This is a genomic window from Rhizobium sp. R711, assembly GCF_002211365.1.
In the GTDB taxonomy this organism is placed as follows: Bacteria; Pseudomonadota; Alphaproteobacteria; order Rhizobiales; family Rhizobiaceae; genus Rhizobium.
The window spans coordinates 1-112,680 of record NZ_LOKZ01000038.1; the positions used below are offsets into that span (position 1 = coordinate 1).

The 112,680-nt window shown below is 60.1% G+C and carries 109 protein-coding genes, 1 tRNA gene and 3 pseudogenes (1 of these 113 only partly in view); 59 read left to right on the plus strand and 54 right to left on the minus strand.

Annotated elements, in window-relative coordinates; translation table 11 throughout:
• Positions 1-170: 170 nt before the first annotated feature.
• The 4 genes from ATY80_RS26130 to xylF form a co-directional block, all read right to left on the minus strand.
• Positions 171-247 (minus strand) — tRNA-Arg (locus ATY80_RS26130).
• A 130-nt stretch (positions 248-377) separates the two neighbouring features.
• Positions 378-1,172: an ATP-binding cassette domain-containing protein gene (locus ATY80_RS26135; protein ID WP_088695206.1), complete on the minus strand. Its 795-nt coding sequence runs from the start codon at positions 1,170-1,172 to the stop codon at positions 378-380.
• A gap of 14 nt (positions 1,173-1,186) precedes the next feature.
• On the minus strand, positions 1,187-2,500 hold the full coding sequence (locus tag ATY80_RS26140) for a sugar ABC transporter permease (RefSeq protein ID WP_088695207.1): 1,314 nt from the start codon (positions 2,498-2,500) through the stop codon (positions 1,187-1,189).
• A 263-nt stretch (positions 2,501-2,763) separates the two neighbouring features.
• Positions 2,764-3,804, minus strand: a complete 1,041-nt coding sequence (xylF, locus tag ATY80_RS26145; RefSeq protein WP_088695208.1) for a D-xylose ABC transporter substrate-binding protein — start codon at positions 3,802-3,804, stop codon at positions 2,764-2,766.
• A gap of 229 nt (positions 3,805-4,033) precedes the next feature.
• Here xylF and ATY80_RS26150 point away from each other — a divergent pair, with 229 nt between their 5' ends.
• Together ATY80_RS26150 and ATY80_RS29860 are read left to right on the plus strand one after the other, a co-directional pair.
• Positions 4,034-5,257 (plus strand): ROK family transcriptional regulator, encoded by a 1,224-nt coding sequence (locus ATY80_RS26150; protein ID WP_088695209.1) that lies wholly within the window; start codon positions 4,034-4,036, stop codon positions 5,255-5,257.
• A 50-nt stretch (positions 5,258-5,307) separates the two neighbouring features.
• Positions 5,308-5,421 (plus strand): annotated as a pseudogene (locus ATY80_RS29860) (short-chain dehydrogenase/reductase); the annotation flags it as partial.
• A gap of 144 nt (positions 5,422-5,565) precedes the next feature.
• Here ATY80_RS29860 and iolG read toward each other — a convergent pair.
• Positions 5,566-6,558 (minus strand): inositol 2-dehydrogenase, encoded by a 993-nt coding sequence (iolG, locus tag ATY80_RS26155; protein ID WP_088695403.1) that lies wholly within the window; start codon positions 6,556-6,558, stop codon positions 5,566-5,568.
• 150 nt (positions 6,559-6,708) lie between these two features.
• Here iolG and ATY80_RS26160 point away from each other — a divergent pair, with 150 nt between their 5' ends.
• Entirely contained in the window at positions 6,709-6,963 is a 255-nt protein-coding gene (locus ATY80_RS26160; protein WP_088695210.1) for a hypothetical protein, read from the plus strand.
• Here ATY80_RS26160 and ATY80_RS26165 read toward each other — a convergent pair whose 3' ends face one another.
• On the minus strand, positions 6,964-7,434 hold the full coding sequence (locus tag ATY80_RS26165; RefSeq protein WP_088695211.1) for a hypothetical protein: 471 nt from the start codon (positions 7,432-7,434) through the stop codon (positions 6,964-6,966). It lies immediately after the preceding gene.
• A 56-nt stretch (positions 7,435-7,490) separates the two neighbouring features.
• Complete coding sequence (locus ATY80_RS26170; RefSeq protein WP_088695212.1) at positions 7,491-8,498, minus strand: LysR family transcriptional regulator; 1,008 nt, start codon at positions 8,496-8,498, stop codon at positions 7,491-7,493.
• A gap of 273 nt (positions 8,499-8,771) precedes the next feature.
• Here ATY80_RS26170 and chvE point away from each other — a divergent pair, with 273 nt between their 5' ends.
• The 5 genes from chvE to ATY80_RS26195 all read left to right on the plus strand — a co-directional run bounded on the left by chvE (position 8,772) and on the right by ATY80_RS26195 (position 15,290).
• Entirely contained in the window at positions 8,772-9,836 is a 1,065-nt protein-coding gene (gene chvE / locus ATY80_RS26175; protein WP_088695213.1) for a multiple monosaccharide ABC transporter substrate-binding protein, read from the plus strand.
• A gap of 99 nt (positions 9,837-9,935) precedes the next feature.
• Positions 9,936-11,474, plus strand: coding sequence for a multiple monosaccharide ABC transporter ATP-binding protein (gene mmsA, locus ATY80_RS26180; RefSeq protein ID WP_088695404.1), 1,539 nt, complete (start codon positions 9,936-9,938; stop codon positions 11,472-11,474).
• Positions 11,471-12,679 carry a multiple monosaccharide ABC transporter permease gene (gene mmsB, locus ATY80_RS26185; RefSeq protein ID WP_088695214.1) on the plus strand — a complete coding sequence of 403 codons (1,209 nt, stop codon included), beginning with the start codon at positions 11,471-11,473 and terminating at the stop codon, positions 12,677-12,679. Before mmsA ends, mmsB begins: the two co-directional genes overlap by 4 nt.
• A 111-nt stretch (positions 12,680-12,790) precedes the next feature.
• On the plus strand, positions 12,791-13,786 hold the full coding sequence (gene araD1 / locus ATY80_RS26190; protein WP_189637279.1) for an AraD1 family protein: 996 nt from the start codon (positions 12,791-12,793) through the stop codon (positions 13,784-13,786).
• A 70-nt stretch (positions 13,787-13,856) separates the two neighbouring features.
• Positions 13,857-15,290, plus strand: coding sequence for an aldehyde dehydrogenase family protein (locus ATY80_RS26195; protein ID WP_088695216.1), 1,434 nt, complete (start codon positions 13,857-13,859; stop codon positions 15,288-15,290).
• Positions 15,291-15,344: 54 nt separating this feature from the next.
• On the opposite strand, the gene ATY80_RS26200 is transcribed toward ATY80_RS26195, so the two are convergent.
• The 3 genes from ATY80_RS26200 to ATY80_RS26210 are packed head-to-tail and all read right to left on the minus strand — an operon-like array spanning position 15,345 to position 18,531.
• Positions 15,345-16,169 (minus strand): transglutaminase family protein, encoded by an 825-nt coding sequence (locus ATY80_RS26200; RefSeq protein ID WP_088695217.1) that lies wholly within the window; start codon positions 16,167-16,169, stop codon positions 15,345-15,347.
• An 11-nt stretch (positions 16,170-16,180) separates the two neighbouring features.
• Positions 16,181-17,122, minus strand: a complete 942-nt coding sequence (locus tag ATY80_RS26205) for an alpha-E domain-containing protein (RefSeq protein WP_088695218.1) — start codon at positions 17,120-17,122, stop codon at positions 16,181-16,183.
• Complete coding sequence (locus ATY80_RS26210; protein WP_088695405.1) at positions 17,122-18,531, minus strand: circularly permuted type 2 ATP-grasp protein; 1,410 nt, start codon at positions 18,529-18,531, stop codon at positions 17,122-17,124. Before ATY80_RS26210 ends, ATY80_RS26205 begins: the two co-directional genes overlap by 1 nt.
• A gap of 356 nt (positions 18,532-18,887) precedes the next feature.
• On the opposite strand from ATY80_RS26210, the gene ATY80_RS26215 reads away from it, so the two are divergent.
• Positions 18,888-19,799, plus strand: coding sequence for a DMT family transporter (locus tag ATY80_RS26215; RefSeq protein ID WP_088695219.1), 912 nt, complete (start codon positions 18,888-18,890; stop codon positions 19,797-19,799).
• Here ATY80_RS26215 and ATY80_RS26220 read toward each other — a convergent pair.
• The 3 genes from ATY80_RS26220 to ATY80_RS26230 all read right to left on the minus strand — a co-directional run bounded on the left by ATY80_RS26220 (position 19,796) and on the right by ATY80_RS26230 (position 23,053).
• The gene (locus ATY80_RS26220; RefSeq protein ID WP_088695220.1) at positions 19,796-20,437 is read right to left on the minus strand and encodes a VOC family protein; all 642 of its coding nucleotides are present in this window, start codon (positions 20,435-20,437) and stop codon (positions 19,796-19,798) included. The two genes, ATY80_RS26215 and ATY80_RS26220, sit on opposite strands and share 4 nt — an antisense overlap.
• A 205-nt stretch (positions 20,438-20,642) precedes the next feature.
• Positions 20,643-22,310 carry a DEAD/DEAH box helicase gene (locus ATY80_RS26225; protein WP_088695221.1) on the minus strand — a complete coding sequence of 556 codons (1,668 nt, stop codon included), beginning with the start codon at positions 22,308-22,310 and terminating at the stop codon, positions 20,643-20,645.
• A gap of 332 nt (positions 22,311-22,642) precedes the next feature.
• Entirely contained in the window at positions 22,643-23,053 is a 411-nt protein-coding gene (locus ATY80_RS26230; protein WP_088695222.1) for a hypothetical protein, read from the minus strand.
• A gap of 257 nt (positions 23,054-23,310) precedes the next feature.
• Here ATY80_RS26230 and ATY80_RS26235 point away from each other — a divergent pair, with 257 nt between their 5' ends.
• Both ATY80_RS26235 and ATY80_RS26240 read left to right on the plus strand, forming a co-directional pair.
• A complete protein-coding gene (locus ATY80_RS26235) occupies positions 23,311-26,154 on the plus strand; it encodes a response regulator (RefSeq protein WP_088695223.1) in 2,844 nt (947 codons plus the stop codon).
• Between the two features lie 471 nt (positions 26,155-26,625).
• Entirely contained in the window at positions 26,626-27,561 is a 936-nt protein-coding gene (locus ATY80_RS26240) for a HEPN domain-containing protein (protein WP_088695224.1), read from the plus strand.
• Positions 27,562-27,730: 169 nt separating this feature from the next.
• Here the strand turns inward: ATY80_RS26240 and mnmD are convergent, their stop codons facing one another.
• The gene (gene mnmD, locus ATY80_RS26245) at positions 27,731-28,447 is read right to left on the minus strand and encodes a tRNA (5-methylaminomethyl-2-thiouridine)(34)-methyltransferase MnmD (protein ID WP_088695225.1); all 717 of its coding nucleotides are present in this window, start codon (positions 28,445-28,447) and stop codon (positions 27,731-27,733) included.
• Here mnmD and ATY80_RS26250 point away from each other — a divergent pair.
• The 9 genes from ATY80_RS26250 to ATY80_RS26290 all read left to right on the plus strand — a co-directional run bounded on the left by ATY80_RS26250 (position 28,446) and on the right by ATY80_RS26290 (position 34,286).
• Entirely contained in the window at positions 28,446-29,624 is a 1,179-nt protein-coding gene (locus tag ATY80_RS26250; RefSeq protein WP_088695226.1) for an FAD-dependent oxidoreductase, read from the plus strand. The genes mnmD and ATY80_RS26250 overlap by 2 nt on opposite strands.
• A 113-nt stretch (positions 29,625-29,737) precedes the next feature.
• Positions 29,738-30,460 (plus strand): DUF1045 domain-containing protein, encoded by a 723-nt coding sequence (locus ATY80_RS26255; RefSeq protein WP_088695227.1) that lies wholly within the window; start codon positions 29,738-29,740, stop codon positions 30,458-30,460.
• Between the two features lie 99 nt (positions 30,461-30,559).
• Positions 30,560-31,483 carry an allantoinase PuuE gene (puuE, locus tag ATY80_RS26260; protein WP_088695228.1) on the plus strand — a complete coding sequence of 308 codons (924 nt, stop codon included), beginning with the start codon at positions 30,560-30,562 and terminating at the stop codon, positions 31,481-31,483.
• The gene (gene uraD / locus ATY80_RS26265) at positions 31,483-31,980 is read left to right on the plus strand and encodes a 2-oxo-4-hydroxy-4-carboxy-5-ureidoimidazoline decarboxylase (RefSeq protein WP_088695229.1); all 498 of its coding nucleotides are present in this window, start codon (positions 31,483-31,485) and stop codon (positions 31,978-31,980) included. The genes puuE and uraD overlap by 1 nt, the downstream gene beginning before the upstream one ends.
• A gap of 54 nt (positions 31,981-32,034) precedes the next feature.
• Positions 32,035-32,325, plus strand: a complete 291-nt coding sequence (locus tag ATY80_RS26270; RefSeq protein ID WP_088695230.1) for a nucleotidyltransferase family protein — start codon at positions 32,035-32,037, stop codon at positions 32,323-32,325.
• The gene (locus ATY80_RS26275) at positions 32,322-32,684 is read left to right on the plus strand and encodes a HepT-like ribonuclease domain-containing protein (RefSeq protein ID WP_088695231.1); all 363 of its coding nucleotides are present in this window, start codon (positions 32,322-32,324) and stop codon (positions 32,682-32,684) included. Before ATY80_RS26270 ends, ATY80_RS26275 begins: the two co-directional genes overlap by 4 nt.
• A gap of 4 nt (positions 32,685-32,688) precedes the next feature.
• A complete protein-coding gene (locus ATY80_RS26280; protein ID WP_088695232.1) occupies positions 32,689-33,189 on the plus strand; it encodes an ureidoglycolate lyase in 501 nt (166 codons plus the stop codon).
• Positions 33,186-33,542 (plus strand): hydroxyisourate hydrolase, encoded by a 357-nt coding sequence (gene uraH, locus ATY80_RS26285; protein ID WP_088695233.1) that lies wholly within the window; start codon positions 33,186-33,188, stop codon positions 33,540-33,542. Before ATY80_RS26280 ends, uraH begins: the two co-directional genes overlap by 4 nt.
• A 3-nt stretch (positions 33,543-33,545) precedes the next feature.
• Positions 33,546-34,286: a metallophosphoesterase family protein gene (locus ATY80_RS26290; RefSeq protein ID WP_088695234.1), complete on the plus strand. Its 741-nt coding sequence runs from the start codon at positions 33,546-33,548 to the stop codon at positions 34,284-34,286.
• 7 nt (positions 34,287-34,293) lie between these two features.
• On the opposite strand, the gene ATY80_RS26295 is transcribed toward ATY80_RS26290, so the two are convergent.
• Together ATY80_RS26295 and ATY80_RS26300 are read right to left on the minus strand one after the other, a co-directional pair.
• A complete protein-coding gene (locus tag ATY80_RS26295) occupies positions 34,294-35,436 on the minus strand; it encodes an alpha-hydroxy acid oxidase (protein WP_088695235.1) in 1,143 nt (380 codons plus the stop codon).
• 76 nt (positions 35,437-35,512) lie between these two features.
• Positions 35,513-36,481: a quinone oxidoreductase gene (locus ATY80_RS26300; protein WP_088695236.1), complete on the minus strand. Its 969-nt coding sequence runs from the start codon at positions 36,479-36,481 to the stop codon at positions 35,513-35,515.
• Positions 36,482-36,575: 94 nt separating this feature from the next.
• Here ATY80_RS26300 and ATY80_RS26305 point away from each other — a divergent pair, with 94 nt between their 5' ends.
• Complete coding sequence (locus ATY80_RS26305) at positions 36,576-37,427, plus strand: LysR family transcriptional regulator (RefSeq protein ID WP_088695237.1); 852 nt, start codon at positions 36,576-36,578, stop codon at positions 37,425-37,427.
• Between the two features lie 12 nt (positions 37,428-37,439).
• Here ATY80_RS26305 and ATY80_RS26310 read toward each other — a convergent pair whose 3' ends face one another.
• The 4 genes from ATY80_RS26310 to ATY80_RS26325 all read right to left on the minus strand — a co-directional run bounded on the left by ATY80_RS26310 (position 37,440) and on the right by ATY80_RS26325 (position 40,334).
• Positions 37,440-38,099, minus strand: a complete 660-nt coding sequence (locus tag ATY80_RS26310; protein WP_088695406.1) for a RibD family protein — start codon at positions 38,097-38,099, stop codon at positions 37,440-37,442.
• 66 nt (positions 38,100-38,165) lie between these two features.
• A complete protein-coding gene (locus tag ATY80_RS26315) occupies positions 38,166-38,903 on the minus strand; it encodes an SDR family oxidoreductase (protein ID WP_088695238.1) in 738 nt (245 codons plus the stop codon).
• A 31-nt stretch (positions 38,904-38,934) separates the two neighbouring features.
• A complete protein-coding gene (locus tag ATY80_RS26320) occupies positions 38,935-39,924 on the minus strand; it encodes an aldo/keto reductase (protein WP_088695239.1) in 990 nt (329 codons plus the stop codon).
• A gap of 14 nt (positions 39,925-39,938) precedes the next feature.
• On the minus strand, positions 39,939-40,334 hold the full coding sequence (locus ATY80_RS26325) for a cupin domain-containing protein (RefSeq protein WP_088695240.1): 396 nt from the start codon (positions 40,332-40,334) through the stop codon (positions 39,939-39,941).
• 123 nt (positions 40,335-40,457) lie between these two features.
• On the opposite strand from ATY80_RS26325, the gene ATY80_RS26330 reads away from it, so the two are divergent.
• Positions 40,458-41,351, plus strand: coding sequence for a LysR family transcriptional regulator (locus tag ATY80_RS26330; RefSeq protein WP_088695241.1), 894 nt, complete (start codon positions 40,458-40,460; stop codon positions 41,349-41,351).
• A 59-nt stretch (positions 41,352-41,410) separates the two neighbouring features.
• Here ATY80_RS26330 and guaD read toward each other — a convergent pair whose 3' ends face one another.
• Genes guaD through ATY80_RS26345 form a run of 3 tightly spaced genes read right to left on the minus strand, consistent with a single transcriptional unit; the run spans position 41,411 to position 44,429 of the window.
• A complete protein-coding gene (guaD, locus tag ATY80_RS26335) occupies positions 41,411-42,718 on the minus strand; it encodes a guanine deaminase (RefSeq protein ID WP_088695242.1) in 1,308 nt (435 codons plus the stop codon).
• Positions 42,719-42,762: 44 nt separating this feature from the next.
• On the minus strand, positions 42,763-43,194 hold the full coding sequence (locus ATY80_RS26340) for a hypothetical protein (protein WP_088695243.1): 432 nt from the start codon (positions 43,192-43,194) through the stop codon (positions 42,763-42,765).
• Positions 43,191-44,429 carry a urate hydroxylase PuuD gene (locus ATY80_RS26345; RefSeq protein ID WP_088695244.1) on the minus strand — a complete coding sequence of 413 codons (1,239 nt, stop codon included), beginning with the start codon at positions 44,427-44,429 and terminating at the stop codon, positions 43,191-43,193. The genes ATY80_RS26340 and ATY80_RS26345 overlap by 4 nt, the downstream gene beginning before the upstream one ends.
• A gap of 759 nt (positions 44,430-45,188) precedes the next feature.
• Between ATY80_RS26345 and ATY80_RS26350 the strand changes: the two genes are divergently transcribed.
• Positions 45,189-45,521, plus strand: a complete 333-nt coding sequence (locus ATY80_RS26350; RefSeq protein WP_088695245.1) for a hypothetical protein — start codon at positions 45,189-45,191, stop codon at positions 45,519-45,521.
• Here ATY80_RS26350 and ATY80_RS26355 read toward each other — a convergent pair.
• The gene (locus ATY80_RS26355; RefSeq protein ID WP_088695246.1) at positions 45,518-46,423 is read right to left on the minus strand and encodes a LysR substrate-binding domain-containing protein; all 906 of its coding nucleotides are present in this window, start codon (positions 46,421-46,423) and stop codon (positions 45,518-45,520) included. The genes ATY80_RS26350 and ATY80_RS26355 overlap by 4 nt on opposite strands.
• Positions 46,424-46,524: 101 nt before the next feature.
• On the opposite strand from ATY80_RS26355, the gene ATY80_RS26360 reads away from it, so the two are divergent.
• Positions 46,525-46,728 (plus strand): hypothetical protein, encoded by a 204-nt coding sequence (locus tag ATY80_RS26360; protein WP_088695247.1) that lies wholly within the window; start codon positions 46,525-46,527, stop codon positions 46,726-46,728.
• A gap of 45 nt (positions 46,729-46,773) precedes the next feature.
• On the opposite strand, the gene xdhB is transcribed toward ATY80_RS26360, so the two are convergent.
• The 3 genes from xdhB to ATY80_RS26375 are packed head-to-tail and all read right to left on the minus strand — an operon-like array spanning position 46,774 to position 51,389.
• A complete protein-coding gene (xdhB, locus tag ATY80_RS26365; RefSeq protein WP_088695248.1) occupies positions 46,774-49,113 on the minus strand; it encodes a xanthine dehydrogenase molybdopterin binding subunit in 2,340 nt (779 codons plus the stop codon).
• Entirely contained in the window at positions 49,113-50,579 is a 1,467-nt protein-coding gene (gene xdhA, locus ATY80_RS26370; protein WP_088695249.1) for a xanthine dehydrogenase small subunit, read from the minus strand. The genes xdhB and xdhA overlap by 1 nt, the downstream gene beginning before the upstream one ends.
• Before the next feature lie 33 nt (positions 50,580-50,612).
• A complete protein-coding gene (locus ATY80_RS26375) occupies positions 50,613-51,389 on the minus strand; it encodes a 3-hydroxybutyrate dehydrogenase (protein ID WP_088695250.1) in 777 nt (258 codons plus the stop codon).
• Between the two features lie 176 nt (positions 51,390-51,565).
• Between ATY80_RS26375 and glpK the strand changes: the two genes are divergently transcribed.
• A complete protein-coding gene (glpK, locus tag ATY80_RS26380) occupies positions 51,566-53,059 on the plus strand; it encodes a glycerol kinase GlpK (protein ID WP_088695251.1) in 1,494 nt (497 codons plus the stop codon).
• Positions 53,060-53,181: 122 nt separating this feature from the next.
• Here the strand turns inward: glpK and ATY80_RS26385 are convergent, their stop codons facing one another.
• On the minus strand, positions 53,182-53,715 hold the full coding sequence (locus ATY80_RS26385; RefSeq protein ID WP_088695252.1) for a LuxR C-terminal-related transcriptional regulator: 534 nt from the start codon (positions 53,713-53,715) through the stop codon (positions 53,182-53,184).
• A gap of 279 nt (positions 53,716-53,994) precedes the next feature.
• Here ATY80_RS26385 and ATY80_RS26390 point away from each other — a divergent pair, with 279 nt between their 5' ends.
• From ATY80_RS26390 to map, 7 genes are all read left to right on the plus strand, one after another.
• Positions 53,995-54,936, plus strand: a complete 942-nt coding sequence (locus ATY80_RS26390; protein ID WP_088695407.1) for an MYG1 family protein — start codon at positions 53,995-53,997, stop codon at positions 54,934-54,936.
• Between the two features lie 200 nt (positions 54,937-55,136).
• A complete protein-coding gene (locus tag ATY80_RS26395; protein ID WP_088695253.1) occupies positions 55,137-55,511 on the plus strand; it encodes a YciI family protein in 375 nt (124 codons plus the stop codon).
• Positions 55,508-56,767, plus strand: coding sequence for an RNA polymerase sigma factor (locus ATY80_RS26400; RefSeq protein WP_088695254.1), 1,260 nt, complete (start codon positions 55,508-55,510; stop codon positions 56,765-56,767). Before ATY80_RS26395 ends, ATY80_RS26400 begins: the two co-directional genes overlap by 4 nt.
• A gap of 101 nt (positions 56,768-56,868) precedes the next feature.
• Positions 56,869-57,336 carry an SRPBCC family protein gene (locus tag ATY80_RS26405; protein WP_088695255.1) on the plus strand — a complete coding sequence of 156 codons (468 nt, stop codon included), beginning with the start codon at positions 56,869-56,871 and terminating at the stop codon, positions 57,334-57,336.
• A 29-nt stretch (positions 57,337-57,365) separates the two neighbouring features.
• A complete protein-coding gene (locus tag ATY80_RS26410) occupies positions 57,366-57,782 on the plus strand; it encodes a DoxX family protein (protein WP_088695256.1) in 417 nt (138 codons plus the stop codon).
• A gap of 151 nt (positions 57,783-57,933) precedes the next feature.
• Entirely contained in the window at positions 57,934-58,995 is a 1,062-nt protein-coding gene (locus ATY80_RS26415) for an LLM class flavin-dependent oxidoreductase (protein ID WP_088695257.1), read from the plus strand.
• Positions 58,996-59,100: 105 nt separating this feature from the next.
• The gene (gene map, locus ATY80_RS26420) at positions 59,101-59,859 is read left to right on the plus strand and encodes a type I methionyl aminopeptidase (RefSeq protein ID WP_088695258.1); all 759 of its coding nucleotides are present in this window, start codon (positions 59,101-59,103) and stop codon (positions 59,857-59,859) included.
• A gap of 4 nt (positions 59,860-59,863) precedes the next feature.
• Here the strand turns inward: map and ATY80_RS26425 are convergent, their stop codons facing one another.
• Complete coding sequence (locus tag ATY80_RS26425) at positions 59,864-60,433, minus strand: PadR family transcriptional regulator (RefSeq protein ID WP_088695259.1); 570 nt, start codon at positions 60,431-60,433, stop codon at positions 59,864-59,866.
• A 128-nt stretch (positions 60,434-60,561) separates the two neighbouring features.
• Here ATY80_RS26425 and ATY80_RS26430 point away from each other — a divergent pair, with 128 nt between their 5' ends.
• From ATY80_RS26430 to ATY80_RS26440, 3 genes are all read left to right on the plus strand, one after another.
• The gene (locus tag ATY80_RS26430; RefSeq protein WP_088695408.1) at positions 60,562-61,767 is read left to right on the plus strand and encodes a YbfB/YjiJ family MFS transporter; all 1,206 of its coding nucleotides are present in this window, start codon (positions 60,562-60,564) and stop codon (positions 61,765-61,767) included.
• 127 nt (positions 61,768-61,894) lie between these two features.
• Positions 61,895-63,160, plus strand: coding sequence for a peptide antibiotic transporter SbmA (gene sbmA / locus ATY80_RS26435; protein ID WP_088695260.1), 1,266 nt, complete (start codon positions 61,895-61,897; stop codon positions 63,158-63,160).
• Between the two features lie 156 nt (positions 63,161-63,316).
• Positions 63,317-64,210 (plus strand): amino acid ABC transporter substrate-binding protein, encoded by an 894-nt coding sequence (locus ATY80_RS26440; protein ID WP_088695261.1) that lies wholly within the window; start codon positions 63,317-63,319, stop codon positions 64,208-64,210.
• A 72-nt stretch (positions 64,211-64,282) separates the two neighbouring features.
• On the opposite strand, the gene ATY80_RS26445 is transcribed toward ATY80_RS26440, so the two are convergent.
• A complete protein-coding gene (locus ATY80_RS26445) occupies positions 64,283-65,281 on the minus strand; it encodes a polysaccharide deacetylase (RefSeq protein WP_088695262.1) in 999 nt (332 codons plus the stop codon).
• Between the two features lie 117 nt (positions 65,282-65,398).
• Between ATY80_RS26445 and ATY80_RS26450 the strand changes: the two genes are divergently transcribed.
• The 3 genes from ATY80_RS26450 (at position 65,399) to der (ending at position 68,211) form a co-directional block, all read left to right on the plus strand.
• A complete protein-coding gene (locus tag ATY80_RS26450) occupies positions 65,399-65,983 on the plus strand; it encodes an NnrU family protein (RefSeq protein ID WP_088695263.1) in 585 nt (194 codons plus the stop codon).
• Between the two features lie 104 nt (positions 65,984-66,087).
• On the plus strand, positions 66,088-66,771 hold the full coding sequence (locus ATY80_RS26455; protein WP_088695264.1) for a tetratricopeptide repeat protein: 684 nt from the start codon (positions 66,088-66,090) through the stop codon (positions 66,769-66,771).
• Between the two features lie 15 nt (positions 66,772-66,786).
• The gene (der, locus tag ATY80_RS26460) at positions 66,787-68,211 is read left to right on the plus strand and encodes a ribosome biogenesis GTPase Der (protein WP_088695265.1); all 1,425 of its coding nucleotides are present in this window, start codon (positions 66,787-66,789) and stop codon (positions 68,209-68,211) included.
• Between the two features lie 11 nt (positions 68,212-68,222).
• Here the strand turns inward: der and ATY80_RS26465 are convergent, their stop codons facing one another.
• Positions 68,223-68,660, minus strand: coding sequence for a MarR family transcriptional regulator (locus ATY80_RS26465; protein WP_088695266.1), 438 nt, complete (start codon positions 68,658-68,660; stop codon positions 68,223-68,225).
• Positions 68,661-68,819: 159 nt separating this feature from the next.
• Here ATY80_RS26465 and ATY80_RS26470 point away from each other — a divergent pair, with 159 nt between their 5' ends.
• On the plus strand, positions 68,820-69,833 hold the full coding sequence (locus ATY80_RS26470; RefSeq protein ID WP_088695409.1) for an alpha/beta hydrolase: 1,014 nt from the start codon (positions 68,820-68,822) through the stop codon (positions 69,831-69,833).
• Between the two features lie 4 nt (positions 69,834-69,837).
• Here the strand turns inward: ATY80_RS26470 and ATY80_RS26475 are convergent, their stop codons facing one another.
• On the minus strand, positions 69,838-71,004 hold the full coding sequence (locus ATY80_RS26475) for a glycosyltransferase family 1 protein (protein ID WP_088695267.1): 1,167 nt from the start codon (positions 71,002-71,004) through the stop codon (positions 69,838-69,840).
• A 156-nt stretch (positions 71,005-71,160) separates the two neighbouring features.
• Complete coding sequence (locus tag ATY80_RS26480; protein WP_088695268.1) at positions 71,161-72,081, minus strand: sugar kinase; 921 nt, start codon at positions 72,079-72,081, stop codon at positions 71,161-71,163.
• A gap of 150 nt (positions 72,082-72,231) precedes the next feature.
• Between ATY80_RS26480 and ATY80_RS26485 the strand changes: the two genes are divergently transcribed.
• Together ATY80_RS26485 and ATY80_RS26490 are read left to right on the plus strand one after the other, a co-directional pair.
• The gene (locus tag ATY80_RS26485) at positions 72,232-72,468 is read left to right on the plus strand and encodes a hypothetical protein (RefSeq protein WP_088695269.1); all 237 of its coding nucleotides are present in this window, start codon (positions 72,232-72,234) and stop codon (positions 72,466-72,468) included.
• Between the two features lie 66 nt (positions 72,469-72,534).
• Positions 72,535-74,184, plus strand: coding sequence for an alpha-glucosidase (locus ATY80_RS26490; RefSeq protein ID WP_088695270.1), 1,650 nt, complete (start codon positions 72,535-72,537; stop codon positions 74,182-74,184).
• A gap of 4 nt (positions 74,185-74,188) precedes the next feature.
• Here the strand turns inward: ATY80_RS26490 and ade are convergent, their stop codons facing one another.
• From ade to ATY80_RS26530, 8 genes are all read right to left on the minus strand, one after another.
• On the minus strand, positions 74,189-75,886 hold the full coding sequence (gene ade / locus ATY80_RS26495) for an adenine deaminase (protein ID WP_088695271.1): 1,698 nt from the start codon (positions 75,884-75,886) through the stop codon (positions 74,189-74,191).
• A 136-nt stretch (positions 75,887-76,022) separates the two neighbouring features.
• Positions 76,023-77,126 carry a branched-chain amino acid ABC transporter substrate-binding protein gene (locus tag ATY80_RS26500; protein ID WP_088695272.1) on the minus strand — a complete coding sequence of 368 codons (1,104 nt, stop codon included), beginning with the start codon at positions 77,124-77,126 and terminating at the stop codon, positions 76,023-76,025.
• A 254-nt stretch (positions 77,127-77,380) separates the two neighbouring features.
• Positions 77,381-78,709, minus strand: coding sequence for an aspartate aminotransferase family protein (locus ATY80_RS26505; protein WP_088695273.1), 1,329 nt, complete (start codon positions 78,707-78,709; stop codon positions 77,381-77,383).
• A 262-nt stretch (positions 78,710-78,971) separates the two neighbouring features.
• On the minus strand, positions 78,972-79,289 hold the full coding sequence (locus ATY80_RS26510; RefSeq protein ID WP_088695274.1) for a metalloregulator ArsR/SmtB family transcription factor: 318 nt from the start codon (positions 79,287-79,289) through the stop codon (positions 78,972-78,974).
• 96 nt (positions 79,290-79,385) lie between these two features.
• On the minus strand, positions 79,386-80,138 hold the full coding sequence (locus tag ATY80_RS26515; RefSeq protein ID WP_088695275.1) for a pyridoxamine 5'-phosphate oxidase family protein: 753 nt from the start codon (positions 80,136-80,138) through the stop codon (positions 79,386-79,388).
• 32 nt (positions 80,139-80,170) lie between these two features.
• Positions 80,171-81,223 (minus strand): choline ABC transporter ATP-binding protein, encoded by a 1,053-nt coding sequence (gene choV / locus ATY80_RS26520; RefSeq protein WP_088695276.1) that lies wholly within the window; start codon positions 81,221-81,223, stop codon positions 80,171-80,173.
• Positions 81,220-82,065 (minus strand): choline ABC transporter permease subunit, encoded by an 846-nt coding sequence (gene choW, locus ATY80_RS26525; RefSeq protein WP_088695277.1) that lies wholly within the window; start codon positions 82,063-82,065, stop codon positions 81,220-81,222. The genes choV and choW overlap by 4 nt, the downstream gene beginning before the upstream one ends.
• Before the next feature lie 81 nt (positions 82,066-82,146).
• Positions 82,147-83,103, minus strand: coding sequence for a choline ABC transporter substrate-binding protein (locus ATY80_RS26530; RefSeq protein WP_088695278.1), 957 nt, complete (start codon positions 83,101-83,103; stop codon positions 82,147-82,149).
• Between the two features lie 235 nt (positions 83,104-83,338).
• On the opposite strand from ATY80_RS26530, the gene ATY80_RS26535 reads away from it, so the two are divergent.
• The 3 genes from ATY80_RS26535 to ATY80_RS26545 all read left to right on the plus strand — a co-directional run bounded on the left by ATY80_RS26535 (position 83,339) and on the right by ATY80_RS26545 (position 86,316).
• Positions 83,339-83,941 (plus strand): thymidine kinase, encoded by a 603-nt coding sequence (locus tag ATY80_RS26535; protein WP_007789867.1) that lies wholly within the window; start codon positions 83,339-83,341, stop codon positions 83,939-83,941.
• A 74-nt stretch (positions 83,942-84,015) separates the two neighbouring features.
• The gene (locus ATY80_RS26540; protein WP_088695279.1) at positions 84,016-85,089 is read left to right on the plus strand and encodes a hypothetical protein; all 1,074 of its coding nucleotides are present in this window, start codon (positions 84,016-84,018) and stop codon (positions 85,087-85,089) included.
• Between the two features lie 102 nt (positions 85,090-85,191).
• On the plus strand, positions 85,192-86,316 hold the full coding sequence (locus tag ATY80_RS26545) for a DUF2333 family protein (RefSeq protein ID WP_088695280.1): 1,125 nt from the start codon (positions 85,192-85,194) through the stop codon (positions 86,314-86,316).
• Positions 86,317-86,325: 9 nt separating this feature from the next.
• Here ATY80_RS26545 and ATY80_RS26550 read toward each other — a convergent pair whose 3' ends face one another.
• Together ATY80_RS26550 and ATY80_RS26555 are read right to left on the minus strand one after the other, a co-directional pair.
• A complete protein-coding gene (locus ATY80_RS26550) occupies positions 86,326-87,051 on the minus strand; it encodes a LuxR C-terminal-related transcriptional regulator (protein WP_088695281.1) in 726 nt (241 codons plus the stop codon).
• A gap of 250 nt (positions 87,052-87,301) precedes the next feature.
• Positions 87,302-87,813 (minus strand): annotated as a pseudogene (locus ATY80_RS26555) (TIGR00645 family protein).
• Between the two features lie 159 nt (positions 87,814-87,972).
• Between ATY80_RS26555 and ATY80_RS26560 the strand changes: the two are divergent.
• Both ATY80_RS26560 and ATY80_RS26565 read left to right on the plus strand, forming a co-directional pair.
• Positions 87,973-89,652, plus strand: coding sequence for a formate--tetrahydrofolate ligase (locus ATY80_RS26560; protein WP_088695282.1), 1,680 nt, complete (start codon positions 87,973-87,975; stop codon positions 89,650-89,652).
• 48 nt (positions 89,653-89,700) lie between these two features.
• Positions 89,701-89,961 (plus strand): hypothetical protein, encoded by a 261-nt coding sequence (locus ATY80_RS26565; RefSeq protein WP_088695283.1) that lies wholly within the window; start codon positions 89,701-89,703, stop codon positions 89,959-89,961.
• Between the two features lie 41 nt (positions 89,962-90,002).
• Here ATY80_RS26565 and ATY80_RS26570 read toward each other — a convergent pair whose 3' ends face one another.
• On the minus strand, positions 90,003-90,854 hold the full coding sequence (locus tag ATY80_RS26570) for an extensin family protein (RefSeq protein ID WP_088695284.1): 852 nt from the start codon (positions 90,852-90,854) through the stop codon (positions 90,003-90,005).
• A gap of 263 nt (positions 90,855-91,117) precedes the next feature.
• Here ATY80_RS26570 and ATY80_RS26575 point away from each other — a divergent pair, with 263 nt between their 5' ends.
• Together ATY80_RS26575 and ATY80_RS26580 are read left to right on the plus strand one after the other, a co-directional pair.
• Positions 91,118-93,235, plus strand: a complete 2,118-nt coding sequence (locus ATY80_RS26575; protein ID WP_088695285.1) for a TonB-dependent receptor — start codon at positions 91,118-91,120, stop codon at positions 93,233-93,235.
• A gap of 259 nt (positions 93,236-93,494) precedes the next feature.
• Positions 93,495-95,684 (plus strand): anthranilate synthase, encoded by a 2,190-nt coding sequence (locus tag ATY80_RS26580; RefSeq protein WP_088695286.1) that lies wholly within the window; start codon positions 93,495-93,497, stop codon positions 95,682-95,684.
• Positions 95,685-95,748: 64 nt separating this feature from the next.
• Here the strand turns inward: ATY80_RS26580 and ATY80_RS26585 are convergent, their stop codons facing one another.
• Positions 95,749-96,303 carry a hypothetical protein gene (locus ATY80_RS26585; RefSeq protein ID WP_088695287.1) on the minus strand — a complete coding sequence of 185 codons (555 nt, stop codon included), beginning with the start codon at positions 96,301-96,303 and terminating at the stop codon, positions 95,749-95,751.
• Positions 96,304-96,410: 107 nt separating this feature from the next.
• Between ATY80_RS26585 and ATY80_RS26590 the strand changes: the two genes are divergently transcribed.
• From ATY80_RS26590 to queF, 4 genes are all read left to right on the plus strand, one after another.
• The gene (locus ATY80_RS26590) at positions 96,411-96,704 is read left to right on the plus strand and encodes a hypothetical protein (protein ID WP_189637280.1); all 294 of its coding nucleotides are present in this window, start codon (positions 96,411-96,413) and stop codon (positions 96,702-96,704) included.
• Between the two features lie 10 nt (positions 96,705-96,714).
• The gene (locus ATY80_RS26595) at positions 96,715-97,434 is read left to right on the plus strand and encodes a DUF2161 family putative PD-(D/E)XK-type phosphodiesterase (protein ID WP_088695288.1); all 720 of its coding nucleotides are present in this window, start codon (positions 96,715-96,717) and stop codon (positions 97,432-97,434) included.
• Positions 97,435-97,701: 267 nt separating this feature from the next.
• Positions 97,702-98,616, plus strand: coding sequence for a CDF family cation efflux transporter EmfA (emfA, locus tag ATY80_RS26600; RefSeq protein WP_088695411.1), 915 nt, complete (start codon positions 97,702-97,704; stop codon positions 98,614-98,616).
• The gene (gene queF, locus ATY80_RS26605; protein WP_088695289.1) at positions 98,617-99,081 is read left to right on the plus strand and encodes a preQ(1) synthase; all 465 of its coding nucleotides are present in this window, start codon (positions 98,617-98,619) and stop codon (positions 99,079-99,081) included.
• Between the two features lie 80 nt (positions 99,082-99,161).
• On the opposite strand, the gene ATY80_RS26610 is transcribed toward queF, so the two are convergent.
• Positions 99,162-99,956, minus strand: a complete 795-nt coding sequence (locus tag ATY80_RS26610) for a glycosyltransferase family 25 protein (RefSeq protein WP_088695290.1) — start codon at positions 99,954-99,956, stop codon at positions 99,162-99,164.
• Positions 99,957-100,103: 147 nt separating this feature from the next.
• Positions 100,104-100,904, minus strand: a complete 801-nt coding sequence (locus ATY80_RS26615; protein WP_088695291.1) for a DUF2076 domain-containing protein — start codon at positions 100,902-100,904, stop codon at positions 100,104-100,106.
• Positions 100,905-101,118: 214 nt separating this feature from the next.
• Here ATY80_RS26615 and ATY80_RS26620 point away from each other — a divergent pair, with 214 nt between their 5' ends.
• The 4 genes from ATY80_RS26620 to leuA all read left to right on the plus strand — a co-directional run bounded on the left by ATY80_RS26620 (position 101,119) and on the right by leuA (position 105,857).
• On the plus strand, positions 101,119-101,706 hold the full coding sequence (locus ATY80_RS26620) for an ATP-dependent Clp protease proteolytic subunit (protein WP_088695292.1): 588 nt from the start codon (positions 101,119-101,121) through the stop codon (positions 101,704-101,706).
• A gap of 87 nt (positions 101,707-101,793) precedes the next feature.
• On the plus strand, positions 101,794-102,522 hold the full coding sequence (locus ATY80_RS26625; protein WP_088695412.1) for a class I SAM-dependent methyltransferase: 729 nt from the start codon (positions 101,794-101,796) through the stop codon (positions 102,520-102,522).
• Positions 102,523-102,625: 103 nt separating this feature from the next.
• Positions 102,626-103,810 carry a benzoate/H(+) symporter BenE family transporter gene (locus ATY80_RS26630; RefSeq protein WP_088695293.1) on the plus strand — a complete coding sequence of 395 codons (1,185 nt, stop codon included), beginning with the start codon at positions 102,626-102,628 and terminating at the stop codon, positions 103,808-103,810.
• A 331-nt stretch (positions 103,811-104,141) separates the two neighbouring features.
• Complete coding sequence (gene leuA / locus ATY80_RS26635; protein WP_088695294.1) at positions 104,142-105,857, plus strand: 2-isopropylmalate synthase; 1,716 nt, start codon at positions 104,142-104,144, stop codon at positions 105,855-105,857.
• Positions 105,858-105,964: 107 nt separating this feature from the next.
• On the opposite strand, the gene ATY80_RS26640 is transcribed toward leuA, so the two are convergent.
• The 4 genes from ATY80_RS26640 to ATY80_RS26655 all read right to left on the minus strand — a co-directional run bounded on the left by ATY80_RS26640 (position 105,965) and on the right by ATY80_RS26655 (position 109,134).
• A complete protein-coding gene (locus ATY80_RS26640; protein ID WP_088695295.1) occupies positions 105,965-106,807 on the minus strand; it encodes an anti-sigma factor in 843 nt (280 codons plus the stop codon).
• A gap of 1 nt (position 106,808) precedes the next feature.
• On the minus strand, positions 106,809-107,315 hold the full coding sequence (locus ATY80_RS26645) for an RNA polymerase sigma factor (RefSeq protein WP_088695296.1): 507 nt from the start codon (positions 107,313-107,315) through the stop codon (positions 106,809-106,811).
• A 170-nt stretch (positions 107,316-107,485) separates the two neighbouring features.
• On the minus strand, positions 107,486-108,046 hold the full coding sequence (locus ATY80_RS26650; RefSeq protein WP_088695297.1) for a hypothetical protein: 561 nt from the start codon (positions 108,044-108,046) through the stop codon (positions 107,486-107,488).
• Between the two features lie 149 nt (positions 108,047-108,195).
• Positions 108,196-109,134: a metallophosphoesterase gene (locus tag ATY80_RS26655; protein WP_088695413.1), complete on the minus strand. Its 939-nt coding sequence runs from the start codon at positions 109,132-109,134 to the stop codon at positions 108,196-108,198.
• 83 nt (positions 109,135-109,217) lie between these two features.
• Between ATY80_RS26655 and ATY80_RS26660 the strand changes: the two genes are divergently transcribed.
• Positions 109,218-109,655 carry an NUDIX domain-containing protein gene (locus ATY80_RS26660; RefSeq protein ID WP_088695414.1) on the plus strand — a complete coding sequence of 146 codons (438 nt, stop codon included), beginning with the start codon at positions 109,218-109,220 and terminating at the stop codon, positions 109,653-109,655.
• Between the two features lie 10 nt (positions 109,656-109,665).
• Here ATY80_RS26660 and ATY80_RS26665 read toward each other — a convergent pair whose 3' ends face one another.
• Positions 109,666-110,652, minus strand: a complete 987-nt coding sequence (locus ATY80_RS26665; protein ID WP_088695298.1) for a glutathione S-transferase family protein — start codon at positions 110,650-110,652, stop codon at positions 109,666-109,668.
• A gap of 269 nt (positions 110,653-110,921) precedes the next feature.
• On the opposite strand from ATY80_RS26665, the gene ATY80_RS26670 reads away from it, so the two are divergent.
• Complete coding sequence (locus ATY80_RS26670) at positions 110,922-111,422, plus strand: N-acetyltransferase (RefSeq protein ID WP_088695415.1); 501 nt, start codon at positions 110,922-110,924, stop codon at positions 111,420-111,422.
• A 110-nt stretch (positions 111,423-111,532) separates the two neighbouring features.
• Positions 111,533-111,804 (plus strand): annotated as a pseudogene (locus tag ATY80_RS26675) (MFS transporter); the annotation flags it as partial.
• Here the strand turns inward: ATY80_RS26675 and ATY80_RS26680 are convergent.
• Positions 111,797-112,225 (minus strand): GNAT family N-acetyltransferase, encoded by a 429-nt coding sequence (locus tag ATY80_RS26680; RefSeq protein ID WP_088695299.1) that lies wholly within the window; start codon positions 112,223-112,225, stop codon positions 111,797-111,799. The pseudogene ATY80_RS26675 and the gene ATY80_RS26680 overlap by 8 nt on opposite strands.
• A gap of 4 nt (positions 112,226-112,229) precedes the next feature.
• Positions 112,230-112,680, minus strand: partial view of a hypothetical protein gene (locus ATY80_RS26685; protein WP_088695300.1) — the 3' end only. Its footprint extends 1,619 nt past the window's final position; 451 of the gene's 2,070 nt are visible here — the last part of the coding sequence; its start codon lies off the right edge, out of view — the gene reads right to left on this strand; its stop codon occupies positions 112,230-112,232.

The following is a 112,680-nucleotide window of genomic DNA, read 5'->3' on the forward strand; positions in this document are numbered from 1 at the left end:
GGAAGTCGACGACGGTATTTGGCTCGTCAGCTTCATGCACTATGATCTCGGATATATCGACCTGGAGCAGAGGACCTTGCAAACCATCGACAACCCGTTCGGCACGAGCTTGTCACCCATGTCTTAGGTACGATCTGTTACCTATGTCTCAGGGCTGGACAGAAAAATTATGGCGCACCCGACAGGATTCGAACCTGTGACCTTTGGAATCGGAATCCAACACTCTATCCAGCTGAGCTACGGGTGCATGCCTAGGCGGGTTGAATCGCCTTGTCCGATGCGTGGTTCTTAGCCTAGCTTCTCGCTGGCTTCAATCTACAAAATGAAAAGTCCGCCGTTCTTGCGAGAGGCGGACTTTTATGTCTCACATCTGCGGCTTAGACTTGCATGGCGCCGGGGCCGGGGATGGCTTTGGGCGGCACCTTGCCGAGGATGATCATACCGAGCACTTCGTCCTTGGTAACGTCCTCGGTGCGGGCGTGGCCGACAACCTGGCCGTTTTTCATCACCGAAACGCGATCGGCGAGGTCGAAGACGTCATGGATGTCGTGGCTGATGAGGAAGATGCCGATGCCTTCCTTCTTCAGCTGCTTGATCAGCTCGCCGACCTGCGCCGTTTCTTGCGGGCCAAGGGCGGCCGTCGGCTCGTCCATGATGAGGATGCGGGCGTTGAAGAGGATCGCGCGGGCGATTGCCACCGACTGCCGCTGGCCGCCGGATAGCGCTTTTACCGGCTCCTTGAAACGGCGGAAGTTGGGGTTGAGGCGCCCCATCACTTCACGCGCCGAGGCCTCCATGGCGACGTCGTCCAGCGTACCCCAGGGGGTGCGCAGCTCGCGGCCGAGATAGAGGTTGGCGGCGGCGTCGACGTTATCGGCGACGGCGAGCGTCTGGTAGATCGTCTCGATGCCGTACTTCTTCGCATCGCGCGGATTGCGGATGTCGGCCGGCTCGCCGTTGATCAGGATCTCGCCGCTGTCGCGCTTGTAGGCGCCGGAGAGGATCTTGATGAGCGTCGACTTGCCGGCGCCGTTGTGGCCGAGAAGAGCGACGACTTCGCCGGGGTAGAGATCGACCGAAGCATTGTCCACGGCGTGGATACCGCCGAAGGAGATCGAGATGTTCTTCAGTTCGACGAGAGGAGCGTTCTGGGGAGTGGGTTGATCAGTCATATCTGGGACTCCTCTTACTTGGCACGCGAACGATAGACAGTGTCGAGCCAGACGGCGACGACGAGCACCGCACCAACGACAACGCTCTGCAGCGGCGTGTCGACATGGGCAAGCACCATGCCCGACTGGAGCGATTGCATGACAAGCGCGCCGAGCATGGCGCCGGCGATCGTGCCGGTACCGCCGGCGAGCGACGTGCCGCCGATGACGGCTGCCGCGATGGTGTAAAGCTCGTCGAGGGTGCCTTGAGCGTTGGTGGCTGCGTTGAGGCGTGCCGTCGAGATGGCGGCAGCGACAGCGGCGAGCATGCCCATCAGCGCAAAGATGCGGACGGTGACCCAGCGGGTCTTGATACCGGCAAGTTCTGCCGCCTCAGGGTTTCCGCCGATCGCGAAGACGTAGCGGCCGAAGCGCAGGCGAGTGGCGATGAAAGTCATGATGATGCCGACCACAATGGCGATCAGGACCGGCACGGCGATGCCATAGGGGATATCCAGGCCGGTTTCGGGCCAAGGAATATTGTTTGTCTCTGCGTATTTCTTGGCGATGTTGATCGGCCAGTAGTAGCTGTTGGCGATCCAAACAGCGCCGAGGATCAAGACGCAGGACAGTGCCGACAGGAAGTACTCGGCCCAGACGGGACGCCGTGGGAAGCCGAAGCGTTTGCGCTGGCGGCGCGAGTTCAGGATGCTGCCGATGACGAAAAGGCAGGCGAGCACACCGACGATCCAGCTCCAAGTGGCTCCGATCGAGCCTTCGGCACCGCCGCCCATGATGCGGAAGGTCTGGTCCATCGGGGCAACGGTCTGGCCGCTGGTGACGAGCCAGGTGGCGCCACGCCAGACGAGCAGACCACCGAGCGTCACAATGAAGGAGGGAACGTTCAGGAAGGCAATGATGAGGCCCTGGAAGGTGCCGATCAGGGCGCCGGCGATGAGGCCGACGATCAACGTGATGATCCAGGTGAACGGGCTGTCGAAGCCGATAAATTCGGGCAGGATTTTCGCCTGCGTCACGCCCATGATCATGGCGCAGAGGCCAAGCACGGAGCCGACGGAGAGGTCGATATTGCGGGTCACGATAATGAGAACCATGCCGGTCGTCATGATCGCAATATCGGTCGTCTGGACCGAAAGGTTCCAAAGATTTCTCGGCGTCAGAAACAGGCCGCCGGTGATGATGTGAAAACCGATCCAGATGATGAGCAGCGCGCCGATCATACCGAGAAGGCGCGTGTCGATTTCGGTCGCGCGGAAGAAGCGGCTGACGAGGTTGCTCTCAGCCATGCTCGGTCCGCCTGAAGTTGTGGATTTTACCATTTCGGCCATGGGTTTGCCGTTCCCCCACTGTTTGGACGTTTGATCCGCTTCGCATCACATCGATGCCGCTGCGTCGCCCCGTTCTTGTACTGACCATCGCCGTGCTTCCGAATTTCGGTCGCTCTGTCCCGCGACATGAAACCGGCAGGGAATCAAGGCCGCGATGGTTGGGTGAGGCGGATAGACCATCGAGCGACGGCTTAAATCCGCATCCGGCGCCGCAACGGTTTCAGCCGTTGCGGCGCCGGCAATCTATGCCTTGCGGACGTCGATTAGTCGCAAGCCTTGACGCTGCCGGCCTTGACGCCCTGGCAAGCTTCAGCCTTGGAGATCCAGCCGGCGTCGATGACGACGTTCAGGTTGTCCTTGGTGATCGGAAGCGGCTTCAGGAAGACCGATTGCATGGCGACCTTCTTGGCGCCACCGTCGAAGGTCTGGACGCCTTCGATTTCGGTCATTTTCTTGCCAGCGGCTAGGTCGAGAGCAACTTCGGCGGCGCGCTTGCCGAGTTCGCGCGAGTCCTTCCAGACGGAAACCGTCTGCGTGCCGAGGGCTACGCGGTTCAGAGCTGCCTTGTCTGCGTCCTGACCGGAAACCGGAACGGAGCCAGCGAGGCCCTGGGCGTCGAGGGCTGCGATGGCGCCACCGGCAGTGCCGTCGTTCGAAGCAACAACGGCGTCAACCTTGTTGTTGTTCGCGGTCAGGAACTGCTCCATGTTGCGCTGTGCATTCTCCGGCAGCCAGCCGTCGGTATAGGCTTCGCCGACGCTCTTGATCTTGCCGGCATCAACCGCAGCCTTCAGTACTTCCATCTGGCCCGAGAACAGGAAGTCCGCGTTCGGGTCGGACGAGGAGCCCTTGATGAAGACGTAGTTGCCTTCCGGCTTGACCTTGAACACGCCTTCAGCCTGGAGACGACCGACTTCCTTGTTGTCGAAGGTGATGTAGAAAGCGGCCGGATTTTCGATCAGGCGGTCGTAGCCGACGACCGGGATGCCTTCAGCGGCAGCCTTTTCGATGGCCGGGCCGATCGCATCGGAGTCCTGGGCGAGGATGATGAGTGCATTCGCGCCCTGCGAAATCAGCGATTCAACGTCAGTCAGCTGCTTTGCGGCAGACGACTGGGCGTCAGCGGAAATGTACTTGGCGCCCTTGGCTTCCAGTGCCTTCTTGATGGCCGCTTCGTCCGTCTTCCAACGCTCTTCCTGGAAGTTCGACCAGGAAACGCCAACGACGAGATCGGCAGCCATGGCTGCAGTGTGCACCGACACGAGGATGGCCGCCCCGGCCATCAGCTTCAAAATAGACTTCATAAATATCCTCCCGAATGAGTTGCGGCCAGCCCCAGCCAGTGGTTCCTCCGGCCGCCGCGGTTCGCTGGCGAGAAGTACGAATTATTTTCTCGACAGTCGAGAAATTTAGTGTCAGAGATTTTTTCAACTGTCAACACTGCACTACCGACGGAATTTTCGTTAGGGAGAAGCCTGCCGGAGATACAGTGTGAACGAGGGGTGGAATGCGAGGGGGAGAGGGCCGGCATATATGCTGACCAAGTCGAGCACGGAATTGGTCCGGCAGCGAAATAGCGTCCTCGTGCTCGCCGCGCTTCGAAGACACGGCGCGCTCGCGCATACGGAAATTGCCGACTTTACGAAGCTCTCCTCAGCGACGATTTCAGCGATCACCGCCGACCTCGAAAAAGCGCAGATCATCGAGAAATCCGAGCACCAGGCAGCGAGCGGAAGAGGGCGTCCGCGTGTGCTGTTTCGGCAACGGCGCGACTGCGGCTACCTTGTCGTCGTGATCATTTCGTCGGACGGCGTGCAATATTCGCTGGTCGATTACGCCGGCAAACTGATTGACCGGTTCAGCGAGGAAAGATCCCACGATCCCGCTGGCGCCGAGCGGTTTATTGCCTCCGTGAAGGAGGGGCTTGCACGCATTCTTTCGCGCTCGAAGCTTCCCCAGGAAAAGGTGCTGCTGATATCCATCAGCAGCAAAGGTCTCGTGCATGCCACTGAGCCAGTGCTGGTGTGGTCGCCGATCTTCGGCAGCAACCAGATCGACTTCGAATCAGCCTTACGACCGGACTGGCAAGCCAGGATCCTTCTAGGCAATGAGACGCAGCTTGTCGCGGCAGCACTCGGCGCACATGAGGAAAATATGAGGCCGGCCGATTTCCGGTCGCTTGCCGCGTTGTCGCTCGGACATAGCATCGGGCTTGGCATTGTCCGGCGGACAGGACAGGGCGAGCGCGAGATCTCCGCCCCGAATTTCGGACATATGCTGCATATGGCGAATGGTGGGCTTTGTCGCTGCGGCAGCAAGGGGTGCATCGAGGCCTATGCGGGCTTCTACGCCATTCTGCGCATGGCCTTCGAGGTGCCGCTCGATACGATCCCAGCTAAGTTCGTTCCGGTCGCCGAGCTCGACAAGATCGCTACGCAAGCGCGCCAAGGACATCGCATGTCTGCCTTTGCGTTCAGGCAGGCCGGTATCGCACTCGGGAACGGACTCTCGCGTCTCCTCAGCCTGACGGAGCGCATGCCGATCGCAATTACGGGTCCCGGGACGCGCTACTATGATCTGTTGCGCCAGGGGATCGAGGAAGGGCTTGGCCAGGCGCATGTCGTGCGGATGGAGGGGATGCCGGAGATCCGCGTTGTGCCTGACGAGCCGATCCTCGTCTTCGGGGGGCATCTGGACAGGGCATTGTCATTGATCGATCAGGAACTGGTCCTATCCGGCATTCAGGGATCGGACTAGACCGTCGACCCAGGAACTCTGACACGGCGCCGTTTCATTTATCCTGGGGCAAGAGACGCTGTACTGACGGAAAAGCAGTAGGTCAGGTCCGCTTCCTCCGCCGATTCCTGCCTGAGTCCCTCGTCGACAAGAGCCTGCGGAAATTCAACAGACTTCCCGATTGAGCCTCAATCGCCGCACTCCACGCGCTTTCAGTCGGTGAACCCGGAGCCTGGCCGTGCGTTCCGCCGCGGCATGCCGATGAAACGAGAAATGGCCGGGCAGGGGCCCGGCCATTTCACAGGTGGCTTTCGGTCGGGAGAGGGCCGTCAGCCAATCTTGATGAGCTTGCCTTCCTTGACGGATTGTACGGCGGCATCGGCCAGTGCCAGAGCCGCCAGGCCATCGGCGCCGGAAGGCGCAATCTTCGTGCCCTTCTCGATTGCGGCGATGAAGCTCGCGATCTCGTTGGCGTAGGCTTCGGTGTAGCGGGTCATGAAGAAGTCGTGCAACGGCGGGCGGGTGTAACCATCGCCATTGGCGACCTCGATCGAGACCGGACGCTGATTCTCCGCCGCGACCATGCCCTTTGAACCATGCACTTCGATGCGCTGGTCGTAGCCGTAGGTGGCGCGACGGGAGTTGGAGATGATTGCCTGCTTGCCGGACTTCGTCTGCAGGATTACCGAAACGCTGTCGTAGTCGCCGGCTTCGCCGATTGCCTTGTCGACGAGGACAGCGGCAGTCGCGCTGACGGCGACCGGTTCTTCGCCAAGCAGGAAGCGGGCCATGTCGAAGTCATGGATCGTCATATCGCGGAAGATGCCGCCAGAACGCTTGATGTAGTCGACCGGCGGAGCACCCGGATCGCGCGAGGTGATCGTCACCATTTCGACGTCGCCGATTCGGCCGTCGTCGATCGTCTTGCGAACGGCCATGAAATGCGGGTCGAAACGGCGGTTGAAACCAACCATCAGCTTGGCCTTGGTCTCGTCGACGACCTTGATGCAGGCTTTGACGCGGGCAACGTCGAGATCGATCGGCTTTTCGCAGAAGATCGCCTTGCCGGCGCGCGCGAAGCGCTCGATCAGATCAGCGTGGGTGTCGGTCGGCGTGCAGATGACGACGGCGTCGATGTCCTTGGCGGCTTCGATCGCTTCGATCGTGCGGACCTCGCAGCCGTAGGCCGACGCGATCGCTTCGGCGGCCTGCGGAAAGGCGTCGGCAACGGCGACAAGCTTGGCATTTGCATCGCCGCTGACCGCCTTCGCATGAACCTTGCCGATGCGGCCGGCGCCGAGAAGACCAAATCTGACTGTCATGAGAACCTCCCTTGGATTCGGAACAAATGAACCGAATTGCATCTAATATGGAATTTTCATTCCATTTTATGTCCGCCGCGTCAAGCCGGGCTCTTTCACATTTTCAAAATCCACCTTAAAGACGTGTGACAATCTAGCTATGGGAACGAGATGCAACTGATTGATCCACAACATCCGGCCTATCGCCCGCTCTGGGCCCGCATTCTGATTGTGGCCGTTTGTTTCGGCTGGGCGCTGGTCGAAATCATCACCGGCGATCCGTTCTGGGCAGTGTTGTCGGGCGGCGCCGGTGTCTACGCGGCCTATATGCTGTTCTGGACCTACAAGCTGCAATCGGCGGAGACCGCCACGCCGCCATCGTCCGATGACGAGGACGAAAAGGAAGACACGAAGGACGCGGACTAGTTAGCGGGCGAGGCGACGCAGCGCCTGGTCGATCAACAGGTTGGCTGTGGTCATCCGCGTCGTGGCATGCTCACGGAACGGCGGATCAACGCGGTCAGGGTGGTTCTTCTTGGCAAAGGCGCGGCGCTTCAGGCTGAGACTTTGCACCGTATCGAGCGCTGAAATATCTAGCTCGGCGGCGATGTCCTCTGTCGTGATACGTGCGAGATAATCCGGCATCACCGGCTCGGGCTCCGGTTCGGGAGGCGGCAAGGGCTCGGCTGCAGTCTCCGGCGGGGCGAACTCCATTGTCTCGAAGTATGCCTGGTCGGGCCGTGCTGACGATGCGGAGACTCCTTCCATGACGTTGAAAGCAAGTCCGGTGTTGAGACCACTGGCACGGGCCGAAGCGGGTACATCCTGTTCGACAGTCTCGTCCTCCGCTTTCAAGCGGTTGAGCACCGACTGGAATACCGATTGGCCGAACAGCATGATTGCCACCTCCTTTGGCGGCGGCATTAGATGCGAGCAAAATGGTGCAAGGCTTGTCAGCTAGCGGCGGCCTTCTTGCTTTCGTCCAGAACCAGGTCGTAGAGCAGCCGCGCGCTCGGGGGGAGTGCTCGCTCCTTCACAGTGATCAGGCTATAAGGTCTGACATTAATCTCGAAATCGATTGGCAACACCCGCACATCGGACGCTTTCGACTTGTGCGTTGCCAGGAACTGCGCAACGTCAAGCGCGATCGGAGCGATTGCATCCGTCTGGCAAACCGTCGCGCATGTGAGCAGTAGCGACGAGGTGTTGACTATATTTTCCGGCAGCGGCACGCCTCGAGAGAGAAACAGGTCCTCGATCGTCCGGCGCAGCAGCGTCCCCGCTGGCTGGAAGACCCAATCATATTGCGGGAGGTCATCGAGAGAGACGATCTCCTTCTTCAGCAGCGGATGGCCGCCCCGCACGATCAGGCAAGCCTTTTCCACGCCGATCTCCTGGACCTGGAACAAACGCGGATTGAGATCGTCGGGAATGCGGCTGATGATGAAGTCGTGCCGAGCGGCAAGTAATTCGCGTGCGAGCACGTTGCTCGTCTCTACCTGTATGGTCACCTCTATGCCGGGCAGGGCGGTTCTAACCCGCTTGATCGCCGGCACCACAAGGCTCATGGCCGGCGCGGTAACCGCGCCGATGAAGACGGCGCCGCCCTTTCCCGTCTTCAGTTCGGCAATCTCGCGGCCGGCCTCGCGCAGTTCCAGCATGATCTTGCGCGCCCGCCTAGCAAGCGCCTGTCCGAAGGTCGTCAGTACAACGCCGCGGGCCACGCGTTCATAGAGCGGCATCTTAACGATCGACTCCATTTCCGACAGGATTCGCGAAGCCGCCGGCTGCGAAATGTTCAGCGCCTCGGCAGCTGCTGATATTTGCCCGCTATCTTCGATTGCGACGATCATTCGCAGGTGATTCAGTTTAAGCCCCGATCTCAAAAGGGCGTCGTCACCGAAGATATCCGTTTGAATATCCACATGGGCATCGGTCTGCGGGTCTGAAATGAACGCCATGGTTGCGGCCTCCCAACCGCGCTCCATCAAAAGTAATACTTTTTAACGATATACCAAAATTGTTATGCACTTTGCCAGTTATTCTATTTGACAGTTATAGGAATCCATACCAGTTTGCCGCCGTGTGCTGGTTGGCACTCAACACGTGTGAGAGCGTGGAGGAGACCTACTTCGTTTCTCACCATCTGAAGTATTATCCAAGACGGAACCTGCCACAGTTTCGGAGCGGGCGATTTTTCGTCCGTGCGTTTATTAACTAAGGGAGAGAGAGATATGAAATCCATTATCTCGTTGATGGCAGCGGCGGCCTTTGGCGTCGCTTCGTTCGTAATGCCGGCTATGGCAGCCGACAAGGGGACTGTCGGCATTGCAATGCCCACGAAGTCGTCCGCTCGCTGGATCGATGACGGTAACAACATCGTCAAGCAGCTCCAGGAAGCTGGCTACGCTACCGACCTGCAGTACGCTGACGACGACATTCCGAACCAGCTGTCTCAGATCGAGAACATGGTCACGAAGGGCGTCAAGGTTCTCGTCATCGCCGCAATTGACGGCACGACGCTTTCCGACGTTCTCCAGAAGGCTCACGACGCAGGCATCAAGGTCATCGCTTATGACCGTCTGATCCGTGACTCGGGCAACGTCGACTACTACGCGACGTTCGACAACTTCAAGGTCGGCGTTCTGCAGGCAACTTCCATCGTTGACGCCCTCGGCCTCAAGGATGGCAAGGGCCCGTTCAACATCGAGCTTTTCGGTGGCTCGCCTGACGACAACAACGCCTTCTTCTTCTATGACGGCGCAATGTCTGTCCTGCAGCCTTACATCGACAGCGGCAAGCTCGTCGTGAAGTCCGGCCAGACCGGCATGGACAAGGTCGGTACGCTGCGTTGGGACCCGGCAACGGCCCAGGCTCGTATGGACAACCTGCTCTCGGCTAACTATACCGACGCGAAGGTCAATGCAGTTCTGTCGCCTTACGACGGTCTGTCCATCGGCATCATCTCGTCGCTGAAGGGCGTCGGCTACGGCACCCCGGACCAGCCGCTCCCGGTCGTTTCCGGCCAGGACGCTGAAGTTCCGTCGGTCAAGTCGATCATCGCTGGCGAGCAGCACTCCACGATCTTCAAGGACACCCGCGACCTCGCAAAGGTTACCGTCGGCATGGTCAACGCTCTGATGGAAGGCAAGGAGCCGGAAGTCAACGACACCAAGACCTACGACAACGGCGTCAAGGTCGTTCCGTCCTACCTGCTGACCCCGGTCGCAGTTGACAAGACCAACTACGAGAAGGTCCTCGTCGAAGGCGGTTACTACAAGGCTGACCAGCTGAAGTAATAATTGTACCACGTTGGCCGGAACCCGCTGCTTGCGGGTTCCGGTCTTCAATTTTATGATCGCCGCGTCCCTTGTGGCTGCTGGCGCTGGATTATGACCATGGACAATACAATCCTCGAAATGCGGAACATCACCAAGACGTTCCCAGGCGTAAAGGCGCTTGAGAATGTGAACCTCAAGGTTCGCCAGGGTGAGATCCACGCATTGGTGGGTGAAAACGGGGCCGGAAAGTCGACCCTGATGAAAGTTCTCTCCGGCGTGTACCCGGCCGGAACCTACGACGGTGACATTGTCTACGAAGGCGACGTCCGTCATTTCAAGGCGCTCAAGGATTCCGAGGAAATCGGCATCGTCATCATCCATCAGGAACTGGCCCTGGTGCCGCTCCTGTCGATCGCCGAAAACATCTTCCTCGGCAACGAAGTTGCGCAGAACGGCATCATCAAGTGGCAGGAAGCCTTCAAGCGCACGAAAGAGCTGCTGAGCAAGGTTGGCCTCAAGGAGTCGCCGGAAACGCTTGTCACCGATATCGGCGTCGGCAAGCAGCAGCTTGTCGAAATCGCCAAGGCGCTATCGAAGAGCGTGAAGCTGCTGATCCTCGACGAACCCACGGCTTCCCTCAATGAAAAGGATTCCGACGCGCTGCTGGAGCTCCTGATAGAGTTCCGCAACCAGGGCCTGACCTCGATCATCATCACGCACAAGCTCAACGAAGTGCGCAAGGTCGCCGACCAGATCACGGTTCTGCGCGACGGCATGACGGTCAAATCGATGGACTGTCGGACTGAAGAGATCAGCGAAGACATCATCATCAAGAACATGGTGGGCCGCGAACTCGCCGATCGTTATCCGCCGCGCTCCGTGCCGATCGGCGAGACGATCCTCGAGGTGAAGAACTGGAACGCCTATCACCAGCATCACCGCGACCGCCAGGTCCTGCATGACATCAACGTCACCGTCCGCAAGGGCGAAGTGGTCGGCATCGCCGGCCTGATGGGCGCCGGTCGCACCGAATTTGCGATGAGCCTGTTCGGCAAGTCCTACGGACACAAGATTCATGGCGACGTGTCCATGCACGGCAAGCCGGTCGACGTCAGTACTGTTCGCAAGGCAATCGATGCCGGTCTCGCCTATGTGACCGAGGACCGCAAGCATCTCGGCCTCGTACTTGGCGAGAACATCGTGCATAACACGACGCTCGCCAACTTGGCAGGCGTGTCGAGCGCCACGGTCATCGACACGATCAAGGAATCGAAGGTCGCGTCGGACTATCGCTCGAAGCTGCGCATCCGCAGCTCCAGCATCTTCCAGGAAGCGGTCAATCTTTCGGGCGGCAACCAGCAAAAGGTCGTGCTGTCGAAGTGGCTGTTCTCCGATCCCGACGTTTTGATCCTCGACGAACCCACTCGCGGTATCGATGTCGGTGCAAAATACGAAATCTATACTATCATCAACCAGCTCGCCGCCGACGGCAAAGGTGTTCTGATGATCTCATCGGAAATGCCGGAACTGCTTGGCACGTGCGACCGCATCTACGTCATGAATGAAGGACGTATCGTTGCGGAACTGCCAAAGGGAGAGGCGAGCCAAGAAACCATCATGCGCGCTATCATGCGCTCAGGGGAGAAGAAACAATGACTCCGGTCAACCCTTCAGCCACCGAGGAAAGCAACGTCGTTTCCGTTGCGGACTACATCCGCAGCAACATTCGTGAATACGGCATGCTCATTGCGCTCGTCGCGATCATGGTGTTCTTCCAGTTCTATACGGGCGGTATCCTGTTCAAGCCCGTCAACCTGACGAACCTCGTTCTGCAGAACTCGTTCATCGTCATCATGGCGCTCGGCATGCTGCTCGTCATCGTGGCGGGGCATATCGACCTGTCGGTGGGCTCGATCGTCGCCTTCGTCGGCGCGGTCGCGGCTATTTTGACCGTCAATATGCAGATGAATTTCGTAGTGGCGGGTATTCTCTGCCTAGTCCTCGGCGGTGCAATCGGTGCTGCGCAGGGCTATTGGATCGCCTATCATCGCATTCCGGCCTTCATCGTCACGCTCGCTGGCATGCTCGTCTTCCGCGGTTTGACGCTCTTTGTGCTCGGCGGCAAGAACATCGGGCCGTTCCCGAAGGACTTCCAGATCATTTCGACGGGTTTCCTGCCGGGTGATATGATCGATATTGCCGGCATCCCGCTGCATTCTACCTCGTTGGTCCTGACCATCATCATCCCGGCCGTGCTGTTCTTCCTTGCCTGGCGTCGCCGCAAGGTGAACGAGAGCCACGGCATTGACGTCGAGCCGTTTGGTTTCTTCGTTGCGCAGAACGTTATCATCGCGCTGGCGGTCCTGTTCCTTGGCTTTCAGCTGTCGACGTACAGGGGCCTGCCGAACGTTCTCGTTGTGATGCTTGTGCTGATCGCGGCCTACACCTTCGTGACGCGTCGCACGACGATTGGCCGCCGCATCTACGCCATGGGCGGCAACGAAAAAGCCACCAAGCTTTCCGGTATCAACACCGAGCGGCTGAGCTTCTACACCTTCGTCAACATGGGTGTCCTGGCTGGTCTTGCCGGCATGATCGTCGCGGCTCGCCTGAACTCGGCGACCCCGAAGGCGGGCGTCGGCTTCGAGCTTGACGTTATCGCAGCCTGCTTCATCGGTGGTGCTTCGGCGTCCGGCGGCGTTGGCAAAATCACCGGCGCTGTCATTGGCGCGTTCATCATGGGCGTCATGAACAACGGTATGTCGATCGTCGGCCTCGGCATCGACTTCCAGCAGATGGTCAAGGGACTGGTGCTTCTCGCTGCCGTCTTCTTCGACGTCTACAACAAGAACAAGGGCTAAGCGCTCCAGCGCTGGCCACGCATTCGCAGTCATGTGAACTTACCAATCCGGCTCTTCGGAGAGCCGGATTGGCGGAGCATTTTCCGCGCTATCGAAAAAAGGATGAAGACCGTGCTCATTTCGCAGATCAAGGGTTCGAACGGAGAGATCATTGTCGCCGTGCGCGAGCCGGGCGGTACCGCGAAAGCCGTCAAGAATGCCGGCAGCGTCTACGCGCTGGCCATGGAAGCCGCAAATAGCGGCAAGTCGCTGCTACAGGTGATTGAAGCGCATGGCCTCGGCGATGCGGTCGACCTCGAAAAGGCTTATGCCGAAGGCAAGTTTCTGCCGCCGATGACGCATCCTGACGCCGCACACCTGCACCTGACGGGCACCGGTCTTACGCATCTGGGTTCGGCTGCAACGCGCGACTCCATGCACAAGAAGACCTCCGAGGCGGCTGAAGACACGCTCACCGACTCGATGAAGATGTTCAAGATGGGCCTGGAGAACGGCAAACCGAAAGCGGGCGAGAAGGGCGTTCAGCCCGAGTGGTTCTACAAGGGCAACGGCTACGGTTCGGCGGCTCCCGGCGCACCGCTCGTTTCTCCGTCCTTCGCGCTGGATGGCGGCGAAGAGCCCGAAATGGCTGGCATTTATGTCATTGCGCAAGACGGCACGCCGTTTCGCATCGGCTTTGCGCTGTCCAACGAGTTCTCCGATCACGTCACTGAGCGGATTAACTACCTCTACCTCGCGCATTCGAAGCTGCGCCCGGCAAGCTTCGGTCCCGAAATCCGTATCGGTGCTGCGCCCGAGGATATCCGCGGCACATCGCGCATCAAGCGTGGCGATAAGGTGATCTTCGAAAAGCCCTTCCTCTCAGGCGAAGCGAACATGTCGCACACCTTCGCCAATCTCGAATATCACCACTTCAAGTACGGCCTGTTCCGTGTGCCCGGCGACGTTCACGTTCATATGTTCGGCACCGCGACACTCTCCTTCGCAGAAGGCATCAAGACGGAAGAGGGCGATGTCTTCGAAATCGAAGTCGCCGAGTTCGGCCTGCCGTTGCGCAACCCTCTGAAGATTGCCGCCGAAGAAGAGATCGCCGTCAAGCAGCTCTGATTTCGCAAGGCCCGGCTGCTTCGGCGGCCGGACCGTCTCTACAGAACGGTGAAGGAGGCCTAGTCAGCCCATGACCATTTATAAGAACCTCATTGCTGGCGAATGGGTCGGCTCGGACGCCACGAAGAACATCAATCCGTCGGATACCAATGAGGTCGTTGGCCTCTATGCGGACGGTACGACCGAAGACACGAAGAATGCGATTGCCGCCGCCAAGGCAGCCTTCCCTGCCTGGTCGCGCTCTGGCATCTGGGAACGTCATGTCATCCTCAAGAAGGCCGGCGATGAGATTATGGCGCGCAAGGACGAGCTCGGCGCGCTGCTCGCCCGCGAAGAGGGCAAAACGCTTCCCGAGGCGATCGGCGAGACCATTCGTGCGTCGCAGATCTTCGAATTCTTCGCCGGCGAGGCGCTGCGCCTTGCAGGCGAGGTCATCCCATCTGTTCGCCCCAACATCGGTGTCGAGATCACCCGTGACCCGCTCGGTGTTATTGGTATCATCACGCCCTGGAACTTCCCGATCGCGATTCCCGCGTGGAAGATCGCGCCGGCGCTCTGCTACGGCAACACCGTCGTCTTCAAGCCGGCCGAACTCGTTCCGGGCTGCTCCTGGGCAATCGTCGACATCCTGCACCGCGCCGGCCTGCCGAAGGGCGTGCTGAACCTCGTCATGGGCAAGGGTTCGGTTGTCGGCCAGGCGATGCTCGACAGTCCGGATGTTACAGGCATCACGTTTACCGGCTCCACGGGCACCGGCCGCCGCGTCGCGGCCGCCTCGATCGAGCATAACCGCAAGTTCCAGCTCGAAATGGGCGGCAAGAACCCGATGGTCGTCCTCGACGATGCTGACCTCACGGTCGCTGTTGAAGCAGCAGCCAATTCCGGCTTCTTCTCCACCGGCCAGCGCTGCACGGCGTCTTCGCGTTTGATCGTCACTGAAGGCATCCACGACAAGTTCGTGGCGGCGCTGACGGAAAAGCTTCAGACGCTGGTCGTCGACAACGCGATGAAGCCGGGCACGCACATCGGCCCCGTGGTCGATGAAAGGCAGTTGAAGACGGATACCGATTACATCGAGATCGGCCGGAAAGAGGGCGCCAAGCTCGCCTTCGGCGGCGAACTCATCACCCGTGAGACGCCCGGCTTCTATCTGCAGCCGACGCTGTTTACGGAAGCCACGAACCAGATGCGTATCAGCAGGGAGGAAATCTTCGGTCCTGTTGTCTCGGTCATCCGCGTCAAGGACTACGAGGAAGCACTGGCGACCGCCAACGACACGCCGTTCGGCCTGTCAGCCGGGATTGCTACGACAAGCCTCAAGCACGCGACGCATTTCAAGCGCAACTCCGAGGCGGGCATGGTCATGGTCAACCTGCCGACCGCAGGTGTAGACTTCCACGTGCCGTTCGGCGGTCGCAAAGGCTCGTCCTACGGCCCGCGCGAGCAGGGCAAGTACGCGGCCGAGTTCTATACGAGCGTCAAAACGGCCTATACGCTGGCCTAACGATGGCCCAAAACGATCCGAGCCGCTGTGCGGCGGCTCGGACAGGCGAGTCCGTCAGCTCTGGCTTTGGCTCTGCATCTGCTCCTGATCTTCGACCTTAACGACGACCGAGAGCTTTTCTCCCGGCGTGCCGATGCGCATGCCTGAAACGGGGGCCGCATCGCGGTAGCAGAGCCCGGAGGCGACGCGCACGTAGCGTGCATCAGGGCAGATGTTGTTTGCCGGATCGAAGCCGACCCAGCCGAGCCCCGGCACATGCGCTTCGCCCCAAGCGTGCGTTGCCGCCTGCTCCACCTTCTCTTCCATCATCAGGTAACCGGAGACGTAGCGGGCTGGTACGGCGAGGCTGCGTGCCGCGGCGACGAAGACATGGGCATGATCCTGGCAGACGCCGCTCTTTTTCTCCAGCGCTTGCTCCGCTGTCGTTTCGGTGTCGCTGGTTCCAGGCCGGTAGGCCACTGCCTCGTGAATCCCCGACATCAGCGCATGCATGCGAGCCAGTTCGTTGTCACCGCTGACACCTTTGATCAGTTCCTTGACGAGCTTGCCGGACTTCGTCCTCGGCGTCTCGCGCAGGAACAGCCAGAGCGGGCAGAACCCGCTGTGAGCGCCGAGGACGCCATTTCGATCTTCGGTCTCGACTTCGCCTTCTGCGACGATGCGGGTCGTCCGCTGCTCGCCTTCCAGCGAAACGAGGTTGATGTGATTGCCGAACTGGTCGTCATATTCGACCTCGGGTTTCGCGCCCTCGACATGCAGCGACCAATTGAGGATCCTCTGCCCGGTTACGGTCGGCGGCGTCAGCCGCAATCGCTGTAGCGAGAAGACGGACGGCTCCTCGTAGTGATATTCGGTGACGTGGCTGATCTTAAGCTTCATGTCGTGCCCGCCTATGCATAGAACCGGTAACCGTCGGAAATTTCCGCGCCGAGCTGGTTGTTGCGCGTGACGAAATCTTCCAGAAACTCATGCAGGCCCTGGTCCATGATCTCCTTGATGGCGCGCGTCTGGAGGCTCTTGCGAATGGCATCTGCTGTGTCGTGTGCCGGCAGTCGTTCGCCGTAGTCCTTGGCGAGATAGCCGAGTTCGCTAACGATCTTTTCGTAGCAGTAGGCGAGCGAGCGTGGCATCTGGCCGTTGAGGATTAGGAAGTCGGCGATGTTCATCGCCCGATATTCGCCGTCGTAGGCCCAGCTGTAGGAGCGGTGGGCGGAGACGGACCGCAGGATCGACTCCCATTGGATGTTGTCGATCGACGTGCCGACGGCGGAGACCGAGGGCAGGAGCACATAGTACTTCACGTCAAGAATACGGCTCGTATTGTCCGCGCGCTCGATAAAGGTGCCGATGCGGGCGAAATTGTAGAGTTCGTTTCTGAGCATGGAGCCGTGGAAGGCGCCACGGATCAGCCCGGCGCGATGTTTGATGGCATCGATCGCTTCCGGCAATTCCGCTGCCTTCAGCCGCTTGGACAGCAGCGCCTTCAGCTCGATCCAAAATTCGTTCGTTGCTTCCCACGTCTCGCGAGTCAGCGCGGTGCGCACCATGCGGGCGTTATTTCGCCCATAGTCGACGCAGGACATGACGCTCGAAGGGTTGCTCCGATCGCGCAGCAGGTAGTCGATCGCGTCCGCGCTCGTCAGCTTGCTGTGGCCCTCGTCGTAGGTCTCGCGGACGCCCGCGCTTTGCAGGACGCCGTCCCAATCGTCGTCACCGGTTCCGCTTCTCGTCAGAGACATGCGCAGACCGGCATCGATGAGGCGCGCGATGTTCTCGGCGCGTTCGAAGTAACGGAACATCCAGTAGAGTCCGTTTGCAGTTCTTCCGAGCATCAGTCCTCCAATACCCAGGTATCTTTTGTGCCGCCGCCTTGGCTGGAATTGACCACAAGCGAGCCCTGTTTGAGAGCCACGCGGGTCAATCCGCCAGGGATGATCTGCACCTTGTCGGAGACGAGAACATAGGGACGCAGGTCCACATGGCGTGGCGCAATTCCCTTGTTGACGAGGATTGGCACGGTCGAGAGCGAAAGCGTCGGCTGTGCGATGTAGTTGGCGGGCTTTACCTTCAGCTTTTCGGCAAAATCGGCGCGCTCCTTCTTGGTGGCCGTCGGTCCGACCAGCATGCCATAGCCGCCGGAGCCGTGTACTTCCTTGATGACAAGCTCTTCGAGATGCTCGAGGACGTATTTGAGGCTCTGTGGTTCGGAACAGCGCCAGGTCGGCACGTTTTCCAGGATCGGCTTGCGCCCAGTATAGAACTCGACGATCTCGGGCATGTAGGAATAGATCGCCTTATCGTCTGATATGCCGGTGCCTGGTGCATTGGCGATGGTGACGTTGCCGGAACGGTAGACGTCCATGATGCCAGGAATGCCGAGCGCCGAATCCGGCCGGAAGGTGAGGGGATCGAGGAAGTCGTCGTCGACGCGGCGATAGAGCACGTCGATCGCCTCATAGCCGCGGGTCGTGCGCATTTTCACCTTGCCGTCGATGACGCGCAGATCCGAGCCTTCGACCAACTCGACGCCCATGGTGTCTGCGAGGAAGGAATGCTCGTAATAGGCGGAATTGTAGATGCCAGGCGTGAGCACGGCGACGCGCGGCTTGCCCTTGCAGCCCGGAGGCGCCAGCGACGCCAGGCTCTGGCGCAGCAGGTAGGGATAGTCCTCGACCGGTCGGACCTTGTTGGCGTGGAACAGTTCCGGAAACATCTGCATCATCGTCTCGCGGTTTTCCAGCATGTAGCTGACACCGGATGGTGTGCGGGCGTTGTCCTCAAGCACGTAGAACTCGTCCTCGCCGGTGCGCACGATGTCGGTGCCGACGATGTGCGTGTAGACGCCGCCCGGCGGACGGAAGCCGATCATCTCCGGTAGGAAGGCATCGTTCCTCTCGATCAGTTCGCGTGGGATGCGACCGGCGCGGATGATTTCCTGCTTGTGGTAAATGTCATCAAGAAAAGCGTTGAGCGCGATCACCCGTTGCTCGATGCCCTGGGCGAGCTTGCGCCATTCGCGACCTGAGATGATGCGGGGGATGATATCGAAGGGGATGAGCTTTTCGGAGGAGTCTGCGTGTCCGTAGACCGCGAAGGTGATGCCCGTCTTGCGGAAGATGTTTTCCGCGTCCCGGGATTTGGCAATCAGATGCGTTCGATCTTGGTTATTGTACCACTCAAAATATTTCTCATATGGCTGACGAGGATTTTCGTCCCCGGTGATCATTTCATCAAATGCCAAAGGTGTGGCTCCCCTTTTTTGTTCATTTGAATACAACGCAATAAGCAATGCAAGAACCATGCACAGTTCGGGGGTGAGATTTGTAAAATCCTCCCAAGTGGCCAAAAGAGCCAAAAAACTGGGCATTTATCAAAATCTGACATGGCTGCGGTGGCCGTCAATCCCTGGTGGTCGCTCAAAATATAGGCGCCTGATTATTTTCAGATCGGCATTCGATTCATTTTCGGGCCGAGCCGTATCTCTGTCGATCGCGTCACCCATCAACGAAACTGCAGGTAAGCATCAATGCTTCGCCTTTGACGGCGGGGCCACCGGTCGGCTATCAGCGCGGCAATCCGTTGCCCTAGGACCAATTCATGTCGCTTGACCGTATTGCACCCGTCATCTTCGTTTTCCTCTGGTCGACCGGCTGGGTCGTGGCGAAATACGCCGCGATACATTCAGAGCCCTTCACGTTCCTCGCGGTGCGTTATGCGCTTTCGGCGCTGGCGTTTCTCAGCCTTTGTCTTGCCATGCGCGCGGCGTGGCCGGGCCGTGCTGTTGCTTTCAAGGCAGTCTATTCCGGTATGTTCCTGCACGGCTTCTATCTTGGCGGCTTGTGGTGGGCGATCGCGAATGGCGTGCCGGCGGGAATCTCGGGCATCATCGCTGCCCTGCAGCCGCTTTTGACGGCGATGGCTGCGCCGCTCCTCGTCGGCGAGCGTTTGCAGGGCGTCCAGAGGCTGGGCCTGTTGCTTGGCTTCCTCGGCATCGCCATCGCGATATCGCCGAAGCTCTTCGATCCGGCGACGGCCGATCTGGCGCATGCGGCCGTACCGCTGGCGATCAACCTTATCGCCATGTGTTCCGTCACTTACGGAACGCTCTATCAGAAGAAGCATCTGCAGACCGGCAACCTTCTTCCCATTGCCACGTTGCAATATGTCGGCGCCTTAATCGTTACCGTGCCGCTGATGCTTTCCTTCGAGCGTATGCACTTCGACGGATCGGCACAGGCCGTTGCGGCGCTGATCTGGTCCGTATTCGGACTGTCGATGGGCGGTGTCGGATTGCTGCTCTATCTCATCCGCCGAGGCCAGGTTTCGCGGGCGGCTTCGCTCATTTATCTGATGCCGCCGACAGTAGCGCTCGAGGCTTTTATCGCCTTCGGCGAGCCGCTGACACTGCCGCTGATCCTCGGCACCATCGTCGTGGTGACCGGGGTCTATCTGACCAACAGACCGGTGAAAGTTCCTCCACAGGACGCAAAGGAGCTTCAACGGGCCTAGGGAGCCGTCCCTGAAAAGGCGATCAGGTTTCCGTCGGGGTCCTGCATGATAAAAGTGCGCGCGCCCCATGGCTCGGTGCGTAAGGGCTGATGGAACGAGGCGTCGGCAGCCTGATACTCCAGAAACAACTGTTTCGGATCATCGACCGTTAGCGTTGCGGAGAGGGCGTCGACCTCTCCGGCTCTGAAGCCAGCGTCGAAAACCGGCACCCCGACTTTTCGCAGGTTCAAGCGTGCGCTGCCGCGAAAGACCTGGGCATAAAAGGGCGGTTCGCCGTAGAGGAACGCAATTTCAAAGCCGAGTTTCCGAACATAGAATTGGCATGAGGCATTGATGTCGGAGACGAAGAGCTGCGGCTCTGCGGAGAGGATCAGCGGGCGCCTGCTGTCCAACACTGTCGATTTCGTCATGGTTTCGATCCCTTCGACTAGCGCCGGCCGATTCGCGAAGCCGTGCTTTCTGGCAACAAGCTCCTGCGCGTCGCTGAGCCTGAAGTCTGCATCTAGGATCTCTCGGTCGCTTTGATCTCGATATCTGGGCAGAATCCATCTGATCTGTGCGGCAACGGGATAATACCGTTCGCGATGCCATCGCAGGTATGTCTTGGCTTGCTTTCTGAGATTTTCGATATTTGGCATGGGCGCGGACTACGTTTGACTTTGTCGTACGTACGTGGGCGGGCAATGCCCCTCCGGCTTGAAGCCGACGCGCCCTACAGCAGCGCCATCATGCTAACGCGACTGGCGGGTCGGTACAAGGCAGGATTGAAATGATGAGCAATCAATCTGGTGCCGCAAGATGCGCATTGTAAAGGGCGGGATCTCTCCCGCCCTTGCTTTTTGATCAGGCGCGTTCGCGACGCTGGCCATTCCCACCACGCGAGGGACCGCCGCGACGGTTACCGCCATTGCCTTCCCGACGTTCGCCGCCGCCGTGGGCCTGTGCGCCGCGATCTTCGCCGTGCTTGCGGGCGGGACGGCCGTGCGCGTTGCGGGCGCCGCCGCCGGGATGATGGCGGTTCTCGCCGTTGGCATGGTTGCCATGCTGCGGGCGCTGCGGCTTGCGGGCCGGACGGAAGTCAGACGTCGCGGCCAGATCATTGTCGGGGCCGGATACCATCGGCGTCGGCTCGCCGCGACGTTGGCCGCGGAAGTCCTCGTTGCGCTGGGTCTGGCGCTCCGGACGCGGACGACGCTCGCGGCGCTCCTCGTTGTTGGCGCGGACTTCGTCACCGGCCTCAGGGCGCGGACGACGCTCCGGGCGACCGCCTGCACGATGACCTTCGCCACGACGCTCACCGCCACGGTTCTCGCCACCACGACCCTGGCCGCGGTTGCCGCCATTGCCGTTGCCGCGCTTTGGCGCCGCGTTCATGTTGGCTGGGGCCTCGCCGCTGGCAACGGCGATCGAGATGTTCATCAGGCGCTCGATGTCCCGCAGCAGACGGGTCTCATCGGGAGCGCAGAAGGCGATCGCGATGCCGTCGCGACCGGCGCGAGCGGTGCGGCCGATGCGGTGGACGTAGGCATCCGGCACTTCCGGCAGGTCGTAGTTGTAAACGTGGCTGACGGCCGGGATGTCGATGCCGCGGGCTGCGACATCGGTCGCGATCAGCGTCTTGATGTCGCCGTCACGGAAGGCCTTGAGGGCGCGCTCGCGCTGGCCCTGACTCTTGTTGCCGTGGATCGAGGCGACGGAATAGCCGAGGTGGTCGAGATGCTTCATCAGCTTCTCCGCACCGTGCTTGGTGCGCAGGAAGACGATGGCGCGGCCATCCGGGTTCTCGGTGAGCGACTTCTTCAGGAGGTCGGTCTTGTCATTCTTGCCGTTGACGAAATGGACATACTGCTCGACCTTGTCGGCAGCCTTGCCCGGAGGCGTCACTTCGACGGTGACTGGATTCGTCAGATATTCGCCAGCGAGATCGGCGATCGCCTTCGGCATGGTGGCCGAAAACAGCATCGTCTGGCGCTTCTTCGGCACCATTTTGGCGATCTTGCGCAGGTCGTGCACAAAGCCGAGGTCGAGCATCTGGTCGGCTTCGTCGAGAACGAGGTAGCGCACGGCCGTTAGGCCGATGGCGCGGCGTGCGACGAGGTCTAGGAGGCGACCGGGCGTGGCGACGAGGATGTCGGTGCCCTTTTCAAGCTGCAGCTGCTGCTTGTTGATCGACACACCGCCGACGACGACGTTGATGCGCAGGTGTGACTTGCGCAGGAAGTTCTTCAGGTTCTGGGCGATCTGGTTCACCAGTTCGCGGGTCGGGGCCAGGATCAGCGTCCGGGTGGTACGGTTGTCCGGGCGGCGTTCCTCAGGGATGAGCTTTTCGATGAGCGGCAGGCCGAAGGCGGCCGTCTTGCCGGTTCCGGTCTGGGCGAGGCCGATGAGGTCTCGGCCTTCGAGAAGAAGCGGGATCGCCTTCTCCTGAATGGGGGTCGGCTTTTCGATGCCGAGCTGGAAAAGTGTGGCGACGATCGGCTTGGAGACACCAAGCGATTCAAAATTGGTCAAGTCATAACCTTTTTAGGGCGCGCCAAAACAAATCCGCCGGATCGCAGAGTGCAGCCCGGTGTCATTCTGGCGTCAAGAACCCCGCGTGAAGTGGGAACTTGTCTTGTTGGAAAAAGCTTTCCAGCGCTTCTGCCGCGTCTTGGGTGCGGCCCGTATGAAATGCGCTTTTGCCCTTCTTCCTGCATCTTATTTGCTGGCAGGGGCACGCTCACGCGGCGGCCGGAAGGTGAAAGCTGGCCTGCATTTGGTCTAGTTCGGGCCAAAAGTCAAGGGCAGCCGGCTCAAGGAGCGGCTGCGCGAAAGCCCTGTGAGGCCTCAGACCAGCTCGGTCCTTAGTAGCATACCCTTGTGCGGTAAGCCTCGCCCCATCCATTGCGCTGCCATTGAACATAACAACGGGGTGCGTAGTAGTCGCGGCGGTAGTACGGTCTGTAGTAGCTTCGATAGGCCGGATATGGGCGATAGTAAGACCCGTAATAGGGCCGGTAATAGGGCCGGTAGTAGGAGCCATAGTAGGGCCGATACACCGATCCGTAGTAAGGCCGATAGTATGGCCGCGGATAGTAGCCGTAGTAGGGGTAGGGACGTACAGCCTGCGACAGCAGGATGCCACCGACGGCGCCAGCCGCGACGCCGCCCCAGAAGTCACTGTTGGCATTCGCGGGCGTTGCCGGGAGGAAAGTGGTCCCAGTCAAGGTCAATGCCATTAAGCCCGCCGCCATGCTTTTACGAAGTACGGACATGGTCGTCTCCTTTCGTTGACGAAGCTTGTTCTTGAAGCCGTCAGGAGAAGCCGTTCGGGTCTACGGGGCCAGCTGAACGAGTTCATTTTAGAAACGACTGAAACTATACCACAGTTCCCGGATGTCTACGGCCTGTGATCATACCGCGCCGGCCAATGCGCAAATTGCCCATTGCCATCAAAATCATGGTTAAAGCCTTGTTAAAGCGGCGCGGCTATACTGTTCGACGAGCAGACTTTTCTGACTGAGGACTGATTTTGACATCGAACGGGGACCTTCTCGAACTGGCCTGCCGCCGGATCGCAGATCTGGATCGCCCTGCCTATGTCAAGAACAGCGAGCTCCGTTACGTCGCAGTCAACGAGGCCTATGCGTCCTTCTTTGGAAAGGAAATCTCTGACTTTATCGGCCGTCGGAGCCGCGAACTGATCGACACGCCGGAAGAGGAGACCCGCGAAGACAAGGAGCGGCGTGCACTCGTTTTCGCAAGCGAGGAAAGTGCCGTTTGCTTCGACAGCAGCGGCGCTGAGCACGAGCGGGTGCGCATCGAAAGCTTCTCGCCCTCCGAAGACCGTGTCTACGTGCTCGGTATTTTCGAGAGGCGAGCACCGCGCCGGGATGGCGGTAGGCAGCCGGCGTCGAATTTGGCCCGCAGCCAGGCCCTGAGCGAGGATCTTCATAACATCCTTCGCGCTCTTCCCGTCGGCGTCATGATCCTCGACGACATGCGCAACGTTCTCTACGCCAATGACGAGTTTTACGATGTCTGGGATCTGCCGTGCGACAACCGCTTCGACGGCTGGGCTTTCATCGATGTAATCCGCCACAATCATAAGCTCGGACGCTATGGCGCCAAGGTGACGCCGGAGCAGGTTCTTGCTCGGCGGGAGGCACATTTCCAGGCGGCGGAGAGGGAACAGCGGCCGGTGGAACTCGGTTGGGTCGGTGGCAAGCGGGTACTGTTCGATGGCAGAAGTCTCTCCAATGGCCGGGTTCTGCTTTCCTATGCGGATGTGACCGCAGTTCGCGAGCGCGAAAAGGAAGTTCACGAAACGCGGGCGGCGCTCGAGCATATGGGCGATCTGATGCATGATGCGACGCGCGCCATGTCCCAGGGTCTTCTGATCGTGCAGGACGGGATCATCCTGCTCGCGAGCGATCCGCTCAGCGATATCCTGGCAATTCCGCCAGAGTACCTGGCTGTCGGTCGGGGATGGATCGACCTCTTCCGGTTCTGCGCCGAGCGGGGGGATTTTCACGGCCAGGAGGACGAAATCCTCACGAGTTGGCGAGACAACATTGCGGCCAAGAAGCCGATCTCGACTCCATTTCATGTCGCCGGCGAACGTTGGGTCAACCTGGACGCTACCATCAGCGAGCGGCAGCATTGGATTGCGTTGTTTACCGATGTCACCGAAGCGAAGGAGCGAGAGGCCGAGCTAGAGCGGCTCCTGTCGCGGGCGGAGGCGGCCGATCGCGTTAAATCCGAGTTCCTGGCGAACATGAGCCATGAGATCCGGACACCAATGAATGGTGTCCTCGGCATGGCTGAGTTGTTGGCGAAGACCGATCTCGATACGCGCCAGAAGACGTTCATCGATATCATCGTCAAGTCAGGCAATGCGCTGGTGACGATCATCAATGATATTCTCGATTTCTCGAAGATCGATGCCGGTCAGATGACGCTCCGGCGCACGACGTTCGATTTAGTCGACGCGATCGAGGATGTTGCGACCCTCCTGTCTTCGCCTGCGGCCGAAAAGAACATCGAACTGCTCGTGCGCACGGCGCCCGATTTGCCGTCGGCTGTGATCGGCGACGCGGGGCGCTTCCGGCAGATCATCACCAATCTCGTCGGCAATGCCGTAAAGTTCACTGAACGCGGTCACGTCCTAGTGGACATCGGTTTCGCGCCGGGCGCGCAAGACGAGATCATGGCGAGCATCCGGGTCGAGGATACCGGCATCGGCATTCCGGATGACAAGCTGGAGTCCATTTTCGACAAGTTCTCGCAGATAGACGCGTCCTCTACACGTCGTCACGAAGGAACAGGCCTCGGCCTTGCCATCACGGCAGGGCTGGTCGACCTGTTTGGTGGCTACCTCGAGGTGGACAGTCAGCCGGGTGAGGGCTCGGTCTTTACCGTGAACCTGCCTTTCGTCGTGGCTGCGGCGCGGCTGGCGCCTAAGCCGTTGCCGGTCAACGTGAGGGGTGCCCATGTTCTCGTCGTCGACGACAATGCGGTCAACCGACAGATTCTGACCGAGCAATTGGCTCTTTGGGGCTTCGATGGCGCCGCCGCCGAAGACGGGCCCGCGGCCTTTGCAATAATCGAGGCTGCGCACGAGTTTGGTCTAGGGATCGATGCAATCGTGCTGGACTATCAGATACCGGGCATGAATGGCGCCGAGATTGCGCGGAAATTGCGTACCGACAGCCGCTTCGAGCGTCTGCCGATTATCTTTTTGACATCAATGGACATTGCCGGGACCGAAAAAGAGTTCGCGGCGCTCAACGGCCAAGCCTATCTGATGAAGCCGGCGCGGGCCAACGTGCTGAGGAACACCATCGCAGACGTCGTGCGTGCAAGCCGGACAAAGCAGGTCGCCGCTGCTGCTATCATGCAGTCTAGCGCGGAAGCGATGCCATCGCCGCTGTCCAAAGCCCAGCCTTCCGAGACGGCGCCGACGGAGTTCATCGACGTGCTGGTCGCGGAAGACAACGAAGTCAACCAGATCGTCTTCACCCAGATCTTGCGGGAAAGCGGTCGTAGCTTTCTCGTTGTCGGCAACGGCCAAGAGGCGGTGGAAGCGTGGCACCGCCACACCCCGCGCATCATCATGATGGATGTCTCGATGCCCGTGATGAACGGCCATGACGCGACGCGCGCGATACGCGATCAGGAGCGCGGGCAAGGCCATCGTGTGCCAATCGTTGGGGTGACCGCGCATGCGCTGGAGGCCGATCGCGACCTTTGCCTGGAGGCAGGCATGGATGATTACATGTCAAAGCCGATCAGCCCGGAGTTGCTCGAAGAGAAGCTGGAGCTGTGGTTGGGCAGGAACGGGCGACAGACGGGTCAGTCGGCGAGCCATCGCTAGAACGGGAAGCTGCAGCCAGACGAGCCCCGCGTGGTGTGTCTGAGGCTCGCCCAAACCATCTTTGAGCTTGCCCGGGCAACTCGGTGCCGCCGAAAACGCGTATATTCGCGAGATCGCTGAATGTGGCGATGCGTTGCGGGTTGCGACGAAGCCGCTGCGCGATCGGGCGAGCGGATAACTACAGTGCCGCCGAAGTTGAGATCCAAGGTTGAGATCCAGGAAGGCGAACAAAAATCACAGAGGTCCGCAATATTTCGGAGACACGTGAACCGATCCCGCCGAACAGAGCGGGTTTCACGATTGGAAGAGCTTCAGCGCGAGGCCGAGCACAACCCCGACAAAGACGAGTTCGAAGGATAGCAGCCGTTCGCCGCGCTTGCGTCATGATGCCGGACTGCTCGGCATTTGATTGTATTTTCAAGAATATTCCCGTATAACGTTTGGATGCGCAATCATGACGGAGCCGCTAGGATGGATGCGATTCTGACCGAAGGCTTTGACGCGGCTTTGACCCTGACCGACCATATCGAACATCTGCCGGACCGGAAGCGGCGCGAACTGGCGCACATCCTTCAGATCCTGTTTGCCGAGGTCGAACGCTTCCAGTCAAGCAAGCTGTCGGCCAAGCGCCATGCCGGCAAGATTCTGATGGTCCTGCTCTATGGATCTTACGGCCGAGGCGACTGGGTCGAAGATCACTTGAGCGGCTATCGCTCCGACTACGATCTGTTGATCGTCGTCAACAGCAAGTCGTTCGCCGAGGAGCAGGAGCTCTGGGAAGGCATCGAGGAGCGGCTGTTGAAGGAGCAGATCGCCCACCGCATCGACACGCCGGTCGTGCCGATCATCCATACGCTGGCCGATGTCAACGACCAGCTTTCGCGGGGCCGGCCCTTCTTCGTCGACATCGCCAGGGACGGCATTCCCCTCTACGAGACGCCTGGCCATCCGCTGGCCCAGCCGAAGCCCTTGACGGCGAAGGAGAGGCGCGCCGAAGCGCAAAGCTACTTCGAACAATGGCGGCAGTTGTCTGAAGAAGCGTTGAAATTTGCCCAATACGGTCTATCGAATGGCATGTGGCGCGACGGCGCGTTCATGCTGCACCAGGCCACCGAGCGCGCCTATCATTGTGCCCTGCTCACCCTAACCCTCTACAGCCCCAAATCTCATCGTCTCAGGATCCTTCGCTCTCAGGCCGAGGAGATCGACCATCGGCTGATTGCTGCATGGCCGCGTGACAACCGGTTTTCACGGCGCTGCTTCGAGTTGCTGTCGCGGGCCTATGTGGAAGCGCGATATTCGTCGAAATACGCAATCAGCAACGAGGAACTCGCGTGGCTGGTCGAGCGCGTAAAGGCTCTTCAGACTCTCGTGGAAACGGTATGTAAGGAGCGACTTTCCGTGTGAAAGTTAGTCATGACCGGCGTGGCGACGGTTGGTCTGAGCGGCTCGTCATGCGCAGCAGCCAAATGGAAACGCATTGCTCTCAGTATGGCAAGGGTCGTCTTCCAGCATCCGTTTGCCGCCAAACTCCCGCAGAGATCGGGAAAGACCGCCGTTTACGGACGAGCACGAGCTAGGATTTGATACCGCAGAGCATTTCGCGCTTGCCGGCAAAGCCGCTCCGACGCTCGACGACAAAGCCAGCCGCGATCAAATTGCGCCGGACGAAGCCCGCCGCGGCGTAAGTCGCAAAGGTTCCGTTCGTTCTTGTCTTTTCGCAGACGAGGTGCATCAATTCCTCGGACCACATATCAGCGTTGCGCGACGGTGCGAAGCCGTCGAGATACCAGGCATCAAAACCCGCTTCGGCGGCTGCGACTCCGTCTAGCGCGCGACCACAGACGACGCTGAGCGTCGTCTGGCTATCAAGGCTAAGGGATACGGTTCCGTTGGGTGTTTGTGGCCATGCTGCAGCCAGGGTTTGCCGTTCCGCATCGATCTCGGTCCAATGAGACAGCGCTCGGTCGATTTCCTCGCGTCGCATCGGATAAAGCTCGAACGACATGAAGTGCAATTTCTGCCCCGTGCGCCGATTGAGTTTCCACTGTCGCCAGCTTTCGACAAAATTCAGGCCGGTACCGAAGCCGAGTTCGCCGATCAGGAAGTCGCCTTGATCCTGCCAGCGCTGCGGCAGACCGTTGCCGGCAAGGAAGACATGCCCGCACTCAAGCCTACCGTCCGTCTGGCAATAAAAATGGTCGCCAAAGGCCGGTGAATAGGGCATATCGCCGTCGCGCCATTCAAGCGGCTGGTGCGCGCCAGGAGTTTTTTCAGGATCCGTATCTGTCATGACCAAAGCCGATAATCCGGCCTTGTCGTCCGGTCAATCATCGACTTCCCTGCTGATCGTCGGCGGCGGCATCATGGGACTGTGGGCGGCGGTTCACGCGGAGCGTCTTGGCATTGATACATTACTCGTCGACGCCGATCGGCTCGGCCACGGCGCGAGCGGTGGGTTGCTTGGCGCGCTCATGCCGCACATGCCGGACAAGTGGAACGCCAAGAAGCAATTCCAGTTCGATGCGCTGGTTTCGCTGGAGGCGGAAATTGCAGCTTTGGAACAGCAGACGGGCCTTTCCGCAGGCTATCGCCGTTCCGGGCGCCTCATTCCACTGCCGAAGCCGCACTTGCGCGAGATTGCGCTTGGCCATAACCGCGATGCCGACGATCGCTGGATCGCGGGCGAGCGGCGGTTCCATTGGCATGTCCTTAATAGGCTGCCTCAGGAGAATTGGCTCGATGCCACGACTGGCGAAAGTGGCTTCGTGCACGATACGCTTGCCGCTAGGGTTGCCCCCCGGTCGCTGACTGCTGTACTGGCCGCATCGCTGCGCGACGCCCGGCATGTACGGGTTGCCGAACATGTCTCGGTCGAGGATCTCGACTTTGAGCGCAAGGTTGCAAAAGCGACCGCAGGTGACATTGCGTTCGGCCAATGCGTTGTCGCAGCCGGGCACCAATCCTTTCCATTGCTGGGGCGCCACACTGCTGGCCTTGCCAGGCCGCTCGGCCAGTCCGTCAAAGGGCAGGCAGCGTTGTTGAAAGTCGATATAGACCCGTCCATGCCGACGATCTTCCGCGACGGACTGTATATTGTTGCGCATGAGGGTGGCCACGTCGCTGTCGGCAGTACCAGCGAGAATCGCTTCGACGAGCCGCTTTCGACCGATGGACAACTCGATGCGCTGCTTGAGGCAGCCGGACAATTGGTGCCGGCATTGCGGGGCGCGCCCGTGCTTGAACGATGGGCCGGTCTGCGGCCGAAGGCAATCGACCGTGACCCCATGATTGGCATCCACCCCGACCATGACGGATTGATCGCTTTGACCGGTGGCTTCAAGGTCAGTTTTGGTGTCGCCCACCGTCTTGCCGCCGCAGCGGTCGACTTGGCGGCCGATCGCCGGCCGCGTTTTGCTCTGCCGGACAGCTTTCTCCTTGCTAATCACATTCGTGTGGCTTCACGCTAAACGTGAATTAGCATTTCCTGCCTTTCGTTAATCTGTCATGCAAATCACCTATCTGCTAGCGCGACCGCGGCGCCGACGGATGGCCGCGCCGTATGTTCGACGGAGGAAATCGCATGCGCTATGCCATCTGCTTTACGCCCGCTGCGAGCGACCCGCTCTCGCACGTGGCCGCAAATTGGTTGGGCCGGAATGTGTTTTCCGGGGAGATGGTCGAGCCGACCGCCATCCGTGGACTGAGCATCCACGAAATTGCCTTCCATACAGCCATGCCGCGCCGCTACGGCTTTCACGGTGTTCTGAAGGCGCCCTTCCGCCTTGCCGCCGACATGTCGGAAGCGCAACTTTTGCGTGATCTCATGCGCTTCTGCGGCACGCTTTCGCCGTTCCAGATCAGGAAGCTGGAGGTCGCGCGGTTCGGCGGCTTCTATAGCCTCGTTCCGTCGATGCCCTGCGAGCATCTTCACTATCTCGCCTGCGCCGTTGTTCAAGAGTTCGATCGTTTTCGTGCGCCGTTGAGCGAGGCGGAAATCGAGCGTACGGATCCCGGCGGTCTGTCGGCGGCGCAGTTCACGAACCTGCATCGCTGGGGAAGCCCCTATGTTATGGACGAATTTCGATTCCATATGCCGCTGACCGGCCCTGTCAGTCAGTGTGACATGCCTAGGGTGGAGCAGGCGCTTCGCAATGTCTTCGAGCCGATGCTTGCCAATCCTATCAAGGTGGCGAATGTCGCTCTGATGATCGAAGAGGGGAATGGCGGGCCGTTTCGCGTGCATTCGCTGCATCCGATGGGCAAGGTCAGTGCCCGGCGGGATCGTGTGCCTGCATTTGCCTAAGGCTTTGTGCCGTAAAGGCGAAACTCTGTTGCGTACTTTCCGTCTCGACATTCCCTCGCTGGATGCTACCGTTTCGCCGACTTTCAGGAAGGTGATTTCATGGTATCCGAGACTTATCCGCGCAATCTGACCGGTTATGGACGCAATACGCCCGATCCGAAGTGGCCGGGCGACGCGCGCGTCGCCGTCCAGTTCGTTATCAATTACGAGGAGGGTGGCGAGAGCTGTGTCCTTGATGGCGATCCGGCTTCCGAGAATCTGCTGTCGGAAATCGTCGGTGCCGCGCCTTGGCCGGGCCAGCGCAACCTCAACATGGAATCGATCTATGAGTATGGCTCGCGCGCCGGTTTCTGGCGCCTGTGGCGGATGTTCACGGAGCTCAAGGTTCAGGCGACTGTCTATGGCGTGACACTTGCCATGGCCCGCAACCCGGAGGCGCTTGCGGCTATGAAGGAGGCCGGCTGGGAGATCGCCAGCCATGGCTACCGCTGGCTGGAATACAAGGATTTCCAGGAGGACGTCGAGCGCAAGCACATCCAGGAAGCGGTGCGCCTGCACACGGAACTGACCGGCGAGCGGCCCTACGGCATGTACCAGGGCAAGCCCTCCGACAACACGCTGCGCCTCGTCATGGAGGAGGGCGGGTTTCTTTATTCCTCGGACTCTTATGCCGACGACCTGCCGTTCTGGGTCAAGGGCATCGACGACAAGCCGTTCCTGATCATCCCATATACGCTTGAGACCAACGACATGCGTTTCGCCACGCCGCAGGGCTTCAACTCGGGCGATCAGTTCTTCACCTACCTTAAGGATGCTTTTGACACGCTCTATGACGAAGGTAAGGCGGGCAGCCCGAAGATGATGTCTGTCGGCCTGCATTGCCGCTTGGTCGGTCGACCCGGCCGCGCGGCGGCGCTGAAGCGCTTCATGGAATATGTGCTGAAGCATGACAAGGTTTGGATCCCAAGGCGTCTCGAGATCGCCCAGCATTGGCATACGCACCACAAGCCGGAGACGATCTGATGCTTTCGCGTGACGAGTTCGTATCGCGCTACGGCGGTGTTTTCGAACATTCGCCGTTCATTGCCGAGCGTGCCTATGACGATGGTTTCGTCGGAGATGAATTGACGGTGGATCGTGTGCATACGGCGCTCGTCGCCATCTTCCGGGCGGCGAGCCCGGAGGAGCGGCTGGGCGTACTGCGCGCCCATCCCGATCTTGCAGGACGCCTTGCGGTAGCCGGCGAACTCACCGAAGACAGCAAGAAGGAGCAGGCAGGCGCCGGGCTCGACCGGCTGAGTGCGGAGGAACATGCCCGTTTCACCGAGCTCAATACGGCCTACGTCGAGAAGTTCGGCTTTCCCTTCATCATTGCGATCAAGGGCTTGAACAAGGACGATATCCTGGCAGCCTTTGAAAAACGCATCGACAACACGCGCGACGAAGAGTTCGAAACGGCCACCGCTCAGGTCGAACGTATCGCGTTCCTGCGACTGGAAACGATGTTGCCGGGGCGCTGAGACAGCGTTTCCGTGGTACTTTTCTCTTTTGCGCCCGTGACTTATAGTTGCGTTATGAAGCCCTCAGAAGCGTTGGAGAAGAACAGGCAGGCGATCCGCGAAGCGACGAAGCGCTTCAACGCGGCGAACCCGCGTGTCTTCGGTTCGGTGGCGCGGGGTGAAGATCGGCCGGACAGCGATCTGGATATTCTGGTGGATACGTTGCCGGGCACGAGTCTATTCGATCTCGGCGGGTTGCTGGAGGAATTGAGGGAGACGCTCGGTGTAAAGGTCGATCTTGTAACACCCGGAGGGTTGCCGGACAGGATACGCGAACGCGTTCTTTCGGCGGCGATCGCGGTATGAGCGTCGAACGGCTGGTGGAGTACATCGATCGCATGCAGCAGGCTGCCGAGCAGGCACGTGCGCTAACCGACGGTATGACCGAAAGCGCCTTTCTGGCGGACCTCAGAACCCAACTGGCTGTGACGATGTCGCTGGTCCTTTTAGGCGAGGCGGCGGCTCGTATTGGCATGAACCAACCAGATTTCATTCGCGATCATCCCGAACTTCCTTGGTCAAAGATAAAGGGAATGCGGAATCTAATTGTGCGCGACTATTACCGTGCGGATCTTTCGGCCATTTGGGGCACCGTCAGATGCGACCTGGCGGACCTTATCTCGCAGCTTCAGTCGATACGCCATTGGCGCATGCAAGGCGAATAGCGACATGTCTCAACTCCTCGATATTCTTCCTCTGACCAAATCCGCCTTCGCGCCCTTCGGCGACGTCATCGAAGCCGATCCGGCAACGATGCGCTATATCAACAACGGCACGACCGAGCGGTTCCATGCGCTCGCTGTCGCCGAAGCGGTGGGCGAGGGCGCACGCGTCATCATCAACCTCTTTCGCGGCCAGCCTCGGGTCTTTCCCTATGAGATAGGCTTGATGGAGCGGCATCCGTTTGGCAGCCAGAGCTTCTCGCCGATCTCCGGTTGCCCTTACCTCGTTGTCGCCGCGGAGGACGAGGACGGCCGGCCCGGTCGTCCTCTGGTGTTCCTGGCGCGAGGCAATCAAGGCGTGAATTATCGCCGCAACGTCTGGCACCATCCGCTGATGTCGCTCAATGCCGTCAGTGATTTCCTTGTTGTCGATCGCGAGGGACCCGGCGACAACCTGGAAGAATACTTCTTCGAAACGCCCTACATCATCAGCGAGCCCAGCCTATGACCGGACTGACCACCCACGTACTCGATACCGCGTCCGGCAAGCCGGCCGAGGGGCTGAGGATCGATCTCTTTCATGTTGAAGGAGACGTCCGCCGTCACCTGAAGACGGTCAGGACCAACTCCGACGGCCGCGTCGACGGCGGGCCGATCCTGATCGGCGACAGTTTCAAGGCGGGAACTTACGAACTGCTCTTTCATGCTGGCGACTATCTGCGCGCGGCGGGCATCGCGTTGCCGCACCCGGCCTTTCTGGACCTCGTGCCCATCCGCTTCGGCATTGCCGACGCGACCGCGCATTACCACGTGCCGCTGTTGATCTCGCCCTACGGCTACTCGACCTATCGCGGTAGCTAAGCCATGCGATTTGCGGCGATCGCGGATGTTCACGGCAACCATCTGGCGCTGGAGGCGGTGCTGGCCGATATCGCGGCGCAGGGCATTACCGATATCGTCAATCTCGGCGACTGCTTTAGTGGCCCGCTGACAGCAGGGCGAACCGCCGAGCTGCTGCGGGCGTGGGACATGCTGACCGTCCGCGGCAATCACGACCGCTATTTGATCGAACAACAGCGCGAGGCCATGTACGCTTCCGATGCCGCGGCGTTTGATCAACTAACGGCGGACGACCTGCAATGGTTGCGCGGGCTGCTGCCGAGCGCGGTCTACCGTGATGAGGTCTACCTCTGCCACGCGACGCCGGCGAACGACAGTACCTATTGGCTGGAGTCCGTGTCTACGGAAGGCCATGTCTTTTTGAAGCCGCTGGTGGAGATCGAGGCGCTGGCCGAGGGCGCGGATTTCCCGTTGATCCTCTGCGGCCACAGCCATATCCCGCGAATAGTTCGCCTCAGCGATAGCAGGCTGATCGTCAATCCCGGCAGCGTCGGCTGCCCGGCCTATGACGATGACCTGCCGCACCGCCACAAGGTCGACACCGGCCATCCACTGGCGTCCTATTGCATACTGGAGAAGCGTGAGACCGGCTGGCTCCCGATCTTCCGCACTGTCGCCTACGACCACATGGCCATGTCGCGACTCGCAAAAGAAAACGCCCGCCCGGAGTGGGCAGGCGCGCTCGCGACGGGCTGGATACCGTAGCTCTTTCTTACTGACGGCCGAGCAGGATCGATGCGTTGACGTCGTTGATGTCGCGCTTACCGCAGAGCGCCATGGTGACATCCATTTCCTTCCGCAGGATGCTGAGGGCGAGTGTGACACCTTCCTTGCCCATGGCGCCGAGGCCGTAGAGGAAGGGGCGCCCGATATAGGTGCCCTTAGCGCCGAAGGCGATGGCCTTCAGCACGTCCTGGCCGGAGCGGATGCCGCCGTCCAGGTGCACTTCGATCTTGTGGCCGACGGCATCGACGATCGGTTCCAGCATGCTGATCGACGAGGGGGCGCCGTCGAGCTGGCGGCCGCCGTGGTTGGAGACGATGATGGCGTCGGCGCCGGTTTCGGCGGCCGATTTGGCGTCCTCGACGTCGCAGATGCCCTTGATGATCAGCGGGCCGCCCCACTGCTCCTTGATCCAGGCGACATCGGCCCAGGACAGCTGCGGATCGAACTGCTCCGCCGTCCAGGAGGAGAGCGAGGAAAGGTCAGAGACATTCTTTGCATGGCCGACGATATTGCCGAAGGTGCGGCGCTTTGTCTGCAGCATGTCCAGGCACCAGAAGGGGCGCGTCGCCATCTGCCAGATATGCTTCGGCGTGAACTTAGGCGGCGCGGAGAGGCCGTTTCGCAGGTCCTTGTGGCGTTGGCCGAGGATCTGCAGGTCGGCAGTCAGCACCAGGGCCGAACACTTTGCCGCCTTGGCACGGTTGATCAGGTTGAGCACGAAATCCTTGTCGCGCATCACGTAGAGCTGGAACCAGAAGGGTCTGGTGGTGACCGAGGCGACATCTTCGATCGAGCAGATGCTCATCGTCGACAGGGTGAACGGAACACCGAATTCTTCGGCGGCGCGGGCCGCCAGCATTTCGCCGTCGGCATGCTGCATGCCGGTCATCCCGGTCGGCGCCAAAGCAACCGGCATCGAGACCTTCTGGCCGACCATGGTCGTCTCGAGCGTGCGGTTCGTCATGTCGACAAGCACGCGCTGGCGCAGCTTGATTTTGGCAAAATCGCTCTCGTTCGCCTGGTAGGTCGACTCCGTCCAGGCGCCGGAATCCGCATAGTCGAAAAACATCTTCGGGACGCGGCGCTGGGCAAGGGTTTTCAGGTCGGCGATTGTGAGAGGCGTGGCCATGGATAAGACTTTCACATCTGAATAACGCCATGGCCCTTAACATGATTTCCGAGGCTTTGTGTATCTCTTTCGTCGCCTACGGAACAAGAATCAGACTGCCTGCGGCACGCCCGTCTTCGAGGTATTGCTGGGCTTGCGCAGCCTCCTCGAGAGGGTATTCGCGGGCAATTGTCGCGGTGATGCCTGATGCCAGCATTTTGACCACGGCTTCGGCCGCTGTCAGGTAGGCCGAAGTGTCCGTGATGTAAGCCATGATGCTTGGATGCGTCAGCGATTTTCCGGGGCGAAGCGCGTCGACGGCGACAGGAGGGATCGGCCCGCCGGCCTGTCCAATCGTGGCCACGACGCCGAACGGACGTACGGACTGAATCGACTTTGCGAGCATACCGGCACCGATGCCGTCATAAGCAACATCGACGCCGCCGTCGTTAGTCAGCGCCTTAACCGCGACGACGACATCAGCGTTGCGGCCGACGATCAGATGGTCCGCGCCGTGGCTGCGGGCGAGATCGGCCTTCTCCTCCGAGCTTACGGTTCCGATGACTGTGGCGCCCAGATGCTTTGCCCATCGCACGAGAATACTTCCAAGGCCGCCGGCGGCGGCGTGGATGAGAACGGTGGTTCCGAGCTCGACGCGATGGGTCTTCGTCAGCAGCATGTAGGCTGTCAGCCCCTTCAGCATGGACGCGGCCGCGACCTTTGACGACACACCATCGGGCAGGCGAACGGCGCGGGCCGCCGGTAAGAGGCGCGTCGCAGCATAGGCGCCAACGGGTGCGCCGGCATAGGCGACGCGGTCGCCGGGCTTCAGGTCGGTGACTGCGCTCCCCACGGCTTCGACAGTGCCGGCGCCTTCGACGCCGAGCACGGCGGGGTAGGCCGGCAAGGCGTAGAGCCCGCGCCGGTGGTAGATATCGAGGAAATTCATGCCGATCGCATCATGGCGGATGCGGATCTCGTATGCACCAGGCGCTTGCGGCGCCTGCTCCGAAACCTGCAATTGTTCGATACCGCCAGGGGCGAGAAGCGTAACGACCTTATCCATGTGTACTCTCCGATTGCTGTTTTAAGCATCATCGCGGATGGCGATATGATCGAAAATTCCCTATTGTTTCTCATTGAATGGGAAAAAATGAACAATGATCGATTGGGAAAGCCTTCGCTATTTCGCGGCGCTCGCTCGCGCCGGAACATTGCTCGGGGCGGCTCGTGCCCTTGGTGTGGAGCACGCGACCGTCGCCCGCCGGGTTGCCGGGCTCGAGGAGCAGATGGGCGTGAAGCTGGTCGACCGGCGCGGGCGCCGCATCGTGCTGACGCCGGAGGGCGAGCGGGCCGCCGGAATGGCGGAACGGATGGGGCAGGAGGCGCAGGCCGTCGAACGGCTGGGGCTTGCCGCCGGTGCGACGCTTGCCGGAGAGGTCCGGATCAGCGCGCCGCCGACACTTGCGGCGGCGATGCTGCCGGAAGCGCTCGTCGCCTTGCGGGTACGGCATCCTGACATCGGCATCACCATCGTCGGCGAGACGCGCTACGCCTCGCTCGACAGGCGGGAGGCGGATGTTGCGGTTCGCATGACGAAGCCGGAGCAGGGCAATTTCGTCATCAGCAAGCTCGGAGATATCGCCTTCGGCTTCTACGCCACGGCTGATTATCTGGCCGCGACGCCGGAGGCGCAGAGAACCTTCATTGCCTATGACGAAACGATGGCAAGCGCACCCCAGTCGATCCGGCTTGCCGAGGCAACCGAGGAGAGGAAGGTGGCGCTAAGAGCCACGACGCTGGAATTTCAGCTGGCGGCGGCGCGCGCCGGCGGGGGCATTGCCATGCTGCCGAATTTCATGCTCGCGGGTGTTGATGATCTCGTCGAGGCGATCCCGCAGGCTCAGCCTCTGATGCGGGAGCTGTGGCTGGTCGTGCATGCCGACATCCGCAACGTACCGATCATCCGGGTTGCCATGGACGCGCTGAAATCGATCTCGTGGTCAGGCTAGCCGCTGCCGGCGTTACCGCGCGCGGTAGCGCAGGTGAACGATATCGCCTTCGAGCTGCTCCACCGAAACGAGCGACAGGGGCTTTGCCGGCGCTGGCGCGCGGTCGAAGGTCATCGGCATGTTCCTACCACCGTCGGCGACGGGCAGGATCAGCAGGCTGATTTCGTCGATGAGCCCGGCCGACAGAAAACTGCCGTTGATGCTGCCGCCGCCTTCGAGCAATAACCGCTCGATGCCGAAGTCTGCGCGGAGGTGTTCGAGCGCCAGAGCAAGGTCGATCTCTTGTCGTCCGGCGAAGATATAGGAGATGCCATCGCGGCGGAGTTCTGCCAGATGGTTGTCAGGCGCCGTTTTCGGCAGGATCATCAAGATCGGATCGCCGTTGATCGCGTCGATGTTCATTTGCAGTTTGGCGCCTTGATCGACGGCAACGGCGTATGGACCTTCTGAAGCCCCTGGCGCCTTGCAACTGGTGCGAGGCAAAGCCTCGACGGCTTCGGCAGGGCGGGGGTCGCCTTTCGCGAATTCGGCGATGGTCACGCGTCCGACAAGCCAGGCGTCGCCGTTCATCTGCTGGTGCAGGCGCTCATAGATCGCGGTGAGGGCGGCGGTCATCTCCTGCGGCCATTGAGACGGTACGATCCGGCCGTCGATGCTCGACCCCATGTGCATGATCACGTAAGGGTCCTCCAGGTCCCGTCGGTGGTGAGAGGCGGCAAGATGCGGCCGCCTTCCGTGTCAATATTCCTGCCTGGTTGGCCTGAACAGGATTTCATTCACGTCGACATCCTCCGGCTGGCTCATGGCGAAGGCAACCATGCTCGCGAAGGAATCGGCCGGGATCGCCATCTCGTAGACCTTGCGGATGCGCTCGGCGACGTCAGGTTCGGTGACGCTGTCCGGCAGCTCGGTCGCAACGGCGCCCGGCGAGATGATCGTCGTGCGGATGTTGTAGGGTTTCACCTCCTGCCGCAGAGCTTCGGAAATGACGCGCACGCCATACTTGGTCGCGGCATAGACGGCGCCACCCGGATTGACCTTGTGGCCGGCCACCGAAGAAACGTTGATGACATGGCCGCTTTTCTGCTCCTTCATGTAGGGCAGCGCTGCGGCAATGCCGTAGAGCACGCCCTTGAGGTTGACGTCGATCATCCGGTCCCAATCCTCGACCTGGCCGCGCTCTAGTGGAGAGTGCGGCATCAGGCCGGCATTGTTGATGACGACGTCGATGCGGCCGTGCAGCCGGACGGCGTGGTCGACCAGCCGTCTGACCTGATCGACCTTAGTTACGTCGGTCTCGACAACGGCATCGCTGCCGAGGCCGAGTTCGCCGGCGATCGCATTCAGCCGGTCGAGACGCCGGGCGCCGAGAGCGAGCTTGGCGCCGTCTCGAGCCAGGCGTCGGGCCGCAGCTTCACCAAGGCCGCTGCTCGCGCCGGTAATCACGACGACCTTGTTTTTGATACCGTCAGTCATGACAGGCCCCTTCCGTTCGCTTGGTCGCCGCTCAACGGTCGATCCGTGCCTGCAGGTGTGCCGGATAGCGGTCGCCCTCGACCTTTATGCCGGCGAGCGCGGTTTCGATAGCAGCAAGGTCGTCAGCCGTCAGCTGCACGGCGGCGGCGCCGATGTTCTCTTCCAGGCGGTGCATCTTCGTCGTGCCGGGGATCGGAACGATCCAGGGCTTGCGAGCCAGCAGCCAAGCAAGCGCGATCTGCGCTGGCGTCGCGCCCTTTTCGCGGGCGATCTCGCCCAGCCGATCGACGAGCGCCTGATTGGCCTTGCGTGCTTCGGCGGAAAAGCGCGGCACGACGTTGCGGAAGTCCTTGCTGTCGAAGGTCGTAGCCTCGTTGATCGCGCCGGTCAGGAAGCCCTTGCCGAGCGGGCTGAACGGAACGAAGCCGATGCCGAGTTCCTCGAGCGTCGGCAGGATGTCCTGTTCCGGCTCGCGCCACCACAGCGAATATTCGCTCTGGAGGGCGGCAACGGGCTGCACCGCATGCGCGCGGCGGATCGTCCTGGCGCCGGCTTCGGAAAGGCCGAAATGCTTGACCTTGCCCTCGCGGATCAGGTCCTTGACCGTGCCGGCGACATCCTCGATCGGCACGTCAGGATCGACACGGTGCTGGTAGAAGAGGTCGATCACGCCGGTGTTGAGGCGCTTCAGCGCCGCATCGGCCACCTCTCTGATATGGGCGGGACGGCTGTTCATGCCGCTCTGGCCGCCATCTGGGCCGAAGTTGAAGCCGAACTTGGTGGCGATGACGACCTTGTCGCGGAACGGCGCCAGCGCCTCGCCGAGCAAGGTTTCGTTCTTGCAGGGACCGTAGGCTTCCGCGGTGTCGAAGAAGGCGACGCCGCGTTCGAAGGCGGCGCGGATCAATTTGATCGCGTCCGCGGTGTCCGTTGCCGGGCCGTAGCCGTAGCTCAGGCCCATGCATCCGAGGCCGAGCGCGGAGACTTCGAGGCCGCTTTTTCCGAGTGTGCGCTTCTGCATGGAATTTTCCTTTTCTAGCCCTGGTATTGTTCGTCGGTGACCTTTTCCATCCAGTCGACCACCTTGCCGTCGAGGGCTTCGGCAATCGCGATGTGTGCCATGGCTGTTGTTGCGGATGCGCCGTGCCAGTGCTTCTCGCCCGGTTCGAACCAGATGATGTCGCCGGCGCGGATTTCCTCGACGGGTCCACCTTCGCGCTGCGCGCGACCGCTGCCTGAGAGGACGATCAGCGTCTGACCGAGCGGATGCGTGTGCCAGGCGGTGCGAGCGCCGGGCTCGAAGGTCACCGTTGCACTGCCGACGCGCGCCGGCGCTGTCGCGCTGAACGGCGCATCGATGCGGACCGTCCCGGTGAAATAATCCGCCGGTCCCTTGGCGGATGGATCGGAGCCGTTTCGCTTGATTTTCATCTTTCGTCCTTTCGTGAGCTCAGGAGCGTAGTGCTCGGCTGACGTTCGGAGGAAGATCTAGTGCGGAGGCTTTCCTGCGATTAGATGGTATAAACGGCATAAGCTTATGAGTGAGATTCATGAATGACGCGGCAATCGATCAATGACCTCATCGCCTTTCTGGCCGTGGCCCGGGAGAGAAGCTTCACGAAGGCCGCGGCCAAGCTCGGCGTGTCGCAATCGGCGCTCAGCCATACGATCCGCGCCCTTGAGACACGCCTCGGCCTGAGGCTATTGACGCGCACGACACGTAGCGTGTCGCCGACAGAGGCAGGCGAGCGGCTGCTGAGTTCGATCGGGCCGCGTTTCGACGAGATCGAGAGCGAGTTGGCTGCGCTCAGCGAATTTCGCGAGAAGCCTGCTGGTACGATCCGCATCACGGCGGGAGAGCACGCCGCCGACGCTTTGCTCTGGCCGGCGCTGGAAAAGCTGCTGCCTGATTATCCTGACATCAATGTCGAGATCATCGTCGATTATGGGCTGACCGATATTGTCGCCGAGCGTTACGACGCCGGCGTTCGGCTCGGCGAGCAGGTCGCGAAGGACATGATCGCCGTGCGCATCGGGCCGGACATGCGGATGGCTGTCGTGGGAGCGCCTGCCTATTTCGGGCGGCGGACGAAGCCACAGACGCCCGCCGATCTCACCGACCACAACTGCATCAACCTGCGCCTGCCGACCTATGGCGGGGTCTATGCCTGGGAATTCGAGAAGGACGGGCGCGAAGTGAAGGTGCGCGTGGAGGGGCAGCTGGTATTCAACAATGCGCAGCTACGGCTGAACGCAGCCCTTTCAGGGCTCGGTCTGGCGTTCGTGCCGGAGGCGCTGGTGCGACAGCCCCTGTCCGATGGACGGCTCGTTCGCGTGCTTGAGGATTGGTGCGCGCCTTTCCCAGGATACCACCTCTACTATCCGAGCCGCCGGCAGACGTCGCCGGCTTTCGCCTTGCTGGTCAATGCGCTTCGCTACCGGCGGTGAGGTGCGCGAAATCCGCCCGCTGTTTGCGGGCAGGCGCCGACCTCAAAGGGCGGCGGATCTCAGATCGCGCTCTTGGCTGCGACGCCCGCCACGTAGGTCTCCACGATCGCGCGGTCATCGCCCATGGTCTGCAGCAGGAAGAGTTCTTCCGGCAGCGTCTTCACGACCTCCATTTTCAGCGCCATGGCGGGCGTCGCGGCGGCGTTGAGGACGACGATATCTGCGTCGGAGCCGACATCGAGCGTACCGATCCTGTCGGCAAGTGACAGCGACCGGGCGTTGCCCAATGTCATGTGGTAATAGCTCTCCAGCGGGTTCAGGCGTTCGCCCAGCAGCTGCTGGATCTTGTAGGCCTCGTCCATGGTGCGCAGCATCGAATAGCTGGAGCCGCCGCCGATATCGGTGGCGACGCCTATTCGAACCGGCTTTTCGCGGCGTGCCAGCGCCTTCAGCGGGAAGAGACCGGAACCGAGAAAGAGGTTCGAGGTCGGGCAGTGGACCGCAACCGAACCCGCCTCGCTCATCGCATCGGCTTCGCGATCCGAAAGATGGATGCAGTGGCCGAAGAGCGTCTTGTCGCCGAGCAGGCCGTAGCGGGCATAGATGTCGGTGTAGTCGATCGCCTCGGGATAGAGCTCGCAGGTGAACTTGATCTCGTCGTGGTTCTCGGAGAGATGCGTCTGGATGTGCAGGTCGGGAAACTCGCGGGCAAGCGCTTGCGTCGCCTCCATCTGCGCCGGCGTCGAGGTGATCGCGAAGCGGGGGGTGATTGCGACGTGGTTCCGGCCCTTGCCGTGCCACTCGGCGATGATCTGGCGGGTTTCGTCGTAGCCCATCTGTGGGGTGTCGAGCAGGCCCTGAGGGGCATTGCGATCCATCATCACCTTGCCGCCGACCATACGCATGTTGCGTCTCAGCGCTTCGGCGAAGAAGGCATCGGCTGAGGTCTTGTGGACGGAGCAATAGGCGACAGCCGTCGTCGTGCCGTGGCGCAGCAGCTCATCATAGAAATGCGTTGCGATCCGCTGGGCGTGACCGCTTTCGACGAAGCGGCACTCTTCGGGGAAGGTGTAGGTGTTCAGCCATTCAAGCAGGTTTGCGGCGTAGGAGGCGATCACCTGCATCTGCGGGAAATGCAGGTGCATGTCGATGAAGCCAGGCATGATCAGATGCGGACGATGATCGACGGTCACGGTATCGGCGGGAGCTTGCGCGCTGACCTGGTCATAGGCGCCGCAGGCTATGATCAGGCCGTCCTTGATCAAGAGGCCGCCGTCGCTTTCATAAAGATAGCTTCCGCTATCGCCAAGATCTTGGGGTGTGCGCAGAAAGGAGAGCAGGCGGCCGCGGAGGAGGGTATGTGTCATGGCTTTCTGCCTCTGTCGATTGTCTTCTTGTTACGCCGTTCGCGTCAGGGCGCCGGCTGGGCGGCAATGGCCGCCGGAGTGTCGGCGCAGCCGTACATGGTCTTGTCTGCGAATACCAGAACCGCGTTCAGTGTGTAGTGGCGATCGGACATGCCATCGGAGCACTCGCCTTTGGTCAGCGTCAGCTTGAAGGGCGCCGGTCCGTCGGCGATCGTCCAGGTGGCGCGATCGTTCTCAATGACCGGACCGGGGTTGGCGCTCTTCACGTCCTCGGCGCCCGGGCGGCTGAAGGTGAGGCCGTCGGTGCGGATCTTGATCGCCCAGAAGGGCTCCGTGCCGAGCGCGTTGAGATCGGCCGCAAAATAGCCTGCAGGTGCGGTCGGGCTGCCCTTCGCTGTCGTTGCGTCCGCACCGCTCTTGCCGCAAGCGGTCAGAATTGACGCAAGGAGCATGAGGCGAAGGGCGGCTGACATCATTCCTGTTTGCCTTCGACTGCGCTTTCGAACCAAGCGACGAGTAGCTTGCGCTCATCCGGGGTGATATCGGTCACGTTGCCGGGCGGCATGGCGTGGCTGCGGCCCGCCTGTATATAGATCTCGCGGGCATGAGCGGCAATTTCCGCATCGGTTTCAAGAACGACGTCTTTCGGCGGACGCGCCAGCCCCTCATAGGCAGGTTCGGCGGCATGGCACATCGAACAGCGCGTGCCGACAAGCTGCTTGACCGCGGGGAAATGCGCGTCGCCGGCGAATTCCTGGAAGGCAGGAGCGACGGCCTGCGCATCCTTCTCGCCGGTCAGCACCTTGGGCACCGTGGACAGCCACATGATCAGGATGAAGAGGATGACGGTGACGATCCAGGTCCAAGTCGGGCGACCCTTGCGGGCGTGCGTCGTGTTGAACCAGTGGCGGATGGTGACGCCCATCAGGAAGACGAGGGCCGCGATTACCCAGTTGTAGGCAGTGCCGAAAGCCAGCGGATAGTGGTTCGACAGCATGAAGAAGATGACGGGCAGCGTCAGGTAGTTGTTATGAAGCGAACGCTGTTTGGCGATCGCACCGTATTTCGCATCAGGCGTACGCCCCGCGATCAGGTCGGCGACGACGATCTTCTGATTCGGGATGATGATCATGAAGACGTTGGTCGACATGATCGTTGCCGTAAAGGCGCCGAGATGCAGGAAGGCGGCGCGGCCGGTGAAGAGCTGCGTATAGCCCCAGCCCATGAAGACGATCACGGCGTAGAGCACCGCCATCAGGCCCCAGGTGTTCTTGCCGAGCGGCGATTTGCACAAGAGGTCGTAGACGATCCAGCCGACGGCGAGCGAGGCAAGCGAGATCAGGATCGCCACCGGCGCGCTGATGTCGAGCACATGACGGTCGATGAGGAAGAGATCGGCGCCGCCATAGTAGACGATGCAGAGCATCAGGAAGCCGGAGAGCCAGGTGAAATAACTTTCGTACTTGAACCAGGTGAGGTGCTCCGGCATCTGCGCCGGGGCCACGAGGTATTTCTGGATGTGATAGAAGCCGCCGCCGTGAACCTGCCACTCCTCGCCATAGGCGCCGGGCGGAAGATGCGGCCGCTTCACCAGGCCGAGGTCGAGTGCAATGAAATAAAACGACGAGCCGATCCAGGCAATCGCGGTAATGACGTGGAACCAGCGGGCCGCAAAGGCCAACCATTCCCACGCGATGGCATATTCATACATTGAGTTCCCCTGTTCTTCCCTCGACTCGTCACATTGCAGAAAGTCGTGCCCGGAGGAAAGGGGATTGGCTGCTCGCTCGGAGCTATTGGCGCGAGAATAACCTCCAGTCGATCGCGGTAACGAACTTTTGAAAAGGTGCCACGGAAGCATGCACGCAGTCCTAGGCTCAAAACCTATGGGAAAAGCCAGACGCGTTGTTTTGATTTCATGCTCGGTTAGAGATCAAGGCGGTCTTGTCTTATCGGAAGCATGCTGACCCGGGAGATGGTGATCGACAGGACGGTCCAGCTCCTATGACCGATTGCGTCGAAGCTCGCGTTTGTTCTGTCTTGTCCTTCGAACGCGAACGAACTCGATCCCGATACGGCCGTAATACACAAACCATATCAATGTCCGAGGTAGCTGATCTTGTGGATCTCGCCGCGCAAATCAGATTCTCTGCCCGAACAGATGTTCCCCGGCATGCAGAAAGACCGGGGCTAAAACGCCGCGGACTAAGCCAACATATCGACGTTTTTTCATTGGATGCTCTTCCGTGCTGGAGATGTCAGCCATCGTGGAGACGGCTTGCCAACGGTCGATTGGTGAACGCCATGAATGGTAAAGCACCTTTGAAAATGCGGTTCGTCGACGCCGCCTCGCAGCACGTGAAGTGGCTTGAAATGTAACGCTTCGATTACAGTTTCATTTTTGAGGCCGCCGGGATGAGGTGGAAACCGCTTCATTCCGGCGGCGCATTCATCAACGGAGAAGATGCCAATGCGCAGCATTCTTGTGTGTGTGATGATTGCATTCGCGTCCGGCGCTTACGGCCATGACGCACCGTCCGGCTGGAGCTACGAGCCCTTCTGTTGCAACGGCGATAGCGAAACCGGGGATTGCCAGATGATCCCGCCGAAAAGCGTGGCGATCACGCCGCGCGGTTATCGGGTGACGCTGCTGCCGGGCGATCACCGACTTGTCACGCACGCGCATGTCTTCCTGCTTCCTATGGGAAAGGCCATGCGTTCAGGTGACGGCGACTACCATCTCTGCCTGTTCCCGAATGAGGATACGCCGCGCTGCTTCTACGCGCCGCAGATGGGTTATTAGCTGTCGTCGGTCCCGGTGAAGTTCATTTCCTCGAGAATCCAGTTTCGAAATGCCTTGATCTTCGGAACGTTGCGACGGGTCTCCGGATAGGCCAGCCAGTAGTCTCGCCCGTCATTGGCCGTTAAGGCAAACGGCTGATAGAGCCGTCCCGCGGCAATGTCCTCCAGGAAGTGGCCGGGGCTGAGAATAGCGACGCCTTGGCCGGCCATCGCGATATTGGCGTCCAGTACCTGAGTGCCGAATTCATTCTTCGGAAACTTCTCCAGACCCGGGTTATCGACATCGGCGGCATTGAACCACTGCAGCCACCACGGGTCCCGCGCACTTATCAGTGTCAGACGCAGCAGATCGGCGGGCGTGTTGATGCCGCCTGCCTTCTCGGCCAGCGCCGGACTCAACATCGGCGTGAAATCGAGACTCATGATCTTATGTGCGGTCAACCCCTGCCAGTCGCCCTTGCCCCAACGAATGGCGATATCGGCGGCCTCGCGATTGAAATCCACCAGCGATCCCGAGGTGATTAGCCGTACGGCGATATTTGGATGCTTCAACTGAAACGAGCCGATATGGCGTGACAACCATTGTTGCGCAAAAGTGGCCGTCGAGTGGATGATCAGCGTGTCCTCGATCTGCTCGCGAACCGACGCCATCGCTTCATGCAACATCGCGAAGGCTTCTGTCACCTTGGGCGCCAACCGCTCGCCAGCGTCGGTCAGCGCGATCTGACGCGGACGCCGCAGAAAGAGCGGCTCTCCGATATTCTCCTCCAGCAGTTTTACCTGGTAGCTGACGGCCGTTTGCGTCATGCCGAGCTCGTCGCCCGCCTTGGTGAAACTGCCGAGTCGCGCGACGGCCTCGAAGACCCGCAAGGCGTTCAACGGAAACTGCTTCGACAGCTTCATGGATAAGCTCTCTTTATGCGTGCAGATGATCGTTCGATTGGAATTGCAGCATTTATAGGCGCAATCTGCAATCGAATAGATCAGATTATTAAGGTGATGTCATGGATTGCGCCGCAATCGAGCAGGACAAGCAAGCAAGGGCTGCCCGGGCTTCTAGTTGGCTGTCCGACCTTGGCCGGAGACTGCTGCGTCGGCTTTCGGGATGGGACAGGCTGGAACTCGAGGGTATGCCGGATCGCATCAAGCGCGACCTCGGTTTTATGGACGGGCGCGAGCCGCGCTGCGACATCGAGTTCCGGCGATAGGCCGTGAGGCAGGGAGTGGCAGCACCCGAGGTGCTGCCCTTTTTGTTAGGCTTTCTTCATTCGCTCGACGGCCATCAGTACGCGCTCGGGCGTTGCCGGTGCGTCGAGCCGAGGGCAGACCTTGTAGTTCGCAACACTGGCGATCGCCATCGAAAGCGCTTCCAGCACCGAAATCGCCAGCATGAACGGCGGTTCGCCGACGGCTTTGGATCGGCCGATCGTATGTTCGGCATTCTCCGACCATTCCGCCAGCCGGACGTTGAAGCTCTTCGGGCGATCTGAGGCGAGGGGGATCTTGTAGGTCGAGGGTGCGTGCGTGCGCAGCCGACCCTTCTCGTCCCACCACAGCTCTTCCGTTGTCAGCCATCCCATGCCCTGAACGAATGCCCCCTCGACCTGACCGATATCGATCGCCGGGTTCAGTGAGCGACCGACATCGTGGAGAATATCGGTCCGTTCGATCATGTATTCGCCGGTCAGCGTATCGATCGACACTTCCGAGCAGGCCGCGCCGTAGGAATAATAGTAGAACGGCGTGCCGCGGCCGGCCGCGCGATCCCAATGGATCTTGGGCGTCTTGTAGAAGCCCGCGGCGGAAAGCTGGATGCGGGCGAAATAGGCCTGCTTGATGAAATCGGGGAAGGCAAACTCCTTGTCGCCAACCCGGACGCGGTTCGGCAAGAAGACAACGTCCGTCGGCGGCACGCCCCATTTTTCGGCGGCAAAAGCGACCAGCCGCTCCTTGATCTGGCGGGCGGCATCGTAAGCCGCCATGCCGTTAAGATCCGATCCTGACGATGCTGCCGTGGCCGAGGTGTTCGGGACCTTGCCTGTCGTCGTGGCCGTGATCTTTACTCGCTCGATGTCAACCTGGAAGCTGTCGGCCAGCACCTGCGCTACCTTCGTGTAGAGACCTTGGCCCATCTCCGTGCCGCCGTGGTTCAGGTGGATCGAGCCGTCCTGATAAACGTGAACGAGGGCGCCTGCCTGGTTGAAGGCGGTCATGGTGAAGGAGATGCCGAACTTCACCGGTGTCAGTGCAATGCCTTTGCGGATATAGCGGTTGTTGCGGTTGAACTCGACGATTGCGTTGCGGCGCGCCTGATAGTCGGCGCTTTCCTCAAGCTCATCGACGATGCGGCCGATTATGTTGCCCTCGACTTCCTGGTGGTAGGGGGTGAGCGTGCGACCCGAGCCGGGCTGTCCGTAGAAGTTCAGTTTGCGGACATCGAGCGGGTCCTTGCCGACGGCGTAGGCAATTTCCTCGATGAAGCGTTCCGCACCGAGCATGCCCTGCGGACCGCCGAAACCGCGGAAGGCGGTGTTCGAGACGGTGTGAGTCTTCAGCGGCTTCGATACCAGGTGAACATGCGGGTAGAAGTAGCTGGAATCCGCATGGAACAGTGCGCGGTCGGTGACAGGCCCCGAGAGATCCGAAGAGAAGCCGCATCGGGCGGCGTAGGTCGCTTCGACTGCGTGGATCCGCCCGTCGTCGTCGAAGCCAAGTTCGTAATCGACAAGAAAATCGTGGCGCTTGCCGGTTGCGGCCATATCCTCGTCGCGGTCGGGCCGGAACTTAATCGCACGCTTCAGCTTCTTGGCGGCGACTGCGGCAAGGGCTGCGAACTGGTTGCCCTGTGTCTCCTTGCCGCCGAAGCCGCCACCCATGCGGCGGACATTCACCGTTACCGCGTTCGACGGGATATCGAGGACGTGGCCGACGATATGCTGGATCTCGCTTGGATGCTGGGTTGACGACCAGACAGTAACCTCGTCATCTTCGCCGGGGATCGCCATGGCGATATGGCTTTCGAGATAGAAATGCTCCTGGCCGCCGATGCGCATCTGGCTCTTGAGACGCCGCGGCGCGTTTTCCATTTCCGTCTTCGCATCGCCGCGTTGCAGGGTCATGGGTGTGATGACGAGCGGGCTGCCGTTGGCAAGCGCGCCATCGATATCGCTCCAGTGCGGCAGATCGCGATATTCGATTTTCGCCTTACGGGCCGCTCGCCGCGCAATTTCGCGCGTTTCGGCAATGACGGCGAAGATCGGCTGGTTGTGGAATTCGACCTTTTTCTCGGCGAGCAACGGTTCGTCATGGCTGCCGTTGGAACTGACGTCGTTGACGCCTGGGACGTCCTTGCCGGTGAACACCCAGATGATGCCCGGTGTTGCTTCGACCTCCGAGAGGTCCATGCTGACGATCTCGGCGTGCGCCCGGTCGGACAGGCCCAAAGCGCCGTGCAGCAGGTCGACAGGCTCAGGAAGATCGTCGATGTAGTCGGCAGAGCCAGTCACATGCTTGTGCGCGGAATCGTGGCGCTGCGCGTCGTGCATCGCGCCGTTGATGATGAATTTGGGATCGGCGAAGCTCGACTTGTCCATTATGCCACCTCTTCGAAGCGGTGGAGTTCAGCCGGCGTTCCTGATGTTTCCAGGAAAAAGCGCGTCAACAGATTTTTCGCCGTCAGTTGGCGGTATTCGGCCGTTGCGCGCCAGTCGGTCAGCGGCTGGAAGTCGGCGTCGAATTCTGCCCGGGCCGCCTCGATGGTCTGTTCGGTCCAGGGTTTGCCCATCAGCGCGTTCTCGACATGGCGCGCGCGCTTCGGCGTTGCTGCCATGCCGCCAAAGGCGATCCGGATGTCGTTGACGTCGCCTTCGTCGTCCAGCGTGAGATAGAATGCTCCGAGAACCGCGGTGATGTCCTCATCACGGCGCTTGGTGACTTTGTAGACCGCAAATTGCGTGTCCTCGGCAGGATAGGGCACGAAGATGCTCTCTACGAATTCACCGGGGCGCCGATCCTGCTTGCCGTAAGCGATGAAGAAGTCCTCAAGCCGCAGCATGCGCGCTCCGTCCAGAGACCGCAGCGTCACGGTGGCGCCAAGGGCAATCAAGGGCGGTGGCGTGTCGCCGATCGGCGAGCCATTCGCGATATTGCCGCCGATCGTGCCCATGTTGCGCACCTGATCCCCGCCGATGCGGTTGATGAGACGGCCAAGTGTAGGCACCTTCCTGGCGATGGTCTCGAAGGCGCGGCTGTAGGTGACGCCTGCGCCGATCGTGAAGCCGCCATCGCCTGCGGTGATCGATTGCAGATCGGTCAGATGGTTGATGAAGACAACCGGATCCAAGGCACGCATCTGCTTGGTTACCCAAAGCCCGACATCGGTCGATCCCGCGACGATGGTGGCCGCAGGCTCTTCGGCCAGCACACGCGCCAGCGCGTCCGGCGATCCCGGGAGGACGAGCCGGCCCTCTGCCGTCGCGATCGAGATGGTCTCGCTGTTCCGCATCGCCCACAGGCGCGAGATGATTTCGGAGCGGGTCTTCTCGAGCGGGTCGAAGAGCGCGCTCGGACGGGTGTGACTCACCTGCTCGGCGGCCTTCACGATCGGCTCATAACCGGTACAACGACAGAGATTGCCTTGCAGCGCCTTTTCGATGTCGGCGCGGCTCGGCTTGTCGTTGGAAAGCCAAAGGCCATACATCGACATGATGAAGCCCGGCGTGCAGAACCCACACTGCGAACCGTGGCAATCGACCATTGCTTGCTGCACCGGATGCAGCGTGCCGTCCTTGGCAGCCAGATGCTCGACGGTAACGACATGGGTGGCGTTCAGCGATCCCATGAAGCGGATGCAGGCATTGACGGACTCATAGTGCAGTTTGCCGTCGATCAGCCGTCCGACGAGGACGGTGCACGCGCCACAATCGCCTTCCGCGCATCCTTCCTTCGTGCCGGTCAGCCGGCGCTTCAACCGGAGATAGTCGAGAAGCGTCTCAGTCGGCCGGACATCGCCAAGCGTGACGTCCTCGCCATTCAGGATGAAGCGGATGCTGTCGGTCATATCGTTCCCAGGTTTTATCTTTGTTTTGAATGGTTATGCCGCGGTCCAGCCACCGTCAATCGAGATATGGGTCCCGGTCACTTGCCGGGCTTCGTCGCTTGCGAGGTAGAGGGCCAGCGCGCCAATCTCTTCCGCCTTGACGAACTCATGCGTCGGCTGGGCCTTGAGGATCACCTCGGTTTTGACCTGTTCCTCGGTCATGCCGCGTGCCTTGGCCGTATCTGGTATCTGTTTCTCGACGAGGGGCGTCAGCACATAGCCCGGGCAGATCGCGTTCACGGTCACGCCAAATTCGGCAAGTTCGAGCGCCGCGGTCTTCGTCAGGCCTAATATACCATGCTTTGCCGCGACATAGGCGGATTTGAACGGCGACGCGACCAGGCCGTGCGCGGAGGCTATGTTGATGATGCGGCCCTGCTTCTTCGCCTTCATCAGCGGAATCGCCGCCCGCATCGTATGAAACGAACTGGAGAGGTTGATGGCTATGATCTGGTCCCACTTTTCGATCGGGAAATCTTCGATCTTCTCGACATGCTGAATGCCGGCATTGTTGACCAGCACATCCACACTGCCGAAGGTCTTTGCCGCTGTCTCTATCAGATCCGCGATTTCAGCCGGCTTCGTCATGTCCGCCGGATGATGGATCACCTTCGCCTTCGAGACTGATTCAAGGTTCTCGATTATCGCCTTGATTTCCTCGGACTTTCCGAAGCCGTTGATGACGATGTTGTCGCCCTTGCCGACAAAGGCTGTCGCAATCGCAAGCCCGATGCCGCTGGTGGATCCGGTTACGACGACTGTTCTGGCCATTCTCTTCTCCTCAAGCCTTTTTGCGACGCAATAGAGGTGAGGTTATGCGCAAAGCATCGCTGCTGGCAATTGCGCTGCTGCCAAATCTCTTGTGTCGAAGAGGGGCTGGGTGCTTTCCTCGCTTGCCCTCCTGTCCTATTGATTTTTCCCGACAATCACGATCAGCGGGGGCAGGCATGAGCGGATATGTTCTGGCAATCGATCAGGGGACGACATCGACACGGGCGATCGTCTTCGACGGTAAGATGCAGATCGCCGGTGCGGGCCAGAAGGAATTCCGCCAGATTTACCCGCAATCCGGCTGGGTCGAGCATGATCCCGAGGAAATCTGGGATTCCGTTGTCTCGACCATCAAGATGGCGATCCGCGAGGCGAGGATCGAGGCAAAGGACATTGCGGCGCTCGGCATTACCAACCAGCGCGAGACCGTTGTCGTCTGGGAGCGCGAGAGCGGCAAGCCGATCCATAACGCGATCGTCTGGCAAGACAGGCGCACGGCTAGCTACTGCGACAAGCTGAAGAGGCAGGATCTCGAAAAGACCTTCACCAAGAAAACCGGCCTTCTCCTCGATCCGTATTTTTCCGGCACCAAGCTTTCGTGGCTGCTCGCGAACGTCAAGGGCGCGCGGGCGCGCGCCGCGAAGGGTGAGTTGTGCTTCGGCACGGTCGATACCTTCCTGATCTGGCGGCTGACCGGCGGCAAGATGTTCGCGACCGATGCGACGAACGCCTCCCGCACACTGATGTACAACATTGCCGACAACACCTGGGACAAGGATCTGCTCGATATCTTGCGGGTTCCGGCGGCGATGCTACCCGAGGTGAAGGATTGTGCCGACGATTTCGGTACGACGGAGAAGGCTATCCTCGGAGCGGAGATCCCGATCCTCGGCGTTGCTGGCGACCAGCATGCCGCGACCATCGGGCAGGCTTGCTTCGAGCCCGGTATGATGAAGTCGACCTACGGCACCGGTTGCTTTGCGCTGCTCAACACCGGCAGTGATATGGTTCGCTCGAAGAACCGACTGCTGACGACGATCGCCTATCGGCTGAACGGCGAGACGACCTATGCGCTCGAGGGGTCGATCTTTATCGCGGGCGCGGCCGTGCAGTGGCTTCGTGACGGGCTTGGCATCATCGATACGGCCTCGCGTACCGGCGAGCTCGCCGACGCCGCCGATCCGACGCAAGAGGTCTATCTCGTTCCGGCCTTCACCGGCCTTGGCGCGCCGCATTGGGATGCGAATGCCCGGGGCGCGATTTTCGGGCTGACGCGCAATAGTGGCCCGAAGGAATTTGCTCGCGCCGCGCTCGAGGCTGTCTGCTACCAGTCGCGTGATCTGCTCGACGCCATGCACAAGGATTGGAAGGGCGGCGTGGAGAGCACTGTTCTTCGCGTCGATGGCGGTATGGTCGCTTCCGACTGGACGATGCAGCGGCTTGCCGACATTCTCGACGCGCCCGTCGACCGGCCGGTCATCCTCGAAACCACGGCGCTTGGCGCCGCATGGCTTGCCGGCAGCCGGGCCGGCGTCTGGCCGGATCGCGTCGGCTTTGCCAAGAGCTGGAAGTGCAACCGCCGTTTTGAACCCGAGATGGATGAGAAGACGCGTGTGGCAAAGCTCAAGGGGTGGCGTAGTGCCGTCAAGCGTACGCTCGCCGACCTGTGACGCGCGCGGGTCCCGCTTGGTTGGGATCAGGCATCTTTTCTGTATGGTCGCCAATTCGCTGCGCCGTGGCGTGGCGGTTTCGATCGAGCGTGCCGTCTAGCTCCACGTCCGAGCAGGCCGGTTTACTTGCCAAGTCCCACGACGAGGCGGGCGAGATCGATCTGACCACTCGTTCCCGTCTTCTCGAAAACCGTGTGGAGTTGAGCGCGGACCGTGCCGACGGAGACGTTTCGGGCCTTGGCGACAACTTCCACACTCTGACCAAGCCCGATCTCGCGCGCGACGCTGGCCTCGGCAGGCGTCAGGTCGAACAGACCTGCAAGGAGGCCGTCATCGACCTTAGCATCCCTGATCGCCGACGTTATCACAAGAAGCAGGTCCGCAGCGGCGAAAATGTCATGGGCCTCGCCGGCGATCGGCAATGCATGGACGACCATTCCCACGTGTTGTTCGTCGGCAGCGATCGGAAAGGATCCGCCCAACTTCACGACGCCGGCCTCGATCAGCGCCTCCCAACGGGCTTCCGTGGTTCGCTGTGCAAAAACCAGCCTGTGCCGCGAGTCGCGGATGACCTCCGGTATCAGCCTACTGAAGCCGCTGTTGGCATGAGCGACAGCGGGTAACGCTATCAACAGCACCAGAGAAATCGACCGCATTTCCTCCTCCTGTCGCTTGATATCCGGTATCGGGCCCACAACCCATCAATCAAAACAGAATAACGAGGCATTAGCCACGGCGCATATATCAAGTGATATAGACCACCGCAGAGCACGAAGTCCGGCGGATGCCGGCGAGGGCGCCGTCGTGTAGGTTGCCGCTTTTCGATCGCGAACCAAAAAGGGAATTGGGCCAATGACGGGTTGAGATGGCAGCCAGCAAGGGTTATGTGCTGCCGACCGCAAGCGGCCGTCGCAAACAACAAGGCGCATCCTGGCATGACACCAGATTTCCTCGTCACCCATTCCGGTGGTTTCCATGCCGACGAAGTGCTGTCGAGCGTCATCCTGACTCGGCTTTTCCCGCAGGCCCGTCTGATCCGCAGCCGGGCACCAGAGTGGATCACGCCAGGCGCCGATCGCATCATCTATGACGTCGGCGGCGGATATGACCCCGCTGTGCGTCTCTTCGACCACCATCAGCGCGGTGCGCCGCTGCGTGGGGATGGGCAGCCCTACAGCTCGTTCGGTCTGATATGGAAGCACTACGGTCGCGACTACCTGGTTGCCACAGGTGTTCCCGAAACCCACGTCGAGGCATTGCATGCCTCGTTTGATCTCGCCTTTGTGCTGCCGATCGATCTGACGGATAACGGCGCGCTCAGCCCGTCGGGACCGCTGGCCGGATTGACGTTGCCGGCCTTGCTTGAAACCTTGAAGCCGGTGTTCGACGAGACTGATCCGGATGCCGACGATCGCAGATTTCAGGACGCAGTGGTCATCGCCCGCAGTTTGGTCGAGGCGAAGATCGCCCAAAGCGCTGCGAAATTGCGGGCCGAGGCGCTTGTCCTGCAGGCAATCGTGCGTACGGGACCGGGGCGCGTCCTCGAACTTCCGACTGGAATGCCTTTCCGTCCTGCGATCGTAAAGGCCGGCGCCGATCATCTTCTCTTTGTCGTTCACCCGCGCGAAAGGGATTGGTGTGTGACCGGCATTCGCCGTGGGGACGAGGGGTTTGAGCTTCGAGCGGATCTGCCGGCTGCCTGGGCCGGCCTGACCAATCACGATCTGGAGGCTGTTTGCGGCGTGGAAGGCGCAACGTTCTGCCACAACGGCCGCTTCGTTGCGGCAGCCAAGACCCGCGAGGCCGCATTGGCTATGGCTGAGTTGGCGGTGCAGGAAGCCGTTGCCGTCGGCTCGGTCCAAACGGATGGGAACTGAGGTAGCGTAACGCTTCTCAGGCTGGTGGTCTTCATCTGAGAGGGTAGCGGCGTACGCGCCGTCTGCTTGGTCTCATATCGCGTTCGCCATTCTTGCTGCTCCTGGGGACACTCAGCATCTCCTTCCGCATGCTACAATTTTTTGCTGCGTCCTGTCGGATGTCGCGCTACTCCTTCGTCATTCGGGAAGAGGAGTAAGACATGCTTTATGCAATCCTTTGTTACGCCAATGAAGAGACCGTATTCTCCTGGACCAAGGAGGAGGAGGACGCCGTGATGGCGAAGCTCTACGCTGTCCAGGCACCCTTGGCAGAACGCGGCAAGCTTGGCCCTGTCGGCCGGCTGATGCCAACGACGGCGGCGACGACCGTGCGTAAAGGCAAGGAAGAACCGCTCGTTCTTGACGGTCCCTTCGCGGAAACGAAGGAAGCGCTTCTCGGTTTCTACGTCGTTGATTTCGATACTCTGGAGGAGGCCGTCGCCTTCTCCAAGGAGCTTTCCACCGTCAATCCTGGTTCCACCTCTTATGAAATTCGGCCGTTCTACGTGTTCCGGCCGGGAGCTTCTGCGACATGACAGACATTGCCTGGATCGACGTGACACTTGCTTCGGCCCGACCGAAGGCGCTTGGCGCGCTGCTCAGATACTTCCGCGATCTCGACATCGCGGAGGAGGCCTTTCAAGAGGCCTGCCTGCGCGCTATCCGCACTTGGCCGGACAAGGGGCCGCCGCGCGATCCGACGGCATGGCTGATCTTCGTCGGCCGCAACAGCGGCATCGACGCCGTGCGCAAGCGTTCAAAGACGCAGGCGCTTCCGGAGGAGGAACTGATCTCCGATACCGGCGATGCCGAAAGCGATATCGCCGAACGGCTGGACGATTCCAACTATCGCGACGATATCCTGCGGTTGCTCTTCATCTGCTGCCATCCGGATCTGCCCGCGACGCAGCAGATCGCGTTGGCGCTGCGCATTGTCTCGGGTCTTACGGTGCAGCAGATCGCTCGTGCCTTCCTCGTCGGCGAAAGCGCCATGGAACAGCGGATTACACGGGCCAAGGCACGGGTTGCCAAGGCAGGTGTGCCCTTCGAAACGCCGGATGCGCAGGAACGTGCCGAGCGGCTCTCGATCGTCAGTACGATGATCTATCTCATCTTCAACGAGGGCTACAGCCAGGCCGATCCGAAGCACGAGGCCTGTGCGTTCAGCGACGAGGCGATCCGGCTTGCGCGGCTTCTACTGCGCATTTTTCCCGGCGAGCCCGAGCTAATGGGGCTGCTCGCGCTGATGCTCCTGCAGATTTCGCGGCGCCAGGCCCGTTTCAACGGCGAAAACGATATCGTGCTGCTCGAGGATCAGGATCGCTCGCTTTGGAACCGCGAGCTGATAAATGAGGCGCTGGCGTTGCTCGACAAGGCGATCCGCCATCGCCAGCCGGGGCCTTACCAGCTGCAGGCCGCCATCGCGGCACTGCATTCCCGCGCCAAGCGCGCCGCAGATACCGATTGGGAAGAGATCGAGCTGCTTTATCGGACGCTGGAGCGTGTTCAGCCGTCACCCGTCATTACGCTCAACCGCGCCGTCGCCGTCTCCAAGCTCAAAGGACCGGAAGTGGCGCTGGCGCTCGTCGAAACGCTCGGCGAGAAGCTCGACGGCTATTTCTATTATCACGGTCTGCGTGGCGGCCTGCTGAAGCAACTCGGCCGCGCCCATGAGGCGCATGAGGCCTTCGATCGCGCCATCGCGCTTGCTCACTCGGCAGCGGAAGCCGCGCATATCCGCCAGCAGATCGACAGCCTCGCCCATGGGGATGCGCAGCCGGTCGCGAAATAATCTTCAAAAAGATCCTATCCGGTTGTCGGAGCCGGAAAAGCTCCCACGTCCTTGTAACAACCTGATCGAAAACAGGTTTCGTTCAACAGGAGAATGCTGAAATGACCGAGGAAGCTCAACACGAACTGGTTCTCGTCCGCGAATTCGACGCCCCGCGCGAGAAGATTTTTAAGGCCTGGACGGATCCCGTGCTGATGAAGGAGTGGTTCGTTCCGCGTCCCTGGAGCATCGCGGACGCCAAGCTCGACGTACGTCCGGGCGGCTCGAACCTTATTGTCATGCGCAGCCCCGAGGGCCAGGAATTTCCGAACCGCGGCGTTTATCTGGAGATCGTCGAAAACGAGAAAATCGTCTTTACCGACGCCTTCACCAGTTCCTGGGTGCCGTCTGAAAAGCCGTTCTTCGTCGGCATCATCCTGCTCGAAGACCTCGGCAACGGCCGAACGAAATACACCGCCAAGGCCCGCCACTGGACGGCCGCCGACAAGGAGCAGCACGAGCAGATGGGCTTCCACGAGGGGTGGGGCAAATGCGCCGATCAGCTCGCCGAACTACTTCCCAGGATCTGAAATCGGAATTGAAATAGGGGGATAGAGGTATGTCCGCAATTGTTGATTCAAGTGCCCGGCTTCCGCGCTGGCAAACCGTCACCGGCACTGTCATGAGCGGGTTGATCGTGGCCTTCCTCGTTTTCGACGGGGCCATCAAGCTGGTGCCGATCGCGCCGGTCACGGATACGATGACCGCGCTCGGCTACTCGGGCGATCCGATGCTTGCTCGCGGTCTCGGCATTGTGACGCTGTTGTGCGCGCTGCTCTATGCAATCCCGCGGACGTCGGTGCTCGGGGCAATTCTGCTCACAGGTCTGCTCGGTGGCGCGATCGCAACGCATCTGCGCGTTGGGAGCCCGATCTTCTCGCATTTGCTGTTCGGAGTCTATCTCGGGCTGATTGCCTGGGGCGGCCTTTATCTGAGATACGAAGCCGTTCGGAAAATGATTCCATTCAAGCTTTGAAGTCGTTGATTTCAGAATCAGAATTCCGCCGCGATCCCAAGTCGCGGCGGACTACCTATCAATATTCTCGAACGATCGGTTCCAGAATTTGTATTTGCGCTGAGGTCGCTCCGTCCTTATCTCCATCTGTAGATTCAACGGGATGCGAGCCATGGAACTAGGCCTCTACACCTTTGCCGACGTGAACCCGAATCCAAACCGAAGCAAGGGTGAGGAGGGGGCAGAGCGACTGAAGCATCTGCTCGAGGAAATCGAACTCGCCGATCAAGTCGGGCTGGATGTCTTCGGGTTGGGTGAGCATCACAGGCCGGACTATGCGGCTTCCGCTCCCGCCGTTGCGCTGGCTGCCGCTGCCGTGAAAACCAAGAACATCCGGCTAACCAGCGCCGTGACGGTCTTGAGTTCCGACGATCCGGTTCGGGTCTTCCAGCAGTTCGCGACACTGGACCTGCTTTCCAACGGACGTGCAGAAATCATGGCGGGACGGGGCTCGTTCATCGAATCCTTTCCTCTCTTTGGCTACAATCTGGAGGATTACGATCAGCTTTTCGAGGAAAAGCTCGATTTGCTGATGGCGCTCCGCGATCAGGAAACTGTCACCTGGTCGGGCGAACTGCGTGCGCCGATCAATGGGCGTGGCGTTTATCCCCGTCCGTTGCAGGACCCATTGCCCTTGTGGATCGCCGTCGGCGGCACGCCGCAATCGGTTGCCCGCGCCGGTGCCATGGGCTTGCCGGTAGCACTGGCGATCATCGGCGGCGAGCCGCGACGCTTCGCACCGCTGTTCGATCTCTACCGCGAAGCAGCGCGCCGGGCCGGACAGGAGGGATCGAAGCTGAAGACCAGCATCAACGTGCACGGCTACATCGCAGATACCACGGATGCCGCGGCCGATCAGTTCTATGGCCCGCAGGCCGAGGTGATGAACCGGATTGGCCGCGAGCGTGGCTGGGGGCCAACCAACCGGGCACATTTCGATATGTCGCGCGGACCGAACGGTGCGCTCTTCGTAGGTGAGCCGGAACTGGTGGCCGAGAAGATCATCGCGCATCATCGGCTGTTCAAGAACGAGCGCTTTTTGCTGCAGATGGCGATCGGCCTGATGCCCCACGACCAGATCATGCGCGGCATCGAGTTGTATGGCACGAAAGTCGCGCCAATCGTCAGAAAGGCATTGACTGAAAGCAGCGAAGAGGCGAAAGCCACCGCCTGAAGCTAGAGCATGATGCCGAAAGGATGAATTGGATTCCGAACGCCGTCGTGCTCTCATCCTGATCGAGAGCCGGCCGACCGGCCGAAGAAGGCCGGGTAGACATTCATGATCATTGAAAGCGAAGACGAACTCCTCAAGCTGAAGGAAATCGGCCGAATTTGCGCCAATGCCTTGCAGGTGATGAGCGCATCGCTTGAGCCCGGCATCACGACACTGGAGCTCGATCAGATCGGTCGCAAGGTGCTGGAAGATGCCGGCGCGCGTTCCGCGCCCGAACTTTGCTACCAGTTTCCCGGTGCGACCTGCATCAGCGTCAACGAGGAAATCGCCCACGGCATTCCGGGGCCGCGCATCATTCGTCCGGGGGATCTGGTCAATATCGACGTATCCGCGGAGAAGGACGGCTTCTTTTCCGACACGGGCGCATCGTTCAGTGTTCCACCTCACAAGTCAAAGATCGAAAAGCTCTGCCGCGATGGCAAAAGGGCGCTTTGGGTTGGTCTCAACCAGGTGAAATCGGGCGAGCCGCTCGCCAAGATCGGGCAGGCGGTCGGCGCCTTCGCCTTGAAGAACCGCTATACCCTCGTCGCCAATCTGGCGAGCCACGGGATCGGCCGCTCGCTGCACGAGGAACCGGCCGAACTCTCGACCTGGCCGGATCCATCCGAGAAGCGGATGATAACGGAGGGCCTTGTCTTCACTGTCGAGCCGTTCCTTTCGCTTGGTGCAACATGGGCGGAGGGGGGCGACGACGCCTGGACGCTCTACTCGGACCCGCAGGCTCCGACCGTGCAATACGAGCACACGATCGTCGCAACACGAAATGGTCCGCTGATCATGACGCTGCCGGAAGGCAGCGCCTGAGCCGTCACTCGCCCGAACGTCCGCCGGCAAGAATTTCACCGGCCGCGCGCTCGAGAATACCGGCGATCCGCTTGGCCTCGTCTTTCGACCAGGGATAGCGCAACCGAAGTGCGGATTTCAGCAGCATGCGTGCAGTTGCGACCTCGCTCTTGTCTTCCGGGAAGCCGTCCTCGTCCCGGTCGCCATTGCGGCTTTCGGGGTCGAAGATCCTGCGGACATGCGCCATCTTCGCGCCGATCTTTTCCAGTTTTCCGAGCGTCATGTCGATCATCGACTGGTTGTCTTCGACAAGCCTGCGACCGCTCTCCGTGATGCGGTAGAGCTTCTTGGTACCTTCGCTCTCGACGTCGGCAAGGCCGGTCTCTTCCAGGTAGGTTAACGCCGGATAGATTACGCCGGGGCTTGGAACATAGAAGCCGCCCGAGCGCTCTTCCAAGAGCTTGATGAGCTCGTAGCCATGGCGGGGTTGCTCCACCAGTAGGGCCAGGATCACCAGTTGCAGGTCGCCCGACGCAAATTTCCGCCCCATGCGAAAACCGCCGCCGCCCATCATTCCACCTCTAAAACCTCTCATAGGTCACTCCTTTGATGTATCTTTCACTATGTCGTAAAACATATATCGTAAGATAATCGCTTTCAAGGGGCGTCGGCATGATTTCGTGCGATTGATCAATCGATCAGAAATTCTTGATTGTCGCCGCCATGCTGCAGGGCGATAAGCACTGCATGTTGGCACGCAATGAAACTCTCCCCGAGAACCTGTTCAGGACCGGACTTGCAGGCGCGATCGCCATGGCAGCTGCCATGGGTTTTGGCCGCTTTTCTTATACCCCAATCCTGCCGAGCATGATTAGCGGCGTGCCGCTATCGGCCGCCGATGCAGGCTTCATCGCCTCTGCGAATTTCGTCGGCTATCTCGTCGGCGCGGTTCTCGCCGCCTATGGCTGGGCAACCGGATGGGAGCGCAAGGTGGCGCTTCTTGCACTGGCGGCGACGGCGTTGCTTCTTGCGGCCATGGCCATGACAACATCCGTTCCGGTCTTTGCCATCATCCGTTTCCTGGCGGGTGTTGCGAGCGCCTTTGCTCTCGTTTTCAGTTCGCAGATTGTGCTCAGCCACGGGGCCTTGGCCGGTAATGACCATGTGCAAGCGGCGCATTTCGGTGGCCCGGACGCTGGCATCGCGCTCTCGTCCGTCATGGTTTTGCTGGTCGGGCTGCTCTTTGATGGAAGCGCAGACGCTTGGCGGGCATCCTGGATCGGCGGCGCCCTATATTCGGCCGCCAGCCTGATAGCGGTCTGGTGGTTGCTTCCGGCAGGGCCGGCTGCCGCGGCGCAGACTGGCAAGGAACCGCGGATCGCCTGGAGCGTCCCAATGCTGCTCGTCGTGGCGTCCTATGGCCTGTTCGGATTCGGCTATGTGATTACCGGCACGTTTCTGGTCACGATCGCGCGCATGGACGCTGCCGGGCCGACGGTCGAATTTCTCTGCTGGTTCATCGCCGGTCTGACGGCGTCGGTGGCGCTCTTCGCCTGGAAGCCCTTCGTCCGTCCGCTGGGATTGGGGATGGTGTATGTGGCCGCATTGCTGATCGAGGCCGTCGGGGTACTCGCGACCGTTCTCCTGTCTCGCTCGGTGGCTCCGCTCATCGGTGGCGCCCTGTTTGGCGCGACCTTCCTCGCGATCACCGCCTATGGCCTACAGATCGGCCGCAAGCTCTCGCCGGCCAGCCCGCGGCGTATCCTTGCGACGATGACGGCGGCGTTCGGGGTCGGGCAGATCGTCGGTCCCATCGTCGCGGGTTGGATGGCCGAGCGAACCGGCAACTTCACGACGCCGACTTACGCCGCGGCCGCGGCGCTGCTGGTGTGCGCGATGCTGGTGATACCGGTCGCCAGGAAGCTGTGATAGTGCCTTACAAGTGCGTAACAATAGGGTGAGCCCATTGCCGCCCTTTGCGAACTGCCGTAGTTTTCGCCGCAATTGGTCTGTTTAGAGACTCCGAAGACTCCAGTTCAGGAAAGCAAGCTCTCCCGTGTTCGTATCCTATTTCCCCAAGCCTAGGCTTTTCTTCATCTCAGCTGTCGCTTGGGCACTTCTGGCCGTTCTCTTTTGGTATTTCGTGGGCTCCGGCCTCGGTTCGGTGATTGGCCTCGCGCCACTGCCTCCCGGGGAGGAAGCTCCGATCGGTGTCTCGGTCTTCTGGTCGGCTCCATTCCTCTGGTTCTATATCTATTACACTGTGGCAGTCGCGCTCTTCGCCGCGTTCTGGTTCACCTACAGCCCACATCGCTGGCAGCTATGGTCGGTGCTGGGTTCCGCCCTGATCATCTTCAATACCTATTTCTCGGTTCAGGTGAGCGTTGCCATCAACGCCTGGTATGGGCCTTTCTATGACTTGATCCAGCAAGCGCTCGCGAAGACGGCACCAGTCACCGCGGCGCAGCTCTATCTCGGCATGTTGGGCTTTGCCGGCATCGCCTTCGTGGCAATCACCGTCGGCGTGCTCAACCTTTTCTTCGTCAGCCACTGGATCTTCCGCTGGCGCACGGCGATGAACGAATACTACATGTCGTACTGGCCGAAGCTTCGCCATATCGAAGGTGCTTCGCAGCGTGTTCAGGAAGACACGATGCGCTTCTCTTCGACGGTGGAAAGCCTTGGAGTCAGCCTTGTCAGCTCGGTCATGACGCTGATCGCCTTCCTGCCGGTGCTGTTCAAGATCGGCGCCAACATCACGGAATTGCCGCTGATCGGCGAGGTGCCGCATGCGCTCGTCTGGGCGGCACTGTTCTGGTCGATTTTCGGAACGGTTTTCCTCGGTTTGGTCGGTATCAAGCTGCCGGGCCTCGAGTTCCGTAACCAGCGTGTCGAGGCCTCGTACCGCAAGGAACTCGTCTACGGCGAAGACCACGCGGACCGCGCGACGCCGCCAACGGTGGCCGAGCTTTTTGCCAACGTGCGCCGCAACTATTTCCGGCTCTATTTCCACTACATGTATTTCAACGTCGCCCGCATCTTCTATCTGCAGGCCGACAACCTGTTCAGCCTCATCGTGCTCGTGCCGTCGATTGTCGCCGGCAAGCTGACGCTTGGCCTGATGACGCAGATCAACAACGTGTTCGATCAGGTGCGCGGCTCCTTCCAGTATCTGGTCAACTCGTGGACGACGATCGTCGAGCTGTTGTCGATCTACAAGCGCCTGCGCACCTTCGAATCCGCGATCGGGGGCGAGCCGTTGCCAGATATCGACCAGCGCTATCTGGAGCGCGAGGCGGGCATCATCCACGCCGACGGCTAATCCCGTCGGCTGCAGGAAACCGGAATGGGTCGCAAATGCCGTCATGCCGTTCGTGCCGCTTTTGCGCCGACGGCTGCCTCGGTTGACAAATGGCGGGCGGCCCATAATCTGCGAGTACGCCTTTGAGGTTGTACTCGTTTTTCGGAGATGAGGATCATGCCTATCGCAGAGTGCATGAGACGGTTTCTGCTGGCGAGCCTTGCCCTTTGCCTTTCTGCTTTCGCGGCAGGCGCTGCGACGCTCGACTTGATAACCCAGCGCAGTATCCTGCGCATCGGCTATATCGCTGACGAGGCGCCCTTCTCCTCGAACAAGCCGGGCGCCGCTCCGACGGGATATGCCATCGACCTGTGCGGCAAGATTGCCGATGAAATAGAGCATCAGTTTCCGCAATTGAAGCGCGAATACATTGAAATGACGCTCGCGAACGGCTTCGATGGAGTGAAAAATGGACAGGTCGATCTGCTTTGCGGTGCGATCACCGTCAATTTGAAGAGGCGGGAGATCGTCGACTTTTCACAACCAATCTTCCTTACGGGGGCGACCGCGCTGCTCCGCAAGGATTCACCGAATTATCTGCAGACTCTTTTTGTCGAAAAGCCCGCTGTTCATGCCGTTAGCGAGCATGTCGCATCCACACGCGTAATCGGCGTGCACGCAAGCACGACAACAGGCACAACGCTGCGCGAGGCATTGGCAACCCAGGTGTCGAAGACGAAACTTGCCGATTTCGAAACGCACCAGGACGGTCTTAAGGCGCTGGAGGATCACAAGATCGATGCCTATATCGCTGATCAGGCGCTGCTGATCAGCCTCGCCAAGCGGGCGCACGATCCGTCCTCACTCGAGATCGGCGACCGGCTCTTTACGCATGAACCCTATGCGATCGCGCTACCACGCGACGACGCCGATTTCCGCCTGCTGGCCGATCGGGCGTTGACGGAGTTCTATCTGTCGGAGGATTTTCTGCCGCTGCTCGAAACCTATTTCGGAGCCGAGGCGGCGCCGATGCTGCACACGCAAATCATCATGGAGCATGTGCCCGATTGAGAGCCCGCGCGTTCAATCTCACGTGCGGCTGTTCTCATACCCGGCAAAAGCATACGTGACGGTAGTGCTTCCCTATAGCCCTGAGGTTTGCGTTTGCTCCTGCAGCTTGCCGCGCGCCTCGATCATCGGGATCGCTTCGGAATAGCTGACGCAGGCGACGTCCGCGCGGTGACAGACATCGCTCACCAGCCGGTCGAGCGCGCGCCAGTAGGCGCCACCGTTCATCTCGACGAAGTGGAAGCCGAGCTGCAGCGGAATACGGCTGCCCGTGTACTGCTTGTCGAACGCCTCCTTGAAGGCCGCATACGAACGCTCTTCAAATGCCTTCGAATCGGCCTTGTCCTCCTCGCCGTTAGAATGGCGAACGAAAAGGTTGTAGTCCATGCCGATGATAGGCTTCTCGCGCGGGCCTTCGGGGATCAGCGGCAGGCCGAAGCGGACGACGCCGGCCTCCTCAAGCGGTATGGCGGGTCCCTTGGTCACGAGGCTTGCGTCATAGGTGAAGCCGGCCTTTTTCTCCGCCGCTATCATGTCTGCGCCCGGCGTCGCCGAGAGGTAGGGGGCGCGGAAGCCGTGGATGCCGTGATCGACCAGGTCCTGCCAGCCCTTCGGCTCTTCGAGATCGACGCTCTTCCAGGCGCGTTTCAGTGTGGCGCGGAATGTCGCGAATTCCTTCGACCAGTCGGCTTCGCTCCATTGGCGACCATCGAAATGGCCGCAAGCATGGCTCGATATGTCGTGGCCCTCGAGGTGGGCGTGCCAGATATTGCCGAGCCTCTCGCGGATCTCGTCGTCGCTCTGGGCAAAGCCGACGTTGGATTTGCCCTGTTTTTCATGCGGTGCCTGATAGGCCTTCTTGGCCGCCTGGTTCATCAGGAAGGTGCAGGAGAGGAAATAAGTGAAATGCGCGCCGTTCTTCGCCGCCATTTCACGGCTCTTCTGCCAGAGCGCGTTGGCGTGCGCGCCGTCGAAGGAGATGATAACCAGCTGTTTCGGCTGGTCGACTGCGCCGGCCGCGCTGGGAATGAGCAAAGAGAGGGCGAGGGAGGCTTTGAAAAACGAACGAAACATGGACACCGCGACAATTTGTTTGCGGTTTTCCTGTTACAGAAATGCGGCGAAGCTGCGGTGACGCTAGCGTTTTTGTGCCGCTGCGGCTAAGTCTCAGAAAACGCACAGGAGATCGCCATGGCATTGCTCGTCGTCGGTATCATCATTTTCCTAGGGCTTCATCTGATCCGTGTCATTGCGCCCGGTTTTCGCCAGTCCATGATCGACAGTCTTGGCGAGAACGGTTGGAAGGGCGTCTATTCGGTTGTCAGCATTCTCTCGCTGATCTTGCTCATCTATGGCTTCGGTCAGGCCCGACAGGTGACCGGCGTTCTCTACACTCCACCGGTCTGGATGGCGCATATCACGCTGACCCTGATGCTGCTCGCCTTGATCTGTCTGGTCGCCTCGCTGCTGCCGGCGGGGCATATTGCAGTCAAGACGAAGCATCCGATGGTGTTGTCGGTGAAGATCTGGGCTTTCGCGCATCTCTTGGCCAACGGCGAGACCTCTTCGGTGCTCCTGTTCGGTGCCTTCCTCGCATGGGGCGTCATCCTGCGCATTGCGCTAAAGCGCCGCGAACGGGCAGGCGGGCTTACCCTACGGCCCTTCGTCTCGGGGAAGTATGACCTCTATGCCGTGATCATCGGCGTCGTGGCCTGGGCACTTATCACATTCAAGCTGCATGAGCTGTTGATCGGGGTGGCTCCGATCGTTATGTGACGAATCTTTCCAATCCCCCTTACAACTGCTGAAAAATGGGGTAGAAGGCCCCACAATGTGCGTGCAATCCGCATGCCGAAGCATATCCGCGCCCGGAGACGAGAATGGCATTCAACGACGACAGCTTCATTCGTGAAGTCAATGAGGAACTGCGTTCCGACCAGGTGAAAGGCGCATGGCGTCGGTTTGGTCGCTACCTGATTGCGCTCGCTGTCCTGATCGTGCTCGGTACCATCGGCTACAAGGTCTATGAATATTGGGACGATAACCAGTCCTCCGGCACGGGCGACAAGTTCATCGCCGCGATGAAGCTTGCCGATGAGAACAAGCACGCCGAGGCGCTGGCAGCGCTCGAGACGCTGGAAAAGGAAGGCCACGGATCCTATCCGATCCTGGCGCGGCTGCGCGCGGCCAGCGTGCTGGCCCAGAAGGGTGATACGGCAGGTGCCGTTGCCGCCTTCGACGTGATCGGTAAGGACAACGCCGCACCGGCAGCCGTGCGCGATGCCGCCAAGATGCGCGCCGGCTGGTTGCTGATCGAGAGCGGCTCGTACGATCAGGTTTCCGCACAGGTGGAGGAAATGGCTGTTCCCGGCAACGCCTTCCGCCACTCCGCCCGCGAAGCGCTCGGCCTTGCCGCCTATAAGGCCGGCAATATGAGCCAGGCGCGCCAGTGGTTCCAGGCGATCGCCGACGATGCGCAGAGCCCGCGCAATGTTGCCAATCGTGCCCAGATGATGCTTGATAACATCACCGCATCCGGCAAGGCGCCCGCCGCACAGGGCTGAAAGTAAGGAATTTCAATGAGCTTTACGGTCGCCATTGTCGGTCGCCCGAATGTCGGCAAGTCGACGCTTTTCAACCGCCTGGTTGGGAAGAAGCTGGCGCTTGTCGACGATACGCCGGGTGTCACGCGCGACCGTCGCCCGGGCGAGGCACGGCTGGTCGACCTGCGGTTCACCATCGTTGATACCGCCGGTCTTGAAGAGGCCCATGAAGAGAGCCTGCAGGGCCGCATGCGTGCGCAGACCGAAGCGGCGATCGACGAAGCCGACCTTTCTCTGTTTGTCGTCGATGCCAAGACCGGTCTGACGCCTGTTGACACGGCGCTTGCTGAAATGCTGCGCCGTCGAGGCAAACCGGTGGTTCTCGTGGCCAACAAGTCGGAAGCGCGCGGATCGGACGCCGGTTTCTATGATGCCTATTCGCTCGGCCTTGGGGAGCCGACGCCAATCTCGGCCGAACACGGGCAGGGGATGCTCGACCTGCGAGACGCTATTATTGCCGCGCTCGGCGAAGATCGCGCGTTCCCGCCGAAGGAAGATGTCGCCGTCACCGACGTCGATATCCCTCAGCCGACCGATGAGGACGGCGAGGAAGAGGACGAACCTCTATATGACGACACCAAGCCGCTGCGCGTGGCGATCGTCGGCCGTCCGAATGCCGGCAAGTCGACGCTGATCAACCGCTTCCTCGGTGAAGACCGGTTGCTGACCGGACCGGAAGCCGGCATCACGCGCGACTCCATCTCCGTGGAATGGGACTGGCGTGGTCGCACCATCAAGATGTTCGATACGGCAGGTATGCGCCGCAAGGCGAAGGTGATCGAAAAGCTGGAAAAGCTCTCCGTCGCCGATGCGCTGCGCGCCATCCGCTTCGCCGAGCTCGTCGTCATCGTCTTCGATGCGACGATTCCGTTCGAGAAGCAGGACCTGCACATCGTCGATCTCGTCCTGCGCGAAGGGCGAGCTGCCGTGCTCGCGTTCAACAAGTGGGACATGATCGAGGAGCCGCAGGCGGTTCTTGCGGATCTGCGCGAAAAGACCGACCGGTTGCTGCCGCAGGCGCGTGGCATCCGCGCCGTGCCGATCTCCGGCCAGACCGGCCGCGGGCTCGACAAGCTGATGCAGTCGATCATCGATACGGACAAGGTCTGGAACAAGCGCATTTCGACCGCGCGGCTCAATCGCTGGCTGGAGCAGCAGCAGGTTCAGCATCCGCCACCGGCAGTTTCCGGCCGTCGTATCAAGCTCAAGTATATGACACAGGTGAAGGCTCGCCCGCCGGCCTTCATGATCTCCTGCACGCGCTCGGACGCGCTGCCGGAGTCGTACACCCGCTATTTGATCAACGGCCTGCGCAACGATTTCGATATGCCGAGCGTGCCGATCCGCATTCACTATCGTTCGCCCGACAATCCGTACGAGTCGAAGAAGAAGCGGACCTGAGGGCAGGCCGCTCAGGCTGCGCTGCTCTCCAACGCGTCGCGCAGCGCGACGACTTGCGCCCTCAGCCGCTTCAGTTCAGCGAATTTCTGGCCTGACGCATTGACGATGCAGCCGGGAATGGAAGCTGCGCGCGCTCTAAGTTTCCGGCCTTCATCGGTCAAACGGATAATAACGACGCGTTCGTCGTCCGTACCACGTTCGCGCTTGATGTAGCCGGTCGCTTCCAGGCGTTTGAGGAGAGGGGTGAGCGTGCTCGATTCCAGAAGCAGCTTCTCGCCAATGGCACCGACCGTTTGGCCATCCTCCTTCCAGAGCGTAACCATGACCAGGTATTGCGGGTAGGTCAGGTTCAAGGCGTCCAGCATAGGCTTGTAGACGCGGTTCATCGCGTGGTTCGCGGTGTAGAGCGCGAAACAGATGAAATCGTCGAGATTCAGATCGTCGCTCATGTCGGGACCTCCAAAATCGCACAACAATATATCGCGCGATAAATAATCGCAATGATCTTTTTCGCATGACTGAGTTGCCGAAATTTAAATCGTGCGATAAATTATCGTGCGATAAATAAAAGCGCGTTGACAACGAACCGCAACCGAAAGGACAAGATGATGTCGACCATCAAGACCGCAGTCTCCGCAGCAACCATTCTGGCAGCCGCGACCTTCGGCGCCGCTGCCGATCCGGTGCTGGAACCGACCACCCAGAAGTTTATCGACGCGCTCGCTGGCGCCAAGCCGATCTATACGCTGTCTCCATCCGATGCCCGTGGAGTCCTTGCCGGCGCCCAGAAAGGCGACTTCAAGAAAGTCGCAGCGAAGGAAGAGAATGTGACAATCAAGGCCGGCCCGACCGGCAGCATCAAGTTGCGTATCGTCCGTCCGGCAGGCGCGAAGGGCAAACTGCCGGTCGTAATGTACTTCCACGGCGGCGGTTGGGTTCTCGGCGACGCCGACACGCATGACCGTCTCGTCCGCGAGATCGCCAATGGCGCCAACGCCGCCGTTGTCTTCGTCGATTATGAGCGTTCGCCGGAAGCACGTTACCCGATCGCGATCGAGCAGGCCTACGCCGCTACGAAATACGTCGGCGAACATCAGAAGGAATTCAATGTCGATGCGAGCCGTCTGGCGGTGGCCGGCGATAGCGTTGGCGGCAACATGACGGCTGCGGTCACCCTGCTTGCCAAGGAGCGTGGCGGTCCGGCAATCGACCAGCAGGTCCTCTTTTATCCCGTGACTGATGCAAACTTCGAAACGGGCTCCTACAACGAATTCGCCAACGGTCCCTGGCTGACGAAGGAGGCGATGAAGTGGTTCTGGAACGCCTATCTGCCGGATGAAGCCAAGCGCAAGGAACCGACTGCTTCACCGCTTCAGGCCTCGCTCGATCAACTGAACGGCCTGCCGCCTGCCTTGATCATCACGGATGAAAACGACGTGCTGCGCGACGAAGGCGAGGCCTATGGCCGCAAGCTGACGCAGGCCGGCGTGAAGGTGACCTCGATCCGGTACAACGGCACGATCCACGACTTCGTGCTTCTGAACGCCATCACCGAGACGCCAGCAACGCGCCGTGCAATCTCTGTCGCCAATCAGACGCTGCGTGAGGCACTGAAGAAATAGCGGATCAGGCTCCCGATGAGATAGGCCCGGCGGCGTCGCCGGGCTTTTTTGTTCTCGGCAGCGACTTGGCAGCAAATTGCCACGCCTTTTTCCACTTTGGCGTAATGACGCCGTTGGCGGCGCGAATGTTGTTTATGAACTGCGTCGTTGCCGCTTCCCATGAATATTGCAGCGCGAGTTCACGGGCCTTTTCGCGCGAGGCAGACAGCGCCGCCATGCAAGCCGTCCTCAGATCATCGTCGAGCGCGCCGACGTCGGTATCCTCGCCGATAATATCGAGCGGACCGGTGACAGGGTAGGCGGCGACAGGAACACCCGAGGCGAGCGCCTCCAGAATTGTATTGCCGAACGTATCCGTCAGTGATGGGAAGACGAAGACATCCGCCTGGGCATAGGCCCTCGCCAGTTCCTCGCCGACCTTCAGGCCGGTGAAATGCACATCCGGGTAGCGCTTCTCGAGCTCGGCGCGCGCCGGTCCGTCACCCACGACGACTTTCGATCCGGGCAGGTCGAGATCCAGAAAGGCCGGCAGGTTCTTTTCCAGGGCAACGCGGCCGACTGTCATGAAGATCGGGCGAGAAAGGCCGAATGGCGCATCTTCCAGAGGCATTGGACGAAAATGATCGGCGTCGATACCGCGGCTCCACGGCATGAGATTTCGGATGCCCTTTTCGGAGAGTTCGCGCGCAAGGCTCGGGGTTGCGACCATGCAACCGGCGCCTGAGTTGTGGAACCAACGAACGAACGCATACAGCCAGCTCTTTGGCACCGGCAGGCGGGCCGAGACGTATTCCGGAAAGCGAGTGTGATAGCTGGTGGAGAAGGGCATGCGGTTCTTCAGGCACCAGCGCCGCGCCGTCAGCCCCAAAGGCCCTTCCGTCGCGATATGAACGTAGGAGGGCATGTGCTTCCTTATCTCGCGCGCGACGCGGCGGTAGCTGGCGATCGAGAGACGAATTTCGGGGTAGGTGGGGCAAGGGATGCTGTGGAAGCCCTGCGGCGTCACCATTGCCACCTCAATGCCCATCTTCGCCAGTTCGCGATTGGTGTTCTCGATCGAACGGACGACACCGTTGACCTGCGGATGCCAGGCATCGCTGACAATAACCAGCCGTTCCGCCACATCTAGCCGAGATGCATCCCGGCCTTCGTTGCCTCCAACATCCGACATATGTTGTAGCACGCCCCAATTCCATCCATGCCGCGCCCGCGGGGGCGCCGGCCCAATTCCGAGCAGACCCGGAGACTCGATTCCCGCGCCTCACATTCTGGCGGCAGTCGATGATGGAATTATTACAGTCTCGTTACGCCGATCGTTCGGTGTTGCTCAAGCTTTCTTGATGCCGAGCTTTTCCCATGCAACCAGGGCGCCATGTTCGCTGACCACACGTGCAGCGACCTTTGCGGCAAATGCCGCTGCGGCCGGGGCGTCTTTCGTTTCAAGGTAGCGGGCGAGAAATGCTCCGTTGAAACTGTCGCCGGCACTGGTCGTGTCGACGACCTGCTTGACCTTTTCAGCCGGGACGAAGCTCTCCACGCCGTCAAAACTCAGCGTAGCGCCTTCTGCGCCGTTCTTGACGAGCACGTCGGTGGCCCCAAGTGTGCGGTACCGCTGGATCGTCGCCTCTATCGAAACGTCGCCGAAGTGCGTGGCCTCGTCATCAAAACTCGGAAGCACCAGGGAGGAGGCGCGGGCGCCTTCGCTGATCGTCGCATGCATCACGTCATAACCCGACCAGAGCCGTGGTCGGATGTTGGGGTCGAAGGCAACAATCTTGCCGGCTGCCTTGGCGCGGCGCACTTCAGCGAGCAGCGTATCGGCGTCATTGCGCGACAGGATCGCAAGCGTGATGCCGGAGAAATAGATGACATCGCAGGCCTCAATCGCCTCGCGCAGAAGCTCCGCGTCGGCAGCCAGTAGGCGAGCGGCGGAGTTGTCGCGCCAGTAGCTGAAGGAACGTTCGCCTTCCTTGAGGCTGATCATGTAGAGACCGGGCGCCTTGCCCTTGATGCGCCTGATAAATTCGGTGCCGATGCCAGCCTGGTTGAAGAAGGCAATCATCTCATCGGACATGGCTTCGTCGCCGAGCGCGGTAAAATAGTCCACCGACCACCCTGCAGGCAGGCAGGCGCGGGCATACCAGGCGGTGTTCAGCGTATCGCCGGCAAAGCCCTTGCGCAGCAAGCCGGCACCCGCCTGTGAAAGCTCCACCATGCACTCACCGATCGATAGAAAACGCCCGCTCACAGAAAGCCTCCCTGAATTTTCCCGCTTCGCTGATACGCGCAGGGCAGCTTCCTGACAAGCCGCGAGTGGCATGGGACTGCGGCTTTGGGCCGGATTGTTGACCTCGTCGGCGGGGCCCATAATAGCGATCATGCGGCTATGGGGAGAGCCATGCAGAAGATCCCAGTTTCTCTGATCGCCATTTCGCTTGTCGCGGCGCTATCCCATTCAACTGCTCCCGCTTACGCACACGGAGGCGGAGGCAAGGGGCGAAAGATGGATTGTCGGACACTTGCCATGCAGGAGCGTAACACCGTGGGCGGCAAGCTGCCGAGCAAGGACATCAAGCACCGTGAAAAGATAAAGCACAAATTGCGGAAGCTGGGATGTTCGACGGATCTCGGCTGAAGGTTGTTTTTTGTCGCGCCCGCTTTAGTCTTGGCATCATTGAATGATGCGGGAGATGATTGGCTGATGTCGGTTGCAGGCAAGACGGCGCACTGGTGGCGGGGTGCAGTTATCTATCAGGTCTACCCACGTTCCTTTCAGGATACGAACGGAGATGGCCTCGGGGATTTGAAGGGCATCACGCGGAGATTGCCCTATATCGCCAGCCTCGGCGTCGATGCGATCTGGCTGTCGCCGTTCTTCAAGTCGCCGATGGCCGACATGGGCTACGACGTTTCGGACTATTGCGACGTCGATCCGATCTTCGGCACGCTTGATGACTTCGATGAGATGATGGCGACGGCCCACGGGCTCGGCATCAAAATTGTCATCGACCAAGTGATCTCGCATACGGCTGATGTTCATCCCTGGTTTGTCGAAAGCCGCTCGAGCCGGACCAATCCCAAGTCAGACTGGTATGTTTGGGCGGATCCGAAACCGGATGGGACGGCACCCAACAACTGGCTCTCGATCTTCGGCGGGCCTGGATGGGAGTGGGACGGCGTGCGCCGGCAATATTACCAGCATAACTTCCTGAGCTCGCAGCCGGATCTCAATTTCCACAGTGCGGAGGTCCAGGACGCCGTGCTTGCCACCGTGAAGTTCTGGCTCGATCGCGGCGTAGACGGGTTCCGCCTCGATACGGTGAACTATTACTTCTGTGACAAGCTGCTTCGCGACAACCCTCCGCATGCGCCCGACGAGAGCGATGCCGGCCTCGATGCACCGGATACGAACCCCTACGGCATGCAGAACCACCTCTATGACAAGACGCAGCCGGAAAATATCGGCTTCCTCCAACGGTTCCGGGCGCTGCTCGACCGCTATGAGGCGCGCGCGACGGTTGGCGAGGTGGGCGACGGTGCCCGCTCGCTGAAGACGGTGGCCGCCTATACGGGTGGCGGCGACAAGCTGAACATGTGCTACACGTTCGATCTGCTCGGACCGGACTTTACCGCTGCTCATATCCGCGGCTGCGTCGATGCCTTCCAGAAGTCGGTCGCCGATGGATGGGTCTGCTGGGCTTTCTCGAACCACGACGTCAACCGTCATGTGAGCCGCTTTGCCAAAACGGAAGCGGAGCGGCCTCTGATCGCCAAGCTCGCCATGTCGGTGCTGGCCATGCTGCGTGGATCGATCTGCCTCTATCAGGGCGAGGAACTCGGCCTTCCCGAAGCCGAGCTTGCCTTCGAGGATCTGCGCGATCCCTATGGCATCCGCTTCTGGCCGGCCTTCAAGGGGCGCGACGGATGCCGCACGCCGATGCCCTGGGAAGCAGCTAAGGCACATGCCGGCTTTACGACCGCCGAAAAATCCTGGTTGCCGGTGCCCTACGAGCAGGCGGCGCTTTCCGTCGACACGCAGGAGAGCGATCAGCATTCTGTGCTGAACCATTACCGGCGGACGCTCGGATTCCGCAAGAGCCACCCGGCATTGCTTGACGGCGCGATGGAGTTCATCGGGACCAATCAGGACCTTCTCGCCTTTACGCGTGCCAAGGGCAGTGAGACGCTACTCTTTGTCTTCAATCTGACGCGCAAGCCCGCACAATTCATTCCGCCGGCGGGAATGGTGATCGGAGAACGATTGGCGATGCCGGGCTTCGCTGCGACAACCGGAAGCGGCCCGATCAAGCTCGCAGCGCTCGACGCGTTCTGTGCGCGGGTGGCTGGCTAGACGCTCACCCGATCAGGGCAAACTTGTCGACATCGACCATTCCGCGATCCGAGATCTTCAGGTGCGGAATGACCGGCAGCGGCAGGAAGGCGACCTGCAGGAAGGGTTCTTCCAGTGTCGTGCCGAGCGCATAGGCGGCCTTGCGCAGATGGTGGAGCGTGTCGCGCACCGTCTCGTAGGGCTCGAGGCTCATCAGGCCGGCAACGGGCAGGGCGATTTCGCCGGTGACCTTGCCATCCTCGACGACCACGAAGCCGCCCTTGATTTCGCCGAGACGATTGGCGGCGAGCGCCATATCGTCCTCGCTGACGCCGACGACGCAGATGTTGTGGCTGTCATGGCCGACGGTCGAGGCGATCGCACCCTTCTTCAGGCCGAACCCCTGGACAAAACCGTTGGCATGGTTGCCGTTCTTGCCATGCCGCTCGATGACGGCGACCTTGATGATGTCGTTGCCGAGATCGACGTCGGTCTGGTTGCCGTTCACCGGCAGCCGATAGCGGCGATGTTCGGTGATGATCTTACCAGGGGTGACGCCGATCACGGGCGTTTCACCATCGGCAACCGGAACGCCGAAATGGGCGGCGTTGACAGGCCTAGCCTTGACGCTGTCGAGGCCGACCGGCTCCACGGGCTTGCGCGTGGCGAAAAGCTCTGTCGTCACCTGGCGACCCGCCGCAAAGACGAGGTCCGCACGGCAGTTTTCGAGGCTGTCGATGACCACGAGGTCCGCGCGCCAGCCTGGGGCGACGAGACCGCGGTCTCTCAGGCCAAAAGCACGGGCAGCCGAGATCGAGGCAGCGCGGTAAATGGCGAGCGGCTCCACGCCGCTTTTGATGGCGGTGCGGATCATGTAATCGAGATGGCCCTGTTCCGCGATATCGAGCGGGTTGCGGTCATCTGTGCAAAGCGCGAGGTAGGGTGACAGGCGTTCGGTGATGATGGGCATCAGGGCTGCGAGATCTTTCGACACGGAGCCCTCGCGTATGAGGATGTGCATGCCCTTGCGGATTTTTTCCAGCGCTTCGGCAGCACTCGTGCATTCGTGCTCGGTGCGGATGCCGGCTGCGAGATAGCCGTTGAGATCATTGCCCAAGAGCAGTGGGGCGTGGCCGTCAATATGCTGGCCCTGGAAAGCGTCGAGCTTCGCCATGCAGATCGGATCCTTGTGGATCACGCCGGGGAAGTTCATGAACTCGGCAAGGCCGATGACCTTAGGATGATGGCGGAAGGGAAGGAGCCGTTCGATCGGCAGATCGGCGCCGGATGTTTCCAGATGCGTGGCGGGCACGCAGGAGGAGAGTTGGACGCGGATGTCCATGATCGTTTCGAGCGAGGAATCCAAAAAATACTGAATGCCTTCGGTGCCGAGAACATTGGCGATCTCGTGCGGGTCGCAGATGGCAGTCGTCACGCCATAAGGCAGAACGCAGCGGTCGAACTCGTGCGGCGTCACCAGCGATGACTCGATATGGAGGTGGGTGTCGATGAAGCCAGGCACGACGATCTTTCCCGAGATATCGATCTCGGTATCGCCGTCATAGCTGCCGCACGTGCCGACTATGCGGTCTTGAGCCATCCCGATATCCGAAGCCACCAGTTCGCCGGTCACGAGATCGAAGAAACGTCCGCCTTTCAAGACGATATCGGCAGGCAAGCGGCCCATTCCCTGGTCAATGAGGCGTTCGAGCTTGGCAGTCATGGGCATCCTCGTGCTGGCGTTTTACCACTTATAGCCCATGTGTCCGACAAAGCGAGGTCGGCTTACCATCCGGGCCACAAACGAAAACCGGGCGCCCACAGGGACGCCCGGCGATTACGATCGGGAGATCGACAGCTTATTCAGCCGGAACGATCTTGCCGCCTTCCCACTTGTAGAGCGCGAAGCTCTGCGAGGTCAGGTCGCCGGTTTCGCCGTAGGTCAGCTTGCCGATTGCGGTCGAAATCGGCTCGCCGCCCTTGAGCGCCTTGGCGACTGCTTCGGAATCTTCGACGCTGCCTGCCTTCTCGATGCCGGCCTTCAGCACTTCGACTGCGGCGTAGGCGTTGAGCGTGAAGGCTTCGGCCGGGATGCCCTTGGCCTTCAGCGCGTCGGCTGCTGCCTTGGAGTCCGGGCTCTTCGTTGCGTCCATGGCATTGGTGAAGATCGTGCCACCAGCTGCGTCGGTGCCGATGTTCCAGAACTCGCTGTTGGAGAGGCCGTCGCCGCCGATGATTGTCGCCTTGACGGAGAGGTCATGCAGCTGGCGGGCCAGCAGGCCACCTTCCGGGTGATAGCCACCGAAATAGACGACGTCGACGTTCTCAGCCTTGAGGCGGGTGGTGAGCGCGCTGAAGTCCTTATCGCCAGGGGTCAGCGAGTCGTCGAGTACTTCCTTCATGCCGCCGGCATTCAGCGTGGCCTTGAAGGCATCCGCCAAACCCTTGCCGTAGGCGCCCTTGTCGTTGATGATCGCGACGCGCTTGTCCTTGAAATTCTTCAAGACGTAGTTGGCGGCGACTTCGGCCTGCTGATCGTCACGACCGCAGGTGCGCAGGACGTTGGCGAGACCGCGTTTGGTGAGATCGGGAGCCGTCGCAGTCGGAGTGACCATCAGGACGCCGTTTTCGGCGAGAACGTCGGATGCCGGGATCGCCACGCCCGAGGTGACCGGGCCAACGACGAAGCGGATGCCATCGCCGACGAGCTGGTTTGCGGCGGAAACGCCTTGCTTGGGTTCACCGGCGTCGTCGGCGTATTTGAGGATGACTTTTTCGCCGAGGATGCCGCCTTTCTTGTTGATTTCATCAACCGCAGTTTGCGCGCCATTCTTCACCTGATCGCCATAGGCGGCCACCGCACCGGTCAGAGGCGCAATAAGGCCGATCGTGATGTCTGCGTGGGCGAGCGGCGCGAAGGCAAGCGAGGCGACAAGGGCCGCCGACAAAGTCTTCAGACTCATTTTCTTTCTCCTTGGGTGGGTTTCAAACCCGCGATTTAAGTACCGCAGCGGCAAGCCCAGATCGTACAACAGCCCTTGCGGGATGCGCCAAGAGACGATCAGCGGCCGCGCGGCCGAAGCATCCGCCTGCCATGTTTGGCTTCGGCGAGTGCGCAGCAAGTTTCTTAGGAATTTACTGCTGATTTCGCAAGAAGATAAAGAAATAGGGCCCGCTTTTGCCGGATTTGGCAAAAACGGGCCCGAAAACGCGTTGTTTAGATGTTGTTTTGCAGAATTTCGCGCAGTTTTCCGAAAAGTTCGTCGATGTGGTGCTTCTCGATGATCAGCGGCGGCGAGAGCGCGATGATGTCGCCGGTGGTGCGGATCAGCAGGCCCTTCTCATAGGCCTTTAGGAAGGCGGTGAAGGCGCGCTTGGTCGGCTCGCCAGCAATCGGATCAAGTTCGATGGCGCCGATCAGGCCGGTGTTCCTGATATCGATGACATTCGGGCAATCCTTTAGTGAGTGCAGCGCGTCGGCCCAGTAGTCGGAGAGTTCCGCCGCACGGGTCAGAAGGCCTTCTTCCTTGTAGGTGTCGAGCGTGGCGAGTGCGGCCGCCGAGGCGATCGGATTGCCGGAATAGGTATAGCCGTGGAAGAACTCGATCATGTGCTCCGGGCCGTTCATGAACGCATCGTGGATCTCCGCTGTCACGAAGACCGCACCCATCGGAATGACACCGTTGGTCAGGCCCTTCGCGGTGGTGATCATGTCAGGCTTGACGTCGTAATACTGCGCAGCGAACGGGGCGCCAAGACGGCCGAAGCCGGTGATGACTTCGTCGAAGATCAACAGGATGCCGTGCTTGGTGCAAAGCTCGCGGAGCTTCTGCAGGTAGCCCTTCGGCGGGATCAGGACGCCGGTCGAGCCGGCGATCGGCTCGACGATGACGGCCGCGATGGTCGAAGCGTCGTGCAGCGTGACGATGCGCTCAAGCTCGGTCGCCAGGTCGCCGCCATGCTCGGGCTGGCCGCGAGTGAAGGCATTCTTGCCGGGCAGATGGGTGTGCGGCATATGGTCGACGCCTGTTAGCAGGGTGCCGAACATCTTGCGGTTGGAGACGATGCCGCCAACGGAAATACCGCCGAAGTTGACACCATGATAGCCGCGCTCCCGGCCGATCAGACGGAAGCGCGAGCCGTTGCCCTTCACGCGATGATAGGCAAGCGCCACCTTGAGAGCCGTCTCGACCGATTCAGACCCCGAATTGGTGTAGAGAACGTGATCCATACCTTCGGGCGCGATGTCGACAAGGCGGTTCGCCAGTTCGAAGGCCTTGGGATGGCCAAGCTGGAACGCCGGCGCATAATCGAGTTCGCCCGCCTGTTCGCGGATCGCCTCGGTGATCTTCGGCCGGCAGTGGCCGGCATTGACGCACCATAGGCCGGCGGTGCCGTCGAGCACCTGGCGGCCGTCATGAGTCTGGTAGTACATGTCCTTGGCGCTAACAAAGAGACGCGGCTCCTTCTTGAACTGACGGTTCGCAGTGAAGGGCATCCAAAAGGCCCGCAGGTCATTTGGCGTGGTATTGAGGCGGTTGGACATGCTGTTCTCCATGGCCGTTTCGGAGGCCGTTCCCGGTATTGGCTGAGGCGGTTTTTTACTGCCCGGTCAAATTATCAGCGCTTCTCCGGGCGTCAAGCTGCGGACCTGCTGCGTGCTTGTCGCTCCAATGGACACTACAAAAAATAGACCGGCATTTCTGCCGGTCTAAGAGTATGTAGACGTGCTGAAATAAGGTGCCGCACTATTCCGGATGCATCCCTCAGCAGTGCGGCTTATAGGCTGACGTTATGTCAGCGCGTCCCTATGCCGCAGACTTTGTGCGGTTTTGAACAGTATAGATGTCCGTGAGTGCTTCGAGGATTTTGAGAACCTGCTCGGAATTGCTCGAGTAGTAGATCGTCTGAGCGTCGCGGCGTGTCTTGACCAGCTTCTGAGCGCGCAGCTTGGATAGGTGCTGCGAGAGCGCGGACTGGCTCAAACCGACCTCTTGCGCCAGCGCGCCAACCGGGATTTCGCCCCTCACGAGGTTGCAGAGAATGAGAAGTCTCTTGGGGTTCGCCATTGCCGACAACAGGGCAGCGGCAACGTTTGCATTGGCGGTTAAATCGATTGTGTCCATACCTTCTTCCTGATGTGAAACTAATTTCAAAAACGCACGTTCCCGCTCAATGCCGGACGGCGAAAACTATCAATACAGCGTCAAGATTGTATATAGCTAAATTTCAGGTATTGCGTATTTCATGTTAGGTATATGTGAATAAACGTCCTCAACGGCCTGCGCGACGGCGTCGAACTCGCAACGCAAAAGCAAATCACCCGAAATGAGATCGAAACCGGCGCAATCCACTCCACAAATGCGCCAATCGCCGTTGCCGGCCTTCACGCTCGCTGCGGCCCTAGCCGCGAGGTCTGGGTGCCTGGCTAGCAATTCTTGCACTATCGCGTCCGCTTGCGCTGCCACCGCTTCGTTGCCGGGAGATCGAATCGTAAGATCTACGCCTTCCAGCACATAGGCGCGACCAAATCCGCCATTGAGGCTTGCGGACTGCGGCACAAGCCGGAAGAAACGGAAATCAGGGAAATCGATATAGAGCTTTGCCTTGGCATGGCGGCTGAGGAAGCGGCTGCGAATTCGCGCGTAGACCTCACTGTCGCGCTCGACCGGTTCGGCAAGGCATTGGGTCGTCAGGCGTGCATGAGCAAGCGGATCGCCCTTGCCAGGCTCGCCTGTCAGAAGCGAAGCGCGGCGATCGGCGTCGAGCGCGCGGGTATGCGTCGACAAGCCCGAGACGAGAATGACGGGAACACCGTCGATGTCGGTGCCGACGAGGACCCGGCTGGCAAAGGGGAAACCGGTCCCGGGGTCGAGAACGGCGATTGCGGCGTAACGGGCGGAACGGAGAAGCGTGCGAGCGAGCTTGCGGGCTTCTCCGTCGGTTTCCCTGAGAACGGAAGCTTGATCTTTCATGTCCACTTTTTTGGCGGAAGCGGACGGTAGGATCAAGCCTCTTCTTTGCGGCGATGCTGCGTCAAACCTTCGACGACGTCTTGCGCCGAAATGGTGCCGACGATCGCGCCGTTTTCGACAACCCCGATGCTGCCAGGTTGGCGTGAAAGGGCATCCAGGATGTCGATCAGCGGCGTTTCGGCCCGTGCCGTGCCGCTGACGCTGGCGCCTGCGGCCGCGTGGCCGAGACCGGCCTGCATGACGTCCCGCGCCGTCAGCATGCTGATCGGGTTCATGTGCTGGACGAAGTCGGCGACATACTGGTCGGCGGGGTTCTTGACGATCTCCTGCGGCGTGCCGCACTGGATGATGCGCCCGCCCTCCATGATGGCGATGCGGTTGCCGATGCGGAACGCTTCGTCCAGGTCGTGGCTGACGAAGAGGATGGTCTTCTTCAGCCGCCGCTGGAACTCGAGAAGCTCGTCCTGCAGGCGCGTGCGGATCAGCGGATCGAGCGCCGAGAACGGCTCGTCCATCAGCAGGATCGGCGCACCCGTGGCAAAGGCACGGGCCAGGCCGACACGCTGTTGCATGCCGCCGGATAGCTCATTGACCTTGCGGTCGGCCCATTTGGTCAGGTTGACGAGTTCGAGCTGTTCACCGACGCGTTTCTTGCGTTCGGCCTCCGGCATACCCGCGAGTTCGAGACCGAAACCGACATTCTCCGCCACGGTGCGCCATGGCAAGAGCGCGAACTGCTGGAAGACCATCGAGACAGTGTGCATGCGCAGGTCGCGCAAGCCCTTCGCGGTGGTCTTGTAGGGATTGCAGAGCCCGTTTGGCGTTGCGACCGAAACTTCGCCGCGCACGACGGGTGCCAGCCCGTTCACGGCACGAAGCAAGGTCGATTTACCGGAGCCGGAAAGGCCCATGAGGACCAGGATCTCGCCTTCCTGTACCGAGAGTGAGGCATCCGCCACGCCGAGAACGAGACCGGTCGCGGCGCCGATTTCGTCGCGGTTCTTTCCCTGATCGGCCAAAGCGAGGGCGCTTTCTGGTTTATCGCCGAAGACGATGCTGACGTTGTCGAAGCGGACCGCGGTCATACGCCTTCTCCTTCACCTGTCGCACGGAACATGCGGTCGAGAATAATCGCGAGAATAACGATACAGAGTCCAGCTTCGAAGCCCTTGGCGACATTGACCGTATTGAGCGCGCGAACAACCGGCACGCCGAGACCATCGGCGCCTACGAGCGCGGCGATCACGACCATCGAGAGCGACAGCATGATCGTCTGCGTCAGGCCTGCCATAATCTGCGGTGTAGCGTAGGGCAGTTCGACTTTGCGCAGCACCTGCATCGGCGTTGCGCCGAAAGACTCTGCGGCTTCTACGAGCGATGGCGGCGTCGAGATGATGCCCAGACGTGTCAGGCGGATCGGGGCCGGGATCGCGAAAATGACAGTGGCGATCAAGCCAGGAACCATACCGAGGCCGAAAAGAATAAGCGCGGGAATCAGATAAACGAATGTCGGAATGGTCTGCATCAAGTCAAGAATTGGGCGCAGTGCCGCGTAGACCCAAGCGCGGCGCGCGGCGGCGATGCCAAGCGGGATGCCGACGAGCATACTGACGAAAGTGGATGCCAGGACCAGCGCCAGGGTTTCGGTGGTTTCTTTCCAGTAGCCCTGGTTCATGATGAGCAGCAGCCCAAGCCAGGTGAATACCGCCACAACAATCGAGCGCCGGAGCCAGTAGGCAATCCCGCCGATGGCAAGGATGACGATCAGAGGATGCGGCTTCTGCAAAACGAACAGCAGCCCGTCGATGACGTGCGACAACAGGAAGGCGAGCTGGTTGAAGAACCAATCGGCATTCGACGTCAGCCAGTCCACGAAAGCTTTCGCCCACGCGCCGATGGGGATTTTAGATTCAGTGATCCAAGTCAAGGGCTCGCCTATCCAGAAAGAGCAAGAACAATAGCGATGATATCGGAAGCGGGGTGGTGCAAACCACCCCGCTCGTCATTGTCACAGGCCGAGGCTTTTCTTGACAGCCGCAAGGCCGTCACCGCTGCCGTCGCGAGTCTTCACGCCCGCAAGCCACGGATCCAGCGCGGACGGATTGGCCTTCAGCCATTCCGTCGCAGCCTTTTCCGGCTCGTCACCGTCGTTCAGGATCTTGCCCATCACCTGATTTTCCATTTCCAGAGAGAAAATCATGTTCTTGAGCAAGGCGCCGACGTTCGGGCATTCGTTGAGGTAGCCCGCACGAACGTTGGTGAACACCTTGGCGCCACCGAAGTCCGGTCCGAAGATGTCGTCGCCACCCGTCAAATAGGTAAGCTTGAAGTTGTCGTTCATCGGGTGGGGTTCCCAGCCGAGGAAGACGACCGGCTTTCCTTCCTTCTCCGTGCGGGCGACTTGCGCAAGCATGCCTTGCTCGGACGATTCAACCACTTCCATGCCCTTCAGGCCGAAGGTGTTCTTGTCGATCATGTCCATGACGAGGCGATTGCCATCGTTGCCCGGCTCGATCCCGTAGATCTTGCCGTCGAGTTCGTCCTTATGGGCGGCGATGTCCTTGAAGTCCTTGATGCCGAGTTCAGCGCCCTTGGCATTGGTTGCCAACGTGTATTTTGCGCCGACGAGGTTCGGGCCAAAGGACTCCACCGACTTATCGTCGAGGAAGGGACGAACGTCTTTCTCCTGGGTCGGCATCCAGTTACCCAGGAAAATGTCGATGTCCTTGTTTTTCAGTGATTGATAGGTAACCGGAACCGAAAGAACCTTGACGTCGGGGGCGTAGCCCAGTCCTTTCAGGACCACGGAGGCAGTGGCGGTGGTCGCGGTGATATCCGTCCAACCAACGTCCGAGAAATGGACGGTGGAGCAGCTGTCCGGGTCGGCGGAGAATGCAGCGGTTGCGACAGAGAGAGCGGCAACTGCGGTGGCGGTGGTCAGTTTGAATACGCTTGTTGTTTTCATTTTAGACTCCCAGTCTTACGTTCCCAAGCCAATCACCAATAGCCGAGTTTTACAAGCGACCTGAGCGCGTTTGCGCCGCATTGGAGTACCCGATTGCGACGTGAGCACTTTTTCGCGGAGTGCCGGAATTTCAAGGGTTTTGGGCATTTTCGGCCGGGAATTTCCTGTGATTATCAAAAAGGGGGACTTTTCTTTGACGTTTCGAGCTTTCAAGAAGCGAAAGACGGAGAAAACGATGGCAAAACTCTATTTTAACTACTCGACCATGAACGCCGGCAAGTCGACGATGCTGCTGCAAGCTTCCTACAATTACGAGGAGCGCGGCATGCGCGTCGTTCTGCTGATAGCGGCCTTCGACGAGCGTGCCGGAAAGGGGATCATCGGCTCCCGGATTGGACTGCAGGCCAGCGCCGTCGCCTTCGAACCGGAAGCAGACTTGCAGGCCTTGATTGGCGAGCTCAGCAAGGAGGGGGAACCCATCGCTTGCGTCTTCGTCGACGAAGCCCACTTCATGACGCGCGAGCATGTCTGGCAGCTTGCCCGGATCGTCGACCGGATGAACATTCCGGTCATGGTGTATGGCCTGAGGACGGATTTCCAGGGGAAGCTTTTTCCGGCTTCAGAGGAGCTTCTCGCGATCGCTGACGAGATGCGTGAAGTGCGGACGATCTGCCATTGCGGACGCAAGGCGACAATGGTGGTGCGTCTTGATGCGGAAGGAAAGGTGCTGCGTGAAGGTGCGCAGATCGATGTCGGAGGCAACGAAAAGTATGTGTCGCTCTGCCGGCGCCATTGGGATGATGCCATGAACGGGCAATGGCTCGCCGAAGCGGTATGACCATTCCTCAAATCGATTCCGGTTCGGCGGCTTATGCGCTAGGTTCGCGGTAATCGATTCATGGAGGCGTCCCGGTGCGCAAGCCTTTCTCCTTTGATACTCAGCTGGAAGCGGCACGAGCGCTTCCGGAACAGCTGCGTCTTGAAGCCAAGGTTTGTGTCGATTTCGTCACCGAATTTGCCCGCCAAGGGGCTGCTGTCGACGATGAGCGTTTCCTTGTCGAGAATGGGCGGTTCCAGGCGTTTGTCACGAACGGCGCGAGCCTGACCAATCTCCTCGCGGAACTCGTATCCGTCCTCGACACGCTGACGGTCAAGGTGTCGGCAGATCTCGACAGTTTCCGTGGCCTGACGCCAGGTGAGAAATTCATTGGTCGCTTTTCCCGCCAGCGGATGTGGCGTCGCCATAGCGCGCGGGTGCGCGCTGCGCCTGTTGTGGAGCGGTTGCGCGACCTCTTGGTAAAGTCGAACGAAACCGCCGCGGTTATTGCGAGCTACCGCACGATTGCCATCGACTTTCACAAGTTGGCCGAGCATGGATTGATCGGCATCGTCGAACAGCGCCGTCGGCTTGTTGACAGGATCGATATCGCCCGCCTTCGCATCCGGGAATTGAACGCCAAGGCGTTGACGACGCAGGGCAGGATCGGTCTCTACGGAAGCAGGGCCGAATGGGAACGCATGGAAGAAGAGCGCCGCGCGCTGAAAGCGCAGGCCGACCGTGCATCCGATGAAGAGCGCGGAATGCGCGAGGATAGTCAGCGCCGCGAACGCTTCATCAATCTCTTCCAGGTTTTCGTCGATGCGTTGAATAGGCAGGTCGGCCAGTGCAACGTTCTCGGCCGCAAAATGGTGATCGACACCGAAGAGCGGTTACTGATCTATCAGGCGCAGGTGGACACCGACATTCCCGGGTCAAAGGTACAGATTTCGGCAGAGCTTTTTCCCGCGATTGCCGGTCCGATTGAATTGTTCGAGCGCAACATGCTGGTGCCGCAGGAACTGGAGCACCGCAAGCGAGCCGCCGATGCTGCCTTCGCGAACAAGTTCGAGACCTTCGGGCCCGAGGCGGACGATGGCTCAGGAGAGCCGCTCATCGATGCGACGAAGATCTCCAAGCGGCTGCGTTTCCGCTTTCTGCGTTCCTAGGCTCCGAAGAAACAATAATATCAGCACGATATTGTCCTTCCCCGAGCGAGCGCATATGTCATTGCGCAGACAATTTTTGTCCACCACGGCAAGGAGAAGACGATGCTCGACCGGATCGCCGGTTTTTTCAGGCTGATCGGCCGGATCATCGGACGCTGGGCGCGGATTTTCTTTGCCTGGGCGTTCTGGCCATTTATCGCTGCCCGCGGCTGGTACGTTCAGCGCACCTGGATGGTCCGGTTGCCGATCCTTGGTTTTATCGGGCTGCTTGCCGTTCTCTATTGCTATTTTATCTGGCAGACGCAGGTCTGGTCCGGATTCAACCCGTCCTTCGTCAACGAATACAGACTTTCTGAGCGAAAGGTTCCCGCTGGACAGGAGCTGCCGTCAACAGACAGCGCGGCGACCACCAAGACCTGCCAGCGTTCTGCCATCGTCGATGTCGTGGCCGACCTGGTCGACTTCAACGTCAATCAGAATGCGTGGATCTCGTCCATGCTGCTCTATCGTCTCGGCCTTTTCGGCATCGACTGGGATCATACGCCGTTTCTCGACAATAAGGCGTCGTTCCAGCGTGGTGTGAATCAGGCGGTTCGCCGCACCTCGGTTGAACTGGTCGACACGCTCGGACGTGTGCGCGGCACCTCGGGGATCAACAACGACCTGCAGAAAGCGCGCGGCAACCTGCAGTTCGACGAATACAGCTGGTATTTTGGACTTGATCCGTTCGGGCCGAAGACGCCCACACCGAGCTATTATCGATCCGCTCTCGAAAGCCTGCGCAAGTTCAATACGGATCTGGCAGCCTGCAACGCGATCTTCGATGGGCGCGCGGATAACCTCATCCAGTTCATCGATCGTATCGCCAACGATCTCGGCAGCACTTCGGACGTGCTTGCAGACCGCTCACAGAATCATCATCGCGGCTGGTTCGACACACGCGCAGACGACCGCTTCTGGTTCGCTTACGGGCAGCTCTATGCCTACTACGCGATCCTTGCCGCCGCACAGTCCGACTTTTCCCAGGTCGTCGCGGAGCGCAATCTAGGCGCCATATTCGGCGCAACGATGAGGCAGTTCCAGGCGGCGTTGCAAATTCAGCCGGCAATTATTTCCAACGGTCGGGAGGACGGCTGGATCATGCCGAGCCATCTGGCGACGATGGGCTTCTATATTCTTCGCGTCAGGTCGAATCTCGTCGAAATTCGCTCTGTGCTCGATCGCTGAGCGTCACGCTCAGTTGATCAGCTTCATCCGGATCGCCTTGGCGACAAGTTGCGTCCGGTTCACGCAGTCGAGTTTCTTGATGGCGCTGGTCATATAGGCATTCACGGTGTGATCCGACAACGAGAGGATCTGGCCGATCTCGATCGAAGTTTTTCCCTGCGCCGTCCAGCGAACGACCTCGCGTTCGCGAGCGGAAAGCGGCGTATGCTCGGTAACCTTCGATTGCTTCGTGCGGTGATAGGCGTCAAGCAGATGGAGAGTCACCATCGCGAGTTCGTTGAGCTCGGTTTGTCCAAGCACCGGGCGGTCACCGGCCAGCCAGAACAGGATTCGCTCACCGTCGCGGGTATATGCCGGGAGCGCAACGCCGGTGGGAATGCCGAAGTCGTGCTGAAGCTTGTTCAACTCGTTCGGGAAAGTGTAGGCGCAGGAGTTGTCGGAAAGGCTCCATGAGCGCGGAAGAGCCGAGTCGCCCATTCCCATCGACAGCATGGGAAAACGCATGATGCGGGCGCGGTCGAATTGGTTGAAGTAGGCGGATGGAAGCGATGTTTCAATGAGGAGGGTTTTGAGGAGAACGCTTTCAAGAGCTGGCGCAAGCATCAAGGTGATATGCCGGAAGCCATAGGCGCGCGCTACTTTGACGAGAATTTGTGCGAATTCGGCCCTGGTATTGGTCGCTGAAATCTCCGTGGCCAGAGACAGCTGCCTTTCCGAGGTAGTCATGTAAGACATCAATGCGTCCCTGCTTACCTTCATTTCAGCGCTATAGAATATGCAAACTGATATATTTGCTAGTGCGAAACGGCGGGGCGCGCAGTGATTAATTTCAAATGTATTACTTTAACCACAGGATCGTCCTATGGTTGCGGCGTTTCGTGTTCAAAACGCAACCCAAGGAAACGGGACCGGCTCTCCGCGCAGCATCGAAGGAAACATGGAGGTTCGTCCGGGGCGCACCAATCGCCTGCGAATCGCTTCACGATCAGATCTTGTCCGTCACTTTCGCTTTTTTTGTTATCTGCTCGAGGAAGCCGAGCATCACCGCGGAGACGACAAACGCCAGATGCATCGCCGTCAGCCACATGATCTTGCTATCGGTGTATTGCTCGGCATTCAGGACGACCTGCAGCAAATGGATTGATGAAATTGCCACGATCGACGAGGCGACCTTGATTTTGAGGCTGCCGGCGTCGAGTTTGCCGATGAACGAGACATCGTCCTCGCTCTCCTCAAAGCGGCTGACGAAATTCTCGTAGCCGGAGATCATCACCATGACGATGAGGCTGGCGACCAGTGCAGCGTCAATCAGGCCGAGCATAGCGAGGATCATTTACCCTCGTTGAGGACGAATACGCCGCCGGCCACCTTCAGGAATTTGTAGCCGAAGGAGACAGCATAAACGGCGAGCGCGAGGGAAAGGCCGAGATAGAAGGCGACGAGGATCCAACGGCTCGAAAGGATGATGCGCTCGACGATGAGTTCGAGTGATTTCATGTCTGGTCCTCGCAACGTATAGAAACAATGCTTGACCGATAGCTGCTTGGATGAGCTTTGGGCAACCTGCGCGCTATTCACAGTCTCGGCATATTTCGCTATCCCGTTGAAACAAATATGTGACGCCGATCGAGCGTGGAGAACCGCGGGGAAACGGGGATGGCAGCATACAAATCCGACATCGAGATTGCGCGTGCGGCGGAGAAGAAGCCAATTTTCGAAATTGGTGAAAGGCTTGGCATCCCTCAGGCGCAACTCGCGCCGTATGGGCATGACAAGGCGAAGCTCAGCGCGCAATTCATTGCCGCGCAGGCAGAGAAGCCCGATGGCAGGCTGATTCTCGTCACGGCAATCAATCCGACCCCTGCCGGCGAGGGCAAGACGACGACGACAGTCGGCCTCGGCGATGGGCTGAACCGGATCGGCAAGAAGGCGATCGTCTGCATCCGCGAGGCTTCGCTTGGACCATGTTTCGGAGTGAAGGGCGGGGCCGCGGGCGGCGGTTATGCGCAGGTCATTCCGATGGAAGACATCAACCTGCATTTCACTGGCGATTTCCACGCTATCACCTCCGCCCACAATCTGCTCGCCGCAATGATCGACAATCACATCTATTGGGGCAACGAGCAGGACATCGATCTGAGGCGCGTCACCTGGCGGCGCGTGATGGACATGAACGACCGGGCGCTACGCGAGATGGTCTCCTCGCTAGGCGGCGTGGCCAACGGCTTTCCCAGACAGAACGGCTTCGACATCACCGTCGCTTCCGAGGTGATGGCGATTCTTTGCCTCGCCAGGGATCTCGAGGATCTGGAAGAACGTCTCGGCAAGATCATCGTCGGTTACCGTCGCGACAAGTCGGCTGTTTCTGCCCGTGACCTGAAGGCGGATGGGGCAATGGCGGTTCTCCTGAAGGACGCCATGCAGCCGAACCTCGTCCAGACGCTGGAAAACAATCCGGCCTTCGTGCATGGCGGCCCATTCGCCAACATTGCCCACGGCTGCAACTCGGTCATCGCCACGAAAACGGCGTTGAAGCTCGGTGACTATGTCGTGACCGAAGCGGGTTTCGGCGCGGATCTCGGCGCCGAGAAGTTCTTCGACATCAAATGCCGCAAGGCGGGATTGAAACCGGATGCCGCTGTCATCGTTGCGACGGTGCGCGCGCTCAAGATGAATGGCGGGGTGAAGAAGGACGATCTTGGAGCCGAGAATGTTGCCGCGCTGAAGAAGGGCTGCTCCAATCTCGGTCGCCATATCGCCAATGTTCGCAAGTTCGGCGTTCCCGTCGTCGTCGCCATCAATCACTTTGTCTCGGATACGGACACGGAAATCGCAGCGGTGAAAGAATATGTCTCGCGCTTGGGGGCGGAGGCGATCCTCTGCCGGCACTGGGCCGAGGGCTCCGCCGGCATCGAGGAGCTCGCCTACAAGGTGGTCGAGCTTGCGGAATCGGGACAGTCGCGATTTGCGCCGCTCTATCCCGACGATGTCTCCCTGTTCGAGAAGATCGAGATCGTGGCTTCGAAGATTTACCACGCAGGTGAGGTGACGGCTGATAAGGCGGTCAGGGACCAGTTACATGCCTGGGAGGAGCAGGGTTACGGGCATCTGCCGGTCTGCATGGCTAAGACGCAATACTCCTTTTCGACCGATCCGAACCTGCGGGGCGCGCCCGAAGGGCATATCGTGCCGGTTCGTGAAGTGCGTCTCTCGGCTGGCGCGGGTTTCGTCGTCGCCATCACCGGTGAGATCATGACGATGCCCGGCCTGCCGCGATCGCCCTCGGCGGAGCGGATCTATCTCAATGATCAGGGCTATATCGAGGGATTGTTCTGATCTCTCCGCAATGCGGGGAGGTTTATCCGGCGTGGATTGGAAACGACGATGTCACTTTGTAGCTTTGCTCGATGCCATGTTCTTGCAGTGGCGGCGGTTCTTTTATTGCCTGTGAACGGCGTTGTGGCTGGCAAGCAGGTTGCTCCCGAACAAAGCATGGCCGACTTTATGAATAGGAATCCCGACTGCACGGAATTCGGCGATCAGTGTTCGATTTGTGCCGTGGTCGATGGCAAAGCCGCTTGCTCCACGCCCAAGATCGCCTGCATCAAGGCACCTTATGTCTGCACTCGGCGCAGAGGAGATTGAGTCGGCAAGCCCAGAGCGTCGGCAACAATTAGCGAAGCCTGCTAGTGGCAATAGCGATATCCTCCGTTCCGCTCCAACACATCGAGATGGAAGTGCGTTTCGTGGGCTGCGTCACTTTCAGGATCCAGCACCGTGGTGAAGTAGAGACAGCCGGCAGCGCTGATCGTGCGCTGGAAGGCTCCGATCAGTGTTGGATCTTCCCTGCGGGGCTGCACCGCGATGTCCTTGCCCCTTTCGAAGCTGAAGCTTGCAATGTCGATCGCGTTACCGCGTGCATGCTCTGACACCTTGCCGGTCTCCGCCCCATTGCGCAGGCGGCAGATATAGGATGATGCCTGATTGACGCTGACAATGTTTCCCTGATCCGACGCGGCGACCCTGGCGGCCGGTATCACGCTCTCCTTCATCCAGCGAGCAAGGGCCAGGGCGACAGGGCATCGAAAGACCGCGTCCGGTTTGATTTTGATGCCCGGTAGCACTTCGGTGACCTTGATTGGTTTGTCGATGCCGCAGCCGTTGCCATCGTCGATCCGCGATATGTCCGTGAAGACAACGCCAAGGCTCTGCAGCTCTTTGATACATTCGGAATGTTCCTCATCACTTTCTGCTGCGATTGTCAGATGCTGCTCTTCCAGCGTTTGCTGAGAAGGGAGTTTCGGTCCCTGCTTCTCTGGCTCGGCAGAAGTGTCGGTCGGCGGCGGCTCGGTCGACGGCGCTCCCGCATCGGGCCGGTCCGGCTTTGGTTCAGGCGTTGGCGGAGTCGTTGGAGCTTGGGGAGCCGGGCCGGATTCCGCTGGCCGGATTTGCGGCTGGGGGCCCTTCTTCGGCAGGCTGGCGCTGGCCAAAAGTCCGATGCAGCTCAGCGCTGCCAGAATCACGATAATCTTCTTCACGCATCCACCCGTTGTATATTTATGCGGGAGGAGAACGTGTGGATGCGATTTTCGTTGCAATTTCGCAACGTTGATCGTTGCGGTAAAAATATGACTTATTAAATCAAGATAACATTGGCCTGATATATTGACAATAATACTCATGTTTTTTATGCGGCAAAAAGAAGGCGAAAATCTTCGTCTGAATGCCTAGCCAGCCCATCGAAAACGCAGCCGCGTCACGACCAGCCAGCCCGGTGACATTATCTCAAGGGGTTGTTTTCATGATCGTCCAGCACTCGCGCTCGGTTCTACTCGCCTGCACGGCACTCGCCATCGTTATGCCTTCCGCCATCGCCCTCGCACAAAGCGCACCTTCAACCGCGCAGACTACCGAAGAGCAAAAGGCAAAGAGCGAAGCTGATACCTTCCTCTCGCCCATCATCGTGAAGGGTAGCAGGCAGGCCGCCAACGATCCCTACACCAAGCCGGGTCCTTCAAGCACGGTCACGGCAGACCAGATTGATCTCCAGGCGGGGCAGGGCACGGATGATCTGTTTCGCAGCGTTCCGGGAACGTCGACGGCCAATAATCCCCAGAACCCCGGTGTAGCCGTCAACATTCGCGGTTTCGAGGGGTCCGGCCGCGTCAACATGTCGATCGACGGCGTCCGCCAGAACTTCAGGTTCACTGGTCACGAGGCGCAGGGCTTTACCTATATCGATCCGGCGTTCCTGGCGGGCATCGATGTGACCCGTGGATCAGTTACCGGTATCGGCGGCGGTGCGTTGGCTGGTACGGTCAATTTCCGCACCTATAACATCGATGATCTGATCCAGGGCGACAAGAACTACGGCGGCATCGTCTCCGCGACGGTCGGGACCAACGAACTCGGCTGGTCCGAGTCGGCTATCGGCGCCTATCGGTTCAACGATGTCTTTGCCGTTCTCGGCGGTATCAGCAAGAGCGATCCGGGCAATTTTGAAAACGGTGACGGTGTGACCGTGCCTTACACAGAGCAGGATCTGATTTCGGGCATGCTGAAGGCGGAAATCACGCCGAACGCCGAGAACACCATCAAGCTCGGTGGGATCAGCTACGACAACGACTTCTTCGCGAACTCGTACTTCCAGAACGTGAAGAACAAGACGTTTACCGCCAGCTATGCCTATACGCCCGGCGACAACGACTTGATCGATTTCAAGACGAACTTCTACTATAACCGCCTTGAGATGCAGTACGATACGAACGCCACGGGCGGCGGTTCGGCTGCCGGTCGCCGGATCAAGGACACCGGCATTGGCTTCGATGTCTCCAACACGTCCAAGTTCGATGTCGGCGACGTCGCGGTCACCACCAATTATGGTGTCGAATACTTCCACGACGACTATGACGTGATCAACAGCCGGACGCAGCCTTTGGGTGGCGTCAATGGCAGTGGCAAAAGCGCTATCCTCGGCGTTTTCGACACGACCACGCTGACCTACGGCATGGCGGACCTGACGCTCGGTTTGCGTTACGACCACTTCAACCTCGACGGATCGGGCGCTGTCGTTGCCAGGAATCCGTTGGGCTTGCCAGCCGGTCCGTACACCGTCGACAAGTCAGAGGGGCGTCTGAACCCGAGCGTCACCTTCGCACTGAATCCGACCGAGTGGTTCCAGCCCTACGTGACGTACGCGGAAACCCAGCGTGCGCCGACCGTCAACGAGATCTTTGCCGGCGGTACACATCCAGGAGGGACGCAGAGCTTCTTCCCGAATCCGTTCCTGGAGCCGGAAACCTCCAAGGGTTGGGAAATCGGCGCGAATATCAAGTTTGATGGACTGCTGGATGCGGGCGATAGCTTCCGCCTAAAGGCAAATTACTTCTACGACAACATCGACAATTACATCACCGCCGCACTTCTCAACGGTGGTCGGCAGATCTTCTTCGTCAACAATCCGGGCACGTCCAGAGTCAGCGGCTTCGAGCTGCAGGCCGCCTACGATGCGGGCTTTGTCTTCGGTGATCTTGCCTACACCTACACGGATACGAACCTGCCGTCGCAGGTCAACGGCTTTGGCGTGCAAAGCTACCTGCCTGACAGCATCTTCAGCGCGACGCTCGGTGCCCGCTTCCTCGAGGATCAGCGCCTCACCGTTGGCTCGCGCTTCTATGCCGTCAGCCGAGCTTACGTCGGAAGCGTGAATGTTGCCGCTGGAACCAGCCCGTACCAGCCAGGCTACGGATTGGTCGACCTCTTTGCGAACTACAAGTTCGAAAAGGGCTTCGAGCTCACCGGAAGCGTCACCAACGTCTTCGACAAGACCTACACGCCTGCGTCTAGCACGATTGCAGGCAACACCATTGAAACCGGTCGTGGGCGGACGTTCATGATCACGGCACGCGCACGCTTCTAATCGGCTCGCGCATCACGAAGGGTGGCCACCATGCCGCCCTTTTTCATTCGTGGGATTCGGCTCTTGCGCTCGGTCCGATCTCACGCTAACAATTCCGCCCATGAACACGTCCTTGAACATTGCAGTTTGGTGGTGGGCTCGCTGAGGCGGCCTCGACCAATCGTGTCCAAAGACGACGAGTGAGCCGCCCGGAAAACGCCAGGCGGCTTTTTTGTTTTTAAGGCTGCCTGTCATCCGGGCCCGATAACGGAGTGGAACAATGGTAACGATCCTTCGGGATGACGGAGCGGAAATCTACGAGACGAAGGGCGGCATATCGGTCACCCGGCAGCGCAGGGCGATCCCTTACGCTGACGCGGTCTCGTCCTATATCGACAAGCTCGACGAGCGCCGCGGCGCGGTGTTTTCGTCGAACTACGAATATCCGGGCCGTTACACCCGCTGGGATACCGCTATCGTCGATCCGCCGCTCGGTATTTCCTGCAACGGTCGCCACGTATGGATCCAAGCCTATAACGAGCGCGGCGAGGTTATCCTCGGCTTTGTCACGGAGCGGCTAAAGACAGTTTCGGATATGGTGCTTGGCGCTTCGACGGCGCGGCGGCTGGATCTGACTGTCAAGAAGCCTGAGCGCGCCTTTACCGAGGAGGAGCGCTCGAAGATCCCGACGGTGTTCACCGTTCTGCGCGCCATCACCGAGCTGTTTTATTCCCAGGCGGATGCCAGCCTTGGTCTTTATGGCGCCTTCGGCTACGATCTTGCCTTCCAATTCGATGCGATCAATCTGAAGCTGACGCGCCCGGCCGACCAGCGCGATATGGTTCTTTACCTGCCGGATGAGATCCTTGTCGTCGACAACTATTCGGCCAAGGCCTGGATCGACCGCTACGACTTCGAAAAGGGCGGGCTTTCGACCGAGGGCAAGGCCGGCGACATTCCGGCAGAACCCTTCCAGCGCACCGATGCCATTCCGCCGAAGAGCGATCATCGCCCCGGCGAGTATGCCGACCTCGTCGTCAAGGCGAAGGAGAGCTTCCGCAAGGGTGACCTCTTCGAAGTGGTTCCGGGCCAGAAGTTCATGGAGCGCTGCGACAGCAAGCCGTCGGACATTTCCAAGCGGCTGAAGGCGATCAACCCGTCGCCCTATTCCTTCTTCATCAATCTCGGAAATCAGGAATATCTGGTCGGCGCCTCGCCCGAAATGTTTGTGCGTGTCTCCGGCCGCCGCATCGAGACCTGCCCGATCTCCGGCACGATCAAGCGCGGCGACGATCCGATTGCCGACAGCGAGCAGATCCTCAAGCTGCTGAATTCCAAGAAGGATGAGTCCGAGCTGACGATGTGCTCGGACGTCGACCGCAACGACAAGAGCCGCGTTTGCGAGCCGGGTTCGGTGAAGGTCATCGGCCGCCGCCAGATCGAGATGTATTCGCGTCTCATCCACACGGTCGATCACATCGAGGGGCGCCTGCGCGACGACATGGATGCTTTTGACGGCTTCCTTAGCCACGCCTGGGCGGTGACGGTCACCGGTGCGCCGAAGCTTTGGGCCATGCGCTTCATCGAAAGCCACGAGAAGAGCCCGCGCGCCTGGTACGGCGGTGCAATCGGCATGGTCGGCTTTAACGGCGACATGAATACCGGCCTCACGCTGCGCACGGTTCGCATCAAGGACGGGATCGCCGAAGTCCGGGCAGGGGCGACCTTGCTCAACGATTCCGATCCGCACGAAGAAGAAGCCGAAACCGAACTGAAGGCCTCCGCCATGCTTTCCGCCATCCGCGATGCCAAGGCCGGCAACTCCGGCAAGGTCAGTCGCGACGTCGCTGCCGTCGGCAAGGGCGTCAAGATCCTGCTTGTCGACCACGAAGACAGCTTTGTCCACACGCTCGCCAATTATTTCCGCCAGACGGGCGCGACGGTTTCCACCGTCCGCACGCCGGTGCCGGAAGAAATCTTCGACCGGCTGGATCCTGATCTCGTCGTGCTCTCGCCGGGTCCCGGCAATCCGAAGGACTTCGATTGCAAGGCGACGATCAAGAAGGCGCGCGCACGCAACCTGCCGATCTTCGGCGTCTGCCTCGGGCTGCAGGCGCTGGCGGAGGCCTATGGTGGCGAGCTCAGGCATCTGGCGCTGCCGATGCACGGCAAGCCGTCGCGCATCCGCGTGCTGGAACCGGGCATCGTGTTCTCGGGACTCGGCAAGGAGGTGACGGTCGGGCGCTATCACTCGATCTTTGCCGATCCCTCGACGCTGCCGCGTGACTTCATCATCACGGCGGAAAGCGAGGATGGCACGATCATGGGCATCGAGCACGAGAAGGAGCCGATCGCCGCTGTGCAATTCCACCCGGAGTCGATCATGACGCTTGGTGGTGATGCCGGCATGCGGATGATCGAGAACGTCGTTGCGCACCTTTCACGCAAGGCAAAGACCAAGGCGGCCTGACCTTCGCATCCTGGCGCCGCCCCGACCGGTCATTTGCCGCGATGGATCATCCGGAGCAAATGGCCTATCGCGGCGGTTCCAATCGCAAGCGCTCCAGGTCGCTCGGCAGGGCGATATCGCGGTACCGCAGGGCTGCAGCGGTTTCAGCCATCGCCTCCGGCGCAAAAGCAGCGAGATTCCCCAGCAACGGGTCGTTCTGGAAAAGGTCGAGGCCGAATTTTCTGGTCTGGCCGCTCCAATGAATTCGCAGGCTATCGCTTTCAATGCCACGAGATACGGAGTGGACGTAGGAGGTCGTTATATCGGCGAGCGGATGACGTTCGATAAGCCTCTGCGAGCCTCTGCAACCATCGCGAACAAGATCAGAGTCTTCCAGAAACACGGACGTCGTCTTTTCGCTTAGGGCGGGCACGATCGCAAACAATGGCAGGAACAGGACGCATAATCCGCCGCACCATCCGAAAACCGTCCGCCTCCACGGGGACGGCGAAGAGCGCAGATAAGGCACAAGCATCGCGGTGCAGATAAAAAGGCCAAGCAGGATGGCGAGGCCATATTCGGACCACGAGCGCGTGTCGCACGCCATGTCGCTCAGTGTCTGCTGATACAGAAAACTCAACGATGCGCCCTCCGGTTGCGGGGACGCTAACAGGCGAACTCTTCACCAACAGTAAAGCCCTGCCTCCAGCCAACGGTACCTTGCGGTGATCTTTCCAGATGCAGCAGTTGACTTTGGCAGTCAAATCAGAACATTTCCGGAACATAGAATGTGGGGATATTGTCGTGGCTGCTGAGAAGTTTATTGTCCTGCCGTACCGCAAGAACCGCGGCAATCTTGTGCCGGGCGAGATGCGGCAGGCATCGAATGCCATGAGCGCCGAGAAGATCGCTACCTCAATGGCCTCGCGCTTCGTCGGTGTCGCGGCTTATGCTGTGATGGTCGACGAGGAGACCGGCGATATGTCGTCTCCGCGGCTGCTTGCCCGACACGGCGAGATCGCCGATATCAATCCGGCATAGCCAGGTCTCTATGGAAACCTCGCTCTATCTGCCGGTCAAAGGCTTTCTGGAGGCGGCGGGCTACGTCGTCAAAGGCGAGATCGGCGGCTGTGATCTCGTCGGCCTAACCGAGGGCGAGCCGCCGGTCGTCGTGGTGTGCGAGCTGAAACTCAGCTTCAATCTCGAGCTTGTCCTGCAGGCCGTTGATCGAGCCGCGATGAGCGACGAGGTTTGGATTGCCGCCCGCGTCTCCGCCAAGGGACGCGGGCGCGAGGCCGACAAGCGCTATCGCGATCTTTGTCGCCGGCTCGGGATCGGTATGCTCGGCGTGTCCGATGCCGGCGAGGTCAACGTCATCGTCAGTTCGGTTTCGCCGATGCCGCGCACCAATCCGAAACGCCGGTCGCGGCTCGTCAGAGAGCATCAGCGTCGGCGCGGCGATCCAGCGGTCGGCGGCAGTACACGTGCGCCTGTCATGACGGCCTATCGCCAACGAGCGCTAATCTGTGCCGCCGCACTCCAGGAGGGGATGGTGCGGCCGCGCGATATGAAAGCGCTGGCAGCGGACGCGGGCAAGATCCTGCTCGCCAATGTGTATGGCTGGTTCGAACGGCGGGAGAAGGGCGTCTATGCCCTGACGCCCGCAGGTGAGGCGGCGCTCCTTCGTTGGCCACAATCGATCAGCATCGCGGCCGAGATCGCCGGTGGTCCAACGTCTGCAAGCTCTGAACGCTCCTCGGTCTATTCATAGCGATCCTATCTGCGGTGGCATCGACGTTGGGCGGGTGTGCAGCTTGCTTTGGCGCCAGGACCCGGCCGACGGGACAATCGTGTCGGATTGCAGAAAAAGGGGGGCTCGCCAGCTTTCTTGCAGCCTGTGTTTGACAAAACAGGTATCATCACACATATGAGCCTCATGGGCCGCCTGCGCGATTTTCGCGCGGGCGGTTTTGCGTTTGAATGGGCTGATTTCTGCAATTCATTCGCATCCGCACTGATGTCTGCGCAGGGGATGAAAATGGACGGGAAGGGCAATCTCACGGTTCGGCGGCTGGCGCTCTGGGGTATCCCGATGTCGTTGGGCGTCATGGGCTTGAAGATGGTCGCATGGTGGGTGACAGGTTCGGTGGCGCTGCTGTCGGACGGCCTGGAGTCGACGGTGAACGTCGTTGCGGCCTTCATCGCCTTCTTCGTCATCCGCTATGCGCAAAAGCCGGCCGACCACGACCATCCCTTCGGACATCATAAAGCGGAATATCTTTCGGCCGTGACCGAGGGCGCGTTGATCATTGTGGCGGCGCTTTTGATCGTCAACGAGGCGATTGGGCAGCTCTTCCAGCCGCGTATGCTGGATGCGCCAGCGCTTGGTCTTGCGATCAACTTCGTCGCTGGCGTCATCAATGCCGTCTGGGCGCAGATCCTGATCAGGACCGGACGCAGGTATCGCTCGGCAGCGCTAACGGCGGATGGTCAGCATATCATGTCCGATGTCGTCACCTCGGTCGGCGTCCTGATCGGTCTGCTGCTGGCGCTGGCCACCGGATATGCAATCTTCGACCCCGTGCTCGCCATTCTGGTTGCGGTCAATATTCTCTATCAGGGCTGGAAAGTGATCTCCCATTCGATCGGCGGTCTGATGGATCAGGCGGTCACGCTCGAGGAGGAGGAGGCGATCAAGCAGGCGATTGCTACCCATGCCGCTGGCTCGATCGGCGTGCATGATCTGAAGACGCGCCGCGCCGGCACGGTCACCTTCGTCGATTTTCATCTTGTCGTGCCGGCTGCCATGACTGTAAGGCAGGCGCACGATATCTGCGATCGCCTTGAAGATGCCATCCGTGCGGCGCATCCGGGCTCCAGCATCGCCATTCACGTCGAGCCGGAGGGTGAAAAGGCCCACGGCATCCGCGTCAAAGTCATCAAGGAGGCTTGAATGCCCAAAACAGACGTATCCAACCTGTCCATGCTGGGCAGCCAGACGGAATCTCCGAAATCACCCGAGGAGGCGGTGCTTGAGAAGGTGCCGTCGAGCCATGCCGGCACCGATTATGTCGTCCGCTTCACGGCGCCGGAATTCACCTCGCTCTGCCCCATGACAGGGCAACCGGATTTCGCCCATATCGTGATCGACTACATCCCGAACGAATGGCTGGTCGAATCGAAGTCGCTGAAGCTGTTCCTACATGCGTTCCGCAATCACGGCGCCTTCCATGAAGATTGCTCGGTCTATATTGCCAAGAGGCTGGTCGAGCTGCTCGATCCGAAGTGGCTGAGGATCGGCGCCTACTGGTATCCGCGTGGCGGCATTCCGATCGACGTGTTCTGGCAGACCGGCAAGCCGCCCGAGGGCGTTTGGCTGCCGGACCAAGGCGTTGCCACCTATCGCGGTCGCGGCTGAACCGTTGGACTGACTGAGACTGGCCGTTATCCCGCCGCCAAAGGGGCGGCGGTTGCCGATTTGGCTGAACAGCCCAGACCTCAAACGTTGTTGTGGTCGAGTGGAAACTTGGCGACATCCATTTGGATCTGCCGCTTCTCGCTGCGAAGCCCTGCTCTGAGAAGATTGCGCGCCTTCACCAGTTCGAGACGCAAGCGCATCAAATGCTTGCTCAGCCTGCTCTTTGGCCTGAACGTATCGTCTTCCGACGCCCGAAGGAAGGGCGCCTTGTTTGCGCTGTCTTCGAGAAAGCGGAGCTGGACCACGGGGGCCGGTTCGATCTGAACGGCCGCAATCCACGATCGATGCCAGAAGTATGCATCGACCAGCGCATAGCTCTTCGTATCCTCAAGCATCCTCGCGGCTGCACGTGGGCCGATGACGTAGCCTGCCAAGCCGAGCCGGTTTTGAAAGACACGTGTCGCCCGATAGCCGCTGGGATCATCTGTCCAAAGGGGTGACTTCGCCATGATATGGGGCAGGGGAACGAATTCCAGATCGTAGACGTAGTTCCAATCGTCGTCACGGTCTCGGATAGTTCGTATCACGTCGGTAATATCACTCGAAAGGACGGCATCGTCTTCCAGTATGACGGTCTTTTCATTTCGCTCTACGACGGCGTTCCATGCCATTCGATGCGATGTGAAGCAGGCAATGTCCTGGCGAAGCGTCGGGCTTGGCCAGTGGTTGGCTGCTTCCTGGCAGTCTTCGGGCGACAGATCGCTCGCCTCGAATGCATCGAGAAAGCGATATTCCAATCCAAGTCTCGCCATCTGGCGGGACTGAAAATGTCTTCTCGCGTTCTCGGACTTGCGACTGATAATAAAGATATTCAACAGATCTTGCCTGGTCGATGGCCGTTGCGTTCCTGATCTTATTGAGAACTCTGCTTCTACCGTCAAGATTGATCATCGGGGCGCCGCGACGCCGGGCGCGGATGCGGCAGCGGATCGGTCGGCCTCCGGGAAGGCCGTCAGGTTGGCTCAGACATCGAAGCTGTCGTCGTTGTCGAAGTCGGATTGACCGTCATCGACGGCGTCGTCGTCGTTCGTGTTGTAGTCGGCTTGCTGAATACTGGCAGTGCCGTTGTTGTCGTTATCGTCATTCGCGTTGTCAGCTGCCTGCTGCTTGTCGCCGTCGTTGTTGAAATAGTTGTTGATGACCGTTTCTTCTGTCGGCGCGTTGCCGAGGGGATTGCTCCCTGCAAGCGGTGAGCCCCAGCCAAGCGACGACATGTGGCTCCCGAAGATCCCGCTCAGCGAATTGGCAAGCAACATGCCGCCTGCGACGCCAGCCGCCGTCCCGAGTGCGCCCTGCAGGAAACTGCCGCCTGCGGAGGGTGCTGCCGGCGGGCTCCAGGGCCCGGTCGGTTGCGGCGGCATGGCGCGGGGGGCGGTGTCGAAGCCGCGATCCTGCTGGATCTGTTGACGCGGGGCGCTACCCCAGGGACCTGAGGAGGGTGGCGGTGGCGCCGGTTGCTGCGGCGCCTGGCTGCTGCCGAAGATAGAGCTCAGGAAGCCGCCGCCCTGTTCGGCCTTGTGATAGTCGCTCTGATCGGCCTCGAGCACACGAATGCGCTCTTCGAGCTGCTTGATGTGATTGGCCGCCGCTTCCAGCCCCTTTTCCTGCACGATCACGGCCTGCGCAAGATAGTAGGCGGCATAGGGCTGCTCGCGTGTTCCCTGCTCAATCAGCACTTCGGCGTCGTGGTCACGCGGCGTTGCCGATGCGGTGCGGACGCGCTCGAAAAGGGCGGTCAGCAGTTGGCGTTCTTCGGGTGACATGGCCGGGCTCCTTTGTTGCTTGCGATGCTTCGCTAGGGATGACGTAGGAATGGATTCCGACTTTTCAAAGCCACCCAAATTACATTTCCGTAAGCCTCGCCGCCTGCCTAACCATATCTTCATCCGTTCCGTGGCTTGTCTTTTTCCCGCATTGTTTTACGCATGGAGTCGCACTATGTGCGAGGAACCCGAATTCGACGTAAGAGAGGTTCGAATGTACGAAGAAGAAGAACAGGACGACAAGACGAAGGAACTGCCGCTCGGCAAGGAAACGGAGGCGAACCTTTTCAAGTCGCGTTCGATCTTCATCTACGGGCCGATTACGCAGGAACTCGCGCAGAAGGTCTGCACGCAGCTTGTGGCGCTCGCAGCCGCCAACGACGACGATATTCGCATCTACGTCAATTCCCCCGGTGGTCATGTCGAATCTGGCGATTCGATCCATGACATGATCAAGTTCATCAAGCCGAAGGTCTGGATGATCGGAACGGGCTGGGTCGCATCGGCCGGCGCGCTGATCTATGTCGCGGCGCCGAAGGAACAGCGCCTTTGCCTGCCGAACACCCGCTTCCTGCTCCACCAACCGTCCGGTGGCACGCGCGGCATGGCGTCCGACATCGAGATCCAGGCTCGCGAGATCATCAAGATGAACGAGCGCCTGAACAAGATCATGGCTGAAGCCACCGGCCAGCCTTACGAGAAGATCGCTACCGATACCGACCGCGACTACTGGCTGTCCGCAGAAGAAGCCAAGTCCTACGGCCTCGTTTCGCGCATCATCACGTCGCAGTCCGAGATCTGATTTCGTGTTATGAGAGGCGCCCTTGCTTGCTGGATGGCGGGCGAGGGCGCTTTTTGCGTTTGCGCAACCGAACCGCGGAGTTTTGATATGCCCGATCTGCACTACGAGCATCCGCGTTTGGCTGCCCTCTATGATCTTGCTTGCGGCTGGTCTGAGGATCGGGATTTCTACCTCTCGGTCGCGGATGGCGGTCCGAAGTCAATCCTCGATCTTGGTTGCGGCACCGGACTGATCTGCGACGCCTATGCGGCATGCGGGCATGATGTGACCGGTGCCGATCCCTCGCGGACGATGCTTGATATCGCTAGAGGCAAGCTGCATGGCGACAGAATTGAATGGGTAGAGTGTCTTTCCCAGCACTTTCGATCCGATAAGCGCTTCGATCTAATCATCATGACCGGACACGCCTTTCAGGTGCTGCTCGACGAGACCTCCATCCTCGCCACCTTTGCCGCCATGCGCGAGCATCTGGCGCGTGACGGCTGCATCGTCTTTGAATCCCGCAATCCCGAAATAGACTGGAAGGCGCGATGGAACGGCGGGGCATTCGAGGTTAATCAGGAGGGGCGCGTCATCCGCGAGACGCGTGACGTAATCTCCTACAGCAATGGCCGGGTTCATTTCGAGACGCGTTATCATTTCCCGGATGAGATACTGGTTTCGAAAAGCGAGTTGTTGTTCTTATCGCGCGAGGAGATTGAACGCTACCTCCAAGCTTCCGCGCTACAGGTCGAGGTGGTCTATGGTGACTGGGACCGCGGACCTTTCGACGAACGGACCTCAGAGGAAATGATTTTCGTCGTCCGAAAGGTGTAGCCGTATAGAGCCGACCGATAGGTACCGAATGGTGCCAATCTGCACTTGCGCAAGTCCGCGCGATACGGCTTCCATGCGGACTTTCCGCCGATCGAGTTCCGCCATGCTCAAAGACTTTTCCATCCAAAGCCTGTTCATGGGCATCCTCACCACTTTCGTGGGGTTTGCCAGCTCCTTTGCGGTCGTGCTTCACGGCCTGCAGAGTGTCGGTGCGACGGATGCGCAGGCGGCGTCGGGCCTTATGGCGCTGTCGATTGCGCTGGGGCTTTGCGCAATCTTCCTTAGCTCCGTGACGCGGCTGCCTATCAGCATCGCTTGGTCCACTCCGGGTGGGGCACTGCTTGCAAGTACCGGTGTGGTCGAGGGCGGGTTCAATGCGGCGGTCGGCGCGTTTCTCATCTGCGCGTTGCTGATCGTCATCGCCGGCCTGTTCAAGCCGCTCGGCCGGGCGGTTGCGGCCATTCCCGCGCCTCTTGCCAATGCGATGCTCGCCGGCGTCCTGATCGGATTGTGCTTTGCGCCGGTTAGGGCGATCGGCTTCAATCCGCTGCTCGGCTTGCCGATCGTGGTGGCGTGGATCGTTGTCGGTGCGTTCAAGCGGCTTTGGGCGGTGCCGGCAGCGCTCGCGGCCTTCGTGCTGGTGGTTGCCTTCGGCGTGGATATTCCCGAGGGGGCACTCGGCTCGGTCGAGCAGGCGCTACGGCCTCCGGTCGAGTTCGTTATGCCCGTCTTCAACCTGCCGGCCTTCGTCTCCATCGCCCTGCCGCTTTTCATCGTAACCATGGCGTCGCAGAATATTCCGGGCATTGCCGTCCTGAAGGTCAACGGCTACCAGCCGAAGCCCGGGCCACTCTTTTCCGTGACCGGACTGTTCTCGATATTGTCGGCGCCGTTCGGCGGCCATGCGGTGAATCTCGCTGCGATTACGGCGGCGATGTGCGCCGGTCAGGACGCGCATGCCGATCCGGCGCGGCGCTACTGGGCCGTCCTCGTCTCGGGCATCTGCTATGTCGTTCTCGGCCTGCTGGCGGGGGCAGTGACGACCTTCGTGGCCTTGGCGCCGCCGATCCTGATCCAGGCGGTGGCGGGTCTCGCACTGGTCGGCGCGTTTTCCAGTTCCGCTATGTCGGCCTTCCAGGCGCAGGAGTCGCGGGAGGCGGCGGCGATCACATTTCTGGTGACGGCATCGGGCGTTTCCTTCGCGGGTATCTCGGGGGCATTCTGGGGATTGCTCGCCGGAGGGTTGATGCTGGCGCTGTCACGTATTGTGCAAGCGGCGAAAAAATAGACGGAGGGATTGCCAGTTTTTTGTACCCCGGCTATAAGCGCGACCATGAAGAACACGGGCGTCATGATTTCTGAGCAGATTGTTCGCGGGCGCATCGCGCTCCGTGACAATACGCGCGCCCTTACCTCGCTTCTTCTCCTCGGCCTTACGCGCGGTTGCCGGGTCCGTTGAGGAGCGCCCGGCGGCCGAAAGCCCGCCCAGGCCATCGCTCCTCGTGACCAATCCCGAAAACTGATCAACCGGATGCTTTCGCGCCGGATTCGTCATCGCCAAGCCAGACCCGATACGCTATGACGCGGCTGGCCAGATGACGGGAAGAGGAAGAGAAGACATGGACACGAACACCCGCTCCCAAACCAAAGGCATGCCCGAGGCGGCGATCAAGTATCGCTCCTATCCCCAGGTGAACATCCCTGATCGTACATGGCCGTCGAAGACGCTGACCAAGGCGCCCATCTGGTGCTCGGTCGATCTGCGCGACGGTAACCAGGCGCTGGTCGACCCAATGGGTCATGACCGCAAGGCCCGTATGTTCCAACTGCTGCTCGACATGGGCTTCAAGGAAATCGAGATCGGTTTCCCCTCCGCCTCGCAGACCGACTTCGATTTCGCGCGCTGGTGCGTCGAGCAGGGCAATGTGCCCGACGACGTGTCGCTGCAAGTACTGGTGCAGTGCCGTCCGGAACTGATCACCCGCACCTTCGAGGCGCTGGAAGGCGCCAACCGCCCGATCGTTCACTTCTACAACTCCACCAGCGAATTGCAGCGTCGTGTCGTGTTCGGCAAGGACGTCCAGGGTATCAAGCAGATCGCCGTCGATGCTGCGAAGATGATTTCTGATATGGCGGCGAAGGCCGGCGTCGGCTATCGGTTCGAGTACTCGCCGGAGAGCTTCACCGGCACTGAGCTCGAAGTGGCCTTGGACATCTGCAATGCCGTCATCGACGTGATGAAGCCGACGCCCGACAACAAGCTGATCATCAACCTGCCGTCCACCGTCGAAATGGCGACGCCGAACATCTATGCCGACCAGATCGAGTGGATGTGCCGCAATCTCGACAATCGCGAGAACCTGATCATCTCGCTGCATCCGCACAACGACCGCGGCACCGGCATCGCTGCCGCCGAACTGGCCTTGCTGGCGGGTGCCGACCGTGTCGAAGGTACGCTGTTCGGCAATGGCGAGCGCACGGGCAACGTCGACGTCGTCACCATGGCGCTGAACATGTTCACGCAGGGCGTCGACCCTGAGATCGACTGCTCCGATATCGTGCGGATGAAGGAAGTCTTCGAATATTCGAACCAGATGCCGATCGGCGAGCGCCACCCCTATGTCGGCGAACTGGTCTATACGGCTTTCTCCGGTTCGCACCAGGACGCGATCAACAAGGGTATGAAGGCGATCAAAGTCGCCAATCACCCGGTCTGGGAAGTGCCCTATCTGCCGATCGATCCGCAGGATGTCGGCCGCACCTACGAGGCGATCATCCGCATCAATTCGCAGTCCGGCAAGGGCGGTATCGCCTACATCCTGCAGCAGGACTACGGGCTGAACCTGCCGCGCAACCTGCAGGTCGAGTTCCGCGAAGACATTCAGCGGATCACCGATGAAGAGGGTAAGGAGTTGCCGTCGAAGCGGATCTACGACCGCTTCATCGAGCGCTACGTGACGCAGCCGAAGGGCCGCATCAAGTTCGTCGACCATCACACCTATGCCGACCCCGAGCGCAAGGGGCAGCGCATCGTTGCCGCCGAGATCACCGATAACGGTGAGACGAGGCGCATCGAGGGCAGGGGCAATGGCCCGGTCGACGGCTTCATCAATGCTCTCTCGCATTATCTCGGCATCGACATGTCGGTCGAGGACTATTCGGAGCATTCACTGCAGCACGGCTCGAACGCTGCCGCCATCTCGTATGTCGAGACCTCCTATCCTGGCGGCAAACTGTTTGGCGCCGGCATCAGCACAAACATTGTCGGTGCGTCGCTCGAAGCGATCGTCTCTGCGGCAAACCGGGTGCTCGAGGTCAAAGCCGGAAAGCCCTGACGCGATCCGTGCAGCGGATTAATCCGCTGCACTTTTTTCCTATACGGTGTTGAGAGCCTCGCGCCGTTGATCGCGGCCGGCCAGTGGCAGCGCGAGACGTCCGGATATCAGATCGACGTAGCGACCTGTATGGCGAGCTGGCCGAGCGAGGCTTCCGACGATGGGCCGACAAGCACATAGGACGTGCCGGCATTGTGCCAAGCGACCACGCCAATCTCGTCCTTGATCGTTTCTTTGAAATCGTCGGCCTCGGACGGCAAGTTATCCTTGCGGAAGCAGATGGAAGCCAGGTCGCCATCGGAGCTGGTGTAGACGAGCTGGCCGACCGGCCGGCCGTCGCCGATGAAGACGCGCGCGCCTTGGAACGTCCAGCCCTGTTCCGTCAGATCAGGCACGCGGAACGCAACGCCCACTGTTGAGGTCAGCCAGGTGGCAATTTCCTCCGCCTGCGTCGACGGCACCTCGAAAATATGACGGGGCTGGCGGGCGATAAGCCGCTGGTTGGCGACAACGTCTGTCAACCATTCGCTGGATTCCAAGGCGGCTTCGATCGTTGTCGGGGCGGTCGGTTGCACCTTGCTGGTGCTGCCAGCGGCGAAAAAGCCGATGCCGCAACCGACGATGAAGAGGATGATTGCCGCCGCGAGGGCCTGCGGCCCGGTCGGCGCAAGCTTGAGCGAGGGGCGCGAAACGCGCGCCGCAACCGGGGCCTTTGGCGGCTCTGCGCTCTTGATCGAGCGAACGAGGGCGAGGGGAACCGGTTCCTTGAGAACGTCGTCGAGGCGGTGCTTTCCGAAATCGGTGCCGTGTCGCAGCTTGTCGTAGAGCCGCTTGGCGCCCTCGTCGATGGCTAGGCGCTGCTCGAGCTCATGCTTCTGTTCGGGCGTCGTCTCGCCGTCCAGCAGGGCGGCTAGCTGAGCGTCGAGCGGCAGTTTTTTGAAATCGAGCAATTCAGTACCTGTGAGGATAGTTGTCGGCGACACTGGCGAAATGCAGTCTAGCCGCGGCAAGCTGGGTTACGACGATGTTGATGGTGATGCCCATGATGTCGGCCGCCTGCTGATAGCTGTGCCCTTCGACGACAACCAGCAAAAAGGCGCTGGACGTGCCCTCGGGCATGTCGGCGATCATGCGGTGGATGACATCGGGATCGACGAGCGAGATACGATCGCGGCTCGCTTCCCGGATATCGGTGACATTGCCCCTGGCGATCGGGTGCGGCTTGCGCCGGCGATGGTCGTCGCTCCATTGCTGGCGGGCGAGGGCGTAAACCCAGCTCTCCAGGCGGCCTTCGCCATTCCATTGGTTGCTCTTGGCGATCGCGCGCTCACACGCCGCTTGCGCGAGTTCGTCCGCACTCGCCGCGTCACCTGCAAGGGTCATCGCAAAACGCCGCAGCCGGGGCAGAAGGCCCACTAGGTCGCGTCTAATATCGATGGTCGTCACGGGTTGACGCATGGTCTTTCCAAGTGGTGCATGGGCGTTCGGGCAGAACGCCCAGCAGGAAATCGATTTATATCGCCTCTGTGTCCTTTATGAAACAAGTACCGGATGCTTCGCAAGCATCCGGCAGCCTATCCCACGGGTTCTCAAAGCTTTTCTTCGTCAGGCTCTGCCTCGGGTCAATCTCAATACGTGCGGTAACCGTTCAATGCCTGCAGCAGCGAGCGGTAAGCCCAGGTCTGCTCACCGCCCCGATCCCGGATCTCGACGAGTTGGACGCGCGCTCCCTGTAGGTCACCCTGTTCCACCAAAGCTTGGCCCATATATGACCGTGCCAGAATATAATTCTCGTCGGCCTGCAGGGCCTTTCGGTAATACGACATTCCCAGCTCTATTCTGCCCGCCTTGCGGTTGGCATAGCCGAGGTAATTCAGGATGCGCGGATCGTTCTGGTTCTTGGCAAGCTGGAGTACGGTCAAGGCGTTGTCGTATTGGCCGGCATAGGCGAATTCGCGCGCTGCTTTGTAAAGCTCGTCGTCGTTGAACGAGTTCTTCTTCGGGACCACGCATTCCTTGCGCTTTGCATCCCAGACCTTGCCGTCCGTGCATTTCGTCGTCGTTTCAGTCTTTGGCGGCGGCTTGGTTTCGTCGCTCTCCTCGCCGATCGCATAGGCGGATGAAGAGACTGCGAGGGCAAGTGAGCCGGCCAAAGCTAGACCGCGAAGACTGATAGGCGCCATGGGCATGCAATGACTCCGTGAATTGATACTGCAGAGACGACAAGTTTACGTCGCGATCGCCAATTGCCAAGACCTCGGATGCTTCCCGAAATTCAAGTTATCGTCATCTTGAATTTCTGAATCAGCTTGACGAGAAGGTGATTCCAGAAACGACGCTAAGCCTTGAAGATATCGACGCTTTCACTGGAAACGCCGTCGCCCATCGAGTTGATGCTGAAGCGTTCTCCAGTCAGTTCCCAGGCGCCCGGAGCGCCATCTATCGAAAACAGATTGTAGGCGGCGCGGGGTTTCAATCCTCCCGGTCCCTGCGATGCCGAAGCGATGCCGACCACTGGGACCGGGCCTGTCTGGCCGCGTAGCCAGTGGAGCGTGTTCAAATGCGTATGGCCGTGAAGCACCAGCTCGGCTCCGCCGGTAGAGATCACGGCGCCGAAGCGGCGGATGCCGATCATCCGCTTGTGGAAGGAGGTGGCGCCACGGATGGGCGGATGGTGGATCATCACGACCCGAAACAGGCCAGCCTCGCCGGCCGCGCGCAGCATGTTCACGGTGTCGCGGGCCTGGCGCTCACCGAAGAAGCCGCTGGCCGCAAAAGGGGGCGTTGCGACCGCCGTCGAGCAGCCGACGATGGCGACCTTGCCGCGGACGCGGAGATAAGGAAAGACGTGGCGATCTTCCTGCCAATCGGCCGGAGCGAGGTCACCGCGCACATTGTCGTACCATGCGCGCACCGATTTTTCGTAGGCGCCGGGTACATAGGCATCGTGGTTTCCGGGTACGACGGAATTGTCGGCGGGATCACCGAGTTCTTTCAGCCATGCGGCAGCCGCACGGATTTCCAGCCCGCTCGCGAGGTTCATCAGATCGCCGGTGACGGCCAGATGGTCGGCTTGCTTGGCACGTATGTCATCGAGCAGCAGATCCAACGTGCTACCGAAAAGGTGCTTGCGCCGATTGCGATGCCAGTTCACAAAGCCGGTAATGCGTTTGGAAAAGAGCTCGCGGACCGAAAGGCGAGGGAGTGGGCCGAGATGGATATCGGAGATGTGTGCGAGCTTGAACATGCGACGACACATAGCCCAGTCGGTCTGCAATTCAAACACATCTGCTTGAACGGATTAGTGGAATTGGAAAGAGCGTGATCGGAACTATCCGCCCCTGGCAGTCGCGAGCGCTGATGCGCATCGTGCATATGTATTTTGCGGTGGCGCGTGGAATGACGATGGGTGTCCGCGCCGCCTGCTTCGATTCGGCGGGCCGTATCTTTCTCGTACGGCACAGCTACGTACCCGGCTGGCACATGCCTGGCGGCGGGCTCGAGCGAGACGAGACTGCCGAGGAAGCGCTGGTCAAGGAGCTCCGAGAGGAGGGGAATTTGCGTATTCTCGGCCGGCCGCAGCTCTTCCACATCTATTTCAACACGGCGGCCAGCCGCCGCGACCACGTCCTTTTCTACAAGACACAGGTGGAGCAAACGGCACCCCGGCCGCCGGACCGGGAAATCGTCGAGTGCGGTTTCTTCGCAGTCGATGATCTGCCATCGGGTACGACCGAGGCAACGCGCCGCCGTCTGGCGGAACTCGCGGGCGAAGAGGAGCCCGCCCACGTCTGGTAGTGCACAGGGGCTAGGCCGCTGCCAATCGGGCACGACCATGCGGGCGATCGAGATCGAGCGCAGGGCCGACAGGCACAACGCCGGTCGGATTGATCGTCTTGTGGCTGCGGTAATAGTGATCCTTGATATGACGGAAGTTCACCGTCTCCTTGACAGCCTGCGTCTGGTAGAGATCGCGCAGATAAGCCGACAGATTGGGATAGTCGTCGATGCGGCGGATGTTGCACTTGAAGTGGCCGACGTAGACGGCATCGAAACGAACCAAAGTCGTGAACAGTCGCCAATCGGCCTCGGTCAGCCGATCGCCGAAGAGATAACGACCCTTGCCGAGACGGTCTTCGAGCATATCCAGCGTTTCGAAGAGCCTGACGACATTCTCGCCATAGGCTTCCTGCGTCGTTGCAAAGCCGGCCTTGTAGACGCCGTTGTTGACGGTGTCATAGACGACAGCGTTGAGTTCATCGATATCGGCGCGCAGGTCGTCGGGATAGAAATCGGCGGTCGAGCCCGTCAGATGATCGAAGGCGCTGTTGAACATCCGGATGATTTCGGAGGATTCGTTATTGACGATCGTGTTGGTCTTCTTGTCCCACAAGACCGGAACAGTCACCCGGCCGGAATAGTGCGGATCGGCCTTCACGTAGATTTCCCAGAGCGTCTTGGTGGCGAAGAGATGGTCGCCGGTGGCGCCGTCGCCGACCTTGAACTCCCAACCGTTCGACAGCATTAGCGGATCGACGACGGAAACGCTGATGACGTCCTCGAGCTTCTTGAGCTTGCGGAAGATCAGCGTCCGATGCGCCCAGGGGCATGCCAGCGAGACATAGAGGTGGTAACGATCGACCTCCGCCTTGAAACCGCCCGTTCCGGATGGGCCAGCGGCTCCATCGGCTGTAATCCAGTTTCGAAACTGGGAAGCGGCGCGCTTGAAGTGCCCCTTGGTTTCTTTCGTATCGTACCAGACGTCATGCCAGACGCCATCAACCAGCATGCCCATGTTGTGATCCTTCAAATTTTCCTTGGCTCGAACATATCGTACCCCTGGCGCGTTTGCAGGGCGGTAAAGATTGAACACTGCGTCACGCCGCGGGACGTTGCGCTAAATTCCATTGGACGACTGAATTTTTTCCTGCTATCGGCCATTTTACATTTCTGGAACCCGATTTGATGTTTGCACCGAGAAACCTGCGACGACGCTGATGCTCCCGAACGCCGAAGGGCGTGCTCGAGATCCATCAATTCTGTCTATCCGGTTTCCGTCTCATCATGCACAAGCACGATCTGGTCTACCTCACTGAGGATGCGTCGCACGACGCTACAATCGAACATATCAACGAAGAAGCGTTCGGCCCTGGCCGGCATACGCGCGCCGCAGCACGGATCCGCGAACAGGGACCACACGATCTCTCGCTTTCCTTCATCTGTGCCGATGACGGAGAGACGATCGCGTCGGTGCGCATGACGCCCGTTCAGGCCGGTTCGGTTAGTGGGCACCTGCTTGGGCCGCTTGCCGTGCGGCCGTCGCACAAGGGCCGTGGCATTGGCCGGGAACTCGTCCGGATTGCCATCGACGCCGCACGTCGCAAGGGATCGGAGGCGGTCATCCTCGTCGGCGATCCGCCTTACTATTGCCCGCTTGGATTCGAGCGGGTAGCCCACAATGCGCTGACGTTTCCGGGCCCCGTTGATCCGTCTCGCGTGCTGGTCGTGCCGCTTGCCGAGGATGCACATAGCAGGCTGAAGGGAACTATCGGCTGGCGGAAATAGGCCCCCTGCGATATTGAAGCCATAGACCTCAGACGCACTTCGTGTGATTTTTCAGTGGTTTGAGAGGCCAGCGCATGAGCAGTATTTCCATGGACGAGGCGCTGGATCGCGCGGTGCTGGTCATGAGTTTTGCCCTGCTTGGGACATGGGGGCATTATACGCCTATATGCCCGAGCTCTATCCCACGGCATTGCGGGCGACGGGAATGGGCGTCGCGGGTGCGATGGCGCGGCTCGGCGGTTTGCTTGCTCCATCGCTGATGACGTTTGTTGTCTCGGGCGGATTAGGTCTGGCGATCGGCTTGTTCGCGGGCCCGCTGGTCGTGGCGGCGATGGCCGCGATGGCAATTGATGCCGAAACGCGGCAGGCTGCGCTCAGCTGATTTCCGGAAGCGACTTACGCAGAAAGGTGCGGGTACGGCCTTTCGGAAACTCCGGCAGTTCACCGAATATCTCGTAGCCCTGCCGCTGATATGCCCGCAGGGCTTGTGGATTGAAGGTATCGATCCAGGCCCCGTGACAGCCGCGCGCGGCCGCTTCCTCTTCAGCCAAGGCCAGAATCTTGCCAGCCATGCCTTTGCCGCGTTCCTCGTCGGGAATGTACAGCAACTGCGTGAAGAGCCAGCCCCAGGCGGTATAGCCGGACAGACCGCCGGTGACGTTGCCGTCGGTATCCCGGATGAGAACCGCCAGCGGTTGGCGTTCGGCAGGGCCGACGTCATGAATATTGAAGGCCGACAGTGCGTCGCCGATCGCCGTGAGATCATCGGCGGTTGGCGAGCAAGTCAATTCAAACTCGACCATGCCGCTAACGCCCTTCGCGCCACCACATGGCGCCGAAGGCAAGCAGCAGAATGCCGACACCGGCGAAGCCGGCAAATAGCGGTAGGGTGTTGATGCCCTTCAGCACCGTTTCGTTGGTGAGATGGATCTGCATGCGATCGTCGTCGGCGACACGGATCTGGCCACGAACAGGCAGGATCGGCGGAATGCTGATCGCCCCGCTGGTATCGGAAACGCGGGTGACGAGACCCTTTGTCTTGTCGGAGACAGGCTTCAACGCATCAGTCGTCGAGATCATTGCCTTGAATTCGGGAGCATCGACCGCGCCGACATGCGCGAGTGTCGTCATGTCGCCATTGCGGATCTCAAAAAGGCCGATCTCGTCCATCTTCTTCTCAGCCTTGAACAGGCCGGGCTCTGCCTGCGTCAGGGGCAGAGTTTCCGTCCTTCCCGAGGGATAGCGAACCGTCGCGTTG

Coding starts and splice junctions, on each gene's coding strand:
- ATY80_RS26135 (WP_088695206.1), bottom strand. CDS start 1,172: ATGACTGATCAACCCACTCCCCAGAACGCTCCTCTCGTCGAACTGAAG.
- ATY80_RS26140 (WP_088695207.1), bottom strand. CDS start 2,500: ATGGCCGAAATGGTAAAATCCACAACTTCAGGCGGACCGAGCATGGCT.
- xylF (WP_088695208.1), bottom strand. CDS start 3,804: ATGAAGTCTATTTTGAAGCTGATGGCCGGGGCGGCCATCCTCGTGTCG.
- ATY80_RS26150 (WP_088695209.1), top strand. CDS start 4,034: ATGCTGACCAAGTCGAGCACGGAATTGGTCCGGCAGCGAAATAGCGTC.
- iolG (WP_088695403.1), bottom strand. CDS start 6,558: ATGACAGTCAGATTTGGTCTTCTCGGCGCCGGCCGCATCGGCAAGGTT.
- ATY80_RS26160 (WP_088695210.1), top strand. CDS start 6,709: ATGCAACTGATTGATCCACAACATCCGGCCTATCGCCCGCTCTGGGCC.
- ATY80_RS26165 (WP_088695211.1), bottom strand. CDS start 7,434: ATGCTGTTCGGCCAATCGGTATTCCAGTCGGTGCTCAACCGCTTGAAA.
- ATY80_RS26170 (WP_088695212.1), bottom strand. CDS start 8,498: ATGGCGTTCATTTCAGACCCGCAGACCGATGCCCATGTGGATATTCAA.
- chvE (WP_088695213.1), top strand. CDS start 8,772: ATGAAATCCATTATCTCGTTGATGGCAGCGGCGGCCTTTGGCGTCGCT.
- mmsA (WP_088695404.1), top strand. CDS start 9,936: ATGGACAATACAATCCTCGAAATGCGGAACATCACCAAGACGTTCCCA.
- mmsB (WP_088695214.1), top strand. CDS start 11,471: ATGACTCCGGTCAACCCTTCAGCCACCGAGGAAAGCAACGTCGTTTCC.
- ATY80_RS26195 (WP_088695216.1), top strand. CDS start 13,857: ATGACCATTTATAAGAACCTCATTGCTGGCGAATGGGTCGGCTCGGAC.
- ATY80_RS26200 (WP_088695217.1), bottom strand. CDS start 16,169: ATGAAGCTTAAGATCAGCCACGTCACCGAATATCACTACGAGGAGCCG.
- ATY80_RS26205 (WP_088695218.1), bottom strand. CDS start 17,122: ATGCTCGGAAGAACTGCAAACGGACTCTACTGGATGTTCCGTTACTTC.
- ATY80_RS26215 (WP_088695219.1), top strand. CDS start 18,888: ATGTCGCTTGACCGTATTGCACCCGTCATCTTCGTTTTCCTCTGGTCG.
- ATY80_RS26220 (WP_088695220.1), bottom strand. CDS start 20,437: ATGCCAAATATCGAAAATCTCAGAAAGCAAGCCAAGACATACCTGCGA.
- ATY80_RS26230 (WP_088695222.1), bottom strand. CDS start 23,053: ATGTCCGTACTTCGTAAAAGCATGGCGGCGGGCTTAATGGCATTGACC.
- ATY80_RS26240 (WP_088695224.1), top strand. CDS start 26,626: ATGGATGCGATTCTGACCGAAGGCTTTGACGCGGCTTTGACCCTGACC.
- ATY80_RS26250 (WP_088695226.1), top strand. CDS start 28,446: ATGACCAAAGCCGATAATCCGGCCTTGTCGTCCGGTCAATCATCGACT.
- mnmD (WP_088695225.1), bottom strand. CDS start 28,447: ATGACAGATACGGATCCTGAAAAAACTCCTGGCGCGCACCAGCCGCTT.
- ATY80_RS26255 (WP_088695227.1), top strand. CDS start 29,738: ATGCGCTATGCCATCTGCTTTACGCCCGCTGCGAGCGACCCGCTCTCG.
- puuE (WP_088695228.1), top strand. CDS start 30,560: ATGGTATCCGAGACTTATCCGCGCAATCTGACCGGTTATGGACGCAAT.
- uraD (WP_088695229.1), top strand. CDS start 31,483: ATGCTTTCGCGTGACGAGTTCGTATCGCGCTACGGCGGTGTTTTCGAA.
- ATY80_RS26270 (WP_088695230.1), top strand. CDS start 32,035: ATGAAGCCCTCAGAAGCGTTGGAGAAGAACAGGCAGGCGATCCGCGAA.
- ATY80_RS26275 (WP_088695231.1), top strand. CDS start 32,322: ATGAGCGTCGAACGGCTGGTGGAGTACATCGATCGCATGCAGCAGGCT.
- ATY80_RS26280 (WP_088695232.1), top strand. CDS start 32,689: ATGTCTCAACTCCTCGATATTCTTCCTCTGACCAAATCCGCCTTCGCG.
- uraH (WP_088695233.1), top strand. CDS start 33,186: ATGACCGGACTGACCACCCACGTACTCGATACCGCGTCCGGCAAGCCG.
- ATY80_RS26290 (WP_088695234.1), top strand. CDS start 33,546: ATGCGATTTGCGGCGATCGCGGATGTTCACGGCAACCATCTGGCGCTG.
- ATY80_RS26295 (WP_088695235.1), bottom strand. CDS start 35,436: ATGGCCACGCCTCTCACAATCGCCGACCTGAAAACCCTTGCCCAGCGC.
- ATY80_RS26300 (WP_088695236.1), bottom strand. CDS start 36,481: ATGGATAAGGTCGTTACGCTTCTCGCCCCTGGCGGTATCGAACAATTG.
- ATY80_RS26305 (WP_088695237.1), top strand. CDS start 36,576: ATGATCGATTGGGAAAGCCTTCGCTATTTCGCGGCGCTCGCTCGCGCC.
- ATY80_RS26310 (WP_088695406.1), bottom strand. CDS start 38,099: ATGCACATGGGGTCGAGCATCGACGGCCGGATCGTACCGTCTCAATGG.
- ATY80_RS26315 (WP_088695238.1), bottom strand. CDS start 38,903: ATGACTGACGGTATCAAAAACAAGGTCGTCGTGATTACCGGCGCGAGC.
- ATY80_RS26320 (WP_088695239.1), bottom strand. CDS start 39,924: ATGCAGAAGCGCACACTCGGAAAAAGCGGCCTCGAAGTCTCCGCGCTC.
- ATY80_RS26325 (WP_088695240.1), bottom strand. CDS start 40,334: ATGAAAATCAAGCGAAACGGCTCCGATCCATCCGCCAAGGGACCGGCG.
- ATY80_RS26330 (WP_088695241.1), top strand. CDS start 40,458: ATGACGCGGCAATCGATCAATGACCTCATCGCCTTTCTGGCCGTGGCC.
- guaD (WP_088695242.1), bottom strand. CDS start 42,718: ATGACACATACCCTCCTCCGCGGCCGCCTGCTCTCCTTTCTGCGCACA.
- ATY80_RS26340 (WP_088695243.1), bottom strand. CDS start 43,194: ATGATGTCAGCCGCCCTTCGCCTCATGCTCCTTGCGTCAATTCTGACC.
- ATY80_RS26345 (WP_088695244.1), bottom strand. CDS start 44,429: ATGTATGAATATGCCATCGCGTGGGAATGGTTGGCCTTTGCGGCCCGC.
- ATY80_RS26350 (WP_088695245.1), top strand. CDS start 45,189: ATGCGCAGCATTCTTGTGTGTGTGATGATTGCATTCGCGTCCGGCGCT.
- ATY80_RS26355 (WP_088695246.1), bottom strand. CDS start 46,423: ATGAAGCTGTCGAAGCAGTTTCCGTTGAACGCCTTGCGGGTCTTCGAG.
- ATY80_RS26360 (WP_088695247.1), top strand. CDS start 46,525: ATGGATTGCGCCGCAATCGAGCAGGACAAGCAAGCAAGGGCTGCCCGG.
- xdhB (WP_088695248.1), bottom strand. CDS start 49,113: ATGGACAAGTCGAGCTTCGCCGATCCCAAATTCATCATCAACGGCGCG.
- xdhA (WP_088695249.1), bottom strand. CDS start 50,579: ATGACCGACAGCATCCGCTTCATCCTGAATGGCGAGGACGTCACGCTT.
- ATY80_RS26375 (WP_088695250.1), bottom strand. CDS start 51,389: ATGGCCAGAACAGTCGTCGTAACCGGATCCACCAGCGGCATCGGGCTT.
- glpK (WP_088695251.1), top strand. CDS start 51,566: ATGAGCGGATATGTTCTGGCAATCGATCAGGGGACGACATCGACACGG.
- ATY80_RS26385 (WP_088695252.1), bottom strand. CDS start 53,715: ATGCGGTCGATTTCTCTGGTGCTGTTGATAGCGTTACCCGCTGTCGCT.
- ATY80_RS26390 (WP_088695407.1), top strand. CDS start 53,995: ATGACACCAGATTTCCTCGTCACCCATTCCGGTGGTTTCCATGCCGAC.
- ATY80_RS26395 (WP_088695253.1), top strand. CDS start 55,137: ATGCTTTATGCAATCCTTTGTTACGCCAATGAAGAGACCGTATTCTCC.
- ATY80_RS26400 (WP_088695254.1), top strand. CDS start 55,508: ATGACAGACATTGCCTGGATCGACGTGACACTTGCTTCGGCCCGACCG.
- ATY80_RS26405 (WP_088695255.1), top strand. CDS start 56,869: ATGACCGAGGAAGCTCAACACGAACTGGTTCTCGTCCGCGAATTCGAC.
- ATY80_RS26410 (WP_088695256.1), top strand. CDS start 57,366: ATGTCCGCAATTGTTGATTCAAGTGCCCGGCTTCCGCGCTGGCAAACC.
- ATY80_RS26415 (WP_088695257.1), top strand. CDS start 57,934: ATGGAACTAGGCCTCTACACCTTTGCCGACGTGAACCCGAATCCAAAC.
- map (WP_088695258.1), top strand. CDS start 59,101: ATGATCATTGAAAGCGAAGACGAACTCCTCAAGCTGAAGGAAATCGGC.
- ATY80_RS26425 (WP_088695259.1), bottom strand. CDS start 60,433: ATGAGAGGTTTTAGAGGTGGAATGATGGGCGGCGGCGGTTTTCGCATG.
- ATY80_RS26430 (WP_088695408.1), top strand. CDS start 60,562: ATGCTGCAGGGCGATAAGCACTGCATGTTGGCACGCAATGAAACTCTC.
- ATY80_RS26440 (WP_088695261.1), top strand. CDS start 63,317: ATGCCTATCGCAGAGTGCATGAGACGGTTTCTGCTGGCGAGCCTTGCC.
- ATY80_RS26445 (WP_088695262.1), bottom strand. CDS start 65,281: ATGTTTCGTTCGTTTTTCAAAGCCTCCCTCGCCCTCTCTTTGCTCATT.
- ATY80_RS26450 (WP_088695263.1), top strand. CDS start 65,399: ATGGCATTGCTCGTCGTCGGTATCATCATTTTCCTAGGGCTTCATCTG.
- ATY80_RS26455 (WP_088695264.1), top strand. CDS start 66,088: ATGGCATTCAACGACGACAGCTTCATTCGTGAAGTCAATGAGGAACTG.
- der (WP_088695265.1), top strand. CDS start 66,787: ATGAGCTTTACGGTCGCCATTGTCGGTCGCCCGAATGTCGGCAAGTCG.
- ATY80_RS26465 (WP_088695266.1), bottom strand. CDS start 68,660: ATGAGCGACGATCTGAATCTCGACGATTTCATCTGTTTCGCGCTCTAC.
- ATY80_RS26470 (WP_088695409.1), top strand. CDS start 68,820: ATGTCGACCATCAAGACCGCAGTCTCCGCAGCAACCATTCTGGCAGCC.
- ATY80_RS26475 (WP_088695267.1), bottom strand. CDS start 71,004: ATGTCGGATGTTGGAGGCAACGAAGGCCGGGATGCATCTCGGCTAGAT.
- ATY80_RS26485 (WP_088695269.1), top strand. CDS start 72,232: ATGCAGAAGATCCCAGTTTCTCTGATCGCCATTTCGCTTGTCGCGGCG.
- ATY80_RS26490 (WP_088695270.1), top strand. CDS start 72,535: ATGTCGGTTGCAGGCAAGACGGCGCACTGGTGGCGGGGTGCAGTTATC.
- ade (WP_088695271.1), bottom strand. CDS start 75,886: ATGACTGCCAAGCTCGAACGCCTCATTGACCAGGGAATGGGCCGCTTG.
- ATY80_RS26500 (WP_088695272.1), bottom strand. CDS start 77,126: ATGAGTCTGAAGACTTTGTCGGCGGCCCTTGTCGCCTCGCTTGCCTTC.
- ATY80_RS26505 (WP_088695273.1), bottom strand. CDS start 78,709: ATGTCCAACCGCCTCAATACCACGCCAAATGACCTGCGGGCCTTTTGG.
- ATY80_RS26510 (WP_088695274.1), bottom strand. CDS start 79,289: ATGGACACAATCGATTTAACCGCCAATGCAAACGTTGCCGCTGCCCTG.
- ATY80_RS26515 (WP_088695275.1), bottom strand. CDS start 80,138: ATGAAAGATCAAGCTTCCGTTCTCAGGGAAACCGACGGAGAAGCCCGC.
- choV (WP_088695276.1), bottom strand. CDS start 81,223: ATGACCGCGGTCCGCTTCGACAACGTCAGCATCGTCTTCGGCGATAAA.
- ATY80_RS26530 (WP_088695278.1), bottom strand. CDS start 83,103: ATGAAAACAACAAGCGTATTCAAACTGACCACCGCCACCGCAGTTGCC.
- ATY80_RS26535 (WP_007789867.1), top strand. CDS start 83,339: ATGGCAAAACTCTATTTTAACTACTCGACCATGAACGCCGGCAAGTCG.
- ATY80_RS26545 (WP_088695280.1), top strand. CDS start 85,192: ATGCTCGACCGGATCGCCGGTTTTTTCAGGCTGATCGGCCGGATCATC.
- ATY80_RS26550 (WP_088695281.1), bottom strand. CDS start 87,051: ATGTCTTACATGACTACCTCGGAAAGGCAGCTGTCTCTGGCCACGGAG.
- ATY80_RS26560 (WP_088695282.1), top strand. CDS start 87,973: ATGGCAGCATACAAATCCGACATCGAGATTGCGCGTGCGGCGGAGAAG.
- ATY80_RS26565 (WP_088695283.1), top strand. CDS start 89,701: ATGTCACTTTGTAGCTTTGCTCGATGCCATGTTCTTGCAGTGGCGGCG.
- ATY80_RS26575 (WP_088695285.1), top strand. CDS start 91,118: ATGATCGTCCAGCACTCGCGCTCGGTTCTACTCGCCTGCACGGCACTC.
- ATY80_RS26580 (WP_088695286.1), top strand. CDS start 93,495: ATGGTAACGATCCTTCGGGATGACGGAGCGGAAATCTACGAGACGAAG.
- ATY80_RS26595 (WP_088695288.1), top strand. CDS start 96,715: ATGGAAACCTCGCTCTATCTGCCGGTCAAAGGCTTTCTGGAGGCGGCG.
- emfA (WP_088695411.1), top strand. CDS start 97,702: ATGGACGGGAAGGGCAATCTCACGGTTCGGCGGCTGGCGCTCTGGGGT.
- queF (WP_088695289.1), top strand. CDS start 98,617: ATGCCCAAAACAGACGTATCCAACCTGTCCATGCTGGGCAGCCAGACG.
- ATY80_RS26615 (WP_088695291.1), bottom strand. CDS start 100,904: ATGTCACCCGAAGAACGCCAACTGCTGACCGCCCTTTTCGAGCGCGTC.
- ATY80_RS26620 (WP_088695292.1), top strand. CDS start 101,119: ATGTACGAAGAAGAAGAACAGGACGACAAGACGAAGGAACTGCCGCTC.
- ATY80_RS26625 (WP_088695412.1), top strand. CDS start 101,794: ATGCCCGATCTGCACTACGAGCATCCGCGTTTGGCTGCCCTCTATGAT.
- ATY80_RS26630 (WP_088695293.1), top strand. CDS start 102,626: ATGCTCAAAGACTTTTCCATCCAAAGCCTGTTCATGGGCATCCTCACC.
- leuA (WP_088695294.1), top strand. CDS start 104,142: ATGGACACGAACACCCGCTCCCAAACCAAAGGCATGCCCGAGGCGGCG.
- ATY80_RS26645 (WP_088695296.1), bottom strand. CDS start 107,315: ATGCGTCAACCCGTGACGACCATCGATATTAGACGCGACCTAGTGGGC.
- ATY80_RS26650 (WP_088695297.1), bottom strand. CDS start 108,046: ATGCCCATGGCGCCTATCAGTCTTCGCGGTCTAGCTTTGGCCGGCTCA.
- ATY80_RS26660 (WP_088695414.1), top strand. CDS start 109,218: ATGCGCATCGTGCATATGTATTTTGCGGTGGCGCGTGGAATGACGATG.
- ATY80_RS26665 (WP_088695298.1), bottom strand. CDS start 110,652: ATGGGCATGCTGGTTGATGGCGTCTGGCATGACGTCTGGTACGATACG.
- ATY80_RS26670 (WP_088695415.1), top strand. CDS start 110,922: ATGCACAAGCACGATCTGGTCTACCTCACTGAGGATGCGTCGCACGAC.
- ATY80_RS26680 (WP_088695299.1), bottom strand. CDS start 112,225: ATGGTCGAGTTTGAATTGACTTGCTCGCCAACCGCCGATGATCTCACG.